The organism is Luteibacter sp., from assembly GCF_036500425.1.
Lineage (GTDB): Bacteria > Pseudomonadota > Gammaproteobacteria > Xanthomonadales > Rhodanobacteraceae > Luteibacter.
On record NZ_DASYCB010000051.1, the window covers coordinates 1 to 114,079 of the forward strand.

The window sequence follows — 114,079 nt, forward strand, 5'->3', positions numbered from 1 at the left end:
GCGCGCGATCGCGCGCACGCGCGCTCCTACACGGGCATCGACCATACGGTCGCGTGTGGAATGTCGCGATCTACCGCGAACTGCGGCGAACTCCACCGAACTGGACAAGCCAGATGGACAGGCGCACACTGCGCGGCGTTCCGGTGTTCCGGACCACAGGCAAGGTGAATAGTGGCCAGGATCCTCGTCCTGCACGGACCCAACCTCAATCTTCTCGGCGTGCGCGAGCCGTCGGTCTACGGGCGCGAAACCCTGGCCGATATCAACGCATCGCTGCTGGCGCGTGCCCAGGCGGCCGGGCATGACCTGACGTATTACCAGTCTAACGCCGAGTGGGAGCTGATCAATCGCATCCAGCAGGCACGCGATGAGGGCACGGCCTGGATCCTGTTCAACCCCGCCGCGTTCACGCATACCTCGGTAGCCCTGCGCGATGCGCTGGCCGCGGTAGCGATCCCGTTCATCGAGATCCACCTCTCCAATCCGCATGCGCGCGAGCCGTTCCGGCACCACTCGTATATGTCCGACCTGGCCAGCGGCGTGATCTGCGGCTTTGGTGGCGACAGCTACCGCCTGGGCCTTGAAGCCGCCCTGCTCCGCCTCGCTATTCCCGCGGCCTGAATCCCCTTTCGTGGCGCCCCTGGCGCCCGTCCTACCAACAAAAGGTTTGTCCCATGGACCTGCGCAAGATCAAGAAGCTCATCGACCTGCTCGAGGAATCGAACCTCGCCGAGCTGGAAATCAAGGAAGGCGAAGAAGTGGTCCGCCTGTCGCGCGTGCCGAAGGGCGCGGTTGCCGCGCCGGTCTACGCTGCGCCGGTCGCCGCCGTTCCGGTGGCTGCCGCCCCCGTCGCTGTTGCCGCTGCAGCTCCGGCCGCTGAGTCCGGCCTGCCGGCCGGCCATGTCGTGAAGGCGCCGATGGTCGGTACGTTCTATGCCGCCTCCACCCCGGGCGCCCCGGCGTTCGCGACGGTGGGCCAGCAGGTGAAGGCCGGCGAGACCATCGGCATCATCGAAGCCATGAAGATGTTCAACCAGATCGAAGCCGACGTGGCCGGTACCGTCGTCGCCGTGCTGGTCGAGAACGGCCAGCCGGTCGAATTCGACGAGCCGATGTTCGTCATCGCCTGAGGCCAGACCCATGCTTGAGAAGGTCGTCATCGCCAACCGCGGCGAAATCGCGCTGCGGGTGCTGCGCGCGTGCCACGCGCTCGGTATCAAGACGGTCGCGGTGCACTCCACCGTGGATCGCAACCTGAAACACGTCGGCCTGGCCGATGAATCGGTGTGCATCGGTCCGGGTCCCTCGGTCGACAGCTACCTCAATATCCCGCGCATCATCGCTGCCGCCGAGATCACCGATGCGGGCGCGATCCACCCGGGCTACGGCTTCCTCTCGGAGAACGCGAACTTCGCCGAGCAGGTCGAGCAGTCCGGCTTCATCTTCATCGGCCCGACCGCCGACGTGATCCGCCTCATGGGCGACAAGGTCGAAGCGATCCGCGCGATGAAGGCGGCCGGCGTGCCGTGCGTGCCCGGCTCCGGCGGCCCGCTCGGTGACGATGTCGACGAGAACATCCGCATCGCCCGTGAGATCGGCTATCCGGTCATCATCAAGGCGGCCGGCGGCGGCGGCGGTCGCGGCATGCGCGTCGTGCGCACCGAGGCCCACCTCGCCAACTCTATCGTCATGACCAAGCAGGAAGCGAAAGCCGCCTTCAGCAACGATCAGGTCTACATGGAGAAGTTCCTGGAGAATCCGCGTCACGTGGAAATCCAGGTGCTTGCCGATGGCCAGGGCAATGCAATCCACCTCGGTGAGCGCGACTGCTCCATGCAGCGCCGCCACCAGAAGGTGGTCGAGGAAGCGCCGGCACCGGGGATCACCCCGGAAATGCGCGCCGAGATCGGCAAGGTCTGCGTCGACGCATGCCTGCGTATCGGCTACCGCGGTGCGGGCACGTTCGAGTTCCTGTTCGAAAACGGCCGTTTCTACTTCATTGAGATGAACACCCGCATCCAGGTGGAGCATCCGGTGACCGAACTGGTGACCGGCATCGACCTCGTTCGCGAGCAGCTGCTGATCGCTGGTGGTGAGAAGCTCTCGATCCGCCAGGAAGATATCGTGCTCACCGGCCATGCGATCGAGTGCCGCGTGAACGCCGAAGATCCTGACACCTTCATGCCGAGCCCCGGCACGGTGAAGCGCTTCGAAGCGCCGGGCGGCCCAGGCGTGCGCGTGGATACCCACCTGTACGACGGCTACCGCATCCCGCCGAACTACGATTCGATGATCGGCAAGATCATCGTCCACGGTCCGGATCGCGCCACTGCCATCGCACGCATGCGCATGGCATTGAACGAGACTGTCATCGAAGGCGTGAAATGCAATATCCCGCTGCAGCAGCGGATCATGGCCGATGTCGGCTTCCAGCAAGGTGGGCAGAACATCCACTACCTGGAGAAGCGCATGGCTGAGCAGAAAGAAAAAGAAGCACCACACGCTGAGTAAAAAAATCCCGCCACCCGGCGGGATTTTTTTATCCCGGTTTTCCTAGCCCTTGCGGCGGCCGCTAATGCGCACCCAGTCTTCGAGCTGGCGCACTTCGAGGTCCTCGAACCATTCGGCGTAGCGCACGAGCAATTCCTCGTGTTGGCCAAACAGGATGCCGGATAGCGCGAACGGCGCACCCGGTTTCACGGCTGCCGCGAAGATCGGCGCGAGTTCACCCAGCGGGCCGGCAAGGATATTGGCGACCAGCACATCGGCCAATTCGGTCGGGGCTTCGCCGGGCAGGTACACCTCCAGCAGCTCCGCGACACCGTTACGCTCTGCGTTATCACGCGACGCCACGAGCGCCTGCGGATCGTTATCGATGCCCACGGCGCGCGCCGCACCACATTTCAGCGCAGCGATGGCAAGGATGCCGGAGCCACAGCCATAGTCCAACATGAGCTGACCAGCCATTTGCTGGCCATCCAGCCACTCCAGACACATGGCGGTCGTCGGGTGGGTGCCGGTCCCGAAGGCGAGGCCCGGGTCCAGCCGTACCACGACGATGCCACCGTCTTCCGGCGGCTCGATATTCCAGGGATACACCCACAGCCGCCGCCCGAACGGCATGGGCTTGAACTGATCCATCCACACGCGCTCCCAGTCCTGGTCCTCCACTTCGCGCCAGCGGATGGCTGCCGGCTCGATGAAGGGCAGGTCATCGGCGATAGCGGCCGTGAGGCCACGGCGATCGGCATCGATGTCGAAAAGCGCGTTCAGCACGATCTGGTTCCACAACGGAATCTCACCCACGCCAGGCTCGAAGATCGCCTCTTCGTCGGGCGTTTCCGCATCGGCGTCCTGCAGCGTGATCGACAGCGCGCCCAGGTCTTCGAGGGCAGTTTCCACGCGCGGCTGTTCGGCGGCGCGGATCGTCAGGGAAAGTTCAAGCCAGGGCATCGTCGGGCCAGCGGGACAGGGTGGGACCGACGATTCTACCCGGCGCGCACGCTATGATCGAACGATGTACACCCAGTGCCCCGAGTGCCTCACCGTCTACAAAGTGGAAGCAGAACTGCTGGTGCCCGCCTGCGGCTGCCTGCGCTGCAGCCACTGCGGCAGCATCTTCAACGCGCTGGGGACCCTGGCGGGCCAGCTCCCGCCTGAGCCCTTCACCCGCCTTGTCGAGCACGCGCTGGACCAGGATCCGCCCCAGGCGGATGTCGCCGTGTTTCGCCCGCGCGCGGACGAATCGTTGCCCGGGGCCTTTGACCCGCTGCCAGGCCTGCCTGTCGAAGGCGCGGCGGAACGGGTGGCCGAAGCCACGCCGGCCGGAGAGGACTTCACGCAACTCACCTTCACCCCGAAGTTCGTCCGCGCACCCAAGCGGCGCTCGTGGCGCGGCGCGGCGTGGGTGACGGTGTGCCTGCTGCTGGTCCTCGGCCTTGGTGCGCAGCTGGCGTGGGCCAAGCGCGATTCCCTGGTGGCCGACCCGACCTTCGGCCCGGCTTTGCAGACGGCCTGCACGATGATCGGTTGCCAGTTGCCGCTGGTGGCCGCGCCCGACCAGTTGCGGCTGCTGGCACGCGATGTTGAACAGCATCCGTCTGTGCCCGACGGCTTGCTGATCACGGCCAGCGTGCACAACGATGCGCGCTACGCACAGCCCTATCCCGTTGTCACGATCGTGCTTTCCGATGCGAACGGGCAACGCCTGGCCATGCGCCGCTTCCAGCCGGAAGACTATGTCGGCGACGCCGCGGTGCGCGCCCATGGCCTGACCGGGGGCGCCACGACGGCCATGGTCTTCGAGGTGCAAGACCCAGGCCAGCACGCGGTCGCGTTCGCATTCAGTTTCGAGTGACCATTCGAAAAAATTTCTTTTTGCAAGCCTGCACTTCGCCCCGGCAGGCGAGTACACTCAATCCCCTTCGCGACTTCCGGCCAGCCTTAGGCGGCGCCCGCGTCGCATCCGCGAACCTGAGAACAAGAACCGCACGGAGCCCCCTGGCTTCGGCGCGCAAGAGGGACATGCCTTGAACGCTGTGAGACTTACTGCCGCCGAGGCCGCCAACGAAACCTCCATGCAGAGTGCTCTCAGCGAATGCGTCAGCCGTACCGTGCGCCGTTACCTGGCGGACATCGGCGACACCGAGGGCGGTGAAGGCCTGCACGCACTGGTCATCCGTGAAGTCGAGGGTCCCCTGCTGCGCGAAGTGCTGGCCTTCCACGAAGGCAACCAGAGCCGTGCCGCCGCCGCACTCGGCATCAACCGCGCCACCCTGCGCAAGAAGCTGGCCGCCCACGGCATTTCCTGAGCAAACCGGCCGCCCGGCGTTTGGGCGGCTATAATGGCGCGCTTTCCCCTCCCGGAAAGTAGATATGCCCTCGCCCGACCTCGTCCCCGTCCGCCGTGCGCTCATCAGCGTCTCCGATAAGAGCGGCCTGACCGATCTTGCCCGCCGCCTCGCCGCGGCCAACGTCGAGATCCTTTCCACCGGCGGCTCCGCCAAGGCACTGCGTGACGCTGGCATCCCGGTTCGCGACGTCGGTGACCTCACCGGCTTCCCGGAAATCATGGATGGTCGCGTCAAGACCCTGCACCCCAAGGTACATGGCGGGCTGCTCGGACGTCGTGGCACCGACGATGCAGTGATGGCCGAGCACGGCATCGTCCCGATCGACCTGCTGGTGCTGAACCTCTATCCGTTCGAACGCACCGTAGCGAACCCTGAATGCACGCTTGCGGACGCGATCGAAAACATCGATATAGGCGGTCCGGCCATGCTGCGTGCGGCGGCCAAGAACTGGAACGACGTGGGCGTGCTTACCGACCCGGCCCAGTACGACGCGGCACTCAATGAGATCGAAGCGAACGGTGGCCTTTCGCGCGCTTCGCGCTTCGCTTTCTCCGTTGCGGCGTTCAATCGTGTCTCCAATTACGACGCGGCGATCAGCGACTACCTCTCCGGTGTGACGCTGGATGAAACGCATACGGCCGTTACCGGTCGCGCGGAATTTCCCGCGCAATCGAACGGCCGCTTCGTGAAGGTGATGGACCTGCGCTACGGCGAGAACCCTCACCAGGCTGGCGCGTTCTACCGCGACCTGTATCCCGCCGCAGGCACGCTCGCTACCTTCCGCCAACTGCAGGGCAAGGAACTCTCGTTCAACAATATCGCCGATGCCGATGCGGCGTGGGAGTGCGTGCGCCAATTTGATGCGCCGGCTTGCGTCATCGTGAAGCATGCGAATCCCTGCGGTGTGGCCGTCGCAGCCGATCCGCTTGCCGCTTATGAGCTGGCTTACGCCACCGACCCAACCTCAGCGTTCGGCGGCATCATCGCCTTCAATCGCCCGCTCGATGCGGAGACGGCGAAGGTAATCCTGAAGCGCCAGTTCGTCGAGGTACTGATCGCGCCGGTGGTTGAAGCCGGCGCGGTGGACGAAGCCACGAAGAAAGCCAACGTCCGTGTGCTCGAGATCCCGCTGGGCGCGGGCCGCAACACGCATGACATCAAGCGCGTGGGTTCAGGCCTTTTGGTGCAGACCGCCGACCATCGCCAGGTGACCCGCGATGAATTGAAGGTCGTGAGCAAGCGCCAGCCCACCCCGACTGAACTGGATGAACTGCTGTTCGCCTGGCGCGTCGCCAAAATGGTGAAATCCAACGCGATCGTCTACGCGAAAGACCAGCGCACGATTGGCGTGGGCGCCGGCCAGATGAGCCGCGTGGTCAGCGCGAAGATCGCCTCCCTCAAGGCCGAAGAAGCAGGCCTTGTCGTGACAGGTAGCGTCATGGCCTCCGATGCGTTCTTCCCGTTCCGCGACGGCATCGATGCTGCCGCGGCGGCCGGCATCGCCGCGGTGATCCAGCCGGGCGGGTCCATGCGCGATAGCGAAGTCATCGCTGCCGCCGATGAAGCCGGCATGGCGATGGTCTTCACCGGCATCCGCCACTTCCGCCATTAACGTGTAGGAGCGCGCTTGCGCGCGATCGGCGACGCGGCCAGCTCGATTTATTCCGCGTCGCCGATCGCGCGCAAGCGCGCTCCTACAGGGTTTGCGGTAAGTTGTTTGCGCATGGCGTAGCGTCGGGCGAGCACGGCGCAGGTCATGAGCTGGATCTGGTGGAACAGCATGATTGGCAGAACGATCAGCCCTAGCGGGTGGCCGGCGAACAACACTTTTGCCATCGGTACGCCGGAGGCAAGGCTCTTCTTCGAGCCGCAGAAAACGATGGTGATCTCATCCTCGGTATCGAAGCCCAGCGCCCGCGCGCCGTAGCGCGTCGACAGCAACGCCGCCGCCAGCAACACGATGTTCACCACGACCAGGCCGCCCAGCACCGGCAGCGGTAGCTGGTGCCACAAGCCTTGCAGCACCGCCGCGCTGAACGCGGTGTACACCACCAACAGGATCGAACCGCGATCGACGAAGGTGAGCATGGTCGCGTGCTTGCGCACCCAGCCGCCGATCCAGCGTTGGGCGATCTGGCCCGCGACGAACGGCACGAACAGCTGCACGACGATGGCGCTAATCGAATGCCATGACAGCGCGCCCTGCCCCGACCCCGCGATCAGCAGACCCACGAGCAAAGGCGTGATGAAGATGCCGAGCAAGCTGGAGGCCGACGCCGAGACGATGGCAGCTGGCACATTGCCGCGCGCGATCGAGGTGAACGCGATGGATGACTGCACCGTGGACGGCAAGGTGCACAGGAACAGGATGCCGAGGTACAGGTCGGGCGACACCAGCGGCGCCAGCACGGGCTTCAATAACAAACCGAGCAGCGGAAACAGGGCGAAGGTACTGGCGAGCACGGTGAGATGCAGGCGCCAGTTAGTCATCCCCGCGACCACCGCATCACGCGAGAGCTTCGCGCCGTGCAGGAAAAACAGTAGCGCGATCGCGATATCGGTCAGGACCTCGAAACCCTGGGCGACCACGCCACGACATGGCAGGAGGCTGGCCAGCAGCACGGTAGCTATCAGCGAAAGGGTGAACCCGTCGGGCAGGAAACGGCGCATGGCAGCGGGACGCAGGGTGGGGAGGGGATAGCTGCTATTGCACTGCCACCCTGTTGATAAGGCAAATCGTTTTATCTTATCCAGTGATACGATAAGCGCATGAATGTGTCGATGCGCCAGCTCCGTGCTTTTCTCGCCGTGGCGGGTCACCGGCATTTCCGCCGTGCCGCCGAGGCCCTGCACCTTACCCAACCCGCAGTAAGTCGGCTTATCGCGGAGCTCGAGGCGGAACTCGACGTGCGGCTGTTCGACCGAACCACCCGCGAGGTCGTGCCCACCGAGGCCGGGCGCTACCTGGAACAGGCCCTGGGCCGGGTCCTGGACGAGCTCGATACGGTCCTGGGCCATGCCCGGACCCAGGCGGACCCGCTGCGTGGCCGGGTGCGGATCGCCGCTGTCCCCACCCTTTCCGCCGGTCTGGTGCCCGCAGGCATCGCGCGTTGCACGGCAGGGCACCCTTCCCTTGAGATCATCCTGCGCGACCAGAACCAGGCGCAGGTGTTAGATGCTGTTCGCGGTGGCGAAGTGGACTTCGGCCTGACCGTGGAGCCGGCGACGCACGAAGAGTTCGATGCCGAGACCATCCTGCGCGATCCCTTCCGCCTGGTCTGCCCCGCAAGTCACCCGTTCGCCATGCGCGGCCATGTGCCGTGGGAGGCCTTGTCCGGCGAGCCGCTGGTGTTGCTCGACCACGCCTCGGGCAGCCGACGCCTGATCGATGCGATCCTCGCCCGGCGAGGCGTGGCCGCGCGGGTCGCCATCGAAGTGGGCCACCCGCACACGGCCTTCCGCATGGTCGAGGCCGGCTTGGGTGTCACGGTGACGCCCGCGCTTTCCCTGGATGCGTTACGGCCTGGTCTGGTGGCCCTGGAGCTCACCCCGGAAGAGCACCGCAACGTCACCTTGCTGCGGCGCCGTGCGCGCTCGCTGTCGCCGCCCGCCCAGACCGTCTGGGATACCTTTCGCGACGTCGCGCTCACGCTGGCTTGAACGCGCGAAGGCGATCCTCTGTCGCTTATGGCAGGAGATCGCGCATGACCTATCAGCTGTACTACTGGACCGGCATCCAGGGCCGCGGCGAGTTCGTCCGTCTGGCGCTGGAGGATGCGAAAGCGCCCTACGTCGACGTGGCGCGCGAAGAAGGCGACGCCGTGATGACGGGGTGGCTCGACGGCGACCACGATGGGGCGCTGCCTTACGCGCCACCCTTCCTCAAAGCGGGGCGCCTGGTCATTGCGCAGGTGGCCAACATCCTGCATTACCTCGCGCCTCGGCATAGCCTGGAGCCTGAGGGTGAAGCGAAGCAGATCTATGCCCATCAGTTGCAGCTGACGATCACCGATCTGGTCGCCGAGGCGCACGACGTGCACCACCCCGTTGGCGCCGGGCTGTACTACGAAGACCAGAAGGCCGAAGCGAAGCGACGGGCCGACGAGTTCCGCGAATCGCGAATCCCTAAGTTCTTGCAGTATTTCGAGAAGGTGCTGGAGCGAAATGGCGGCAAGTATGCCTTGCGCGAATTCAGTTACGTGGACCTGTCGCTGTTCCAGGTCATGTCGGGGCTCGAATACGCCTTTCCGAAATGCATGGCGAAGCAGAAGCTGCCGCTACTGCGCGACCTGGCGAAGCGCGTCGCCGCACGACCGAACCTCGCGGCCTACCTGTCCAGCGACCGCCGCCTCCCACACAGTGAAGACGGCATCTTCCGCCACTACGCCGAACTCGACGCCTAACCTTGTAGGAGCGCGCTTGCGCGCGATTGGGGGGTACCGCAACGATGGGTGTCTCCGCGAGCACCCATCGCGCGCAAGCGCGCTCCTACAGGTTTAGTCGGAGCCGGCGGGCTTGGGGGCGGCGCCCCATTCGTAGACCTTGTAGTAGACGGGGCTGATATTGCGGGTACCTGAATCGCGCACCAGCTTGCCGTTTTCGTTGGCCATCACGGTGTACGGGACGCCGTTCTTAGGGGTGACCCGGATCATGGTCAGACGGCCCGCGGTACGGTATTCCTCAACCGTATCCGTACCCTCGGTGTGGACCGTGACCTGCGGTGCGGCGTTGCCATTTCCATCCACCTGGCCGTTGTCCTGCATGGCAGGCAAGTTCGCGGCGGAAACCTTGCTGCCCTGGGCATCCGAGGTGGCCGGTGTCGACTGCGTTTCCGGCGGCGCCTGGTCATACGGTACCGGCCGCTCAATCGGAGCCTGGCCGGAACGGTCCGGCTCGCCCGCCTTGACGCCCGGATCATTCAGCCCCGGCGGCGGCAGCGCCTTCAACTTCGGGTCCTGGGCGGTCTGCGCCGCGGCCGGCAAGGCCAGGGCGAGCACCAGCGCGGCGGCAAGGGCGTGCATGCGGTTCATGGGGGTTCTCCGTACGGGGCTGGAAGCATAGCAAGCCGCGGGTCACACGCCACGTGAACAGGCGGTCCACGGCGGCCCGTGCGAGAATCCCCGGATGCCTACGCTCACGCTCATCGACGGGTCCTCGTACCTGTATCGCGCGTTCCACGCGCTGCCGCCCCTGACCAATGTGCACGGCGAACCGACCGGCGCCTTGTTCGGCATCGTCAACATGTTGCGCACCACCATGAAGGCAGGGTCCGACTACGTCGCCTTCGTCTGCGACGCGCCCGGCCGGACCTTCCGCGACGACCTGTACGCGGAGTACAAGGCCAACCGCCCGTCCATGCCCGACGACCTGCGCGCGCAGGTCGAGCCCATGATGAAGATCGTGGGCGCGCTGGGTTTCCCCATCCTCTGCGTACCGGGCGTGGAAGCCGATGACGTGATCGGCACGCTCGCGCGCCAGGCCAGCGCCGCAGGGATCCACACCGTGATCTCGACCGGCGACAAGGATTTCGCCCAGCTGGTCGGCCCCGACATCCTGTTGATCAACACGATGACCAACACCACGATGGACACCGACGGTGTCATCGCGAAGTTCGGCGTACGCCCGGAACAGATCGTCGATTACCTCACCCTGGTGGGTGACAGCATCGACAACGTACCCGGTGTCGACAAGTGCGGCCCGAAGACGGCCGCCAAGTGGCTTGCCGAGTACCCCGACCTCGACGCGCTTATCGCCAACGCCGACAAGATCGGCGGCAAGATCGGCGAGAACCTGCGCGCGGCCATTCCGCGCCTGCCGCTGTCGCGCGAGCTGGTGACGATCCGCATTGATGTGCCGCTCGACCAGCGCCCAACGGATCTCGCCATGCGCCCGCGCGATCTGGATGCCCTGCGCGAGCTTTACGCGCGCTACGACTTCAAGGCGGCGCTGAAGGACCTGGACAACGGCACCGACGCGACGGCCACCCCCCGCGCCTCCGCGCCTGCCACTGCGCCTTCGCCGCCGGCTCCCGTGATCGCCGAAGATGTCTTTAGCGGCCCCGGCGAGTACGAGCTTGTCCTGACCGAAGATCGCCTCGCCGCCTGGCTGGAAAAACTGGAGACGGCCCCACTTATCGCCTTCGATACCGAAACCACCAGCATCGATGCGATGCTCGCCGACGTGGTGGGTGTGTCGCTGGCCGTGGAAGTCGGCAAGGCCTGCTACATCCCTGTCGCGCATGATTACCCCGGCGCCCCGGCGCAGCTCTCCCGCGAGCACGTCCTGGGCGCGCTGAAGCCGATCCTCGAAGATGCATCGCGCCCGAAGGTTGGCCAGCACGGCAAGTACGACATCAACGTGCTGTCGCACTACGGTATCGAAGTAAAGGGTCTCGCGCACGACACCATGCTCGAGTCGTACATCTTCAACGCCACCGCCACGCGCCACGACATGGACTCACTCGCGCAGCGCTACCTCGGCTACACCACGGTGAAGTACGAGGAAATCTGCGGCAAGGGTGCGAAGCAGATCTCGTTCTCGCAGGTGGATATCGATACCGCGGGCAAGTATGCCGCCGAAGATGCGGACATCACGTTGCGCCTGCATCACGCCTTGTGGCCGCGTCTTGAGGCTGAGCCGTCGCTGCGCTCGGTGTACACCGACATCGAGATTCCCGTGGTGCCGGTGCTGGCGAAGATGGAACAAACGGGCGTGCTCATCGACGCCAACGAACTACGCATGCAGAGCCAGCAGCTGGGCAAGCGCATGCTGGAGCTCCAGCAGCAGGCCTTTACCGCTGCAGGCCATGAATTCAACATGGATTCGCCGAAACAGCTTCAGGTTGTGCTGTTCGAGGAGCTCGGCCTGCCTGCCAAGGTAAAGACGCCGACCGGCCAGCCGTCGACGAACGAGGAAGCCCTTGAGGCGCTGGCCGATTCACACGAGTTGCCACGCTTGATACTCGACTATCGCGGCCTCGCCAAACTGCGTTCCACGTACACCGACAAGCTCGCCGGCATCGTGAATCCGCGCACCGGCCGCGTGCATACCAGCTACCACCAGGGCGCCGTCGCCACGGGGCGCATCAGCTCGTCCGATCCTAACCTGCAAAACATCCCCGTGCGCACCGAGGAAGGCCGACGCATCCGCCAGGCTTTTGTGGCGCCGCCCGGCTGGCGCATCGTCGCCGCCGACTACTCGCAGATCGAACTGCGCATCATGGCTCACCTTTCGGGTGACGAAGGCCTGGTTCGTGCGTTCTCCGAAGGCGGCGACGTACACCGTGCGACCGCGGCCGAAGTGTTCGGCGTGGCGCCCGAAGAGGTCACGACGAACCAACGTCGCGCCGCGAAGGCTATCAACTTCGGCCTGATGTACGGCATGAGCGCCTTCGGCCTCGCCCGCCAGCTCGGCGTTGATCGGGGTGAAGCATCGGATTACATGGCGCGCTACTTCTCACGCTTCGCCGGCGTGCGCGCCTTCATGGATGCCACGCGCGAACAGGCGCACGAAAAGGGCTACGTCGAAACCTTGTTCGGCCGTCGCTTGTATCTGGAGAACCTGAAGTCACGAAACCAGGCCCTACGCGCCGGTGCTGAGCGTGCCGCGATCAACGCACCCATGCAGGGCACCGCCGCTGACATCATCAAGCGCGCCATGATCGCCGTCGCGGCATGGATCGAGGGCCGTGATGATGTGCGCCTGCTGATGCAGGTACACGATGAACTCGTGCTCGAAGTGCGCGATGACGCGGTCGAGGCCGTAAAGGTTGCGATTGAAACGAAGATGAGCGGCGCGGCTTCCCTTAACGTTCCGCTTCAGGTCTCGGTGGGCGTGGGCGCGAACTGGGATGAGGCGCATTGATCCGCATTTAGACGTCTAAATCGTAAGATTTTCGTTTACATGCTTCATTTGAAGTGCGCCAAACCATTGATTCGCATAGCCATGAACACGCCCTGACTTTTTTTCAGGATTCATTGCAACTTTCACCCCGGTTAGCCGTCTATATCTACGGACGCACGCAACGGCGTCCCATCGGTGGGCCCCACCTCCCTGGGGCCGCCTCCGTGGATGGTCGGTCTTCCCCTGGGCCGACCATCCCACCCCGGCCCCGGCAGCTCCCCTGGCTGCCGGGGTTTTTTTTCGCCCTAACCCGCATTCCGTTCTCCGCGGCTTGGCCGGCAAGCGTGAGGGATCCAGGATAGTCGTGCAAATAGCTAAGTTATTGACATGGATAGATATTAAGAACGTTCTCATGAGAATTTTGCCCAGATTTTCGAAGTCCCCTGTAGGAGCGCGCTTGCGCGCGATGGGCGCTCGCGACAGGGATGATCGCGCGCAAGCGCGCTCCTACAGGGGGTGTTGCGGCGTGTCTTGACACCGGTGTCAGTCCCGTTACACCCTGATGACGAATCCGGTGCGGGGGCACTTCGGATGGCGTGATTCACGCTTGGTCCAAAGCGGTGGGGAAATCGGGGATGCTTTTTCTCGCGGGCGATATCGGCGGTACGAACGGCCACGTTGCGCTTGTGCGTGTGGCTGACGACCTCGTGGGCGATATTGAGACGCTCGCCTATCGCGTGTTCCCTTGCGCGGCGTTCCCGTCGCTCGCCGATCTGCTGAAAACCTTCATCGACGCCGAGGTTCGTGCCCCGGTCTCGCACTGCGTGCTGGCGTGCGCTGGCCAGGTGATGGGCGACGAGGTCGCGCACGACAACCTGCCCTGGCCCGTGCAGGTCGACGCATTGCGCGCCGCGCTGGGGCTGGCCGACGTTACCGTCCTCAACGATTTCGAAGCGCTGGCTTACGCCATTGAAGGGCCGTTGGCCGCGAGTGGTCGGCACCTGTGCGGCCCGCCGACGCGTGGTCACGGGCCGTCACTGGTGGTCGGCCCGGGGACAGGACTAGGCGCCGCCGTGTATGTGCCTAACGCCGCCGGCGGGACCGTCCTGACGACGGAAGCGGGGCAGATGGACTTCGCACCCCACTCCCTCCGCGATCGTGACGTACTTGCCTACCTGGCACCCGGGGGCGGCTATGTGCCCGTCGAGCAGATCGTCTCGGGGCCAGGGCTTCTCACCGCGTACGAGGCCCTATGCGCGCTGGATGGCGAGGTGGCGACACTGAGCACACCCAAGGCTGTCACGGCGGCGGCGGCTTCGCAGAGCGACAAACATGCCGTGGAAGCCGTGGCGCTGTTCTGCGCAGCCCTGGGCAGCTTCACGGGCAACCTCGCGATGAGCTACATGCCGACCGGTGGCATCTTCCTGGCCGGCGGATTTCTCTCCTCCATCTTCGATCTGCTCAAGCACAGCGCCTTTGAAGAGCGGTTCCTGCATGGGCGCAGCGTCCGGGCCATGCTGGCGGAAGTGCCGGTGTGGGTCACCGAGCATGGCTGCCATGGCGTGCAGGGCGCGGCGCGCTGGTACATGCGCCACCGCGCGGCGATCCGCGCGTCCACGTCGGAGGGTGCTGCCGCATGATGCAGAGCGCGCCCCTAATCCGTGTTCACCGCGGTCTCATGGCAGCCTTCGCCATGGCCATTGGCACGCTGGCGACAGGCGTGTGCGCGGCGGACGCCGCGCCACCCGCATGGTCGCTGCTGCCCCTGCCAGCCGTCGCAAAGCCATCGAACGCCGGCGTCTTCGATATCGCCGGGGGCGCTACCGTGACGGTGCGCGGCATCGCCACGGCGTCCATGAAGGCCGTGGTCGACAACTTCACACAGCGCATTGCCAACGTACGCGGGCTCTCACTGCGCACGGCTGCGAGTACCGACTCGCCCGCGGCGATCACGTTCGCGATCCGCCCCGATGCAGCGGTTGTGGGTGACGAAGGCTACGCGATCACGATTGGCAAAGCCGGCATCGTTGTCACGGCTCGCACGGAACGCGGAGCGTTCAACGGTAGCGTGACGGTCTGGCAACTGCTGACGCCGCCCGGCTGGACACGAGGCGCCGTGGCGCATGTACCCTACGGCAGCATCGAGGACCACCCACGATTCGCGTGGCGCGCGCTGCTGCTCGACTCGAGCCGGCACTACCAGAGCGCCGCCGAGATCAAGCAACTGATCGACTGGATGTCGCTCGACAAGCTCAATGTCCTGGTCTGGCACATCACCGACGATCAGGGTTGGCGCCTGCCGATCCCGAAGTATCCCGAACTCGCCACCAAAGGCGCGTGCCGCGAAGCCGTGGGCAATGACAGCGAAGTCTCCGGTGCGCGTGACAAGCCCTATTGCAAGATCTACACAGCCGCCGAAGTCAGCGACATCGTGCGCTACGCGGCCGAGCGCAACGTGGAGATCGTCCCTGAGATCGACCTCCCCGGGCACTCGCAGGCCGCGATAGCCGCCTACCCGTGGCTAGGCGTGACGGGCAAGCGGCCACCCGTGTGGACCGACTGGGGCGTCAGCCCCTGGCTGCTCAATCCGAATGCGAAGAGCCTTCAGTTTGTCGATGATGTGATGGACGAGGTCATGCGCCTGTTTCCGTCGCACTACGTCTCCATCGGAGGCGATGAGGCCGACAAGCAGCAGTGGAATGCTTCACCCGAGGTCAACGCGCAGATGAAGGCGTTGAAACTTGCCAACATGGATGAGCTGCAAGGCTGGTTCATGCAGAAGGTCGCCACCTATCTCGTCGACCATGGGCGCACGCCGGTGGGCTGGGATGATGAAGTCGAAGCGGGCGTCGCACTACCTCGCGAGCAAGTGGTGATGTCATGGCATGGCGACCACGACGAACGCGTCGCGCTCGCGGCGCTGCGCCAGGGCCACGAAGTCGTCATGACACCGCAGGAATCACTGTACTTCGACCACCTGCAATCCGTGCACCCGGACGAATGGGCGGGGCCCCCTCCCGCCGTGACGCTGCGCCAGGCTTACGAAACCCAGGTGATACCGCCCGGGGCAAGCACCGCAGAAGCAACGCACGTCATCGGCGTACAGGCCGGCCTGTGGGCTGAGCAGTTGCTGACCTTCGCGAACCACCAGCACGCCACGTTTCCGCGTACCGCCGCGCTCGCGGAGCTTGGCTGGTCACCGCCGGCTGCGCACGACTGGAACGGGTTCCTGGGGCGCCTTCCTGCCGAGCTGCGCCGCTACCGCGCACTGGGCATGGGTGCCGCGGATACCGCGTTCGCGCCTGTGTTCGAGGTGTCACGTGCGGCGTCGGGGAAATTCCGCGTCGCGCTCACCAACCAGGTCGATAACGGCGAGATCCGCTATACCACCGATGGCGCTGCGCCCAACATACGGTCCACGCTGTATACGCAGCCACTCATGCTGCCCGAAGGCACGACCGTACAGGCCGCCACCTTTGCATCCGATGGTGATGTGCTCGCCACTGCCCGTTCGAAGACGCTGGATAATGCCACGCTGCTGACCCGCGATGGCGCCGCGCTGCAGACCTGCTCCGGTGAAGATCCATCGCGGCTTCAGGGCGCCCGGCCGGCGCATGGCACGAGCCCGGTGTACGCCGTAGAGATCGGCAACGCGTGCTGGATGTGGCCGGCCGCGAACCTGCAGGGCGCCACACATGTCCGCGTGACTGCGGAACGGCTGCCTTGGCGGTACGGCGATGAGGCACGCGGCGCCGTAGTGCGCCCGCGCCACGGTACGGTCGATGCCATCGAGATCCACGCGGACAGTTGTAGCGGCCCTGGGCTTGCCACGCTGCCGCTTGCGCCAACCGACGGGCAAGTGCGCCAGGAGGCCACCCTCCCCGCGCCCATGCCCGCGGGTGCCCATGCCTTGTGTGTTTTTGCAACGGGCGACCCACGCGAGGGGCAGTGGGCGCTGGGACAGATTTCGTTTTCAAAGTAGGGCGGCGCGCAGGGGCGCGTCGTGGGTTGGGGAAGACATGAAAGCACCACGACGGCGTGCGCCCAACGGCGCGGCCGGGCATTACGCGTTCCCGCACAGAAGTTCCTGAGTTCCGACAGGCAACAGTCACGAGGTCACGGTCATGTCCACAGCACTTCGCAAGCATCCCTTGTCGTTCGCCATCACGGTGACCCTGCTGGCCGTCGTATCGACGTCGGCAGGTGCCGCCACCTTCTTTGATGTGCAGCAGGATGGGCAACCCACCCAGGCCGCGACGACGCAAACCACACCGCCCCCGGCACCCGCGCCCGCCCCAACAAAAAAGGGCGACACCAAAGACAGTGACGGGGATACCGCGAAGCACGCCGTTGACCTATCCGGGATCACGGTGACCGGTGTGCGCGCCTCGCAGATGAAAGCGATCGACGTGAAGCGCGACGCTGACAAGATCCAGGACAGCATCACGGCCGAGAACATCGGCGCGCTCCCCGATACCACGATCACGGACTCGCTCCAGCGAATCACGGGTGTGCAGATCAATCGCGACGCTGGCGTGGGTACATCCGTCGACGTCCGCGGTCTCCCGCAGGTCGGCACGATGCTGAACGGCGAAGTCTTCATCACCGCCGACCAGATCGATTCCCAGCAACCTGACTTCAGCATGCTGCCGTCCACGCTGTTCCACGGTGCGGATGTCGTCAAATCGGCCACCGCCGACGAGACCGACGCAGGTATCAGCGGCGCGATCGACCTGCACACCTACCGGCCTTGGGACCTGCCTTCCGGCTTCACATACAGCTACTCCGCCAACGGTGAGCGCGGATCGACGACCAAGCACACAGGCCCCGAGGCCAACGGCCTGTTCTCCTACAACGACAACGGACGTTGGGGCTTCCTGCTGTCGGGTGACTATTCCGATACCCGGCGCATGAATTCCACTGAAGGCCTCGACCAGTATGGTGTCGTGCTCAATGGCGAAAACGCCGCGAGTGCCGGCGGCTACAACGGCTTCCTCACGCCGTGGAATGGGGCACCGATCCCGTCACAAATCGTGCAGAATGCCGACGGCAGCGTGGACGTGAACGGCGATGGCAAGTCCAATGGCGTGTTCATGGGCAGCCAGAACTTCGGCATCAACCAGATCATCACCGAGCGCAAGCGCAAGTCGGGCAACGCCTCGTTCCAGTTCGATATCGGCAACGGCTTCAGCCTGACCAGCGATTACTTCTACTCGCAGCAGCACGAGTTCGACCGGAACGTCGGCGTCCAGTTCAACTCGACCAACTGGCAGGGCGCGACGTACGTGCCGCTGCAATCGCAGGATACGGGCAAACCCGCGCTTGGCTCGTATGGCACGCCCGAACCCGGCTGGGAAGGCTCGAACATCTACACCACGCAGGTGTACCAGAAGTGGCCGGGCGACGTGGAATCGTACTCGCAGATGATCCGCAAGTTCTCCCAGGCCAAGAACCTGAACCTGCAGCTTGACTACGATGACGGCGGCCCGTTCACGGCGAGCTTGCGCGGCATCCACGACACGGCATCGCAGTCGCTCCAGGAAACCGACGTCAATATTTCCGATTCGGACGGCGCGCTGTGGCCGAACGTGCTGGCGGATGGCGTACCCGATGATGCGGTGCCACCCGGGACCATGGTCTATCCCGCGGAACTGGGTGGCAACCGTGTATTCAACCCCACGGGCATCCCGCAGAACACCATACCCATCACCGCGGATTTCCGCGGGCGGTACCTGAAGATCGGTACGCCCGCCGAGCTGGCCGCGGCATTCGCGGACCCGAACGCCTGGACCTTCAAGACGCTCGAGTCGTCGGGCAACTACGACCGCAAGGTGGCCCTCAACGCCTTGCGATTCGATGGCAAGTTCGACTTCAACGACGGCTTCAAGCTCAAGTTCGGCGTGCGCAACAGCATCCGCACCGCGGACAACCAAGGCTACACGTTTGAAACACCGGTCTACGCTGGCATGGGTGCCAGCGACCCAGGCGGCTGCCTGGTGCGCTATGTCGGTGCTGACGTGGTGTTGAACAGCGGAACGTGTACTGCAGGTAACGAGCAGGGCTACTTCCGCGCGGGGCCGTTGTCAGCCATCTCCATGCCGAAGACGGCGGCGCCGCTGGCGGACAACTTCAAGGCCTATAACAACCTGCTCGGTTCCGGCATCGATTTCTGGGCGATCGACCCGAACGCCATGAAGAACCCCGAGGCGTACTGGAAATCGCTGTACCCCGATACCGTGAGCGTAGGCGAACCGGGCACAACCTGGGGCGTACGGCTCAAGGAACTCTCGGGCTACCTCCAGGGTGATTTCAACGGCACCATCGGCGACATGACCTACAGCGGCAATGTGGGCGTCCGCCTGATCCGCAGCAAGCTCGATGTAACGCAGCACCTCAGCGGTGACCCGGGGGCTTACGGTGACGAACCGGAAGACGTGGGCGTCGATATCACCAAGCGGTCGTACCAGGACATCCTGCCCTCGGCGAACTTCGCCCTGGATGTGACCGATAGCGTGAAAGTGCGCCTGGCGTACTCGAAGAACATGATGCCGCTTGACCTGAGCACGTGGGCCGGCGGCTTGCAGTTGAACTACTCCTTGTCCGAAACACCGGATGGGCCGATATTCCGCGTGGCCAACGGCACCTCATCGGGCAACCCAAACCTGGATCCCTGGCGTTCGACCAACTTTGGCGCCTCGGCGGAGTGGTACATCAATCCCTCGAGCATGGTCAGCCTTGCTCTCTTCCGCATCAACGTGGATAGCTTCATCAAGAACGGCAGCGTGACTAACTGCACCCTGCCCGACGAAGACGGCGTGGTGCGCGACCATTGCATCGTTATCACGCAGCCGGTCCAGGGTACGGGCAACAACATCAAGGGCGCCGAATTCGACTACCGGCAAGGCTTTACCTTCCTCCCGGGCATACTCTCGAAGACCGGCATGGAAGTGAACGCCACGTACGCGCCCAGCAACTCCGGCGAGAAGGATCTGGCGGGCAAGAAGATCCCGTTCCAGGATAACTCGACGAAATCGGGCAACTTCATCCTCTGGTACCAGGATGACCGGTTCCAGGCACGCGTGGCATACAACTACCGTTCGCGCCGCGCGGTGATGGATAGTGTCGGCGGCATCACCGGCCTGGAGATGTATGAGGCACCGCAGAAGTACATCGATGCCTCGATCTCGTACAAATTCGCCAAGCAACTGGAAGTGTTCCTCAATGGCACGAACCTCACCAATGAGTACCAGAAGTACTATCTGGTCTTTCCGAACCAGCCAGGGCACTCGACGTTCTCCGAGCGCATGTTCATGTTCGGCATCCGTGGCCAGTGGTAGGCAACCCCATGAGCGAGCGTAACTTCCATCGTTCGATCGGCGTGTTCTCCGGCACCGCCATCAACATGACGCAAATGTGCGGCATCGGCCCGTTCATCACCATTCCGTTGATGGTGGCCGCGATGGGGGGCCCGCAGGCCATTGTCGGATGGATCGTCGGCGCCTTGCTGGCGATGGCCGATGGGCTGGTATGGGCGGAGCTCGGTGCGGCAATGCCGGGCTCCGGCGGTACTTACGTGTATCTGCGCGAAGCATTCCAGAAGCGCACCGGCAAGCTCATGCCGTTCCTCTTCATCTGGACGATGTTGCTGGCTATTCCCCTGCTGATGTCCACAGGCATTATCGGCATGGTGGAGTACCTGCAGTTCTTCTTCCCGAACATGGGTTGGTGGCCGGCGCATCTCGTGGGCATCGCGGCTACCGCGCTCGTCACATGGCTGCTGTATCGGCGCATCGAGTCGGTGCGTGTGATCACCGTAGCCCTCTGGGTGATCATGCTCGTCTCGATCATCGGCGTGGCGGCGGCGGGCTTCTCACACTTTGACGCTCACCTCGCCTTCGACTTCCCACCCGATGCGTTTGGCCCCCGCTTCTTCACCGGCCTGGGCGCTGGACTCATCATCGGCGTGTACGACTACCTGGGGTACAACACCACGGCCTATATTGGCGACGAGTTGCGCGACCCTGGGCACACCATGCCCCGCTCCATCATCATCTCGATCATGGCGATGATGGTGATCTACCTCCTGCTCAACATCAGCGTGCTCGGCGTGGCTCCCTGGCAGGAGATCGCGCGGTCCAGGTCCATCGCATCGCTGGTGGTAGAGCGCAGCTGGGGCCACGCCGCTGCCGCCGTGATGACTACGCTCATCATCATCACGGCGCTCGCCTCCGTGTTTACCGGCCTGTTGGGTGGCTCGCGCGTGCCGTTCGAGGCGGCACGGGACAAAGTCTTCCTGTCGACGTTCGGCCGCCTGCATGCGCGACATGGCTTCCCGCACGTCGCCCTGCTGACCATGGGCCTGGTGACAGCCATCGGTACGTTCTTCGACCTGACCGAGGTCATCAACATGCTGCTGACGGCGACCATCCTTGTGCAGTCCCTCGCCCAGGTCGTCGCGCTTATCGTGTTACGGCGGCGCGAGCCGCAGCTGCGTCGCCCCTACCGGCAATGGCTTTACCCAGTACCCTGCATCATCGCCGCGGTGGGTTGGGTTTACGTCTACTTCTCCGCATCGACCTTGTCACTGCTGCTTTCGGGTGCGTGGATTTTCGCTGGCCTCGTGGTGTTCGTGCTCTGGGCGCGAGTGAACGTGGCATGGCCCTTCGCGCCTATCGAAACCCAGCACACCGCCACCGGGGAGCTGTAACGTCATGCAGATCACAGCCCGTTCCGCCGTCGTAGCGGCCATCGTGATAAGCCTGGCATCCGGCCCCGCGGCCATGGCACGCGTCACCTATACCGATACGCGTGTGGCCGCGGAAGCCGGGACGGTGACCCCGGTTGCCCGCTGGCAGATCCAGGACAGTGCAAAGGCACAAGAAGCGGGCGCCACGATTTCCGCGATCCATTTCGCCGCCAAAGACTGGTATCCCGTTACCGGGCGCGCCACGGCCATGGCTGGCCTGCTAGAGAACGACGTCTTCAAGTTCGACGTATTCCATAGCGATAACCTGCGTGCCGCCCAGGTCCCGGATGCCAGTGGCAACCTGTTCGTGACGCCGTGGTGGTACCGCGCCGGATTCACGCTCGCCAAGGGCCCGGCATCGCGGCACACTTTACTGCGCACGCACGGCATCATCGCGAGCGCGGATGTCTGGGTGAACGGGCAGAAGGTCGCCGACCATGCCGATATCGCGGGCGCCTACCCCGTGAGAGATATTGATGTGACGCGCTGGGTACACGCCGGTGCGAACGCTCTTGCCTTGAACGTCTTTCCCGGCGACCCGCGAATGAGCCTTTCCATCGGCTGGGTCGACTGGAACCCGACGCCGCCGGATAACAACATGGGTCCGTGGCGCGGCGTCGATATCGTGCAGACGGGGCCAGTGGCGCTGAGCGCGCCACTGGTGCTCACGACGCTCTCGCCCGACCTCAAACAGGCGACGCTCGCTGTGAAGGTCACCGCTACGAACCTGGATACGGTCGCCCATGACGCGACGCTTTCGGGAACCGTCGCGGATAAGCCTTTGCAGCAGACCGTTCACCTCGCCCCCGGCGAGACGAAGGTGGTGTCGTTCGCCTCGGGGTCCGCGCCAGCCGCGACACTCGATGCACCGAGGGTCTGGTGGCCGATCGGCATGGGTGATCATCCGCTGTACACCATGGCGGTGAACGCGACCGTCGACGGCGCTCCATCTGATCACGCCACCACGAACTTCGGCGTGCGCCGCGTCGAATCGACATGGACGCGCCAGGGCTATCGCCAGTTCATCATCAACGGCAAGCCCCTGCTCATACGCGGTGGCGGCTGGGCTCCCGACATGTTCCTGCGCGACGATCCTGCGCGCATGGAAACCGAGTTTAGCTACGTCGTGAACCTTGGCATCAACACCATCCGCAGCGAGGGCAAACTGGAGAACGACCGGTTCTACGACCTCGCCGATCGGAATGGCATCCTCGTACTGGCCGGCTGGGAATGCTGTTCGAAATGGGAAGCGGCGGCGAAGACGGGTGGCCAACCGTGGAACGATGCCGACATGCGGGTGGCGCAAGCCTCGATGGCCAGTGAAGCGCGCCTGCTACGCAACCACCCCTCGGTGATTGGCTTCTACATTGGCAGCGACCATGCGCCACCCCCGGCGCTTTCCAAGATGTACACCGACACGCTACGTGCCGAGGACTGGTCGCTTCCCATCATTTCAGCGGCCGTCGACGAGAAGACCGCCGAAGCCGGCCCGTCCGGCATGAAGATGGCGGGCCCCTACGACTGGATCCCACCGTCGTACTGGTATGCCGACAAACTGGGCGGGGCCTTCGGCTTCGATTCGGAAGTCAGCGCTGGCGCGGTGATACCGCGGCTGGAGGACGTGCAGCGGATGCTGTCGGTGCAGGAGCAGGAAGCGCTTTGGAAATATCCGGAAGCCCGGCAGTACCACGCGTCGGCAGACTGGTCGACCTTCGCCGTGCTTACGCCGTTCGATACGGCGCTGGCGCAGCGGTATGGTGCGCCCACCGGACTCGCCGACTATGTGGCGAAGGCCCAGCTCGATAACTACGACAATGTGCGCGCGCAGTTCGAGGCGTTCAACGCCCACATGGGCGCTTCCAACCCGGCCACCGGCGTCATCTACTGGATGCTCAACAACGCATGGCCGTCGCTGCACTGGCATCTCTACGACTACTACCTGAACCCGGCCGGCGCGTACTACGGCGCCAAGAAGGCCAACGAGCCGGTGCACATCCAGTACTCATACGATGCGCATGCCATCGTGGTGGTGAACCACACGCTGGACGAACGGCATGGGCTGCAGGCCACGGTCCGGGTCCGGAACCTCGACGGTAGCGTGCGCTACCAGAAACAGGTGCCAGGGATCGACCTGGCAGGCAACCACACGCAGCCGGTACTCGACCTGCCCCCGATCGCGGATCTGTCCACGGTCTATTTCGTGGAGCTGGATCTCGCCGAAGCCGGCGGCAAGGCGGTCAGCCGCAATGTCTACTGGCTATCCACGCGACCGGACAAACTCGACTGGGCGAAGTCGAACTGGTACCTGACGCCGCTGACGCAGTATGGCGATTTCACCGCCCTGGCATCGCTATCCAAGGCGACCCGCGAGGTGCATGCCTCGACCGTGCGTGAGGGTGATGAGGCCGTTACCACGGTCACCCTTTCCGTGCCGTCGTCGTCTACAGCCGCCGCCGTGCAGGAGCATCTTTCGATGCGCCGTGGCGCTAAAGGCGAGCTTGCGCTACCCGTGAGGTGGACTGACAATGACGTCACGCTCTGGCCCGGCGAATCCATCGTGCTGACCGCACGCTACCCGGCGCAGGGCGCGACCGGCATGGTGGTCGAGGTGGCCGGTTGGAACACCCCCGTGGAGCAGTTCGCGGCGGGGGGCACCCAGGGAACAAAGCATTGAAGAGGCCTTCATGTCGCGCGTGACCATCAACGATGTGGCTCGTGCGTCCGATACGTCGAAGAAGACCGTCTCGCGCGTGCTCAACCAGGAGCCGGGCGTGCGCAAGGAAGTGCGCGAGCGCGTCATGGCGGCCGTCGCCGAACTGAACTACCGGCCGCTTACGTCGGCGCGTAGCCTGGCGACCAACCGCTCCTTCATGATCGGGCTGCTCTACGACAACCTGTCGCCGAGCTACATCATGGAAGTGCAGGCCGGCGTGCAGGAAGCCTGCGAGGCGCACCAGTACAGCATGATGGTGCAGCCACTGGACTCCACCGCAGCGGATTTCATGGAACGTGTCGAAGGCATCCTGTGGCGTCACCGCCCTGATGGCCTGATCCTCACGCCCCCCATCACCGACCACGCGGCCCTGCTCGCCCACCTGCGCGCCATCGAACTTCCTTTCACCTCCATCGCGCCGCGCAAGCCCAAGGGCATCGCCGGCGTCATCCTGCGCGAACGCGAGGCGGCGGCGGCGATGGTCGCGCACCTCGTCGAACTGGGGCACCGCCGCATCGCGCACATCATTGGTGACCCGAAGCATGGCGCGGGGGTGTGGCGCCTGGCGGGTTTCCGCGATGGCCTCAAGCGTGCCGGGCTGGATGAGCGCCCTGATTACATGGTGCAAGGCCGGTTCTCCTTCGAGTCGGGCGTGAACGCCGCTCGCCAGCTGCTGCGCCTGAAGCAGCGGCCCACGGCGATCTTCGCGGCAGACGATGACATGGCCGTCGGTGCCATCTGGGCCGCCGCCGAGGCTGGCGTGTCGGTGCCCGGCGACGTATCCATCTGTGGTTTCGACGACACGACGATCGCTACGCAGGTATGGCCTTTGCTCACTACAGTGCACCAACCGGTCCGCGACATGGGCAGGCGCGCCACCGAGGAGCTCTTGCTGGGGCTGCTAGGCAAAGGCGAACCCCGCATGGTCGAGGTTGAGTACCAAATGCGCCTGCGCGCCTCCACGGCGCCTGCGCGCTGATCAGTTGCACCCATCACGTCCCAAGGAAGCACACTGCATGTCCGCGACGCCCGATGCCCTCAAAACCCAGCGCCGATTCCACTTCATCTCCGGGCTGCCACGCGCGGGCACCACACTGCTTGCTGCGATCCTGAATCAGAATCCGCGCTTCCGAGCCGGCATGACCAGCCCCGTGGCCGACATCATGGGTGTGGTGGTCGCCGAGGCCAGCAGCAAGAACGATTTCGCCTTTGAGGTCTCGGACGAACAACGTGTGGCGATCCTGCGCGGCCTGGTGGAAAACTTCTACTCGGTCGATACCCGCGCCGAGGCGATCTTCGACATGAGCCGCCTGTGGTGCAGCCGCATGGGCTTGCTCAACACGCTGTTCCCTGGCGTGAAGGTCATCGCCTGCGTTCGCCAGCTGGCCTGGGTGCTCGATAGCATGGAACGCCTCGTGCTCAAGCAGCCGATCAGCGTCAGCAAGGTGTTCCGCTACGACACGAATACCACGGTGTACTCACGGGTCGAGGCGCTAACCGATCCGCGTGGCATGGTCGGCTTTGCGTATCAGGCGGCGAAGGAGGCGTTCTACGGCGAGCACGCCCATGACCACCTGCTGCTGCTCACCTACGAAAGCCTGGTGCGCGATCCCGAAGCGGCCATGCGTGCGGTCTATGGTTTCCTGGGTGAACCGTGGTTCGAGCACGACTTTGACCGCATCGCCTACAGCGCCGATGAGTTCGATGCGCGCGTCGGCATGCCCGGACTGCATTCGGTTCGCGCCAAAGTCGAGGCCGTCGAGCGCACACCGGTCCTGCCGCGCGAGGTCTTTGGGCGCTTTGCCAACGAGGCGTTCTGGATGGATCCGAAGAACAACGTCAACCAGGTAACGATCGTTTGACCATGCTGATCGAAGCGCACGGGGGCGAACTCAAGGAGCTATACCTACCCGGGGCGGAAGCGCTCGACGCCAGGCGCGCGTCCGGTGCACTGGCCAGCGTCGTGCTCGATCACCGCCACCTGTGCGATCTCGAGCTTCTTCTCGATGGCGCGTTCTCGCCACTCGATGGTTTCATGAGCGAAGCGGACTATCGCGCTGTCGTGGATGGCCTCCGCCTGGCCGATGGCACGCTCTGGCCGATGCCGATCACGTTGGATGTCTCCGAGGAGGTCGCGGCACCGCTCTCGGTCGGCCAGGACATCGTATTGCGCGACATCCAGGGCACGGCGCTTGCCATGCTCACACTTTCGGACATCTTCCGGCCCGACAAGACCCGCGAAGCCATGGGCGTGTACGGGACGCTGGATCGCCAGCATCCGGGCGTCGCCGACCTGCTCGGCCGGGGTGGTGTCTATCTTGGCGGCCGCCTTCGCGGGCTGCAGCGACCGGCCCACCATGACTTCACCGACCTGCGCGCCACGCCCCGCGAGATACGTGCGTGGCTTGCCGAGCAGGACTGGGATCGCATCGTCGCCTTCCAGACGCGCAACCCGCTGCATCGGGCGCACGTCGAGCTGACCCGGCGGGCCATGCAAGCCGTTGGCGGCAAACTGCTGCTGCATCCCGTCGTCGGACGCACGAAAGATGGCGACATCGATACGTACACCCGCGTCCGCTGCTACCGCGCGCTGTTAGCGCATTACCCAGAGGGTTCGGTGAAGCTGGCGGTCCTGCCCCTGGCCATGCGCATGGCCGGCCCGCGCGAAGCACTTTGGCACGCGATCATCCGGAAGAACTTCGGCGCGGGTTACTTCATCGTCGGCCGCGATCATGCCGGTCCGGGCAAGGATGCGTCGGGGCGCCCCTTCTACGCGCTGCTCGCGGCGCAGGCCCTGGTCGAGGCGCACGCCAACGAGTTAGGCATCACCGTGCTCCCCTTCGCCCCCATGGTCTTCTCACCGGGACGCCAGGCTTACGTCCCCACCGACGAGCTTCATGAAGGCGAGGCCGTGAGCGATGTATCCGGCACCGAACTTCGCAAGCACCTGAAGGAAGGAAGCCCGATCCCTGCGTGGTTCACCTACCCGGACATTGAAGCGATCCTCCGGCAACGCTTTCCGCGACCGGCGGACCGTGGTTGTGCCATCTTCTTCACAGGCCTTTCCGGCGCGGGCAAATCGACCATCGCCCAAGCCCTGATGGCCACCATCCTGGAAACCACGAGAAGAAAAGTCAGCTTGCTCGATGGCGACGAGGTACGAAAGACGCTTTCGGCCGGCCTGGGCTTCTCGCGCGAAGACCGTTCGGCCAACATCCTGAGAATCGCTTACGTCGCTTCGGAAGTGGTACGCCACGGCGGCATTGCCATCTGCGCGCCGATCGCACCGTATGCCGAGGACCGTGCCGCAGCTCGCGCGCTAGTCGAGGCCCACGGTGACTTCATCGAAGTGCACGTCAGCACCAGCCTGGAGGTGTGCGAAGCGCGGGACACCAAGGGTTTGTATGCGCAGGCCCGCGCGGGCGTGCTTAAGCACTTCACCGGCGTCAGCGATCCGTATGAGGTGCCGGAAAGGCCGGAGCTTCGACTGGACGGTGCGGAGCTGACGCCTGCGTTGCTCGCGGCACGTATTGTCGACGTGTTGCGGGCGCGGGAGTTGGTTGGGTAGTGACGCGGTGGGATCGAGGCGGTGTCGCACGGTTATCGCGCGCGAGCGCGCTCCTACGGGGCATCGCGTGCTTACGTTTCGCTCACATTCGTCAACGCATGCTCCTGCCACCGATCCATAGAGGGGTACACACATGCGCGCAGGTCTCATCGTTGTTGGCATCATTCTCATCGGCCTGGGTATCTGGGTGGTCATGGGCAACGGCAGCTACCAGAAGACCGATACGGTGGCCTCGCTGGGGCCCGCCAAGATCGAAGCGACCCACGACAAGGCCGTGCCGCAATGGGTGGGTATCGCCGGTATCGTGATCGGCGGCATCGTCGCCGTCGCCGGCATCGCCCGGAAGCGCTAAGCCGCTTGCGGCGGGCCTCCCGGCCGGGTCCGGGGGGCCCCGCTCCGGTACAATGGCGGGATGGACGTATCCCACCTTCTCGACGGCCTGAATGACGCGCAGCGCGAGGCCGTCAGCGCCCCACCGGGGCACTACCTGATCCTCGCCGGCGCCGGTTCCGGCAAGACCCGCGTACTCACCCACCGCATCGGCTGGCTAACCCAGGTCGAAGGCGTGCCGCCGTGGGCGATTCTCTCGGTCACCTTCACCAACAAGGCCGCGGGCGAAATGCGCTCGCGCCTCGATGGCATCGTCCCAGGCGGTACCCAGGGCCTCACGGTCGGCACCTTCCACGGTATCGCCCACCGCCTGCTACGCCGCCACTGGCGGGAGGCCGGGCTGGTCGAGGGCTTCCAGATCCTGGATTCGGATGACCAGCAGCGGCTGATCAAGCGCGTCATCGCCGGCATGGGCCTTGATGAGGCGCGCTACCCGCCACGCCAGGCGGCCTGGCAGATCAACAACTGGAAGGATGAAGGCAAGCGCCCGGATAGCATCGAGCACCGTGATCATCCGGTGACGCGCACGTTTGTCGAGGTCTACAAGGCCTATGAACAACAGTGCCAGCGTGCCGGCCTGGTCGATTTCGCCGAGCTGCTGCTGCGTGCGCACGAGCTGTGGCTAAAAGATCCGTACGTGCTGAAGCACTACCAGGATCGCTGGCGCTATCTGTTGATTGACGAATTCCAGGATACCAACACGCTGCAGTACGCCTGGATCCGCGTACTCGCAGGCAGCACCGGCCAGGTCTTCGTCGTCGGCGATGATGACCAGGCGATCTACGGCTGGCGTGGTGCGAAGGTCGAGAACGTGCAGCAGTTCCTGCGCGATTTCCCAGGCGCGAAGACGATCCGCCTGGAGCAGAACTACCGCTCCACGTCGACGATCCTGAATGCCGCGAACGCGGTCATCGCGCGCAATGGTGGCCGCCTTGGCAAGCAATTATGGACCGATGGTGACGAGGGCGACCGCATCGCGCTGTACGCCGCGTACAACGAACAGGATGAGGCGCGCTTCGTCATCGAGCGTATCCGTGAACATATCGCGGAGCATGGCAATGCGCGCGACTGCGCCATCCTCTATCGCTCGAATGCGCAATCGCGCAACTTCGAAGAACAGCTGATCCAGCGCGACCTGCCCTACCGAGTCTATGGCGGCCTGCGCTTCTTCGAGCGTGCGGAAATCAAGGACGCGCTCGCCTATCTTCGTCTGGCCTCGAACCGCCACGATGACGCCGCTTTCGAGCGCGCGGTCAATACGCCGCCACGTGGCATCGGCGATCGCACGCTGGACGAGCTGCGCCGCCGCGCGCGGCTGGAAGGCAGCTCGATGTGGGAAGCCGTGCTCAACGAGGTCGCCACGGGCAAACTCGCCGGCCGCGCGAAGAACGCCCTGCGCGCCTTCATCAGCCTGATCGACGAGATGCACCGCACGTTCCGCGGTGGCGATGTCGAAGGCAACGACGCCCCGTCGGCGCTGGATCTCGCCGAGCAGATCGAACACGCGATCGCGCACACCGGCCTGCGCGACTTCTACGAGGCCGACAAGCGCGGCAACGGCGAGGCCCGGGTGGAGAACCTTGATGAACTCGTCAACGTCGCCAGCCGCTTCGAGATGACTCCGGAAGATACCGACGCTGGACTCAACGAACTCTCTGCGTTCCTTTCGCACGCCGCGCTTGAAGCGGGCGAAGGCCAGGGCGAAGCCTGGGACGATTGCGTGCAGCTCATGACCCTGCATTCCGCCAAGGGCCTCGAATTCCCGGTAGTCTTCCTGGTCGGCATGGAAGAAGGGCTGTTCCCCAGCCAGCGCTCCACCGAAGAAGAGAATCGCCTGGAAGAGGAGCGCCGGCTGGCCTACGTCGGCATTACTCGTGCGCGGGTAAAGCTGTTTGTGTCGCATGCGGAATCGCGGCGTATGCACGGCACCGAAATGCTCGCCCGCCCCTCCCGTTTCCTGGGCGAAATTCCGCCCGAGCTGATCGACGAGCTGCGCCCCCGCGTACAGGTGTCGCGCCCGGCGTACGCCGACCGCTTCGCGGGCGGCGGCGCCAGCCTGCAGGAACAGACCGCCGTACGGCTGGGCCAGCGGGTCAGCCACCCCAAGTTCGGCGAAGGCACGATCGTCAGCGCAGAGGGCGCCGGCGCCCACATGCGGGTGCAGGTCAATTTCCAGGATGAAGGTGCCAAGTGGCTGGTTTACGCTTATGCGAACCTGACCGCGCTGTAGGGGGCCAAGCGGCGCGCGGCAGGCCTTAAAGGCAGGGCCGCGCCTGCCGCTAACAAGGGGTTGCCCGCCAGACCGCGCGGGCATGTCAGGGATCACATGATCGTCGGTACCGTCCACGGAGCAGGCCCATGACCACGCCATGGTTCCTCAGCCATCTCGGCCTCGATGCCTCGGCGGGAGAACGCGAGGTGAAGCGTGCGTACGCCCAGCAGTTGAAGGCCATTGACCAGGCCACGGACCCCGTGGCCTTCGATCGCCTGCGCCAGGCCTACGAAGTGGCCCGCGGCTTCGTTGCCGACAACGGCCAGCCGACAGCGCCCACGGCGCTCGACACCGGCAACACGCCGCCCGCACCTCGGAGCGAACCTCAGCAGGCCGTGGATGGGCATCAGCCGCCGGTGCAAGAAGCATCGCACCTGGATACTCCCACGACCCTGGGCAGGCGCGCGCTTGATCGTTTCTGCTATCGCGTACACGGCGGCGACGATGCCGATATTGCCCGCGAGCTGGCCGCCAGCCTTGCCGACCTGCGCCTGCAACACCCCGGAGCGAAGGCGGTATTCGAGGAAGGCCTGATCGAGCGACTGGCCGTGGGCGGCATGCGCCAGCGCGCCGCCGTCTTTCGTGTCGCCATGGACCAGCTCGGCTGGAATGACCTGAGTCACTTCCGCGGCCTCGGCGCCGGCGGCGGCGCGTGGATCGAGGCCGTGGAACGGCAGCGCCACACGTTGTCGCAATCCTGGGATGGCCCGCGCTTGATGGTCGCCCTTGAGGCGATCGTGCGCGGCTCGCCCATGCACGATCATCTTGATACCTGGCATGCTGCCAACGAGGCGTTGTCCCGCTACCCGCAGCTGATGGCGCTCTACCTCACGCCAGAGCAAGCCGCCGAGTGGGCACGCCAGTACACGCGCCGCCCCCGGGCTGAAGCATCCGCCGGGCCTGGCCACCGCATCGGCTGGCTACCCCTCGCCATCCTCACCGTGATGATCCTTGGCATGATCATCCGCGCCTTTGAGTGACTCTATGATCGTCGGTATCGACCTCGGCACGACCAACAGCCTCGTCGCCGTCTGGAAAGACGGTGGCCCACGCCTGGTTCCCAACGCACTGGGTAGCTTCCTCACGCCCTCGTGCGTCGGCTTTGATACGGACGGCCGTGTCCTTATCGGTGAGGTGGCCCGCGAGCGCCTGCAAACGCATCCCCATCTCACCGCCGCCCTGTTCAAGCGGTACATGGGCAGCGCCCGGATCGTACGCCTGGGCGACCGCGACTTCCGCCCCGAGGAACTCTCAGCCCTGGTGCTACGCGCGCTAAAGGAAGACGCCGAGGCATTCCTCGGTGAGCCGATCACCGAGGCTGTTATCACCGTGCCGGCTTACTTCTCCGATGCCCAGCGCAAGGCCACGCGTGCGGCTGGTGAGCTCGCGGGACTCAAGGTCGAGCGCCTCCTCAACGAACCCACGGCCGCCGCGCTGGCCTACGGCATGCACGAGGGCCAGCGCGAAACGCAGTTCCTCGTCTTCGACCTGGGTGGCGGCACGTTTGATGTCTCGATCCTCGAGATGTTCGATGGCGTCATGGAGGTGCGCGCGAGCGCCGGTGACAACATGCTCGGCGGTGAAGACTTCGCGACCCTGATCGCCGATCTCGCCTTCAGCACGGGCATCCCGGACGAAGCACGCGCCGATGCCGTCTTCATGCAGCGCCTCGGCGCACGTGCCGAAGCCGCCAAGCGTGAACTGAGCGCGCAGGGCAAGGCGTCGTTCGAGATCAGCTGGCAAGGCAGCCAGGCCAGCGTTGAACTGGATGCGGATGCCTTCGAGAAGCTCGCCGAGCCGCTTCTGAACCGCTTATGGCGGCCTATCGAACGCGCCTTGCGCGACGCGCGCATCCGCGCAGCCGATCTCGACAATGTCGTGCTGGCCGGCGGCGCGACGCGCATGAGCATGATCCGCGCGCTAGCCACGCGCATGTTTGGCCGCTTCCCGGCGGTGGGACTCAATCCGGATGAGGTGGTGGCGCTTGGCGCAGCGGTCCAGGCCGGCCTCAAGATGAAGGACAAGGCGCTCGACGAGACCGTGATGACCGACGTCTGCCCGTATACGCTGGGCACCGAAGTCGTGCGGGCGCTCGAGCAAGGCGGCATGGCCGAAGGCTATTACGCGCCGATCATCGAACGGAACACCGTCGTGCCGGTCAGCCGGGTGCAACGGTTCCATCCCGTGCACCCGCAGCAGCGCAAGATCGCGATCGGCGTGTATCAAGGCGAGTCGCGCATGGTTCGCGACAACATCCGGCTGGGAGAAGTCAGCGTCCCTATCGAGCCGGGCCCTGCGCACGAGGGCGGCGTCGATGTGCGCTTCACCTACGACGTCAACGGCCTGCTCGAGGTAGAAGTCAGCGTCGTCGCGACCGGCGAGATCCAGCGTCTGGTGATCGAGAGCGGACAGGCGCACATGTCAGATGAGGAAATCGCCCGCCGTCTTGCAGCGCTCGCCGCACTCAAGATCCACCCACGCGATACGCTGGAAAACCGCACCCTGCTCGCACGCGCCGAACGCATGTACGAGCAACTGCTGGGAACGGCGCGCGACCACGTCGGCCAGATGATTGCGCACTTCGAACAGGTGCTAGCCAGTCAGGACCCCAGGCTTATCGCCCGCGATGCGGTGCAGTTTCGTGACGCGTTGAAAGCTATCGAGTCCGATAGCTACTTTGCCCCTGACCGCATCGACTGACCCGTTAGGGCATGGCAGCGCTTCCCTGGCACCTCGAAACCCTGGGCCTCCCTCCCCATGCCGATACGGTGATGGTGCGGCGGGCTTATGCCGCGCAGCTGCGCCGGCTCGACCCTGGCGTGGATCCCGAGGCATTCCAACGCCTGCGTGAGGCTTATGAAGCGGCGCTGGCCTGGTGTGACGAGCAGCCCGTGACGGACGACGTCATCATCATGGCGCCAGTGAAAATCACGGCGGATGCAGGAGAGAGCGAGCCGCCCACTCCCATCCCGCCTGCGCAGGACGCAGCCGCGCAGGAAGCCATGCAACGGCTTCGCGAAGGCGCCAGGCGCGGTCACGCTGATGCCATGGCCACGCTGCTTGACGATACGCTGGTCTCCTTGCGGCTCGGCTATATCGATGCGCCCGGCCAGTTCGAAGACCTGCTTATCGATGCGCTGCGTGCTAGTTCGATCCCGCAACGGTCGGCCCTGTTCGACGCGGCTGCCACCGCATTTCATTGGCATGAAGTGGGGCGACTGCGCGCCGGGGATCCTCGCGCGGCATGGATTGCTTGCGTCCTGGCCCAGCGCGAGATCTGGCATGCGCTGGACGCTGGCTGGCGCGCGACGTGGCTTGAACTCATCACCCGCGCGCACGCCGGCATCGATGGCTACATAGCCCGGCGCTGGCCCGACGTCGGCCGGTTGACTGAACTACTGCCCGACTGGCTCATGCTGCACCTCACGCCGGCCCAGATCAGCGCGTGGAAAGCCGCGTTTGATGCCCTGCCGCCGTCCACGCAAGACGAATTCAGACAACGCGCGGCACCCGCATCAGCGATCGTGCCGATCGGCGCGCGACCGCCGGTGCGCCGGCGGTCGCTACGCCTCCCTCCCCTGGCCTGGACGATCCTGTGGTTCGTCGGGATGCTCGTCTACCTGATCCTCAATGGGATCCAGACCGCGAGTCGCGAGGGCAAGAGCGAGCCCTTGCCGAACTTCAACGAGGCTGCGTTGACCCCTCGCGAATGCGTGGAACTCTATGCGCGCTTCGATCGCCCGGATGCGTTCGCCGGCATGCCTGCCACGGATGTGGTGCAGGCAAAGCGGCGCGCCCAGCGTTGCGCACTGGACGGCCACTGGCACGCACCGAGCGGCACGGGCGAGTCGTCAAACGACCACTAAAGGAGCGATCAGGGCGACAGACGCGGCACGCCGTGCTGGTCACGCTCCTCGACCGCGCTGACCCGCGTATCGATGCGCCCGCCCCGGGCCTCGGGCAAGGCTTCGGTGAGTTCGCCACGCGCGAGGGCGAAGGCGTTCCGATAGCAACGCTGCGCAAGGTCGGCCTGCCCCTCGCCCAGGTAAACATCGCCCAGCGCTTCCCACGCGGCCGCGTTCGGCTCGATCGCGAGCGCACGCTCGAGATAAGGCTTCGCCTTGCCCCATAAATGGATGCGCACGCACATGCGGCCTACGGTGGTCAGCAGCGCGGCATCGTTCGGATGCGTATCGATCCATGCTTCAGCGCGGCGCAGGCGCTGCTCGAGATCTTCCGAGCCCATGGTTCCGTAGGTGGTGACCAGCGCGGGCGACCATTCGCGACGCAACGCGGATTCGATCTCGTCCATGGCGGCCATGGACTGCCCGAAACGCATCGCCTGGCGGGCGTACGCGTCAATCGCCACGGGCAAGCGGCGCTGACCCTTGGGCAACTGCGACCATAGGCTGGAAAGCGAAGCGCCATCCTGCGTAGCGAGGATCTCCGCGGCGACCACGCGCGCTTCAAGCAGATGGAACGCCGGTGCACCGAGTTCACCGCTCTTGCGCAGCGGCTCAAGCGCACGCGTGGCGCCACGCGGATCACCGCTGGCGAGCGAGGCTTCGGCAAACTCGACCCAACCCGAGGGCGTGAGTGCGCCGCTATTTGCTTCTGGCGCCAGCAAGGACACCGCCTCGGCGGCGCGTCCGGTACGGCGCATCAGGCGCGCGCGCAACACGCGTGCGGCGCGCGGCGTTTCCTGCGCGGCGAGGTCCAGTGTTTCGATCGCGCGCTGCGATTCGCCGTGGCGTTCGGCCGCTTCCGCGGCGGCGAGCAACGCAGGCCCGCGCACCGAGGGATAACGGGCGGCGCGATGGAGGTCGCGTTCGGCCTCGCCATGGCGTCCTTCGATCAACGCCACCAGGCCATCGGCGAGGCGACGGCGACTCAGGCGACGATGCCGGCGGTTCATCGCGCCAAACGGCCAGCGAATGAGCGCCACGAGGAACGCGATGGCGGCCCAGGCCACCAGCAGCAGGACGACGGCCGTGACCACGGTCATTTGCAGCGTCGTGCCACGCAAGTGGATCAGGACATAACCCGGATCGTCTGCGACCCAGTGCCACGCGAACGCCGCCAGCACCGCGACGAAAATGAGTCCGACGATCCAGCGCCAGAGCTTCATGGCGAGACCTTAGCGGTCGACGTCGCAGGGGCTGGTTCAGCAGGCGCCACGGATGCGGCCGACGTCGCATGCGCCGGCGCGCTGGCCTTGAGTGCATGCACGGAGCGCAAGCTGCGCAGTTCTTCCAGCGCCGCACCGAGCTTCGGCTCAACGCCCGTTGCCTGGCTGGCCAGCAAGGTCGCGATGCGTTGCCGCGCGGTCTGTACCGACGGCGCCTGGTTGTTGAAATGGGCGACGAGCGTGGCGTCCACCCGCTTGAGCGCCGCAGCACGGGCACGATCGTCGTAAGCGAGCACGGCGGCCTCGGCATGCGCGACATCCAGCGCGGCTAGCTCACGGGCCAGGCGATCATCCGCCAGGCCAAGCGGCGTACCTTCGTCATGGCTGATGCGCACGATGCTTCCGAGCGCGTTACCCGCACGCTGCCAGAACGTGCGCTCTTCATCGGCGCCAGCCTGGGTATCGATATCCTTCAAGGGCAGCGTGGCGATCTGTGCGCGGAGATCGGCGAGCGTCGCCAGGTCGCTGGCGCGCGCCTTCGGCTGCACGGCGACCAGCGCTTCGCGCTCGGCGCCCAGGTTCTGGCGTACCGCTGCAAAGGCGCTGTCGTTCACTGAGGCCAGGCTCTTGTCCGCGAGGTCGTACGCCGCGAGCGCGCCGCTGGCATCGCCGAACAGGGCGAAGCGTTCCTTGGCCATGCGCAGGAGCGATTCCGCCTCATCCAGCAGCATGGCGTCATGGCCACTAAGGCTACGCTCGGAGAGATTCGCCACGGCGTCTTCGAGGTTCTTGGTGCGCTCGGCCATGCCGAGCACTTCTTCGCGTGCCGAGCGGTTCACGCCATCCGCGTCGCTGAGGCGACGGCGCAGGTTGGCATTGTCATCGCGCAGACCGTTCACGGCCGCCTGCAACGTATCCACCTGGCCCTTCAGGCCGTTGGTTGCGCCGACGTCCTCACGCAGGTTCCACACCGTCCACGCGGTATAGCCCGCGACGCCGGCAGCTGCCAGCGAGAGCAACACGGCGATAGCCAGTGCCCCACCGCCTCGTCGCGGCGCGGGATCGGGGCTGCGCCGGGTCCCGGCGGCAGGCGCGGGAGCGGCCGGGCCCGGCGTGGCCGGGGCGGATTCGGTCGGAGGCGTCTCGGTCGTCATGCCAGGCATGCTAGCAGGCCATACGCCAACGCACGGAATACATCTTTCAACGGCGGGTGAAGGACACCTCGGCCGCCGCGGCCAGCAAGTCGGTCGGCAGCGCGGAACGGGCGACCACCACCCGTTCAAATCCCATGCCCTGGGCCACCGCGCGCAGCCGCTCGCTGCTCACCACGGCCACCGACTGCACTAGCCGGCGCCAGGCCGGGGCGATCAGCGCACGGTGCAGGTGGTCGAGCGCTTCCGCGCTGGAGAGCAACACCGCCGAGCGGCGGGTCAGCTTGAGCAGGGGATCGATGTGGCGGCGATCAATGCGTGGGGCGACACGGTGGTAGACATGGACCTCATCGAGGATGGCGTCGCGCGCGGCCAGCGCTTCGCGCAAGACGCCACGGCCGCCCGGTGCACCGATCAAAGCCACGCGGCGACCGGCCACCGTCGCCAGCTCGGGCAGCGCGAGCACACCCTCACTATCCTGCGAAGTTTCTGGGAAGAGGACATGGCCGACCCCTGCCGTCTTTAGCGCGCGGGCGGTGCCACGCCCCACGGCAACGACCGTGGCGCGCGTGGCCAGCGGCAGCACATCGGCGGCGAAGCGCACGGCGGCCGGGCTGGTGAAGATCAACACATCGCCTTCGAGCGCACGGCGCAGCGAGGCATCGACGGCGCTTGCGTCCTCAGTGGCACGCAGCGAGAGGCCCGGCACGCTGACCGGCACGCCGCCCAACTTGCGCACGCGCCGGGCGAGTGGGCCGGCTGTACCGGCGGGTCGGGTGATAACGACAGTGACATTACGTAACGGCTGCGAACGACTCACGAGGCTTCCTGCAGAGCGCATCGACGCGGGGGACGCTCGAGGATAGAAACACCGCCCGGCCATCGCCAATGCCGAAGGTTGGGGTCAAGCCGTACGGATGCGAACGGTTAGCCGCGTTCCGTAGACTCCCGCTTCTATGACTACGCCCGACCCCACTTTCGCCAGTCTCGAGCGCTTCATCCTCGACAGTATCCCCCTCGCACGCGCCATGGGTATCCACATACCCGGGTGCGATGGCGAACGCCTGGTGATGACCGCCCCGCTGCAACCCAACATCAACGACAAGGGCTGCGCGTTCGGCGGCAGCCTGGCCAGCCTGATGACCCTGGCCTGCTGGGCGCTGGTCGAGGCGAACCTGCGTAGCCGGGGCGACGATTGCGACCTGTTCGTCGCGGACTCCTCGATCCGCTACCTCGATCCGGTCTGGGACGACCTGCGCGCGGAAGCCAGCCTGGCGCCGGGCCGTACCTGGAAAACCTTCTTCACCACGCTGGATGCCCGCGGCCGGGCGCGCGGCGACCTGACCTGCGTCGTCCCGGGGACCGGTGACAAGCCTGCCGCCACCCTTACCGCGCGCTTCGTAGCCAAACGCCGGGCATAATGCGGACCGACGCCACGTTGGATACCGCTATGCGCCGATTCGTCCTGCCCGCCCTTCTCCTCGCCACGGCCGCGCTGCTGTCGGGGTGCGCCACCGATATTCGCAATGAGGCCCTGACGCGAACCCTCGGCCAGTACGGCTCGGCGATCCGCTGGGGCGATTACGGCGCAGCGCTCACGTTCGTGGACAAGACCTACGCGGCCGACCACCCCGTCAGCTCGCTGGAGCAGAGCCGCCTCGCCCAGCTGCGTATCACCGGCTACGACGATGGCGCCGGCCCACACCCGGATGGCGACGATGAAGTCGTGCAGACGGTGCAGATCAGCGTCGTGAACGTGAATACCCAGGCGGAACGCAGCTTTGTCGATACGCAGCGCTGGCGTTACGACAAGGAAAAGACCCGCTGGACCCTGATGACCGGCCTGCCCGACTTCTCGCCGCACTGAAGCCTATATAATCGCCGGTTACCCCCACGGGACGAGCAAGCACGCGATGAACGACGTACTCCACAAGTTGCCCGAATTTGCGAGCAACCACCTGGCCCTGGTGGGCCTGTTCGTGGCGATCCTGCTGGCGCTTATTGCCACGGAAATCGGCGGCCTCTTCCGCAAGTGGAAAGGATTGACCCCGGCAGGCCTTACCCAGCTGATCAACCGCGATACGCCACTGATGATCGATCTCTCGGCGACGGCGGATTTTGAGAAGGCCCACGTCCCGGGCGCGAAGAACGTGGCGATGAGCCAGTTCGATCCCGAGCACAAGGACCTCGCGAAGGCGAAGGAACTGCCGGTAGTGCTGATCGACAAGGATGGCCGCACGCTCTCGAAGCCTGCCGGCCGCCTGGTCAAGGCCGGCTTTACCCGCGTGTTCGTGCTTGATGGGGGTACGTCCGCGTGGCAGGCGGCCCAGTTGCCCACCGCCAAGGGCAAGAAATAAGGCTTCGCACACCGATCGCGCGCAAGCGCGCTCCTACAGGGTGTTGTCGTGCCGCCGGAGCCGCGTCGTTGTAGGAGCGCGCTTGCGCGCGATCCCGCGAGCCTCAGAGTCCGTGGATACCCGCGCGGCCGCGCAGAATAGCCGCCAGCACATCCGGCGCCACGTCGAACGAGTCGTAGAACAGCCGGTCTTCCGGCAGGTTTGCGTCGAGGAACAGGTCGCGCCCCGCGGCGATCATGGCCGGTGGGCCGCTCATGTACAGGTCGAACCCCGACAGGTCGGGGTGATCGGCGAGAAGAGCCTCGTGGACCAGGCCCTCGCGCAAGCCGGCCGCCCGGGCCGCCTCCGGATCCGATAGCACGGGCGTAAAGGTGATCGTCGGCACCGCGGCGACCCAACTGCGGGCAAGATCGGCGAGATACAGATCGTCTGCGGTGCGCACACCCCAGTACAACTGCATGGGCCGCCGCGTACCCAGCGCGATGAAATGCTCGACGACCGCCTTAACCGGCGCGAAGCCCGTCCCGCCGGCCATGAACAGCATCGGCCGCTCGGAATCCTCGCGCGGCACGAAGGTGCCGAGCGGCGCTTCGATCACCAGGCGATCGCCCGCCTTCAGCGAATCGTTCACCCACGAGGTGAAACCACCGCCTGGTACATGACGCACATGCAGCTCCACCAGGCCATCAGGGCGGGGGCCGCTGGCGATCGAGAACGGGCGGTGCTTACCGTCTTCCAGGACCACGTCGAGGTACTGGCCCGGCAGCCAGCGCATCGGCTCGGCATCCAGCGGGCGTAACCACACGCCGATCACATCCGATGCCAGCATGCGCCGCGTGACGACCTCGGCCGTCACGCGGCGGTGCGGGATGTCCTCCACGGAGGCGATCTCGCGCGCCTGGATGGCGATATCGCCAGAGGGCACGGCCTGGCACATCAGGATGCCGTGGTGGGCACGGGCTGAGGCCGATAACCCGACCGGCGGGTTGTAGGGGTAAGTGCAGGAGCCTTCTACCAGGGTGGCCTGGCAACTGCCGCACACCCCGCCACGGCACGAGTACGGCAAGGCAATGCCTGCACGCTGGGCGGCTTCGAGGATCGTTTCGTCATCGGCGGCGTCAAAGCGCTTGCCGGAGGCGATAAGGGTTACGGTAGGCACCCGCGCATTGTAGGACAATGATCGCTTTCCCATGGAATAACGCCGCGAATGTCTATCTGGAAGCACCCCATCGACCTGGACCGCATCAACGGCTGGAGCCGGAACACGATGATGGAAGCGCTGGATATCCGCTTCACGGCGTTTGGCGACGACTGGCTGCGCGGCACCATGCCGGTGGACCACCGCACCCAGCAGCCCTTCGGCCTGCTCCACGGCGGTGCCTCGGTGGTGCTGGCCGAGACCCTGGGCAGCTCCGCCGCCCTGCTGACGCTGGATGTGGAGAAGGAAATCGCCGTGGGCCTGGATATCAATGCCAACCATATCCGTGGGGTGCGTGGCGGCCTCGTCACCGGCACGGCCAAGGCGGTGCACCTCGGCCGCACGACCCAGGTCTGGGAAATCCGCATCGAAGAAGAGGCCGGCCGGCTGGTCTGCCTTTCGCGCCTGACCATGGCAGTGATTCCCTCGCCCGGTGGCGCCCCCGGGAACCTGCGTCCGTGAGCCACGCGGCGCCCTACGCAGCGCTCTCGCCCGATGTGGTGCTCGCCGCGGTGGATGCCGCCGGGTCGTGGAGCGATGGGCGCCTGCTCACGCTGAACAGTTACGAGAACCGGGTATTCCAGGTGGGCCTGGAGGATGGCGGCTTTGTCGTCGCGAAGTTCTACCGGCCCGGGCGCTGGAATGACGCGGCGATCGGTGAGGAGCATGCCTTCGCGCTGGAGCTCGCCGCGGCCGAGATCCCCATGGTGGCGCCGCTCGTGTTCAACGGCCGCACCATGCTGCGCCACGAAGGTTTCCGCTACGCCCTCTATCCACGCCGGGGTGGCCGCGCACCGTCACTCGAATCCGCCGACCAGCTGGAATGGCTGGGGCGGCTGCTCGGTCGCATGCATGCTCTCGGCGCGCGCGAGCCGTTCCACCACCGCGCAACCCTTGATCGCGCGACGATGATCGATGCGCCGGCCCGCGCCGCGCTGGGCTCGGATCTGCTACCCGCGCACCTTTTCGATGCGTACCGCGAGGCGGTGATGCGCGTGGACGATGCGGTATCGGCCCGCTTCGAAGCCGTGGGCCCGGTGCATCGCCTGCGCCTGCATGGCGATTGCCACCCGGGCAACGTGTTGTGGACCGATTCGGGCCCCCATTTCGTCGACCTCGATGACGCGCGCATGGGGCCTGCCGTACAGGATCTCTGGATGCTGGCTTCGGACGACGCCATGTTCGACGCGCTATTAGAAGGCTACGAACAGTTTCGCGACTTCGACCCGAGCGAGCGAGCGCTCATTCCCGCATTGCGCGCCATGCGCCAGGTGCACTACGCCGGCTGGATCGCCGAGCGCTGGCACGATCCAGCGTTCCCGGCCGCCTTCCCATTCGCTGCCGAACCGCGGTGGTGGGAGCAGCACATCATCGATCTGCACGAAGCCGCCGAGGCTCTCTGAACAGCCGTTCGGCCAGCGAGTGCCCCGGACAGCCATAATGCGCCGTCCGCCACCAGGGAGTTCGCATGCATTCGTTTTTCACCCGCATCATTGCTGTGTTCGAGATCGCCGGCGGCCTGTATGGCCTGGTGCGCCAGGTCGAGCATCTGCTCGGCTCGCGCATGTCCGGCCTGGATGCCGTGGTCACGGTTCTTGGCCTCCTGCTGTTTGCATTCATCCTCGTCGCCGGCGTGCTTCTGGCCAGCAACGACGGCCGCGGTACCCAGATGTCGATCTGGGCGCAGTTTCTCCAGGCGCCGCTCATCGCGACCTCGTTCTTCAGCTACGCCCTTTCATCAGGCGCTTTTGCGAATCTTTCCATGACGATCCAGCGCTCCCCGCACCTGGGCTTCGACTGGGCGATCGCGGAGCACGGCTGGCTCCTGGCACTCGGCGGACCCTCCGCACCGCATATCGGTATCAACCTCCTGGCGCTGGCCTCCTGGCTCATCCTGCGCTTCGGGCGCTAAGGGCCGGTATCATTCACCGATGAATACCCCCGCCATCCCCCAGATCCAGCTTAAAACCGACCGCACCCCCGGACATCCGTGGGTATGGTCCGCCCAGGTCATCAAGCCCGCCGAGCGCATCGCGCCGGGCAGCGTCGTCGACGTTATCGATGCCAAGGGGCGGTTTGTCGGCCGCGGCTTCTGGAATGGGCACGCCCGCGTCGCCCTGCGCCTGCTCACGACCTCGCCGGATGAGGCCATCGACGACGCCTGGATCGCAAGCCGCCTGGCCCGCGCCGTCGGCCTGCGGCGCGAGCTGCTGAAACTCGATGACGTGAGCGATGCGTGGCGCGTGGTCCATAGCGAAGGTGATGGCCTCTCTGGCCTCGTCGTCGATCGGTATGCGAACCACCTGGTGGTGGAGTACTTCGCCGCCGGCATGTGGCGCTTCCGCGACACCATTCACGCAGAACTGCTCAAGCATTTCCCCGGCGCCTCTCTGTATTGGTTTGCCGAACAGCACGTACAGCGCCAGGAATCGTTCGATGTGCGCTCGAACGACGCGCCCACGGCGGTGGATGTACACGAACATGGCCTGTCGTTCCACGCGGCACCCGGCCTGGGCCACAAGACCGGCTTCTTCGCCGATCAGCGCGATAACCGCGCGCGGTTTGCCCAGCTGGCACGCGGCCGCCGTGTGCTCGACCTGTGCTGCAATGCCGGCGGCTTCGCCGTGCATGCGATGAAGGCGGGCGCGCTTGAGGCCACCGGTGTCGACGCCGATGCCGCCATCCTCGACGTCGCGCGTGAGAACGCACGGATGAACGGTGTCGAGGCGACCTTCGAACAAGGTGATGTGTTTGAGTGGATGCGCGCCGCGATCGCTCGCGGTGAGACCTGGGACGCCGTGGTACTCGATCCGCCCAAGCTCACCCGTGATCGCAACCAGGTGGTCAACGCACTCAAGAAATACTTCGCCATGAACCGCACGGCGCTCGATGTACTTGCACCCGGCGGCATCCTGCTCACCTGCTCGTGCACGGGCCTCGTCGGCGAGGATGATTTCCTCGAGATGATCCGCCGCGTTGCGCTCAACGCTGGCCGCGATATCCAGGTGCTGCACATGGATGGCGCTGGCGCCGACCACCCGGTGGCTAGCAACGTTCCGGAAAACCGCTACCTCAAGGCGGTGTTCTGCCGGGTCGGCTGATGCCTGACAAGGCGTTCACCGTGCCTTGATCGCGGGCCGGCACACACTGCCGGCCATGTCCAGGAAACCTCCCGCCAATGCCCTCACGGTGGCCAGCGACGAGCGCGCCCACGCGAAGGCGGCGGGCCTCGTTTACGTATGTGACGCCGATGAGGGCTTCACCCGGCGCCGGCGCGGAAAATCGTTCCAATACCTTGGACTCGATGGAAAGCGCATCACCGACGAGGACGTGCTTGGGCGGATTCGCTCCCTGGCGATCCCGCCCGCGTATACCCAGGTGTGGATCTGTGCCAACCCACGTGGGCACCTGCAGGCCACGGGTCGCGATGCTCGTGCACGCAAGCAGTACCGCTATCACGTCCGCTGGCGCAGCACACGGGACCTCGGCAAGTTCACTCGCATCCTTGAGTTCGGTGCCGCCTTGCCGGGCCTGCGCCGGCGGTTACGCAAGGACCTGATGCTGCCCGGCCTGCCACGCGAGAAGGTGCTCGCGCTGGTCGTCAGCCTGCTCGAAGAAACCATGATCCGCATTGGCAACGACGCATACGCCCGCGAGAACAACTCGTTCGGACTCACCACGTTGCGCTCACGCCACGTGGCTATTCGTAAAGATCGCATCGAATTCCATTTCCGAGGCAAAAGTGGCCAGTGGCGCGACGTGCTGCTGGATGACCGGCGCCTGGTCAAGGCCGTGCGCCGCGTGCAGCACCTGCCGGGCCAGCGGCTGTTCCAGTATGTGGATGACGAAGGCAAACGCCAGCCGGTGGATTCGGGCATGGTCAACGACTACCTGCGTGAGGTGACCGGAGGCGAGTTTACTGCCAAGGATTTCCGCACCTGGGGCGGTACGGTGCAGGCGGTGGCCGTGCTCGCCGCGACCGCTGTCCCCGAGCGGGGCGGTGAGCGAGCGGTGAAGGCGACGCTCGCGCAAGCGGTCAAAGACGTCGCGGCCGTGCTCGGCAATACGCCGGCGGTCTGCCGCGCTTCGTATATCCACCCGGAGGTCTTCAGCGGCTGGCTCGACGGCGACCTGCAGCGACGCGTTCCGGAAACCGCCCAGCACTACCCGAGAAAGTTGGAAACATTGACCCTCGCTTTCCTCCGTCGACGCTTGCGTGCAGCGAAGCGCTCCCCATGAGGCATATGGACGGCTATAGTGCGCGTACGGGGTTCGCGTTCGGTCTTGCAGGGGTTGGTGTGGCGATGTGGCGGTGGAGTGTGATTCCCGTGCTGGCCCTGGGCATTGCCCTGGCTAGTGTCCGCGTGAGCGCGCAGGGCGCGCCCGCCGCACCCCCGCTTGCGCCTGTCGATGCGCAGACCCACCGTGGCGTGGTGGATGACACCTGGATCATCGCGCCGCGCCGGCTGGCCGATGCCACGCTGCAGGCGGTGAAGAACTATGCGGACGAAGGCGATATCGCTGCCGGCGTGTCCCTACGTTATGGCATGGACAATGCGGACTGGGTGGTCGCCGATGTTTTCATCTACCCGGCCGGCCAGGGCGATGAACAGAAGATGCTGGCGCAGGCGGTGCAGGACTTCCGAGAATCGGTCGCGTTCGCCGAACGCCAGGAGATCTACCGCAACGTCTGGTGGGGCGACGAAGCGCCCTATACCGCGAAGCTGTCGGGCGGGCGCAAGCAGGCGGGTCGTTTCCTGCCTATCGTGTTCGATGCCCAGTCCGACATGCTCACCTCACGCACCTACCTGTTCTACCGGAAGATGTACTTCGTGAAGGTCCGTCTGAGCACGACGGTCGACGGGGTCGATTCCCTCATCGAGAACGCGGACCGCTTCATCGCCAGCCTGCTCGATGGGATCGACATCATCAGCGCGGGCAACTGTGGGCGCGCGCCGGATGAGGTGGCCGGGCCCCACACCGCGAAGACCATGGCACTCGCGCTCAAACGAGAGGTGGCCACAGGCTGCACGACGTTGCCATACAACCCACCGCTGGAAGACGACAACCGCACGGTGTTGCACCTCCAGTTCGGGCCCGATGACTGGGGCGCGTCAGCACACCCCACGAACTGAAGCGGCCGGGACGCGTCCCACGCCCCGGCCGCTGCCGGGCAGGCACCGGTGGCGCACCCCTATCCGTGGGTGATCCGCCGGGCTGCGACGACCCGGGCATGATGCGGTGTTTGCCCATGCCGCGGCTATGGAAGGATTCTGAAAAAAGCGACGGATCAATGCGTGGGGGCAACGCCGAGCGTCAGTGTCACCTTGTGTCCGTTCACCATGCCCAGCACGACATGATCGCCCTCTTTCGCGCGGTCGAAACGATCACGCAAGCCCCAGTTACCCAGGGTCGCCGCGGGAACGCCATCGACGCTGGCGATCGCATCCCCGGCACGGATACCCGCCTTCCAGGCCGGGCCACCCGCGACTACGCCGGCGACCGTGAAGCGATCGGGCGTCTCGGGTTTGCGGCCCGCACGCATGCCCGGGTCTGTGTTCTGTACAGGCACCGGTGGCGATCGTGGCGCCAGGTACAGCATGCCGCGGCGGTAATCCACGCCGACACGGAAGCGGGAAAGGACATCCTGACCCACATTGCCCGCTTCGCTGACATTGGCTGTGGCGCCCGCATCGGGCGGCGTGAGCTGGGCAAGATGCCCGCGCACCGACACCGCGCCGATGTCGAACTCGCGAAGGGGTGAGATGCGTGAGACAAACGAACCGCCCACTCCCCCGCTTCCCGCCAACGCGTAGCCTTTGCGGTAACGCTCGATCAAGCCATTGCGCTCCATCCACTGCGGAAACACCAGCAAGTAACCGCTGTTTCCGGTATCGATGCCAAACACACCAGGCTTCCCATCCAGCGCGCCCTCCACCACAGGCATGTCGGACGTGAAACGCAATGGCACCGCCTGGCCGGCGCCGGCGGGTGGGGACGCGAGATCGAACGGGGCCAGCAAAAGCTGGCCGTGATCGTAGTTGAACGTGACGGCGAAGCGCTCGAACACTTCAAGGCCGAGGATACCGGCGATCGGCTCCCGCTCGCCGCGATCAGAAAAGCCGAAGCCAAATGGCATGACCAGGAAGGCCTGGTCACGAAGATCCGCCTCGCCCAGCGAGAGGGTCTTCACCCTGGCGTAAGCGATCGACATGGAACCCGGGCCGGAGCCCGTGCTCACGCCCTTGCCCTGTCCCGCCACGCCCAGCGCTTTCGCCGCCGCCTCCGTCAGGATCGCGTGGCCTCCGGTGTCGAGGATGAAAGGCAATGGTTTCGATCCGTTGATCGATGCCTCGACCAGTAACGCGCCGCCCTCCAATGTCATCGGCACATGGGTTGACGTCGCCCCGCCACGCATCGTCACGTCACCGGGAAGGGCCGGCGGTCGTGCCAGTGAGGTTGCCAACATGGACGGCGCCAGCATGTCGTAGCGGTCGATGCGCACGGTTTCACGGCTATCTTCCGTACCGCTGTCGGTCTTCGCGATGCTTTCGATCCGGTACGGCAGCACGCTGCCGTTACTTTCACGGTAGTCAGCGTAATCCCGCGTCACGGTCAGGAACGAGGTACGCCAACTGGCGCGGGCAAGATGGCCGGTGGTCTGGTCGAACCAAAGGGTGACCTCGCGGCCCCCGCGCGGCGTCGCCACGGTGCGTCGCAGATCCAGGCCACGCTCCCTGGTAATCGACGAAGGCCCCATCGCGGCACTATCGGGATCAAGCCAGCCAAAACGAAGCAGCCACGCTTCGGTGATCGCCACCGCCCTGGCTTCCGTCGAATCGAACGGATGCACGCCACCGGATATATCCCGATGCCAGCGGCCGCTGGCATCGGCGCCATCGGCATACGCGCGCACGGCGTGCGTCACGTCGATACGCCACATGCCCGTACGCGTATCAACGGCCTCGCGCCACGCGCTGTCCAGCCCTTCGCTACTCAGCGTGCCACGCGCCTCGAAGGCTGGCACCTGAGTACTTCCGGCAGCGCAAGCCATGCACGATAGGCCGCCAAGGGCCAGGAACAACAGGATCCGGTGCATGCAAGGTGCCTCCGCCTGGGTGTCGGTCCGATTCTAGTGGAGCGACTCGCCGTGCCTATCGGCCAAATAGCAGGGCCGCTGGCACTGCTCAGGGCTCGCCATCCCAATAGTCCAGGCCGTTGTCGAGGCGCTGCACGAGATCCAGGCGCGTTCCGTCAGGCTGCCTTACCAGCGCCGCGACCTTTCCGGAGTCAGGATAAACACAGAACTCAGGCGACTCCTTCGTACTGATCGAGAGGTACTTCAGCGGCAGGTCCGACGTATTGATGAGCTGATGCGGGTAGTCGGGCCCTGGCGGCACAAAGATGACATCGCCTGCCTTGATGGGCAGGCGCTCGTCCGCCACGCGCAAGGTGCCCTCGCCCTCGAGAACGACGAACATCTCTTCCTGCGCATAATGGTAGTGATACGGGCACGAGATCATGCCCGGCTCGACGATATCGATGGACGCACCCAGCTTGGTCGCCGCGGTGCCTGTACCAAGCCGTGCGCCTAGCGCGTCGTAGAGGGGATCGCGCACGAGGCGCTCCTTCGGCACCTCATCGAAGTTACGTATCAGCTTGCCAGCCAGCTCACGTGCACGATCGGAAAGAACGTTCATGTGGACAACCTACGGAACGGTAAGAACGCCCGATGCTAGCGGATCCTTCCGCGCACTCCCACAGGAAACGCACCTAGCCCGCCACGCTAACAACGCGCTCGCGACTCCAGGCGCGCCAGCCCATCACGGCAAGGATGACGAAGCCGGCGTAGAGCACGGCCGTGATCGGGAGCGCCTTGTAGACGTATTCGCCAACGTAGATCACGTCCACCGCGATCCACAGCCACCATGCTGCAGCATGCCTGCGTGCCTGCCACCATTGTGCGACAAGGCTGAAAGCGGTGAGCGCTGCGTCGAGCCAGGGCAGCGACGCGTCTGTCCATCGGTGCATCGCATAGCCAAGCGCAAGCGCGGAAGCCGTTCCCACGGCCAGGTGAAGCGTCGCGCTTCGGGAATCGAGCGACGCGACGCGTACATGGCCGGTCTCGTCCAGGTTACGCATCCACCGATGCCAGCCGTAGAGAATCAGCAGCGCGAAGATCACCTGTAGCAAGGTGTCCGAGTAGAGCTTGGCGTCGACGAAGATCCACGCATATGCAATCACCGAGACCAGGCCGACCGGCCAGCTCCACGGGCTGCGCCGGGCGGTCAGCCATACGCCCGCCGCGCTGACAATGGCAGCGGCGAGCTCGAAGTAGGACAGCTCAAAGGTCATACGTCATCGACAGCCGTGCAAGACGCGGCATGCCGGGGAACAGGTAGCTATCGCCGCCCGAGGTACCGGTATCGCGCCAGTAGAAGTGATTGAAGACATTATCGACACTCAGGCGCCAGGTCATGGCGTGGCCGGCTACCGACGTTGCAAAACGAAGGCCGGCATCGAACACATGATAGGCCGGCACACGCGTGGCGCCATCCGGGGTGGCGACGTTACTGCTGGCGTAGCGCCAACCGCCGAGTACGGCCAGGCCTGGCGCGAACGGGAGACTGTAATCCGCGTACACCGCTGAGCGGAACCGCGGGACGTTCACCACCTGGTGATCTTCGTACGACGGCGTGCCCGTATTCTCCGCGCGGGCGCGGATCACATTGGCGCTCGCAGTAAGGCGTAGATTATCGGTGACACGGCCGGCGAGGTTCAGCTCGACACCCGTGTGCACTTCTTCACCACGCTGCACGAAAGTGAACCCCTCGGCGCTGCCATCCGGCTGCGCAAATTGGTAGGGCTGACGAATCCGGTACACGGCGGCCTGCAGGTCCAGCGCATCGCTTACGGCGTACTTTGCGCCGGCCTCCACCTGGCGTGAATGCAAGGGCGGCAAGGTCGTGCTGCCGTTAGCGGTCCAGTAGGGCGCCTCGCGCCCGAGTGAAATGCCCTCGCCGTAGCTTACATACGTGGTCAAGGCCGACACGGGCTGCCACAACACCGCCGCCTGCGGCAGCGTCTTCGTCATGCGCGTATCGCGTTCGAGTGCCCCCGTATCGTCATACGCGCGCTCGTTAAGCTTTACCAGACGCGCGCCAGCGAGCACCTGCCACGTATCGGTCAAGTGCACCCGATCGATGGCGAACAACGTGCGCTGCCAGCTGGTCAGGCGACGCTCGGAGGCACCGGGCTGGTTCGGCGATGAAGGAAAGACCGGTACGACGTGATCATCGATGTTCGCGGTGCCCACGTAGTCGTAGACATACGCGCGTTGATCGACGGTACGACGGAATGCGGAAACACCCACATTGAGTTCGTGATCGATGGAACCTGTCGCGAACGTGCCGGTGAGCGATGCACGCACTTCATCGTTCTGCCGCGTGTCATCGGGGCTGCGATAGTCGTACACATCGTAGTCGCCGTTGGGTGCGAAGAAGTATCCCGGCGTGGCACCACTGGCGCAGGATTCCGCGTAGAAACAGCCATAGGCAAACGCTACGTTGTCATCGATCACGGTGTGGCTATGCCCTGCGGATACCTGGGCGTTCCACTGGTCACTGAAGCGATAGTTGAAGCGCAGCGACGTGTTGCTCGAGTGGATGCCCACCGGGCGTTGCCAAGGCTGGTAACCCAATAGCCGCGTGCGGCTCGGGTGATCAGGAATCTCCGTACCGCCGAGCAGCTGGTAGCCCGACACCGAACGCCCGCCACTGGTCTGGTAATCCGTATCCAGCAGGAGCGTCGCCGCGTCGGTAATCTTCCAGTCGGTCGCGATCGAAATGAAGCTGCGCCGCGAATCCGTGTGTTCCACAGCGCCGTGCGTGCCCTCGTGGGCCGCGTTCACGCGCATGCCGAAGCGCGGCGTAAACCACGTACCGAGATCCAGCGCTTCGTAGTTGGAGCCGTGCGAATCCGTACCGATGGTGATGGTGTGCACCTCGGTGGGACGCTTGCTCACAAAGTTCACGAGCCCACCCGGCTCGACGACACCCGCCTCCAGGCCACCCAGGCCCTTGAGCACTTCAACGCGCTCCTTCCCTTCCAACGCCAACAATTGTTCGGCCGACATGATCATGCCGTTGAAGCGAAAGCCGGTCGCAAGATCCAACGGGAACCCGCGGATCGAGACGTCCTGGTAATACCCTGCAGGGGCGTAGTTGTCGTTGATGGCGGCATCGCCTCGCACGAGCTCACTGAGCGAACGCGGCTGGCGGTCATCGATCTGTGCACGGGTAATCACGGTGATGGCCGCGGGCGTATCGTGCAGCGGCGCGCTGCCGAAGCTGCCAAACGTATCCAGCTGGGCATCCGCGGCACGGTAGCCATCGGCCGTGGTGGCGTGAACATCGATGGAGGGAAGCGTGCGCGCCTGCTGGGGCACATCGTCGGCGGCGTGGGCGGCGGCGGCGAGCGAAAGCAAGGCCAGGGCGAGCGGGGTACGTTTCGGGATCATGGTCGTCTTCGTGGGGTACGGACGAAGCGACGGCTGGCAACGGACCGCCTCCAAGGCGGGTTCCGTGGCGCTGCAAGCTCCCTACGCCGGTACTAACCGGGTCAGGTTCCAAGGGACTCTCTCAGCCTGGCAACGCCAGGCACCCCCGCTTCAAGGCGTCTATTGAACCACGAATCGACGGCCGGCGTGCCGGATATCGTCCAGCAGCCGGCGTCCGGGCGGTGTGGCAAACCACGCGGCATGACCGTGCAGGAAGGTATGCCAGGCGACATCAGCGTGGTCACGGCGCCGGGTAATGCCTTCGAAGTACTCCACCTCAGAGAGGGCGAAATCCACGTGGACCACGGGCAGGAGTCGCGCGAGGACATCCAGGTCATGGTCGTCCAGCGGCCTTACCGCGTGATATCCCGCGAGCAGCGCCAGTGCGAGATCCGCATGGCCAATCTCGCCCCGGGCGATATCCAGCCACGCGATGGCGTTGCGCTCGATCGCGGTCGCCACGTCGAACAAGGCAAAGGTCCTCGCGCTTAGGCCGAGATCGAGCACATCGGTGATGGCCGCGTCGTCGCCGGCATCGCTCCAGCACAGGTTGGAGACATGCCAGTCGCCGTGTGTCCACAAACGGGGCTGGCCTACGACACCCGCATGCGCAGCGGCATGCCAGGGCGCGAGTGTCGCATGCAGCTCGCCGCGCCAGTCACGCTCGCGCAAATATGCTGCAAGCGCCGGACGCTCACCGAGTTGCGCATCGACGACCGCGACCGGATCGCTTGCCGTCAGGATCTCTGAACGAGCGACCAGGATGTGCGTGTCGCGCTGGGCGGTGTCATAGCCCGCCGCCGCATGATGGACCTGCGCCAGCATCGCACCCGCGGCCCTGGCGTGCCGGAGGCCGCCGGCAGGTGACCAGGAAAAGGCATCGCGGTAAATATCATTGCCCTGCGCGCGGGCGTGTACTTCATAAACCCAATCGCCCATGGCTATCACGGTCTGGCCAGTCTCGTCGGCAAACGCCCTGGGAAGCGGTATGCCCGCGGCTCGCAGGTGATCGGCGAAACGATGCTCCTCGGCAAGCGTGGCGGCCGTACGGACGCTGGCGTGATGGCGTTTCACGAATACGGTGCCATGGGCGGCATCCACCAGCGCTGCCGCCGAAAGCGGGCGTGGCGAGCGCCAGCCGATGCGCTGCACCTTGCCCGCCGAAGGGATGCGACCCAACACGCCAGCCACCTCATCAGGGGTCAGGGCTGGCCAGTCGGGGAGGAGTTCGTCGCCGGCCAGGCCGTGCGCAAGGTGGGCGTCGTCGATCATCGCACCAGTGTAATAGCGGCGTGGCCGCTACCGGGTCAGTCGCCCACGAGCCCGTCAACGATACCGTCCTCCACCCAGCTGCGCAGCAGGGCGCCGGCCTGGCGGGCTGCCGTATCCGGTTCGTGCAGGCGAGTCAGCGCTTCGCACATTTCACCGAACGAAGCGCCGGTAAGGGCAAGGTCAAGGCAGGCGCACTCGGGCGCCAGCATGCTGGTGAAGCGGGGAGAACAGTCACGGCGCCATACACGCACGCCCGCATCCACATCGAAGATTTCCGCCGCCGGCGGCATGGTTTCTGCAGCTAGCGCGCGCCAGATAGCAGCGGCGTTGCTGCGGGTCCAGCGGAAGCGCAGCGTCGGCACGAAACGGATTTCCACGGTTTCCCAGGCGGCGGAGACCAGTCCATCCAGGCCAATGGGGCGCGCATCGGGGCCCGTATGGGCACGGCGCAGGTGCCAGTCCAGCCAGGCCAGTTCCGTGATTTCCGGATCCGCGGGGTAGTGGGAGTCCAGCCAGGAGATATAGCTCTCCCCATAGGTATCGAGGGTCCAGGACGCCGGCGGCGTTGCCGCGACGTAGGACTCGGCGAGCTCGTCGAAGGTGCCGTCGCCCAGCCATAGACGGGTCTTCGCATAGGTGTCGCGCAGGGCCGCCACGAGCTGGCTACGGTACTGGTTGGTGTACACGGCCATGCCCCGCCCATCCAGGCCTTCGACCGCGGGGCCTCCGCGGAGGGTTGAGGCAAAACGAGCCTGCAGGTCGCGAAGGTTCATGGGGGGACGTTACCACCGCATTTGTGCAGAAACTGCGTGGTTCGCCACGGGATGCCAACCCGAATGCTATTTCGGCAAATCTTCGCAGGGGGCCTGTATTCCATGGCAGGGCTGCCGCTATATCATCCATCTGGAAAGCGTCAGTCGTAACGGGATGGTCCCGGCGGCGGCGCGATCCGAACGTCGCGACGGCGGCATCGAGGGGCGGCATTGGGCAGTTCAAGCAGGAATCCGTTGATCTGGGGCCGCTATCTGGCGGTCGCGGGCGCGTATGCCGCTTGCTATGAGCTCACGCGCAACATTTCGTTTTCCCATTGGATGCTGCCCGCAGGCCTGCGCCTGGCCTGCCTGCTGCTGGTACCGCGCCGCTTCTGGCCGGCCCTGGCGGTCGGTGAGGCCCTGCCGATCGCCGAGATGGCGGCCCTGCATGCGACGAGCTTTGGTGTCCTGTGGGCCTGCATGGCGTCACTCCCGCCCATCCTGCTCTGCATGCCGGCCATGGCCTGGCTGCGTCAGCGTTATGCACTCCTGCGGGCCGATGGCCAGGTGAATATGGGCCTGATCCTGGCTGCCACCCTGGTGTGTGCCGGGATTACCACGGGCGCGAACGCCCTGGTCCTCTCCACCGTGAACCTGGCCGATGGCTCACCGGCCCCGGCGATCACCCTGCCGATCCTGCTGGCCTGGGTGCTGGGTTGCTACCTCGGCGCGCTGACGCTGACCCCGCTTATCCTGGCGATCCGCGAGCGGATCGCTGTGTTACCCGGAGGCGCCGTCAGTTGGTCAGCCGTTCGCGACAGCATCCTCCTGCGCGATGCCGTTTTCTTCGTCGTGCCATGTCTCGCCCTGCTCCTGCTCGTGGCGGATGGCATGGGTGACGACGATGGCCTGCTCACCTGCGTCCGCATCGGCATGGCTATCCCGGTCATCCTGATGACGCTGCGCCACGGCTGGCATGGCGCCGCCGTGGGCGGCATGCTGGCTAGCGTGGCCCAGGCCAGCACCTCGTTTCATCTGCAGGATCCGGCCATGATCCGCTCACAGGCCATCCTGGCGTTCGTCGCCTCCACGGCGCTGATCTTCGGCGTGCGGGTCGCCCAACGCATCGCCGCAGCACGCCAGGCCGCCCATCCCGGCATGCTGGCGGCGCCGGCACCCGCGCCGGCGCCTTCCCCGCGACACTGATCCGATGCGGCGCCACCGGGCATAGCCAGCCCCGGCGACACTGCTATCCGGCGGTCCTCATGGGCCGCGCGAAGAGCATTCCACCGGGTTCTTGCATTCCACCGGCACGGCCATGAGACGCATGGCACCGGTCGGTTGCGGCGCCACCACGATCTGCGTGTTGCCGTCGTTGTAGACCGTTTCACCTGCACTGCTGGCCGGTGCGGGCAACGGTTCATCCACTGTCGCGACATTGCCCGCATCCACGCCGACCGGCGTGCCAAGCAGGCTGGTCGACGTACGCATGATCGCGGCACGCACGGTACCGTTGGCATCGTTCACCTGGATGTACTTGATGCTGCCGCGCTGGAAGACGTACACGTGGTAATTGGGGCTGGTACTGACGTCGGTGGCGTTCGGCCACGATTGGCCGAGTCCCGAGACCGCGGTCTGCGCATGGGCGATACCCACGCCGAGTGACAGGAAGGAAAGCGAAACAGCGAGTGTGCGGAGCAAGAAAGACATGACGGAATCCCCATTCATGGTGGCCAGGCGGCCGCACCACGCGGCAGCTACCGGCGGATCGACGTTGGGGACGCCCACGAGCGTTGCCCCATGGTCGATAGTCCCGACTTTCCCCCAACGCCCCGAGAATAGCGGCCCGGTATGCCGATTCCGCGCACTGTTGGGGGGCGCCTCGGCTCAGGCGCCCCCCAACTCCACCCCGTCCTTTACGGACATACAGGCTCATGGCTCGCGAGATGCAGCCGGACAGCCCAACGGAGCATCAAGGTCGCCAGGCCAATATCGACCATGACCTCGCTAGGCCACACATCGCCGTAGAAAAAGCCGTCCACATTGGTCAGCATGCCGTAGATCCCGACCGTGTTGACGCACGCGCCAGCGGCGAGGAATGCACAGGCGACGCGCGCGACCCGGGACATCAGGCGCTCGGTGACCAGCCAACCCGAAGCGATCGTGACCGTGACGCATGCCACCAGGTCTACGCCAAGCAGGCCCATCGTCATTTGCCACCTCCAGGCAGGCGGCCAACCAACCGATCTGCCATACCGTCCCCATGGCGATCGAGCAGCCGTTGGGCGATGGAGGTCACCTTGAGTCCAAAGCAACCGACCAGGAACGAGACCCCAGCCTGGATCTCGACACCCGCATCGGGGAGGAAATGGCGCTCGAACGCAGGCGCCACGAATACCGCGATCAGCGTGCCGCACACCACCTGCACGACGGCACGCCCGCGCGAGTCGATCGTACTCATGGCAACCGGAAGCACGGCACCGCCAACCGCCGCGAGCAACAACCAGAAACGATTAAGCAACAGGGAATCCATGCGAACCTCCTTAGAGTGATGCCACCGGTGCAAGCACACCAGACCATGCACGCCCCGCACGCGCAAACGACACGCGTAAGGCCGCACCTTCCAGCGCGATCTGGACACTGCCCGGGTAGAGACCCCCACAGAACTTGCCCCCGTTAGCGGGAGGATTGAAACGGAACGTCGCCAATCCCGCTCCCTGTTTCAGCAACTCGGCCGGCAAGCGGCAGTTCCCAGGTTCACCGAAGCTCAGCGTCAGCATTTCTGCGCGATGCGTCACCGTTACGCGCGTCGCATCGTCATCTGCTTCCATGAGACCCTGCCATCTCCCCTCGGGCATGGCCGCCTGTGCAGCACCAAAACTTCCCAGTAGCACGAGCGCGGCAAACACGTTACGCATCGTGGTCGACATTCCATGTGACATGTTGCTCTCCTTCACGGGCGGGGATGCATCCCCGGGGAATCGACGGCATGGCCGTCGATGTATAGCCGCGGTGCCCAACCATCACTGGCGTCACAGCAGATTTCAAATCGTTGAACGCGACGCCGGGTTAACCATGCCATCCACGGCCGCCCTGGCGTTACCATGCGCATATCTCTTTCGCCGCGCGACGTGCCTTCAAAAGCGATCTGCAAACGGGTAAGCATGGGCGCCCAGCTAGCACGCCCCACAACCATGCCTGCAACCCATGGAAACGGCATGGGTGCCGCCTGCAGCGCATCGTCACGCCACTGCCATGCCCGGGACTGAGCCGCGATCACGGCTGCTTGCACGCGCGCCAGCAGGATCACCGCGGGAATCGCATGCCGCGCCATGTCAGTCCACCAGCCAGGCGGGCCTACGCATAAAGCCAACGTGATAGCAGATCCACTGCAGCACGACCTGGTGCTCGCCGATCTGCAGGATGGTAAAGCTCTTCTCCGTGGCCATCAGATGCCCGCGTGGCGAATCGCCGAGGCACCGGTTCAGCAATGCTCGCGCCTCCTCGATCTGCCCCTCGGATTCCATCTGGTTCGGGTTGCTGCTACCGACGACGATGCGCTTGACGAAGCGAACGTCGGAAAGATCGACCATGGCGTACTCCTTGAAAGATCGTGGCACGCGCGGTGCCACGATCGTTACCCGTCACTTGCGCGTTGACCGGTGCGCCCGTATGCCTTACGGCGGAGTCGGAGTCGGAGTCGGAGTCGGCGCAGTCTTCGCAACCACCGCCGTCTGCAGAATATCCATCACGCGCGACAGGCCTTCGGGCATCCCCGTATCGCGGGCCTGCACGTTGACGTGATACTTCGCCGAGTTATCCGACATACGGGTGTTTTCCTTATGCGAAGCAACCGAACCCTGTACGGAGACTTTCGCGCCGAAACCACCCCAGGACGCATTGAAACTCGCCGTTGCATCCAGCGAACTCTTGTCGGTCGTCGCCGCCTTCACTTCCATGTCGAACGTAATATCCACGTTCTGCACCGCGAGCGTCGGCACCTTCACGATGGAGAGCAGCGGTACATTCATTTCGACGGCTTCATCGACCCAGTTGCCATCCTTATCCTGCACGGGACGGCTGAACTTGAACGAAGAGGTACGCGTGGTCGTCGGCTTGCCATCGGCATCCTGTTCGAAGCCGACCTTGTTGATAAAGTCGGCAGTGGCCTGGGCAAGGCGAACCTGTGCCTCGCATGCGGCCATCAACGGTGCACCCACCAGATCGCCCATGGGCAGGCCGCGGAACTGTTCGGAAATAGTCATAATGTTACTCCTTTACGTATCGACATTGACTCGTAGCGCCTCATGCGCCACGGGGTTCGGCCGGGGTGGGGGAGGGTTAGTCGCCCGGCCTGAACGTCTGGAAGACCCCTTGGGTCATCGCTAAATGGTTGGTGAGGCGTGCAACGCCATCGGTAGGTTCCACACCTTCGACGCGGAGCTTTACGTGTACCGTGTTCTTCGCGCAGTCGGAACGCCTCGCCTCGGTATCCAGTGCAACCGAGCGCTTACGGGCCTTGGAAAGAAAGCCCCAGCGCCCTTGTTCGATATCGGGTATCCCGTCGCCGTCCTTATCCTTATCCTTATCTTCAAAGAAGGCGCCGAGCTCCGCATCGAAGCAGATCTCCACATCCTTGATCCTCAGCGAGGTCGTCGGCACCAGGGGAAGCAACGGTGCCCGATAGAGATCCTCGTCATCATCGCTTGATCCGGATTGCATCGAGGGCATGCGGATCACCACGCTCTTCGGACGGTTGTTTTCATCGAAGTAGTCACTGAGGTGGGCCACCTGGGCTTGCTCAATGCGTGCCTGCGCTTCAACCACGGCGCCGGCCATCGCTTCAATCAGTCCTTCCAGGGGTGTTGCCGTCATGGGGCGAGGCACACGCAGCGAAACATCGTGTTCATCGTCTTGGGCATTCCTTTCTCCTTCGTGGCGCGTGCCTCGCTGTGGCCTTACTATCCTTGTTCATGGTGCTTTCGCGATATAGGCGATGATCTGATATCGGTCTCGCCCGAGCGCCGATCCTTGCTCACCTTCAACACGCATCCAGCGAGATGAGGCCCGTCCGCAAGGCATAGCGCGTGAGGCTCGCGATACCGTCAACATCCAGCTTCGCGAGAATGTGTTCGCGGTGCGTGCCGACGGTCTTCATGCTGATGTGCAGGCGATCCGCGATCTGGCGCGTCGAGTGCCCCTCGGCGTAGAGCTGGGCGACTTCTTTTTCACGTGGCGTAAGAACGGATGTGGGATCGTCGTCCTGACAGAACGCTTCGACAAGCACGTGCGCCAGCTCAGGACTGACGTGGTATCGCGATGAAAGGACCTGATCGATGCCATCGACGAGGTTGGCGACCGTACAACGTTTGAGGACGTAGCCGTGTGCGCCCGCATCGAAGGCGGCGCGCACGCAGGGGCGATCCGCGCTTTCCGAAAGGCATAACATCCGCGTGTGCGGGCAGCGCGAAGCGATGCGCCGCGCCGCCTCGATACCGTTGAGGCCAGGCATGTTGTCGTTGAACACGAGGAGATCCGGCTTGCGGTCGACGCAAAGGCGCAGGCAATCTCGCCCATCCCCAGCCGTCCCCACCACCTCGAATCGCTCCTGGCGTTGTAACAGTGCCGCGAGGCCCTCTCGCATCAATTCCTGCTCATCCGCCAGCACGACTCGGATGGGTCGCGCCGCCCCCTGTGACAGAATGCGGTCCGCATGGTTTCCGCCTACATGGTTCCCTTGCATTTACTTACTCCTGGTTTAGGCACGCGCTTACCGTCGGCGAGAGAACATTCTCACGTCCTTCCGGGAACCTTACGGCCTTTCAAACCAGCGGATAATCAAGTAGTTGCCTTCGTTGGCAACGACCGTCGGCGGCCTGCAGCACGTGTTCGCGTCTTCTCCCTTTCTCATTGGCGACTGGACGGTGCATCCCGACCGCCGGCTGATCGCACGCCGTGGTGAGGTTCAATTGCTGGAGCCGCGACACATGGATGTGCTTTGTGCGCTGGCATCGCGCCGAGGCCAGGTGGTGAGCGTGGAGGAATTACTGGATGCCTGCTGGAACGGCGGATTCTTTGGTGACAACCCCGTGCACAAGGCCATCGCCATCGTGCGTCGGGCGCTTGCAGATGATGCGAAGGCGCCGCGCTACATCGCCACCGTGCGCAAGCGTGGCTACCTCTTGTTCGCTCGGGTCAGGTTGACGCGCCCTATCGAAGACCGCCTTGAGGCGGCTATCCGCCGCTGGGGAGCCTTGCCCGCGTTCCAGCGGCGCATACGCGCACTAGGGCCTGATGATGCCGAAGGTTGGCAGATACTCACGGCAACCCTCTTGCGCGTCGCATCGTCGCTGGTGACCGACGGTGCCCTGCCCCATGCGCTTGGCGCCGTTGACGAAGCGCGTGGATGGCTTGCAGGTCAGGTCGTCCCATCAGGGGACGCGTTGCTTCGTCAGTCGACGAAGAACGCGGCATCTTCGGCGTCGACGTAACCGGTCAGCGCGGTAAGCACGACGCGGCGGGTCTGCGCCAGACGCTGCTCGACCCACGCCTCGAGTTTCGGGTCATTGGGCAGGGCAAACTGCGCGATACGTGCCGGTGTCAGCTTGCGACCGTACGAGAAGCGCCATTTCTCTTCGTGCAGGCACGCAGCCGCGATCACCAGCATCGCCTCGCTCAGTGGCTTGCGCGGCAGGAGTACCAGGCAATCGTCGTTCACCGCGCAGGGCTCGAACTGCACGAACGCTTCGCCGATCGAGCCGGTCTGGGCCACGGTCACGAACGGTGGCTGCATGACCTGGCCGAACTCCAGCCAGCCGTAACAACCGTTGTAGGCTTCGGTCGGTGAGATGACCAGTGTCTCACCATCGGCGATGCCATCGCGGCTGTGCAGTTCCTTCATGCCATAGACGATATCGAACGCCTCGCCAATGGTGCCCGGGCGCGCGGCGTCGGACAGCGCCTTGGCGTTATCCTTCTTCGCCTGCGACATCAGGCTGCGATAGCCCGACATGCGAATTCCCCCCTGGCGGACCTGCTCACGCTGCACGGTCACTTCGCGGGCGTAGCGCGTGTAGAACGAGGCGAGCCGGCGAAGGTGAACGTCGACCGCCTCCTGCACTTCATCGCGACTCGGCGGTGCCGAGTCCACGTAGGCGCCAGCGGCCCATTCACGCTCACCCGACACGTGGCCAAGACCGGAAAAGCCAGGGATCGCACGCTTGTTGACGATGGCATCAACGGCTTGCGGAATGTCGTTCGGCTCCGTCGGCCGCTCCACGCGGATGCCCTTGCGCAGGGTGAGGCCATCGTGATGCAGGCGTACGAATACCGTGGCGATGTTCGGATCGTGCTTGACACCCTTCTCCAGCACGACGACCGAGGTCGTGGCCGATGCGTAGGGCTGAAACAGTTCGTCGGGCAACTGGCACACCGCCAGTAGGCGGTGATGCTTCAGGATCTTCTGCCGCCAGGCGCCCTTGCTCTTTTTTACGATCAGGCTGGTGGGCAGAACCACGGCAACCTTGCCGCGCTGCTTCAGTGCTTCCAGCGCGCGATCGACAAAGTCTTCCGATGGCGTGTCGGAGGCCTTATGCGGGAACGGCGGATTCATGAGGACAACGTCGACGTTGCCCTCGGGGAAATCGGGCGCGGTGAAGCAGTCTTCCTGGTGGATCTGGGTGGCACCATCGCCACGCAGGATCATGTTGGCGACGCATAGCGCGGCGGTGACCGGCTCGGTCTCGAAGCCGTACAACTGCTTGCGAGCCACCTTGACCATCTCGGCGCGGCTCAGGTCATGGGCACGCAGCAGGCGATCCATGGCAGCCACCAGGAAGCCTCCCGTGCCGCAAGCGGGATCCAGCACGTGGTCACGGGGGCCCACCTCGCACACATCGGCCATGAACTGGGCGATATGCCGCGGCGTGAAATACTGGCCGATGGTATTGCCGCCGGTGTAACGGAAAAAGGTTTCGTAAAGCTGGCCAAGGTAGTCGTGCTCGGCGGTGAGCACGCTGACGTTGAGCTTTTCGAGGATGCGGGCGATTTCGACGGCGCGCGTGGCGAGCTTGGTGTTCGCCTCTTCCACATGCAGGCTGCGGCCCAGCGCGGGCTTGCCAGCCTTTTCAAAGGCACGCAGGCATTCCGCGTTGATGTCGGCAAGGATATGGTCCTCGTCGCGGCGGATCCGGCCCTTGGAGCTCGCCAGCGCCAGCATGATCGCGGCGACGACGGCGGGGCGGAATTCATCCTTGATCTTGGCCTCGCGCAGCAGGCGGTTGATCTCTTCGGCACGGCGCGCAAGCACTTCCGGCGGCGGGATCGTCGGGCGCAGTTCCGGGCGGCCGTGCGGGGACGCCACACGCTCCAGGTCGGCACGATTCGGGATCCACGAGACGGGCTTGCCGCTATAGGTGACGATGGACCACTCGCCATCGGCATAGCGCGATACGCGCAGCTCGAAGCTATCGTCCGAGGTGCCAGCCAGACCAATCGCCAGGGGGGCGTAGCCCTTCTGCTTGAAGCGCTCAGCGTAATGCTGTGCCTCGCGCAGGGCCTTGCCGTGTTCGCTGCTGAGTTTCTTGGCCTCGACGACGGCCAGGACTTTCTCGGTGACCTTGTCGACCAGCAAGGCCTCGGGATAACCGCTGCCGCCACCGGTCTTGCTGGCCTGCTTCAGGGCCTTTTCGATCAGCGGGAAGGCGCCGTATTCGTTCTGCAGGAGCACGTCGCCGACCGGGGGCTTCTTCGGGGACCAACCCTGGGCGCTCAGCAGCTCATCGAGCAACTTTTCGCTGCGCCGTTCGGAGATTCCCTTGGTCTTGCTCATCACGACTCCGCTGCCGTCCGCTGAGCGGCAGAAAACAAATACGGTAGGGGGCGGACGTCTCAGGAGGCGAGACAGACCCTTGGGGGCGGCCCAAAGCGGCGTTTGCCGGTACGCTAGGCTAGCATGCTTCAGCTGGCAATGCGTTCAGAAGGCCCCGGCAGGGCCTTCTTTTCCATGCGAAAGTGCGCAACTCCGGCGAGTTGCGAAAGCAAGGGCTTTTCAATCCAGTGGTAGCTGAGAAGCGCCACCAGCATGCCGATGCACACCATCGCCGCGGTGAGCACGACCGGGTTAGCCAGGCCAACCCATCCCAGTCGGACGAACACGGCGGCTACGAACTCGAAGGCAATCAGATGCCAGAGGTAGATGGAGAACGAAGCATCCCCCAGGTACTGGAGGATGCGCGGCATGGTCCAGCGCTCACGCAACTCAAGGGCAACGAAGCCATACAGGAACAGGGCCGCCGGCACCGCCCAGCAAACGACGCGTAACGGGTACGAGCCCGGGTCGCGGGCGACCAGGGACGTACCCACGGCCATCCAGGTGATCGCGACAACCCATAGGGCGCCATGGAACCCGCGGACACCTCGCTCGACCAGCACGCCGACAGCCACGCCGAAGGAGAACTCCAGCAGGATAGGAGCCAGCAGGTAGTTCCACGGCGCCGCCCATGCATGCCAGGCGCTTGCAGCCATGGCGATAGCGAGAATCGCGAACCACGCTGCCAGGCCGAACACCGCCCGCCTGCCGAACAACAAGAGACTCAGCGCGACGACCGCGTAGAAGTAGACCTCGTAGGTTAACGTCCATGCTACGCCGACGATGTAGTTGGGAACGCTGTTAACCAGCGTAAGCAGTTCAGCGATCGGCTTCTCAAGCCCACGCGGTAACGGCGGCGCCCAGCGCATGACCAGGAAGGCAGCGGCGAATGCGATCCAGTACAGCGGGTAAATGCGGATGAAGCGCTTCATCGCAAAGACGTACACCGCCCTTCCCCGGCTCACCTGGCCCAAGCTGGCGATCGAGCGCCGGAGGACGTTGTAGATGATGAAACCCGAAATGACGAAGAAGATGTCGACGCCCGCCGGGCCGATCGCGGTAAAGAACGGCTTGGCCCAGTAGGTGCGCATGGGCCCCAGGTTCCAGAACATGTGGCACGACACCACCATGAGCGCGGCGATGGCACGCATGCCTTGGATATTGCGATAGCTCATGTCCCGGAGGCTCCTCGCCGACAGCGTCGTCGTAGGTGCCTGTCGGCGGGGCATGCGTTGCCAACACCCCCCAAAAAAAACGCCGCCTCGGCGGGGGCGGCGACCAGACCATGGCATCCGGGCGGTTGAGGGGCGACGTTGCCGGAGGCCAAGGTATCCTGGCAACGAGGAATGTAACCCGCGGCCTCCAGCGCACCGCATGTCGGCTGGGCCACATTCCAGTCCGTGCAGGCCCCTGTCGAATCCAGCCAACCCCCTTCCCATGGGCGAGGTCACGCCGTAACAATGCTCACCGTAAGCAGATCGTTGCCGGCGCTCCCCCCTCGCTGGCGTGGTATCGGATCAAGCTGCAAGGATGGTGGTTGCCATGGTGAGTTCGAAGACGCCCCATTACCGCTTCGGCGATTTTGAACTCAACCCGCGTGCGCGCGAACTGAAGCAGAACGGCCAGGTGATCGACCTCACCGCCAGCACTTTCGATTGCCTTGTCTACCTGGTCGAGCATCGCGAGCGCCCGGTCGGTAAGGACGAACTGATCGCGGCAGTGTGGGGCAGCGCCGATGTCAGCGACAACCTGCTGGCCCAGGCTATTGTCCGGATCCGCCGCGTCCTGGGCGAAAACGCCGACGAACGCCGGTACATCAAGACCCTTCCGCGTGTCGGCTACCGCTGGATGATGGAGACCTCCGTCGCATCATCGGAAAGCGCGGACGTCAGCGAACCGGATTCGATCCACCCTGCAAGCACCGAGCCCCTGCCAGCGCACGCGGCACCCTGGCGGAAGTATCGGCGGTGGTTCCTCCCGCTCATCCTCCTTCTCGCCGCCCTGAGCGTGGGTTGGTGGATGGCCACCAGACCGCCATCGGTGGCGCTTGCCCAGGGGACTGTTGCCGTCTTGCCCGCGCAAATCGACGCGACAGATGAGTGGTCGTGGCTGCATCTTGGGCTCATGGAGCTCATCTCGGGTGACCTCCGCGCTGCCAGGGTTCCCGTCGAGGGCAGCCAGACGACCCTGGCGATAGCCAGCGAACCCGGCCATGCCGATGCCCGGTTCTCGTCATATGCACTGGTGATCCGACCCGAGGCGATCGCTTCTGGAAACCTGTGGCACGTGCGACTGGAAGCCACTACCGCCAAGGGCACGGTCCTGCATGCCGAGGCATCGTCAGACAACGTGTTGAAAGCCGCGCATTCCGCAACCGCCTTCCTCATGGCGCAGATCGGTGCGGCGGGAACGAGTACGGGCAAGTCGGCTGATTCCAACGAGCAATACCTGATCCGCATGGAGGCGGCGTCAGCGGCGGGCTCCATGAATGTGCTGCGCGAGTTGATCGACAAGGCACCTGCCGACCTGCAGACGAGTCTCGAGTTTTCGTTTACGAAAGCGACCTTCTATTGCGACCAGGGTGAGTACGCGCCCTGTAAGCAGGGGCTCGCTAACCTGCTGGCACGTTTGCCGGAGGAAACCTACCCGACACTACGCGGCCGGGCGCTGGCCGCGCAGTGGTACGTCTACTTCCGCGAACACAACCTCGATGGTGGTGTGGCTGCGCTGACCGACGCGATCCGGCTTCTCCAGAAACAGGACAACACCGGCTACCTCGCGCACGCGTATGCCCAGCGCGGCGAGCTCCTCCGCTCCCAGAACAAGCTCGACGAAGCTGAATCCGATTTTGGACTGGCCAGGATCAACTACGCACTTGCCGGATCCACCGGAGGCGCGCTCGGTATTGATGGCTCATTAGCCGAGCTCGACATGCAGCGGGGACATTTCCTGCAGGCGCTGCCGACGATCAAACGCGCTTACGCCGAGTATTCACGTCTGGGGATGCGGCAATACCTCCCGGACCTCCTGCCCGAGTGGGTCATCTCGCAAAAGATGTTGCTACAGCACGCCGATGCACTGGCCACCACCGAACTCTACTGGCCGCTTGACCAGAAGCACTGGGAGTTCGTCGAAAAAGTGACCGGCCATATCCTGATGTTCCAGCGCGCTGAAGCACTGGCTGGCGTCGGCCGCACCACCGAAGCGAGCAAGCTCCAGGAGCAGTTGCTTGCGCAGATCAAAGCCGATCCCAACGGCGAACCGGGGCTGGAAGGTACTGTCTACGTTGCGTTGGCGAGACTTGCCGCCGCACGCGGCGAAACAACCAGCGCACGGTCGTGGATCGAACAGGCCTTCACGGGCGCATTGCTGGACGCGAACGACAACGACCACGATCATGCAAAAGCATGGCTGGTCAAGCTCGCGATCCTGCAACAGGCGAAGGATCCTTCCGCCGTCCGCAAGACCGCTGACGGCATGCAGGCATGGGCATCACGCCTGCCGTACCGGGACGACTGGCTCGATATCCAGCTGCTTCAGGCTCAAGCCATCGGTGCCCAGGCGGCGGGCCAACAGGAACAGGCCCTTGCCGACCTGAAAGCCGCCATGAACAAGGCCAACCATTTTGCCGTGCCCGAGATCATCGCTGAAGTGGGGCTCGCCTACACCCTGGCCCTTCTGGATAGCGGAAAAGTGAGCGAGGCCACCGCGGTAAGCGGCCAGCTCTCCACCTGGGAGGACCTCGATTGGCGGGCCGCCTGGGCGCAGGCCAGCGTCTATCGCGCGATGGGGCGCATGGATGCCTGGACGCAGTACCAGCGCAAGGCACGTGACCTCGCCGGAGACCGCGCGCTCCCGATGGATGGCGTCAACACCACCCGCTGACGACCGGCCTCAACTGACAGTTAAACGACCCGGCCGCCCATGTCCGGCGGGACGCTGTCCCTCCATCATGGCTTCCGCGAAGCGCTGTGCAGGCACTTCGTTCGTCACGTGCACCCGCACGTCACCCAGGTCACGCGAGTTCACTTGCTCATTTTCACCACGACATGAACGACGACGTTGCAGCCAGCGAAGCGCGGATGCCCCATGAACCCTCGCCGCGTGCGATCTGTGAGTATGCGCTCGCAAAGTTGTGCGCCGGCAACACGGGTATAGCCTTCGCCCTCATCACCACCAGGGATGCGCGCGTCGTCAGCTACCGTGCCCACGCAAGCATCGATGCCGGCCGGCTTGCCGCCATGACGTCGTCGATACTCGCTGTCTGTGAATCGCTCTCAAATGAATTCGATGGCGGCGGCTGTCATTCGGTAGCGCTGAGCATGCGCGAATACACCTGCGTGATCGCGCGCATTCCCGCGGCCCAACACTCCATTTCATTGGCCATTGGTGTGAGGGGCGATGTCCTCCTCGCCCATGCGCGACGCATGACGCTGGACCTTGCAGACCGCATCGCCGCATCACTTGACGCGCTTGCCATCGAGCGGGCCGCCGGCTCGCCTGCGCCTGCCACCTGATTAAGACCCACCGGGAAAATCCATGAACAGTTTTTCGCTCGATCCGCTCAAAAACCTCGACGGATACACCGCAAGCGCGCTGGTCGATTCCGATAGCGGCATGTTGATGGCCGGGCAGAGCCAGGGCGCTATCGACCTCGATCTCGCGGCTGCAGGCAACGCCGAAGTGCTCCGCGCAAAACGCCGCGTCGCCGAGGCACTTCATGTGGCGGGCGGCATCGAAGATATCCTCATCACGCTGGAGGATCAGTACCACCTGATTCGTCCACTGGAGACGAACAAGAACGTATTTCTTTACGTCATCCTGGATCGAAGCCGTTCGAACCTCGCCATGGCCAGGCACCACCTCAAGGCGTTCGAAAAAACGCTCGACTTCTCCTGAGGGGACCTTCCGGGTAACGCCGAGGACGTTTCATGCAAGTACATATAGATGTCGCCGGTGTACCCAGCGAACTCGAGATGCGAATTTCGCTGGCGTGCAGGCTTCTTGCCGCGTACCAGGTTCAGGTAGACATGCAAGCATGGAACGGACGCCTCTGCGACGTGGTTATCGTGGACATGCAAAGCGAACCCGGAAGGGTTGCCTATGAAGTCGCATCGCGCCGATCCCTGCCGATACTTCGCTTTGGCATCGAAGAGCCTGCGCAGGCGACACCCGGCATGTTCCAGTTGGACCGGCATGCACCCGTAGCAGCCGTCGTCCGGGCGCTACGGGAGATGCTGCTTCCATCCGCGGCGACCGAAGAGGAAGCCGTTAGTGGGTTCCTGGGCGTTTGCCTGCGCGAAACAGGTTGCACCTCGGACTTGCAGGTGAATCATGGCCAGGTTTCCGTGATGCTCCGTCCGGCCGCCGGGCGAATCCATGCGCGCTCGGTAAGCGACTTGCTCGCCGTGGAAGCCTGGCTGTTGAACCCTGGCTGGTTCTCAACGCTGGCATCCGAACCCAACTGGGAGGACGCGGGCTGGCATGTTTCACGCAGCCTCGATGGCTTTCTCTTGATCGCGTGCCGTCGCTTCCATGGCCGGCTCCCGATCCTGGAGCATCGGGCGTTCAAACTGGACCGCTGGCCCGACCTGGGCAGCATGCCGGAGGATATGGATTCCCTTCGCCTGGCGGCGCTACTCCATCGCTCTGCCTGGACCGTGCGCGACCTGGCCCAACATGCGGATATCGATATCGCCTGGGTGAATGCCTTTTGCTGGGCGACGCTGGCCTGTGGTGCCTTGTCGGTCGTAGAGCCCGTGGTCCTGGCTGCGTCGCCGCGCCAGACGCATGCGCAGGCACCGGGCATGCTCCAACGGATTGCCCGCCACTTTGGAATGAGGTTCGGCCATGGTCCCTTTCGCGTCTGACGACTCCCTGAAGCTGCTCTTCGCCGGCCCGGTAGGAGCCGGCAAGACCACAGCGATCCGTGCGATCGCGGATACACCACCGATCTCAACCGACGTGCCGTGGAGCGATGCCGATGGCGGCGGCAAGACCACGACCACCGTGGCCTTCGATTACTGCAGCATCCGCCTGGATGACGAAGAAACCCTGCACCTCTACGGCCTGCCCGGGCAAGATCAGTTCGACTTCATGAGCACGGTCATCGGGCCTGGCGCGATCGGCGTCATCCTGCTTCTGGATGGGTCATCGCCGGCGGTGGCAGACGAGGGCAGCCACCAGATCCGCCGCCTTGGAAAGCTCTTCCCGGGTCTCCTGGTGGTGATCGGTGTGACCCGGACCGAACACTCGCCGCACTTTTCGTTCGGCGAACTCCACCGGGCCGTCGTGGGGAGCGGTGGCGCCACCCCCCCCATCTTCACCATCGACCCAAGGAATCGAAGCGAGGTCATCCAGCTTGTCCGAGCGCTCTTGATGCTGGTGAGTTGAGCCGGCCCCGCCGCGTACGGCCCGACGTGCTGGCGCGCTCGAGCCGACCCGAGAGGCGCGCGCGGTATTGGCTAGGTGATTCACCGGTCCAGCGCCGGAACGCGCGGGTCAGGTTGGCGGCATCGGAATACCCGCGGCGCATCGCGATTTCATCGATCGTCATGCTGGTGTTCAACACATCACGCAGGACCTCGCTCTTTCGCGCATCGTCCGTGAGCTGGCGAAAATTCATGCCCAGGCTGTGCAACTTGCGCTTCAGCGTGCGGCTGGACATGTACAGGGCGCGAGCTACCGCCTCGATACCGGGGTAAGCGCCGTCCGCCAAGGGCATCAGGCCCTTGATCCGAACCACCAGGCTGTCGCCCTGGCCCGCCTTTGCCCGGTCCCTTTCACACTGCGCCGTGGCCAGCCGCAGGGCGGCTGAGTTGGCGGTGCGGATGGGCGCGTCCAGATAAGTGGTGGGGATACGTACCAGGCACATCCGGGTGCCATAGCGGACCGTGCCCAGGCGCTCCTGATAGGCAGCGTAGTAGGCCGGTTCATCTTCCTCAAACCAGGTCTCGATACCCGGCATGGCCTCCCCGGTCAATTGTGAGCCGAGGCGGGCCGTCATCGTGGCAAGCCGATCCCGGCTGCACTGCCGCACCGGCGCACCGGGGTAGAGATCCTGGATATGCAGCTCGAGGTAGTCCTCCCGGGCTTGAGCCACGCACCTGAAGCCTGACGTTCGCAGGTCCTGGTATTTGACCCACAGCGCCAGCGCCTCACCGAACGTACCGCTAGTCATAAGGCCGAAACCCAGCACGCCGTGCCAGGTCAACGTGCCGTTGAGACCGAGTTCAAAGCCAATCCCGGGATCCTCCGCCAACCGGGCGGCGTTGGCCAATAGCGCCCCGTCCTGTTGTGTCGTTAGCCGAAAATTGTCTTCCAGCTGCGCCGGCTCGATACCGGTGCCCGCCAGTAAGTCGTTTAAACGAAATCCTCGCCGCTCCATCAACTGGAGAAGCCCCACGGCGTACTCGGCCGAGACATCGGCCCTGAACCAGTCACTCATGTCGATCACCTTCCGCATAACCCGGCGACTGCTCCACAGGAATTGCGAAGCCTGCTCGCCGTCGGGCAGGCGGATGCTTCGCCTGGCAAAGCCTGAGTGCATGCGTTTTCCCTACGCGAGGTATTAGGGAATTATTTTTTCCATATCAACCATGGGCATACGGGGCATACGGATCCGGCATCAGGCCGCCCCAGCACGCCCCGTGATGGTCGATATTGGCCTTTCGGGCAGGATTTCTGGCCCATCCAGAACTCTCGGGACGGCGGCCGAGGAGGCAGACTGTTTTGACCAGGTCGTCGCAGGATGTTGTTGGTACTGCTCACCGACAGGCTGACGTCTGGTCGCCGCCCCTCCGCATGGGCGGCGTTTTTATTTCGTACAGCCCCGGCCCAGGCACCGCGCCGACACGGGGTGCGCAGCCATCCGGACGTTGGGTAACGGGGACAACATGGGCATTCTCTCGGGCTTCTCAAACCTGAAGATCGGCGTGCGCCTGGCGCTTGGGTTTGGCGTCCTGATCGCGCTATTGATCGGGCTGACCATCACCGGCGTGCACCGGGTGCGCCATATCAACCAGAGCCTGCACACCATTGGCGATATCAATAGCGTAAAGCTGCGCTACGCCATTAACTTTCGCGGTAGTGTGCACGACCGCGCGATCGCCTTGCGCGATGTCATCCTGGAACCCCGCCCCGAGCTCGTTCAGGTTCAGATCGAGCGAATCCATAAGTTCGCCGCGAGCTACCGCGAGTCTGCCGGTCCGCTGGATGCGATGTTGGTCCAGGCTGACGCGAGTGCCGATGAGAAGTCGGCGCTAGCCGGGATCAAGGAGGTCGAATCCCGGGCCACGCCCCTGACCGCACAGGTCATCGAGCTGCGCCTGGCCAACCGGAACGAAGAAGCCCATAAATTGTTGCTTGAGCGAGCAGCGCCGGTCTATGTGGAATGGCTGGGCAGCATCAATCGCCTGATCGACATGGAAGAAGCAAAGAACAAGATCGAGTCGGCCGATGCCCGCCAGGTGGCGCAGGGCTTCACCCTGTTGATGGTGATCTTGTCCACCCTGGCCATCGTGCTTGCCGGCCTGATCGGCTGGGTCATCACGCGCAGCATCGTGATTCCGATCCGCCAGGCATCCCAAGCCGCCAAAACCATGGCGACGGGCGACCTGACGGTATCGATCGACGCCCGGCATCGAGACGAAACGGGCGAGCTGCTGCGGGCTTTGACCGAACTACGCGACAACCTGGCGGGCGTACTCATCCGTGTCCGCCACGGCGCCGATAACGTGGACGCGGCCAGTGGCCAGATCGCCCAGGGCAACCATGACTTGTCGAATCGCACGGGAATCCAGGCCAGCGCGCTGGAAGAAACCGCTGCCTCGATGGAAGAGCTGAACGCCACGGTCAGTCAGAACGCCGATAACGCCCGCCAGGCCAACCAGCTCGCGATGGATGCTTCCCACGTGGCCGAGCAAGGCGGTGATGCCGTCAACCAGGTCGTCCGGACCATGAACGACATCAACGAAAGCTCGCAGAAGATCGCGGAGATCGTTGGTGTCATCGATGGGATCGCTTTCCAGACCAATATCCTCGCCTTGAACGCGGCGGTGGAGGCGGCTCGCGCCGGCGAACAGGGCCGAGGCTTCGCCGTGGTGGCCAGTGAGGTGCGTAATCTGGCCGGGCTTTCGGCGAATGCCGCCAGACAGGTCAAGGCGCTGATTTCGGCAAGTGTGGAGCGCGTCGAGCAAGGCACGATCCTGGCCGACAAGGCCGGCACCACCATGAGCGATGTGCTGGACGCCATCCGCCGCGTGGCCGGCATCATGGGTGAAATCAGTTCCGCCAGCCGCGAACAGTCGCAAGGCGTGGCCCAGGTGAGCGAGGCTGTTACGCATATGGACCAGACAACGCAGCAGAATGCAACGCTGGTGGAGCAAATGGCCGCCTCTGCCAGCAGCATGAAGAGCCAGGCGCAGGATCTCGTCCATGCAGTGAGCCTGTTCAAGCTGGGCGGCCACTAGCGTCGCCGCCCGCAGGATCACAACACAGGCTTACCCCAGCGATATTGCGCAATCAGCCAGACCTTCCGCTCGTCGACCTCGTGAGCGGAAGCCCGATAGTCGCCGTATTGGGCCTCAAGCGAAAAGCCCATACCAACATCGACCCGCACGCCGGCATCCAGTTCATTTCCCAGGACGGGACCTCCTTGCGCCGACATGAAGTGGCGATAGGTCACCTGCCAGTCTACGGCCCGTGCCCAGGACGTTGTCCCGAACAGGCCGACGTATCGCTCTTGCAGGCCCCGGCGCGGGATTCGGAAGGCAACCACCCAGCCATTGAACGCACGCGCAGCACCGTAAGCCACGTTGAAAGCTGTGGTGCCATCGCCACCGAGCCGTTCCTCACCGGCTTTGATGGCCACCTGTTTCGATCCATAGGTCATCTCGAGCAAGTGATAAGGCAGGTCAAAGCGTGCCGGGTTGTTTTCGTAGTTGTATTGGCGAGCCAGCTCCGTCGTCCAGCCCAGCGCCCCGCTCCCCAACGGCGTACTCCCCTTCCAGCGCACACCCATCGTCCGCACGGAGTTGCTCGCAAGCGTATCGTTGCGAACGAAGTAGCCATAGGTCGTCAACGTTCCAACGGCTAGCGCCTGGTCGAAGTGCAGGAGATGCGCATTGAGCACCCATCGCCGTTGATTGCGGTCGAAGAAGTCGTCGCCCACGGTGCGGTTGACCTGCCCGAGCCAGTCATAGCGCAGCTCACCACCCTGCCAGGGTCGCCAGGTAACGCTCACACCATCAAACGACTGCGGGTATTGGCGCCAGCCGTTATTGCTGAAGAAGCGGCCATCATCCAGGCGCACGTACTGACGCCCCACGCGAAGCTCGAAGCCATCCTGCGTGTAACCGAGCCACGCACTGGTCACACCCGATGCCTTCGGATCGGCCTCCACAGGGTAACGGCTATGACGTCCCGAGCCATCGTCGTACTGCCGACCGAACAAGGAAGTGACCTGGGTGCCCTCCGCGTACGCTTTCCACCGGTCTCCGAAAGCCCAAAGGTAACCGAACTGGAGGCGTACCGTGTTCGCATGCCCTGCCATCGGCCTCGCATCTGTCGCCAGGTTGCTGTAGCGGTAGCGCAATTCCAGGAAGGGTGCGCTTTCACTATCTACGTCACTTGCACACACGGACAGGGCCATAGCACCCGCTACGACGCCAGCCATCGCCCTCGAGGTTTTCCCGACCATGATCCGACCTCTTCTCCACGAAAAACGCAGGCTGCATCGCTGCAACCTGCGTCGGCTTGAATGCATTATCGAAGGCGTACAGCACCTTCATCTTGCCCTCTGGTGGCGAGCATTCTTCCAGCAATTGCGAATCCGGGCAGGTCCCTGGCATCACGACATTCGGTCATTTCGGGCCTTGTTTCCAGCGCCCGAAGCGGTGATCAGAGGGCGGCATGTGTGATGGATGTCATGTGGGCGATGGCGTGGCCCAGCCGGACCGACGGCTGGCCCGTAGTGACCATGTTGCGTTCAGGGCGAGCACGATAATCCGGCGACCCTACAAGATGGATTCCCCGCATGCGCCTGCCTGTATCTGTAAATACATTGCGAGTACTAATGACCCTTGTCGTGGTCCTCGGCGCCTGCGATGCCACCATGGCGACCGACATCACCTCCGCCGATACGCCAGCCTCTACCCAAACGCCCACCGCGCAATTCATCCACCCGGGTGTGATGCATACAGCCGACGACCTCGCGCGAATCAAGGCGCACCTTGCGCAACAGCCATGGGCCGATGGATACCTCGCTCTGAAGAACGATCACTACTCCTCGCTTACCTACCAGACCCGAGGCGGCCACTGTGCCAAAGTCGTGCGCGATACCCCCGCCCAATGCATCAATGAGTTCAACGACGACGCTAACGCGGCTTACCAGCAGGCGCTCATGTGGGCCCTTAGTGATGACCCGCGCTATGCGTCGAAGGCCATCGCCATTCTTCATGCCTGGTCGAGCACGCTGACGTCCATCGAAGGTCACGATGCACCGCTGGCCGCCGGGTTGAACGGGTTCAAGTTCGCCGCCGCGGCGGAGCTTCTTCGCTATACCGATGCGGGCTGGTCAGCACCGGACATCGCGGCCACCGAAACGATGTTCCGCCAGGTTTTCTATCCGGTGATCAAGGATTTCGCGCCCTACGCGAACGGCAACTGGGACTCCAGCTGCATGAAGGCCATGATGGCCATGGGCGTATTCACCAACGACTGGGGTCTGTTCAACCGTTCGCTCGATTACTACTACAACGGTCCGTCCGACGGTGCCCTGACAAACTACGTGATCAATACGTTCGGCGAAACCCAGGAGAGCGGGCGTGACCAGGCTCACACGCAGCTGGGCATTGGCAACCTCGCCGAGGTCGCCGAAGTGGCATGGGCGCAAGGGTTCGACCTCTATGCGGCGCACGACAATCGCCTGCTCGCAGGTTTCGAATACGTCGCTTCGTACAACCTGGGCAACGAGGTGCAGTTCGTGCCCACGGTTGATACCACGGGCAAGTATCGCCATAACGCCATTTCCGACCTGCAGCGTGGGGCCTTCCGTCCGATCTACGCAATGGCATACAACCACTACGCCCGGCGCAAGGATCTATCCGCTCCGTATACACAACAGGTAGCGGCTAAGTTGCAGCCGGAAGGGCGCACGCCATATGCCGACAACACAGGATTCGGCACACTGCTGTTTACCCAGGACGCCATCCATGTGCTGGATCCAAGGGGCACCGGCGCTGCGCCGACCGGGTTTGCGGTGTGTTCCAACGAAGGCGGAACCTGCCAGGTGACCGAAGGCACGGGCCTGGTGGCCTACGGGGCGCGCGGCGTCTGGCATTACAAGAACGTGGGCCTCGGCGGATCGGTCAGCTGTTCGAATGCCACGTTCAGCGATCCCCTGGTGGGCGTCGCGAAGACGTGTTCGGTTCAGCAATGACGAAATGTGCCGACATCACGCTTTCCATCCACGGGATGTAGCGTGAGACGCGAACGGCATACACGATCACGCCGTAGAGACCCTCCACGAACGGGCGACTCGGGTTCCATGCTTTCCAGAAGGGATGGTCAGGTGGATACCTGCTCCAGGACGCGAGGCCGATGAGTTGCTTTGATTTACCCTCCCCGCTGAGGAGGGGACCACCGCTGTCACCGCTCCCCGTGATGCCTTCCAGCGGCAGCGCGGAGGGTGGCGGGTCGAATCGATACCAGACATAGCGCTCGTCGGCACCCGCGATCACATTGAAGGCACGGCGCAAGACGGTGCGATGCTTGCTGGAAGGATCCTGGCCTTTGACACCATCGCCCGTGGCCCCCTTGCCCAGAAGTTCTGCCGTCATCCCGACTTCCTGATTCCCGTGATAGAGCGGCATGGGCGCTACGTCGGTGACGGGCGATACCAGTTCAATCAGCGCGATATCGTTGGATGACGCGAGAAATGCCGAGAGCTTGGATAAATCCCCGGATGCCAAAGCCTCTGTGATCAGCTGGTCGGGCAGTTTCTTGTAGCCGGGGTAGATCACGACACGTTTGACCTTGCGCGCCACACCGCCGATCACCACGTCGTCTTCCATGCCTTGCATTTGCATGGGTGCCGCGTGAGCCGCGGTGACAACCCACTGAGGCGCAATCAGGACGCCATGCCCTTCACCGGGCAGGTCTGCCAGCGCGGGAAATGCCGAAGGCTCAACTCGATACCTGGCGTCATCGACGTCAGCGCGGGTGACAACCGCGCCTGCAGTAAACGACATGGCCAACAAGCAAAAAGCAAAAGTCCATTTCATGGATTTATCCTCGTCGTGGCCCAGCATCCCATGCGGGCGCTGACTCGGACAAGCGCCCAAGTAGAGTGTCCAACGGTCCGGAACCCTATCACCTCACCTTCGGTGCCCAGCCCGGCCACCCAGTCGAACTTTGCCTCGCCGCATCGACAGACATTTGGGAACTCTAACCCGTTGATTAGTGTCAAGGTCCAAGCGTATCGAATGGATGCGTCTTCCCGGGGATGGCAATGAAGAAGCGAGCATGTCAGGCATTTGCTCTTATCGCTGGAACATTTATTGTTCCGTATGCCATGGGAGCACCATCAAACGCGCAGCACGAAAGTCAAGATGTGGCCGCGCTACACACACTATGGAATAACTACCAGCAGGCCATCGCAAAGAAGGACGCCGCGGCATTACTCGGGATGTATGTCAGTGAAGAGGCTCCCATCCTAGGTGGGTTCGCACCCAAGTCGTACGCTGTCGTAAGCGCAGCCAACAAGCAACCTGTACCCCGCTCTCTTCCCACCACAGCAAAGCAAGATGTAGCCGGCGAAATCCGAATGCCGCCGGATCAGACGGAAAACCTCGACATTCACTCTGACGGTGAAGTGGGATCAGTCTCATGGGACTACAAAGCCAAGGTAGGTCATGGCCGGATCATCTGGGCAACCATTCACACAAATGACGGTTGGAAAATTGCCTCCGTCGTCTATTCGATAAATGTCCCCGCCGCGGACAGCGCCGGATCCTGAAAAGCAAAAGGCCCCGCTTTCGCGAGGCCTTTTACCAATTTGGCTGGGAGACTAGGATTCGAACCTAGATAAACGGAGTCAGAGTCCGTTGTCCTACCGTTAGACGATCTCCCAAGAAACCTGTCGACGCGCTCTGACCTTGGAGCGTCGAGTAGAAGCGGATTAGCGCTTCGAGAACTGGGTGGCGCGGCGGGCCTTGTGGAGACCGACCTTCTTACGCTCGACTTCGCGGGCGTCGCGGGTCATGAAACCAGCCTTGCGCAGCGGCGACTTCAGCGCTTCGTCGTATTCGACGAGGGCGCGGGCGATGCCGAGGCGGATGGCGCCGGCCTGGCCGGTGATACCGCCACCAGCGACCGTGACCATAATGTCGAACTTCTCGGTGTTCTCGGTCAGCTCAAGCGGCTGACGGACGATCATGCGCGAGGTTTCGCGACCGAAGAAGATGTCGAGCGGCTTGCCGTTGACGACAATGCCGCCAGTGCCCTTGCGGAGGAACACGCGAGCTGCCGAGGTCTTGCGGCGACCGGTACCGTAATTCTGCTGGATAGCCATGGCGTTTCCTTAGATGTCCAGCTGCTGCGGCTGCTGGGCGGTGTGCGGGTGCTCGGCACCGCCGTACACCTTGAGCTTGCGGTACATGGCGCGACCCAGCGGGTTCTTCGGCAGCATGCCCTTGACGGCGATCTCGATCACGCGCTCCGGGTGCGAAGCCAGCAGATCCTTGAGACTCGTGGTCTTCAGGTTGCCGACGTAGCCGGTGAAGCGGTGGTACATCTTGTCGTCCAGCTTCGCACCGGTGACAGCCACCTTTTCGGCGTTGATCACGACGATGTAATCGCCGGTATCGACGTGCGGGGTGAACTCGGGCTTGTGCTTGCCGCGGAGACGGCGCGCGACCTCGGTCGACAGACGACCCAGGGTCTTGTTCGTGGCGTCAATCACGAACCAATCGCGCTTGACGCTCTCCGGCTTGGCGCTGAACGTTTTCATTTCGAAAATACCTGGTTTGCCGCCCAACAAGGGGACGGAACACGGAATCGGTGAAAGCAAAGACGCGAGAGAATATCGATTTATCCTGCATCGCGCAAGCCCACCGTTCGGTGAGCTTCGGGCCGACAATCATAGCATGATGACGCCGCCTTTACACAAGTGATGCCGCTGGCCGGGTCCGCTTGCCGCGACAAGCAGCCGCAGCACGATCACCCCGCCGGGGCACCCGCCCATTGTAACGTGTACGGGTCCCCACGTTCAAAGGAGCCCCCCGTGTCCGTTCGCAGCCTGACCCCGTTCGACCGCCTGCTCGCCGGGCTGGAGCGCGCCATGGAGGCGGTGGCGGGCTCGCCCGAGGCCCAGCGCCGCTCACCGGGCGACCGCGTGCCGGATGCACCGCTTAATGACGCCGAGCGCCGCCACGCGGCCGGCCTGATGCGGATCAATCACGTGGGCGAGGTGTGCGCGCAGGCGCTTTATATGGGCCAGGCCGCCCTGGCCCGTACCGATGAGACCCGCCAGCACCTGCTGCATGCGGCCCAGGAGGAAACCGACCACCTGGCCTGGTGCGCCGAGCGGCTGAAGCAGCTCGATAGCCGGCCCAGCCTGCTGAATCCGGTCTGGTACGCCGGCAGCTATGCCATCGGCGTGGCCGCCGCGGCCGTGGGGGACCCGATCAGCCTGGGATTCGTGGTGGAGACCGAGCGGCAGGTGGAGGCGCACCTCGCCGAGCATCTGGAGCGGCTGCCGGCCCAGGATGACCGGTCGCGGGCCATTCTGAGCCAGATGCAGAAGGATGAGGTCCGGCATGCCGATGCCGCGCAGGCGCGCGGGGGTATCGACCTGCCCTTCCCGATTCCGGGGCTGATGCATGCGGCTTCGGCGGTGATGAAGGCCGTGGCGTATCGGATCTGAGGTGATCGGGGGCTCGCGCGCAAGCGCGCTCCTTCAAGGGACCTGCGCAGCCTTTGTAGGAGCGCGCTTGCGCGCGAGCCCTGCCGCGACAAGGCCGCAAAGAAAAAGCCCCGCTTTCGCGGGGCTTTTTGTTACATCAGGTTGCGGCCGTGGAAGAGCTCTTCGATTTCCCGACGGAGCAGCGACTCGATGCGCTGGCGCTCCTTGAACGAGAGATCGTCGGCCTGGGCCTCGAACAGGTAGGTATCGAGGTCGAAGTCCTTGATGTGCATCTTCGTGTGGAAGATGTTTTCCTGGTACACGTTCACGTCGAACATCTCGTACTTCTGGCGGATGTGCTTCGCCAGGTAGTCCTGCACCGAGTTGATCTTGTGGTCGATGAAGTGCTTCTTGCCCTTCACATCGCGGGTGAAACCACGCACACGGTAATCGGCGATGACGATATCCGACTCGAAGCTGTCAATCAGGTAGTTCAGGGCTTTCAGCGGCGAAATAACGCCGCAGGTAGCGACATCGATATCTGCGCGGAACGTGGCGATACCGTTGTGCGGATGCGTTTCCGGGTAGGTATGGACGGTGATGTGGCTCTTGTCCATGTGCGCGACCACGGCACCGGAAATGGTGTCGCGACCCAGCTTCTCGACCACCGGCTCCTCGGAAATGAGGATCGTGACCGACGCACCCTGCGGGTCGTAGTCCTGGCGCGCGATGTTCAGGATGTTCGCGCCGATGATCTCGGCCACGTCCGTCAGGATCTGGGTCAGGCGGTCGGCGTCGTACTGCTCATCGATGTATTCGATGTAGTTCTGGCGCTGCTGTTCCGACACGGCATAGCAGATATCGTAAATATTGAAGCTCAGCGCCTTGGTGAGGTTGTTGAAACCCTGAAGGCGAAGGCGGGGAAGCGGTTTGACCACAGCGACTCTCCGAGGCCGGTAGATGACGGCCAGCAGCAGACACGGGTTAGCAGCAAGGGTCCCCGCAACAAAGGAATGGGTGAGCAACGAACAGACGATCAGTCTGCCCCTCGTTTATGAACGGCCAGAGACAAGGGGTGGCCGCCGAGGGGGTAAAATTATGGGGCAAACTGGCGAGGATTTGAACAACTGGGCACGGATCGTCATTTATGGTGGATTTTGCCCACCCTTTGTCTGCAATAATCCCGGCGGGGACATGGCGAGTCAGCGACGCCTGACGGAAAACCGTCGGCAGCCTGCTGATGGGGGGCGCCATGCCATAGAAGCTCAACGGAATCAGCTGTGGCTCAACTCAAATATCTGCTGCAACAGGCGTTCGAACGGTCGCAAGCTCCGCTGAGCTTCGCGCCCGACCCCGCCGCCATGGGCCGTTTCCTGGACGCATGCCACCGGCGGCGCTATCCGGGTAAAACCGCCATCATCCGTCCGGGCGACCCCGCCAACACCCTCTATTACGTGGTGGAGGGCTCGCTGGCCGTATGCACGGAGGATGAAGAAGGCCGTGAGCTGATCCTGGCCTACATCAACCGTGGCCAGTTCATCGGCGAAATGGGGCTGTTCGTGGAGCAGGCACAGCGTGAATCGCTGGTGCGCACCCGCACCGCGGTGGAAATGGCAGAAATCAGCTATGAGCGCCTGTTCCAGCTGCTTGAAGGCCCGCTGGCGGCCGAATGCCCGAAGCTACTCTTCGCGATCGGCTCCCAACTTACCCACCGGCTCCTGCGCACCTCGCGCCAGGTCAGCCGCATGGCCTTCATGGACGTGACCAACCGGGTCTCGCGCACCCTGCTGGACCTGTGCCAGGAACCGGACGCCATGACCCACCCGGATGGCACGCAGATCCGCATTTCCCGTCAGGAGGTGAGCCGGATCGTGGGCTGCTCCCGTGAAATGGTCGGCCGCGTGCTCAAGCAGCTCGAGGAAGAGCGGATGATCGACGTGTCCGGCAAGACCATCGTGGTCCGCGGAACACGCTGACCGCCGCGCCGAAGGGGCCGGCACCCAAGGTGCCAGCCCCTCTGTCCTGCCCGGCCTTCCAGGCGCATAGGATCCTCAGTACTTCAACCTGAGCTCGGGCGCATGATCCTGGTTCGCCTCGAAGAGATCCTGGAACTCCTCCTCAGTCAGCTCATCCGGGGCATAGACGGCCACCGGATCCCATGCGTGGTCGGTCGGCCGCGGCTGGCGCGGCCCGCCGCGCAATGAATAGACGAGGCCTTCGCGATCGAGCAGATCGGGCGCATCGGTCACGTGCTCCGTCCAGACATGGCCAGGCGCGGCAAGGAAGACAGCGAGAATCATGGCCTACTCCGTAACGTCGGCAGCAAAGGCTTCCGCAAGGAAGCGGGCGAGTTGCGCTTTGTGCTGGGTGGGCAGGCCCACTGCCGGCGAGGCCGACGCGGCACGCCCCACGTAGCGTAAACCCGCGCCGGCACCGATGGCTTGCTGGGTTTCCAGCAACAGCGGCGCGATATAGCTCCACGCCCCCATATTCTTCGATTCCTCCTGCACCCACATCCATTCCGCGGCCGGGAACCGCGCCATCACCTGGCGAACCTCGTCCTCAGGGAACGGATAGAGCTCTTCCAGACGGAGCAGGTACACGTCGTTCCGACCGAGCTTTTCACGCTCATCCAGCAAGTCGTAATACACCTTGCCCGAGCACAGGATCACCCGGTTGATATCACCATCCGGCAGGAGCGCGACCGTCGTCCGCCCAGGCATCTCTGCGTCGTCGCGAAGGACGGGCTGGAATGACGTGCCTGGGCCAAGTTCCTCGAATGTCGACTTTGCCCGGCGGTGGCGAAGCAGGCTTTTCGGCGTCATCAGGATCAGCGGCTTGCGGAAGTCGCGGCGAACCTGGCGGCGAAGGATATGGAAGTAGTTCGCTGGCGTGGTGCAGTTCGCGATCTGCCAGTTGTCTTCCGCCGAGCTCTGCAGGAAGCGCTCAAGGCGCGCCGAGGAGTGCTCGGGGCCCTGGCCGTCGAGCCCATGGGGCAACAGGCAGACCAGCCCCGACATGCGCAGCCACTTGCGCTCACCGGATGACAGGAACTGATCGAAAACCACCTGTGCACCGTTAGCGAAATCACCAAACTGCGCCTCCCACAGGACCAACGCGTGCGGCTCGGCCAGGGTGTAACCGTACTCAAAGGCCAGGACCGCCTCCTCCGAGAGCAATGAGTTCACCACCTCGAACGACGCGCGCCCGGTCGCGATGCCTGCCATGGGTACGTGACGCATACCCGTCTCCTGATCGATCAGCACCGCGTGGCGTTGCGAGAACGTGCCGCGCTCGGTGTCCTGGCCGGTCATGCGAATACGCATGCCTTCACCGACCAGCGAGCCGAGCGCCAGCGCCTCGGCGGTCGACCAGTCGATACCCGCGCCTTCCGCGAGCGCCTTCTTGCGTGTGTCGAGGAAGCGCTGCACGGTCGGATGCGCGCGGAAGCCTTCGGGGAGCGTCGTCAGCGCGTCGCCCAATGCGGAGAGCGCCACAGGATCCATGCCGGTTTCGCTGCCCTCGTCGTTGCGCAACGCACTCAACCCTTCCCAACGACCGTCGAGCCAATCGGCCTTGTGCGGACGGTACGACACGCTGGCGTCGAACTCCGTGTCGAGGTAGGCCACCCACGCCACCTTCATCGCCTCGAGCTCGTCCGGCGTCACCAGCCCTTCCGCCTGCAGGCGTTCCGCATAGACCTCGAGCGTGGAGGGGTGCTGGCGGATCGCCTTGTACATCAGTGGCTGGGTGAAGGCCGGCTCGTCGCCCTCGTTATGACCATAAAAGCGGAAGCAGAACATGTCGATCACGACAGGCTTGCCAAACACCTGGCGGTATTCGAGCGCAAGACGCGAGACGGCGATCACCGCTTCCGGGTCGTCGCCATTCACGTGGAAGATGGGCGCATCGACCATCTTCGCGAGATCGGATGGGTAGGGCGATGAGCGCGAATACGCAGGATCCGCGGTGAAGCCGATCTGGTTGTTGACGATGAAGTGCACCGAACCGCCGGTGCGATATCCCTTGAGGCCAGAGAGCGCAAGGCTTTCAGCGACCACGCCCTGCCCCGCAAACGCCGCATCGCCGTGGATGAGCAACGGCAACACGCTGGAGCGATCGATCACGTCGCCGCTGAAGTCCTGTTTCGCGCGCGCCTTGCCCAACACCACGGGATCCACGATCTCCAGATGCGATGGATTCGCTGTCAACGAGAGGTGTACCGCGCGGCCATCGAACTCCCGATCCGCCGATGCGCCAAGGTGGTACTTCACGTCCCCCGAGCCTTCCACCTCATCCGGGATGAACGAGCCGCCCTTGAACTCGTGGAAGATGGCGCGGTGCGGTTTGCGCAGGACCTGGCTGAGCACGTTGAGGCGGCCCCGGTGCGGCATGCCCAGCACCACGTCGGTGACACCATGCTGCGCGGCCCGCTGAATGATGGCCTCAAGGGCCGGGATCGTCGCTTCGGCACCATCAAGCCCGAAACGGGTCGTACCGACGAACTTCTTGTCCAGGTAGCGCTCGTAGCCTTTCACCTCGACCAGCATGCGCAGTACCTGCCGCTTTTCGTCCGCACCCAGGGTGCCGAGCGGTGCGCCACCCTCAATGCGCGCCTGCAGCCACTGACGTTGCGCGGGATCAGCGATATGCATGGTCTCGTAGCCGATGGTGCCGCAGTAGCGTTCGCGCAGCGCATCCTGCAGCGCACGCAGCGTCATGCGCTCCTGGCCGAACACACCACCTACGAATATCGTGCGATCCAGATCGGCATCGGTGAACCCATGGCCCTGGTGGTCAAGCTCCTGTCGATCCTGGCCGGTCGTTAACCCCAGCGGATCGAGCCGGGCATGGAAGTGACCCCGCGTTCGATACGCATTGACAAGCGCCCGTGCTCGCACGGTATCGCGCAGTGACAGCGGATCGGCGGCAGGGGCCGTGTGACTGACCATGGTCGCTGCGAGCGCCGCGGGCGGTGGCCGGGTCGCCAGATGGCCCAAGGCGTGCCGCCACTCCTCGGGGAGCGTGGAAGGATCGGTGTCGTACTGGTCGGCCAGCAGCTCGATGTACGGAGCGCTATTGGTATTCAGGAACGACGTATCGGCAAAGAAAGCAAGGAGCTCGGTGGGACGTGGGAGGGCATTCACGAGGCACATCCTGACGGAGGAGCAAGGGCTGAAGGGGTGGCCGCGGCGGACCACAGCCGGGCCAGACCCAGGGGAGACAGGCCTGTTCACTCACAGTGAGGTAGACAGGTCTGTATGTCAAGAGGCGACCTATCACCGACTGGCACTGCCTGATCGTAGCGCCGCTCAGCTAACCGTCATTGGCGGGAATGACCCGCTCAGGCCCCTTCGTAGACCATGTAGACGTCGGCCCGCTCGTAATGCGAGCCCGGGCGGATAGCGGTCTGGCGGACAAAGCCCGCCCGCTCGTACATGCCAAGCGCCCGGCCGAGGCGGCTGTTCGATTCGAGGAATAGCCGCAAACCACCGCGATCTCGCCATGTCGCGATCGCGGCATCAAGCAGCAGGCGCCCCGCACCCAGCCCACGGAAGTTTTCGTCCACGCCCATCTTGGAGAGCTCATACACGCCCGCCCCCTCGTGCAATAGCGCGCACGTGCCGATCACTTCGCCCGCGTAGAGGGCGAAGAAGATGGCGCCCCCGTTGCTGATGACGAGGCGTTCCGGGTCAGCGAACAGGGTGCGATCCACGTCTTCCACGCGGAAGTGCCGCTCCAGCCATTGCTGGTTGAGGCGGCGGAAATGGTCGGCATAGGCCGCATCCCAGGGCACGACCTGGACGCCCTCGCGCGCCAGCGCTGCACGCTGTTCCAGCACCGTGGCCACCAGAGGCTTCTCCGCCAGCGCCTGTTCACAGCCATCAATGGCATCGAGCAGATCGAGCATGCGCGGCCCCAGCGATTCCGCCATGCCCCGGCGCAGCGCCAGCCACACCGGACCTAGCGCGCCCAGCGCCCGCTCACCGGCGTCGGTCAGCGCCAACACGCTGCGGCGGCCATCGCCCGGATCGCGCTGGCGCACCACCATGCCAGCCTCCACGAGGCGATCGGCGAGCTGGCTGACCGCGGAGTGCGTCTGCCCGATCGCCGTGGCCACCTCGGTGACCGTGGTCGGGCCCACGTCGCGCAGGAAGCGCATCACGGGAAACCAGCGCGACTCGATACCCGCCCCACTGGCACGGTAAACCTCATCCACGGCTTGGTAGAAGTAATCGCTCAGGGCCTTGAGGCGGCTGCCGATGGCAAGCTCGCGCAGGGAAGACAGATACATCGGGCATCCATGGGGGACGGGGGCGCAGAAGGCGAGGCTAGCTGTGGCGGGATGTCGCGCGCAAGCGACATCGCAGCATCTTCATGTCCCACAGGCAGCCGCCTCGGCTAAGGTGACTCTTTGTACCGCAGGTGATGGATCGCGCATGGACTGGAGCCAGTTCCTTATGTTCGCCGGGGTCGGCCTGCTGGCCCAGTTGGTCGATGGCGCCCTGGGTATGGCCTACGGGCTCGTTTCGAGCTCGGTGCTGCTCGCGCTCGGCCTGCCACCGGCGGTCGCCAGCACAACGGTTCACACGGCCGAGATGGTCACGACCGGCGTCTCGGGCGGTGCCCACGCCTTCTTCGGCAATGTGGACTGGAAGGCCTTCCGCCGGCTGGCGATACCCGGCGTCGTGGGCGGCGTGATCGGCGCATGGTTCCTGGCCAGCGTACCGGGCGATGCGATCAAGCCGTATGTCTACGCTTACCTGTTGATCCTGGGCGTGGTGGTGCTGGTCCGCGCCACCGGCCGCATCGTGTCGCACCACCGGGTCCGCTACAAAGGCGTGGTGGGGTTTTTCGCCGGCCTGCTCGATGCCATCGGCGGGGGCGGCTGGGGGCCGATCGCTACTTCCACGCTGCTTGCACGCGGCGGCAATGTGCGCCAGACGATCGGCACGGTCAACGCGGCGGAATTCGTCGTGACCATTGCCATATCGACCACGCTCATCGCCCACATGGGCGTGCAGCACTGGACGATCGTGCTGGGGTTGCTAAGTGGCGGCGTCATCGCGGCGCCGGTCGCCGCGTGGCTGGTGCGGCACCTGCCACCCCGTTACGTGATGGGCGCGGTGGGGTGCCTGATCATCGGGATCAGCCTGTTCCAGTTGGCCAGGCAGTTCCTGCGCTGAGCGGGTCGCGCGCAAGCGCGCTCCTACAAAAGCCTGCGCAGATCTCGTGTAGGAGCGCGCTTGCGCGCGATCCGGGTCCCTCAATACCAGCCGAGCACCTCGAGCTTCTCACCCAACGGCTTGCGCATCTTCTTCAACGTGCGGTTACTCGGGTTGACGAGCTTCGCCGCCTCTGCCGCCTTCAGCATGGCCAGGTCAGACACCGAATCACCATAAGCAACGGCCCACGGCCGGGCCACACCGGCGCGTTCGACGGCTTTCACCTTCATCCCATCCACGTTGTGGCGAACGAAGTGCACGCCGAACACGCCACCGCGCACCTGCGACGCGAGCAACTCGACGCCCTGCAGGTTTACCTCATCAAGGATCGCCTGCACGAGCGTGCCATCGTTGCCGGTGACGATGATGACGCGATCACCGGCTTCGATATGCCGGCGCAGCGTTGCGACACCATCGCGGACGAAGACGCCGGGGCGGCGCGCATAGGCGCGCGCGAACGCCGTGAGCAAGCGTTTGTAGGTTGCCTCTGTACGCCCGAATGTCACTACCCGAAGGAACGCACGCCCCAGGATGCGCGTGCCGGCCGCACTGCGCAGCATGAACGGGAGGAACGGCAGCCACGGAAGGCCAAGCAAGAGGCGCCAGCGACCGAAGCCTGCAAGCCGCTCGCGGAAGAACAGTTCCAGCGTCTGGTGGCGCACGATCACGCCATCGAAATCGAACAGCACGACGCGCCGCGCATCGACGGCGGTGTCGGGCACCGCCGCATCATTCCCCTGTGTCATGTGTTGCTCAGTGCTTGTGCTTGGGCGGATGGGTGGGGCCGTGTGCCCCGAACAGCTTCTGCAGTTCGGCACCCGGATCGGCCGCGCGCATGAAGGCTTCGCCGACCAGGAACGTGTGGATACCCTTCTCCCGCAGCATGCGCACGTCTTCGGGCGTGTGGATACCCGATTCGGCGACGATCGCGGTATCCGGACCCACGCGATCCTTCAACTTGAGCGACGTGCCCAACGATGTCTCGAACGTGCGCAGGTTGCGGTTGTTCACACCAATCAGCGGTACGGGCATGCCCAGCGCGATCTCGAGCTCTTCCTCATTGTGCACTTCCACCAGCACATCGAGATCCAGTTCGGCCGCCAGCAGCGACAGTTCGGTGAGGCGGCTTTCGTCGTAGACGATGTCGCCGTCGCTTTCCTTGGAGCCAAACGCCGAGACGATCAGCAGGATGCAATCGGCACCGATGACGCGGGCTTCATATACCTGGTACTCATGGATGATGAAGTCCTTGCGCAGGATCGGCAGGTTGCACGCTTCGCGGGCCTGGCGCAGGTAATCCTCGTGGCCCTGGAAGAAGTCGGCATCGGTCAGCACGGAGAGGCAGGTCGCGCCGCCGGCTTCGTAGCTGCGGGCGATGGCGGCAGGATCGAAATCAGGACGGATCAGGCCCTTGGAGGGGCTGGCCTTCTTGACCTCGGCGATGACCGCGGGCTTGCCATCATGGAGGCGCGCGTCGATCGCTGCGACGAAGCCGCGGGTTTCCCCGAGATCGGCGATCTGCGCGGCAAGGTCGTCCATCGTGCGCTTGCGGCTGCGCTCGGCGATCTCTTCCAGCTTACGGTCGAGAATGCGGTGGAGGATGTCGGGCATCAGTGTCGCTTCCTAGGGTAAGGCCGGGGGTGGGGATACCCCGACGATATCAGGCGCCAAGCCGCTGCGTCGCGGCTACGAACGCATCGATTTTTGCACGAGCGGCGCCACGGGCGATCGTAGCCCGGGCCAGGTCGATGCCGGCCTGGATGCTGGGCGCCACATCGGCGGTATACAGGGCGGCGCCAGCATTCAGGCAAACGATGTCATGCGGCACGCCCGGGACGCCAGAAACGGCATCCAGCAGCATCGCCCGTGATTCGTCGGCATTCTCCACCCGCAGGTTGCGGCTGGAGGCCATGGAAAGGCCGAAATCTTCGGGTTCGATCTCGTATTCCGTGACCTTGCCGTCGCGCAATTCACCCACCAGGGTGGCCGCGCCGAGGGAGATTTCGTCCATGCCGTCACGCCCCCAGACGACCATCGCATGGTTCGCGCCCAAAGCCTGCAGGACGCGGATCTGGATACCGACGAGGTCCGGATGGAACACGCCCATGAGGATATTCGGGGCGCCTGCCGGATTTGTCAGCGGACCCAGGATGTTGAAAATGGTGCGGACACCCATCTCGCGACGCACCGGCGAGACCACTTTCATGGCCGGGTGGTGGTTGGGGGCGAACATGAAGCCGATATCGACCTCTTCCATGCACACGGCGACCTGGGCGGGCAGCAGCTCGATCCGCGCACCCAGTGCCTCGAGCACATCGGCGCTCCCGGATTTCGACGACACGCTGCGACCACCGTGCTTCGCGACGCGTGCGCCTGCGGCAGCGGCCACAAACATCGAGGCAGTGGAGATATTGAACGACGAGGCGCCGTCGCCGCCGGTGCCGACAATGTCGAGGAAGTGCGGGTGTGGATTGACCTCCACCTTTGCCGACAGGTCGCGCATGACCCGCGCCGCGCCGGTGATCTCACCCACCGTTTCCTTCTTCACCCGCAGGCCGGTAAGGATCGCCGCGGTCATGAGCGGGCTCACGTCACCACGCATGATCTGGTGCATGAGCTCGATCATCTCGTCATGGAAGATCTCGCGGTGTTCGATCGTGCGCTGCAGCGCCTCGGAGGGGGTAATCGGCATGGAGCGTTCCAGGCGATGGATCAGGCGGCAAGCGGCAGCGGCATGCCAAGGAAGTTACGCAGCAGATCGTGGCCGTGCTGGGTCAGGATCGATTCGGGATGGAACTGCACGCCTTCGATATCGAGGGTGCGGTGGCGCAGCCCCATGATCTCGTCGATGGAGCCGTCTTCGCGTTCGGTCCATGCCGTGACCTCCAGGCAATCCGGCACCGAATCCTTCTCGACCACCAGAGAATGGTAGCGGGTCGCTTCGAATGGGTTGGGCAGGCCGGCGAACACGCCCTTGCCCAGGTGCTTCACCGGGGAAGTCTTGCCATGCATGATCTCGCGCGCCCGGATCACCTTGCCGCCGAACACCTGGCCGATCGCCTGGTGGCCAAGGCAGACGCCGAAGATGGGCAGCTCGCCCGCCAGTTCCTTGAGGATGTCGATCGAGACACCCGAATCATCCGGCGTGCCCGGTCCCGGCGAAATCATGATCCGCGAAGGCTTAAGGGCGCGGATATCCGCCACCGTCAGCGCGTCGTTGCGCACCACCTTCACTTCCTGCCCCAGCTCGCCCAGGTACTGGACGAGGTTGAAGGTGAATGAGTCGTAGTTGTCGATCATCAGGAGCATGGGCGGCCTAAATCGTTGTTTTTGCGCGGCAACACCGCGCGAACGGGCATGTGGGTGCCGAACGGGTGCCCCGCGGGTTGCAGCGGCATGGGGATGCGCTACCCGGGGGCTGGCGGGTCATTGTATGCCAAGGGTAGGGTTAGTCTCACACACCCTTCGCGACACCGCCGACAGGATGCCCGCCATGCGCAATCTCGACTTCAGTTCCTGGCAGGCCCTGCTTTCTACCTTTATCGGCCTGGCGGTGATCACCCTGATCGGCGTCGGTATCCGGCTGCTCGCCATGCAGGTGGTGCAGCAACGAAGGGAGCGGGCGAACCGGCAGATCAACGAACGGCTGCGGACGCTGATCGCGGCTTACAAGACGCTAGGTGGCTCGTTCACCGGCAACCTGGCCGTGGATCCTACCCACCTTCGGCAACTGCGCGAACGTGGCGCGGCGAACCTTGCCGCGGCGACCGGCAACGATCGTGCACGACGCGTTCGTGACGCGGTGGAAGCCGCGCTTTCCGACATCGTGCTGCTTGGCACGGAGAAGCAGGTAGAGCTCGCCGCGCATGCCGCGAACGAACTGGTCGCCGGGCGCCCCGTGCATATGGATGAACTTGTGGTTTCCCTGCGCGATTTCATCCGCGAGGTGCTGGATCTTGATCCTATTCCGCGAAGTGTCACCATTCCCAGGCAAGGCCCGGCTCGCGTTACCGCGCAAGGTGGTAAAGGCGGCGGAAACAAAGGCGACGGGGGTGGCAATGCGGGCGGTGGCGGGAAAAGTGGTGGAGGCATGGGTGGTATGGGCGGCGGGATGGCCGCAGGCGCCGGTGCCGGCCTCGGCCTGGGCGGTCTCGCCGCCGATGACGACACCCAACACCCTTCCTGATACCCACCCAAGCCCTGTAGGAGCGCGCTTGCGCGCGACATTCGCCTTACCGCCGCAGGTCCTGTGGCTCTTTCGCGAAAGATGTCGCGCGCAAGCGCGCTCCTACAGAGGGGTGCTGCTTTTAACCGATCTTTGCGAGGAGCTCTTCGGTGCTCGTCGTTTCGCCGAGACGCGGGAAGATGTTCTTCACGCTGTTTTCGTGCGCATCGGCCTTCAGGTCGGCCATCGCATCGGTGACGAGGACCACGTTGTAACCCAGCTCGCTCGCGAAGCGTGCGGTGGATTCGCAGCCGATGCTGGTGGCGATACCAAGGATCACGACCTGCTCGACATTGAGACTGCGCAGCCAGCGATCCAGATCCGTGGTCTGGAAGGCGCCCCAACGCTTTTTGGTGACGACATGGTCGGTCCCTACCTGTTCGAGCCGCGGGTCGAACGCCTTGAACGCCGGATCGTGCGGGACCTGAGGCACGCCATTATCGGTGCGACCCGGCGCGCCGGCATCGACATTGACGAGGACCACGTGACGACCGCTCGCACGGAAGGCACGGGCGATGGCTGCCGATTTCTCTACGACAGGATCCGCCGCCGAAGCGAGCGGCAGGTTGATGATGCCGTGCTGCAGGTCGATGACGATGAGCGCCGCGTTAGCGTCGAGTTGAGTGAGTGCCATGGATTGCTCTTTCAGGAGGGGGTGGGGGTTGTCAATCACGCGCGCACGGCGAAACGACCAAGGCAACGCCACGTGCCGCGCGCATCAGAACGTATCCTGTGTACTCATTTCGGCGAGGTTACGAAGTACCCGCGCGGCGACGGCGAGGTCATCGCGATCATGCGGTGACAACCGCGAGATCGCTTCCGTCAGCCACGCTTGCTTGGCCGTCTTGGTACGGCGACGCGCCTCTACGCCTTCGGCAGTCAGCGCATAAAGGAACTGCCGGCCGTCTGTGGGATGCGGCTCGCGTTCTACGAGGCCGTCCTGCTCCATCGTCGCTAGCGTGACGCCCATGGTTTGCGGCTTCACCGCTTCCGCGCGGGCGATATCCGCGGTGGAGGCAGGGCCGCCCGACTCGAGCCGGGCCAGGACCGCTGCCTGCGACCAGGTCAGGCCAAGGTTGTTGGATTCAGCGCGGACGCGGCGCACCAGCAGGCCGCATGCGGTGAGCAGATCGCTGGCGGCGATATCGACGGGGGACGGGGAATGCTTTGGCATGTCTTCAACGTAGGCTCTCCCCGAATCGATTACAAGGCAGACTTCCAAGTTTTACTTCGAAAGTTCTTGCCTATTTTTTCGCCGCAATGATCTCGCTCAAGTAATCCGGCGTGCCCTCGACGCGCACGAGATGCGGATACTGAAGGCCACCGTGATAATCCACGGGGATCGTCCGGAAGCGCCCCTGGTACTTCAGTGTGAGTGCGATCGGCGTCTTGCTGGCCGTGGCCGCGGTGATCGCGTCCTTCAGGACATCTTTCGAATAGGCCGTGCCGTTCACCGCGACGATCGTCGCGCCCGTGCTGACGCCCGCCTTGAACGCGGGGCCATCCCAGCGCACGTCGTTTACCTTGCCGGTGCCGGTGATCGTCAGGCCGATCGACCAGGTAAAGTTGAGCAGGTGGCGCGAACTTTCAGGGCGTCCGTCGTAGGCCTTCTCGAACTCGCTTTCCTTGTCGTCGTAAACGAGCTTCCAGCCCGTACCTGCAAGGCCATCCTGCAACGGCGGGTTAAGGCTGTACGCGCGCGCTTTCAGGAAGCTGGCCCAGTCGTACCTGGCCACGCTGTCCAAAGCGGCGACCACATCGTCAAACGTGTAGGTCTTCGGCACGTAGCTGCCGTTCTCCACGCCAAAGAAAGCACGCGCGAAATCGTCAAGCGAATGCTTGTCGTGCGTCAGGCTACGCAGCTTGGCATCCACCGCAAGCCACATCATCTGGCCACCGCTGTAGTAATCCTCGCTCATCTGCCAGCTACGGAATGGCAGGGGCGAACGGCGGGCGACGATGGGATCGTTGGTGGTGTCTTCGAGCGAGCGCCACTGGAAACCCTCGCGGTTCCTTTCGTAATTGGCGGCAACCATGGCCAGGCCGTCGCGGAACTCCTGCGGCGTCCACATACCGGCACGCGCTGTCAGGACGAAGCCCCAATACTGCGTCTGGCCTTCGTACACCCAAAGCAGCGAGTTACCCATGGGCACGTTGAAGTTCGGCGTCCAAAGGTCGGCCGGGCGGCGGAACTTGCCGTTCCACGAGTGCGTGTACTCGTGGGCGAGGAGATCACGCTCCGAGCCGTTCTCTGCCCATGCGGTGAAATAGTCGGCACCCAGGCCGTCTTCACTGGACTGGTGGTGCTCCGTGCCGTTGCCGGCCAGCTGGTCCGATAGCGAGAAGAGGAAGTCGTAATGGTCGTAGTGATGCGAGCCGAACAACCGCGTCGCCTGCGTCACCAGGTTGCGATGCACCGCGACCTGTTCCGGCGTCATCTCCAGGTACTTCGGCTCGTCGGCCACGACGTCCAGGTATACCGGCGCCTTGTCGCCCGGGTTCAGCGCGACGCGCTTGAAGTACTGCCCCGCGTAAACCGGGGAATCGACCAGGTTCTCGAACGTCACCGGTTTGAAGGTAGTGGTGTCGCCCGACGTGGAGGCGGTCTCCAGAGCGGTACCGAGCTGCCAGCCATGCGGCAAGGTCACGCTGGGTTCGAAGGTGATGCCGCGGGTGTAATACCCTGCCGGGTAGAGCGCGACCTTGCTCCACTCCATGGACATCATGCGGTCGGTGATCTCGAAGCTTGCGTCGTCTGCACGCTCGGACAGGTACTGGAAGTCCGCGTCGATCGACGAAACACCTTCCGGTACATCGACGTGGAAGGCGTAGACGTTGTACTTATCGCGCACCCATGTGAGCGGCTTGCCGTTGGCGCTGAGCCTGAGGCCGGCGAGCATCGCAATCGGGCCGGTCGGCGAGTGGTCGCCCGGGATCCACTGCGGGTACAGCAGGGTAACGGCGCCCGCCTTCACCGGCATGGACTCATGGACGCGGAAGATGCCCTGCGCCGTGTCGCTGGCATTCACACTGAGCGCGACGGTCCCGGCATACGGCGTGTCCTGTGGCGGCGGTGTCTGTTCGGTAGTCGCCTGTTGCGCGGAAGCGGCGTCAGCCGCAAAGGCGATAGCTAGCGCCAAGGCAAGGCGCAAGAACTTACTGGGGACTGAGGGCATGACGGGCTCGCGGAGTGGGTCTGTTCGCGGCAAGTATGGCATCACGGCGATCGCCTGCTTCAAAACGTTCCCGCCGCGTGCCCGCACCAGCAGTTTCAGCATCGATCACATCATGGAAACAATGATGCCCAAGGGTTAGTTGACGAAGAACGGCCGGACATACGCCCGGCCGTTCTTCGTCTATGGCGTTACTTACTTCGTCGCCAGGCGGTGGCTGCCCTGGAAGCGGTTCGCTGGCACGGTGGCCGTCGCCGTCAGCGCGAGCGGTGTGCCGAAGGCGTCGGCCACGTTGGCGGCGGCGAAGCCGGTACCGGTGCCCTGCCAGTCGACAATGCGACCGTTGGTGCCGCGCCACAGGATGTCCGCGACGCCGTCGCCATCGTAGTCACCGATACCTGCCAGGGAAGCACCTGCGGGGATGGCCTGACTGTGCTGGCCGGTGACCGCGAAGCCCTGCATGGTCCACCACGTGAGCTGCACGCCGGCGCTGTCTGTCCAGATCAGGTCCGTGGTGCCGTTACCGTCGACATCACCCACACCCTGGAGCACGGCGCCGACCGGGTGGGCCGGCAAGGCGTGTTCGACGAAGCCACCGCGGCGATCGGCCAGCCAGAGCGCCGTACCGGTGGAGTTGCTCCGCGTCCAGACGATGTCGGTGTAGCCATCGCCATCGACATCGGCGAGAACGGGGTGGCCGCCAGCAATGCCCTGCCGCGGCCATGACTGGCCGGTCACGATAATGTCGTTCTGGGTGACCGGATCAAGATCCAGTGCCCACCACACGACCTGCGAGGTCGCGGTGTCGAACCACACCAGCTTCTGCACGCCACTGTCGTCGTGCACACCCACACCCAACAGAGTCCAGCTGGCGGGGATGTCGCGATTCACCACGAAGGTGAAGTAGCTACCGCCGCCCGTGGAGACCCAGACGTTGAGCTTGTGGTTCGCATCCATCAGCAACACTTCGCCCGACTTCAGCGATAGCGCATCCAGGCCGGGGACGACATCGCCATAGCCCACGACGGTGAGCGACGGATCGATCGCCTGCGCCTGGTCATACAGGCTCACCGCACCCTTCATCGAGACGGAATGGAGGTTACCGCCATCGATGTAAGCGAAGTCACTGTAGCCATCATTCGTGAAGAGGTTATTCAACGAAAGGAAGTCCGCCGAGGCGGCATAGTTGCGCTTGGCCGGTGCGCTCCACGCCTTCACCGCATCGGCAAGGTTGCTGGCGTTGATCGAGCCGAGGCCAGTGGCCATGCTGTAGCCCACATTGGCCTTCCACGCAGGTACCAGCGTGTGCGTAGTGGTGTCACCACCCTCCACGATGCCGACGATGTTATTGAGCTTGTTGCCGGTGTCGCAGTTGATCGACCCCGTGCCACACGGCTGGACGATATCGCCCTCCACCACGTTATTGAACACGCAAGTGGGCGCGATCGTGTTGCCATTATTGGCGTTGCATGCCGTGAGCACCGCGGTATTCGGTGAACCCACCGTTCCGTACTGGCGCGCGGCGATGCCATAGAACGCATTGAGCGGATTGCCGATGCGTTCGCCATTCACCTGGTTAAGCAAGGCCTGCACGCCGGCCATGGCGGGTGCGGCGAACGACGTACCGCCCGCGGAGTTCGCGAATACCGAGTCCGGATCACGGAAATCACACGCCGTGCCGCCGTTGTCGGCATCGGACATGCAGAACACCAGCGCGTGGCCGTAGATGCCATTCGCCGAAAACAGCGAGATATCCGGGAGCGTCCGCGAGGTATGGTTCGTGGACCCATGGATGCCGATCTGCGCTTCCGGTTGTGCGAATAGCGTGCTCGGGCCACCGCCGGCACCGCCTACCTGGAGGAAATCCTGCCCACGGCCCTGGCTGTCATTACAGGCGGTGATGCCATCCTGGTAGCCCAGCAGCGTATACAAATGGCTGCTCGCGCAGCTGTTGTTCCAGGTCATCTCCGGGATGTAGGTCACGGCGGACTGGTATTTCGGCAGGTTGGTCGAGGTCCAATACGTGGATTGCTTACCCAGGTCGTTGAAATCCGTGCCGCCGATGGCAACCGCGGACGTCGATGCTGCGAGACCATTCACTGCCGCACCGTTCTGCGACCAGAACAGCGCACCCTGGTCACACTGCGTCGAGCCACCATCGCCGGACGAGACGAACACGCTCACGCCCTGTGCCGCGGCGGACGACCAGATGATGTCGGCGAGGTGGGCATCGGAGGCATCCGCGCTTTCGCAGGAGCCATAGCTGAGGCTGAAGATCGGCGGCGGCAGGCCCGTAGTGGTATCCAGCAAGCGGATCGCGGCGATGAACGGGCCGAACGTCGCGCCGTTATCCGCGCAGGAGGCGAGCACGACATCCGCATCGGGCGCCGCGGCACCGGCCCACTCCGCATCGAGGGCGGCTTCGCCCTCGTCGCCATTCAAACCCGGATCGGCACACGGCGAACCCTCGGCACCCGACGGGTGCACGATCGAGAAGCTTCCTTTGGCATTGTTCGGCAGGAACGCGGCGCGGAAGTGCGCCACGTCTTCGGGCTGCACGTTGGTGCGCTCCAGTACCACGATACTCTGGCCCGCGCCACGCACCGGCGTGTCACGCTGCCAGAGTGGATTGACGTTGTACACGGTATTGAAATCGGCGGGCACCATGTCGTACGAGGTGGCCGTGTTGACCGTACCCGGTGGCACGGTGAAATTCGGATTATCCGCCGCCGCGGTCGTGAACTTGCCAAGCTTGCTGTCAAGGCGAGCCTTGGCGATCGGTGTGTGTTGCGCCACGGGGAAGAAGTTATGTAGTGAAACACCCTGGACGAGCGGCGCTACCGCAGCAGGCACGCGCGCGTCGGTCGTGTTGGCGAAGTGTTGAGCCCCGTCGACCTGGTAAGCGTGGATCTCCGTCGCGAACGCCTTCGATACCGCGGCCGCGGTGCCCGACAGGGTGACGGTCATGCGGTCCTGCGACACACTGCCCACGGTGAGGCCCTGCCCCTGCAGCCACTGGCGCAGCGCCTGGATGTCCTGTGTGGACGGCCCGAATCGCTCCCCCAGCTCCTTACCCGTCAACCAATGCTGGAAATCCGGCGATGCCGGGTTGTTCTGCCTGGCGAGCAAGGCGCGGAACGCTTTCTCGTGATCGTCATCGCGCTTGAGCGTCAGGGTGATGTTGCCGATGGCCTGGCTGGCAGGTACGGCGCCGGCATCCTTGGCCGCAAGTGCCTGGCGCGGCCGCGAGCCGACCAGCGTGGCGTTGCTTGCGCCACTGATGGCACGGGCCAATCGCGGTGTCGAAGGGCTGGCCAGGGATTTCACGGAGGTACTGAAATCACTGGCGGAGGTGGAGAACGACAGGGCGCAACCTGCCGTCAGGCTCGCAAGCGCGAGCCATGCTGAAAACTTGCAAGACATGCAATGAACTCCCTTGGGCGAAGTGAAGGATCTTCACCGAGCTCCCTGCTCCCCATCCCGGCACCCCATGGATCTTGCCTGGCGTCAGAGTGATCAGCTCCGCCACGGTACGCTTGCGTTCACGCGCCGGGTTTGACCGTGGTCACATTTGGCCGTCTAAATGCGTTCATCTTCCTGAAGCCGCGACTTCACGCGAATGCCGCCACATAAGTGTCATGCAGGACTTCCGTGAGGCTCAAGCCGTCGGCGCCATGCGCCCGGCGGAACACCGACGATGCGGTTGAAGACACGGGTGAAGTGGCTTTGCTCGGAGAAACCACAACACAAGGCCACATGACTCAACGCGACCGCGGGGTCGGCGAGCAGGCGCTTGGCCCGCTCGACGCGGCGGCGAAGAATCCATTGTCGCGGCGAGACACCCTGGGTGATTCGGAACGCGCGCGTGAAATGACCGGCCGACATACCAAACAGCGCGGCGACATCGTCCGAGGTGAACGAGGCATCCAGATGCTGCTCCATCCACGCGATCGCACGCTCGCACTGCCAGGGCGCGAGCCCACCGGGTACGCGCCATGCGGGCGTGCGGGCCTTGCCCGGTGCATGCGCAGCGCGCAGCGCCAGTGCCACTTCAGCAAATACCGTACCGTCGAAGTCGCGTTGATCGGCCAGGCGCGCCAGCAAGGTGCAGAGTGTCGCAACGGGCGCACAGGACGTCGCCGCCTGGCTAACCGGTTCTTCTCTCAGCAAGATCCCCCACTCGGCCACACTCGCGCCGTAGGCCACCAACAGGGGCGCTCTTCCGGCTGTACCGGGGTAATCAACGATATCAAGGGCGCGTTGCGCGCGCAGTGCGACGAGCGTCTGCCGCAACAGGGCATCCGAGCGACACGATACCGAAATGCCCACGGGATCGACGAGGAACCCAAGCGCAGGTTCGTTGATGGCTGCGTTAAACGACATGATGGGTGCCATCTGGACTGACTACTATCGTCGTGACCATGTGCCTGTCGCGCAAGGTCTCCAGCGTTGCTAATAAGGCAACGGATAGTTCCCCACCAGGGTGATTGATGCCGCCTTGGATCCGGCGCGGGCTCTTCCACGCGCAGTGGCGCATACTGCGGCGCTATCTCGTTCGCGGAGCTTATTCCATGCCTTCACTCGGCGCTATCGCCTTCCTGGTTCACGACTACGACGAGGCCATCGCTTTCTTTACCAAAGCGCTTCGCTTCGACTTGATCGAGGATACGCCGCAGGGACCTGATAAACGATGGGTCACGGTCGCGCCGCGCGGGTCGAAAGGCACCCGGCTGCTGCTGGCGAAGGCAGCGAACGACGATCAGCGCGCCCATGTCGGCAAGCAAGGTGGCGGCCGCGTGTTCCTCTTTCTCGAAACGGATGACTTCGCCACCGACCACACCCACATGCTCGCGCACGGCGTGAGGTTCAGGGTGGAACCCCGTCACGAAGCCTATGGAAGCGTCGTCGTGTTCGAAGATCTTTACGGTAATGGCTGGGATCTCATCCAGCCCAAGCGCTGAGGAAGCCGCCATGACCGAACGACTCCGCGTTGCCGTGCTGGACGATTACCAGCACGTCGCGAGGCAGAGCGCCGACTGGGCCTTGCTCGATGCGCTGGCCGATGTCGTCGTCTTTCATGATCACGTTGACGATGAAGTGTTGCTGGCCCGGCGATTGAACCCTTTCGATGTAGTTTGTGTGATGCGTGAACGCACGCCAGTGACTGCGACGCTGATGGCGGCGCTACCGCGGCTCCGCCTCATCGCATCGACGGGCCGGGCCAACGCGTCCATCGACCTCGCGGCAGCGGCGGATCACGGCATCACCGTAGTCCACACGAACTACGCGTCGACGCCGACCATCGAGTTCACCTGGGCGGCTATCCTTGGCCTGGCACGCAATCTCGCAAACGAGGCGGCCTCGGTGCGCGCGGGCGGGTGGCAACAGGGTATGGGCGTGGAACTGGCAGGCAAGACGCTGGCCCTGCTCGGGCTGGGACGCATTGGCTCGGCGGTGGCGCGCATCGGCCAGGCCTTCGGCATGCAGGTGATCGCGTGGAGCCAGAACCTGACGACAGAACACGCGGCAGGGTACGGCGTGGAGCGCGTGGAGAAGCAGGCCTTGTTCGCCCGCGCCGATATCCTCAGCATCCACACTCGGCTCAGCGAGCGCACACAGGGGCTGGTCAGTGCCGAGGCACTGGGCTGGATGAAACCCACTGCGCGTCTCGTCAATACATCGCGCGGCCCCATCGTCGATGAGGCCGCGCTGATCGAGGCCTTGGTCCAGGGCCGGATCGCCGGCGCCGCGGTCGACGTATATGACCCCGAGCCCCTACCCCTCGATCATCCGTTCCGCCGCCTGCCCAACGTACTTGCCACGCCCCATATCGGTTACGTCAGCGAGGAGATGTACCGCACGTTCTACGGCGATACGGTGCGCAACGTTGTCGACTGGATCGGCAAGGTCAGAACGTAGCGACCTTTTCGCCATCCTTCTTGCTTTCCTTTGGCTTGATCGTCATCAGTTCCAATGGCTTGCCGTCGGGCAGCCGGATCTTCCAGCCCTGCTGAAGGTCGGCCAGGTCGTTGACGCGCGGGCAGATGCTATTGGCCCGCGCCTCAAGGTCCTTCGAACGCTTGTCCATTTCCTGGTTGAGGCTCTTGTCCAGGGCGCTGGCGCGGGCCGTCAACGCCGCCACCTTGGTGCTGTCGCCCGAAAGCGCGGCTTCGACTGCGCTGGAGGTCACGGAGCCCACCAGTTCACCGACCGAATCGGAGACCGAACCCGCCACGGTTTCAGTCATGCGATCGCCCGACCAGTGGCCGCTTCCCACGCCTTCGTCGATCTCCTTGATGGCCTGCGCCTGTTTGCGCTTGAGCTTGGCCAGCATGGCTTCGCGCTGCGCTGGCTCGGCGAAGGTCATGGTCACCGTGGTCATGGCGTCGAAACCCATCTGAATGCCGGCACGGGAAATCGCTGCCACTTCGGGCAGGAGCTTGCGGACACCGTCCTCGTAACGGCGCAGCGCCTGGGCGTCGCTGGCGGAGACCGCCACCTCACGGCCATCCACCTCCAGCGCGCCATCGTGAAGGAAGACCTTCGCCGGGGTACCGTCGGTACGGTGAAAGCTGAGCCCCGCCGGCGTCACGTCGACGTCGTAAAGGGTGCCGTAGTCGTGCTTGCACGTATCCGTGCTGAAGTTGAAGCTGGCGGCCGCGGTGGCGCTACCAGCGCTGAGCGCGAGGGCGGCGGCCAATCCGGCCGTGGCAAACAGGTGACGCATGGTCCTTCTCCCCAAAGGTGTTCGCGGGCTCAGATGCCTGCGGCTCATGCATGGTTTAAGCCTATAGCCAGCCCATTGCATGGGCGGTTCGTCACCCCCTGACTTCCGGCAGGGTCAGGAAGCCAGGCCGCGCTCCCTGGCGTATTCGGACAGGCGGCTGTCATGGTCGATGCCCAGCTTGCGCATCGCATCGCGTTTTTGCCGGCTCACCGTCTTGACGCTGCGGTTCAGCCGGTCAGCGATCTGCGTGATCGACATGCCGCCCACGTAGAGCCGCACGACCTCGATCTCGCGCGCGGATAGCCGCACATCCGCCAACGGATCCTCTACGCACTTCTCGTCGAACTGCTTGCGAATGGTCTCGCTGATGAACGAGCGGCCGGCGACGGCGTAGCGCACGGCCACCGCCACTTCGCGCAGGGGCGCGCGCTTGTCGCAGAGGCACGAGGCACCGCGCGAGCGCATCTGCTGCAGGACGGCCGTATTGTTCACCATGGTCAGGATGACGATGGGCAAACGTGGGTAACGGCGACGTATCGTATCGAGAAGTAACAAGCCATCACCATGTCGCCCCCCTGGCATGGAGAAGTCGGTGACGATGACATCGCATGGCCGGGTCGCCAGGAAATCGAGGAGCTGGTCGCCATTCGCCGCCTCACCGATCACCTGGATATCACTGGCCTCAAGCGCCGCACGCGTGCCCATCAGGACCACGGGATGGTCATCGGCGATGATCGTTCGCAGGAGCATGGCTTCGGCTGCCCTCCGTGGCCTGGTGCGTAAGAGCGCGGAGAGTAACGCAAACGCGTCATAGGCAACGATATCGTGCCGCGAATGCGTGATTCGCCGTGCGCGCCCTACGAATTACCTCAAAACTTTCTGCGATTTTTCAGACTAGTCTGATTTTCATCGTACGCCGTACTCGTAATGCTGCTGATTCGCAGAGGCGGGATATAGCCCATGAATGAGCAATGCATTGATTACCACATCGCCCATGTCGGCGACGCGTGGGGGATTTTCCGGGACGGCACGCAGATCGGCGTGCGCGATAACCCGGCGGATGCGATCGCGTTTGCCAATTTTTTCGCTGATCGCGAAACCCTGATCGCACCGGTGCCGGTGCACGTGACAGCGGATACGCTCCTGCACCGGGTGATACGCGACTTGCGAATGGCGGCTTAGCGGCCTGTCGCGCCACCCAGGTTGGTCATGTCGAGATGGAGCAGGCGCAGGCGGGCAATATGGCGGCCAATGACCGCCCGATCGCTGGAGGTCGCCCCCAACCGCAGGAAGACATCGAGCAGGCGACGCTCCATGTGTTCGAGCGTGCGGATATAGGTGACGTCGGGGTCATTCGACAGCTTGACCGAGGCCTCCATCATGGTGCGGCGGACACCACTCAGCGGGCCGCCAGCGCGGGCGGCCCGGCCCCCGGTCGCCTCGACGGAGGCCTGGAGCTCGCCAGCGATCGAGGTCAGGGAATCGGCTGATTCATTGAGAATCGCCTTCAGGCCAGGCTCCCGGACGCCCCGGGCTGCCTGCTGATACAGGTCGCGATCCGCGATGACTCGACGGATCAGGCCATTCACTACACGGTTCGAGCTGCGTTCCATGGGTCGAAACGTTAGCCCCGTCGGACTTAGCCGGCCCTAAACGGCAGACAGGTCGGTTAGCCGCCGGTCATCCACCGGTTTCGAGCAGGAGCAGCGGTCGTCCTGCTGCATCGTGCAAGCCCGATTGAAGCTCACCGATCTGGCGCACCTGTGGGCAAAGTGCCTGGATGCGCGGCCTCAGCGCCGCCGTGACCTTGGCGGCCACCCGGGCCTGGGCGCCCGTGGAGACCGATGCCACGCGGTCGCGGAGTGCCGCGGCTCCCTGGAGGTCGCCGCTCATGGCGAGTTGCATAGCCTCGCCACCCACATCCTGGGTCAGCAGCGGGATGATGTCGGAGACGATTTCCTGTGCGTACTCCCGCATGGCGTCTTCCTGCCAATCGCGCGTGCTCTGGCTCGCGGCGATCCGGCGCTTGATGTCGGCGACGCGGGCATTGAGCGTGCGGTCGAGCTCGCCGCTGGCCGCCGCGCCCGGCGCGGCCGTGGCGGCCTCTTCGCGGACCGCGCGGGATGCGATATCGACGCCATCACTGGCGATCGCCTTCACCTTGGGCAGCAGGGCGCGGACACGGCCCTCTAACAACGCCACGCGGTCCTGCTCGTCAGGGCGCAGGGCGACGGCCCGCCCATCGGTCGTCAGGCTGCCATCGTGCATGCGCACGCTGCGCGGGGCGACATCGGCCCGATCAAACGAGAGGCCATCCGGCCGCACCGTGAGGTCGTACGTGCTCGCGAGGTTGCAGGTGGTGCCCAGGTCCTGGGCAGCCGCGCCGCCCGCGAAGCAGGCGGCGACGGCAAAGACGAACAAGCGTGCAGTCATGGGCGATCCGGGTTGAAAGCCCTTCGATAGCGCTGCGCGGGCGAATGCCCGCTGAACCGTCACAGCGTCAGCTTGGCGAACTGCTGGCGCACGCGAACCGTGCCGAGGGCCCAGGAGAGCCAGGCCAGCACTGGCACGGATACCGCCTTGAGCACCAGGCCGATCAGGAGGATGTTGCGGTGCTTGGTCCCGGCCATGAGCAGATCGGGTGGAAGCCCGCTTTGTCCGAGCACCACGCCCAGTTGTTGCCACTGGCCAAAGGCGATCCAGGCCGTCCATGCGGCCCAGGCCGCCAGCAGGATCGCAATGACACGCATGACCCCGCGGGCGCGTTCGCGCCAGCGCAGGGTCGCCAGGGCAATAACCATGGTGGCGAAGGCGGCCAGCGCATAGCCGACCGACCACGCCAGGGCGACGTACGGATTCATGTCCGCCACGTCAGCCGCAGACATGCCCGAGGCGGCCCGGCCGATGACTACCGACGCATAACCGTTGATGACGAAGCCAACGGCGGCCAACAACATGACCAGCCACACCACGATTCGCCATGGGGCGAAGGGACGGCCCCCATGGGGGGCCTTCTTTGCTTCGAACACGCTTAAGCGCCCTTGCCCTTCAGCTCGGCGAGGTCAGCCAGGACCTGGCCCGAGTTCTTTTCCGGGTCGACATCCTTATAGACCTTGGCGATCTTGCCGCTCGGGTCGATAAGGAAGGTCTCGCGGCGGGCGTACTTCACGCCCATCTTGTTGTTCAGTACGTCGTACTTCGTGGCAACGGTGCCATCGGCATCGGACAGGAGCGGGAAAGGCACGTGGTACTTCGCGGCGAACTCGCTGTGCGACTTGACGTCGTCCAGGCTCACGCCAAGCACATCGGCGCCGGCCTTGTGCAGCTTGGCGATGTCGTCACGGAAGGTGCAGACCTCGGTGGTGCAGCCGCCCGTAAAATCCTTCGGGTAGAAGTACAGCACCAGCCACTGGCCCTTGTGGGTATCCAGGGTGTGCCACTCGCCCTTCTGGTCCTGCAGCTTGAATTCGGGGGCCTTATCGCCCACCACGGGCGAGGCGGCCCAGGCGGCAACGGAAACGAGGCATAGAGCGGTGAGGGCAAGCAGACGGCGCATGGGGACAACCTCGGTGGGTGGGATCGCGTGAGTGTACTCGCCACGGCCCGAAGGTTGCCCGCGCGCACGAAAAAGGGCGCCCCAAAAAGGCGCCCTGATGCTCGTGTAGGAGCGCGCTTGCGCGCGACCCGCGGGTGCCGCAAGCACCCATCGCGCGCAAGCGCGCTCCTACAGGGGCCTTACTTACCGATCTTTTCGATCTCGAACTTGCTCAGGTCGACGCCCAGGTTGAAGCCACGGCCGGTACCGGTGACCGCCAGCGAGACTTCGCCCTTGGTCATTGCCGCGCTCTCGGCGCTCTTCACCACGCCGGCATTGGCGCCGCCGCTGGCGTATTCGCCAAAGATCTCGTGGATGCCCTTGACGTTGGTGAACTCGCCCTTGCCGCCTTCGATGCTGAATTTGCCGGCGGTGAGGCCGCCGCCACGGACGTGGATGATCACGTCGGCGCTCTGGCCGTTATCGCAACGGACGTGGCCCCGACCGTCGGCCTTCTTGTAGATCGCCGCCCAACCCGTGGTGCTGAAGGTCATGTGGCACCTGGTCGCCGCTTCGCCTGCCTGCGCCGGCTGGGCTGCGAATGCGCCCGCGGCAGCCAGGGCCAGGACAGCCATACCGGTGATGCGCTTGATCATGTGGGTTCTCCGTGTGTCAGGTGGCAGGAAACTGCGGTGGGGGGATTCTCCACTCACGAATGTGAAGAAACACGGAGCCCCTTCCCAGGTGTTCAGGAATGAAACAGTTTGGTGGAGCTCCCGTGAACCACTCGCCGCGGAGGTGCGACCGGCCTAACATCATCCCCAGTCTCATGAAACAGGGAGCGCCCCATGCCCAAGCACATCCTCGTCGGCTACGACGGCTCTGAAACGGCCCGCCGTGCCTACCTCTTCGCGCTGGAACTGGGCGCCTGTGCCGGGGCGCGGGTCTCGGTCGTGTCGGTCTACCAGATGGAGAATGGCGCCGATACCGCCGCCCTGATGATGGCCGACAACGCCCGTGAACGCCTGGCCGCGATCCGCGCCGAGCTCGATGCGCTCCAGCCGGCACCCGGGGTGGGGCTGGAGGTCAACCTCGTGCACGGCAGCCCGGGCGATGCGTTGCTTACCTACGTGGCCCAGCACGGAGCCGACCACATCGTCATCGGCCATACCGAGCGGGGTGCCCTGGCCCGCTGGCTGGTCGGATCCACCTCCACGGACGTCCTGGCCAAGGCCCGGGTCCCGGTCACGGTGGTCCGGTAAGCCGGCCGAAAGCCCCTGCTGATGCACTCCAATAGCCACGCTGCCGTGGCTTTGTCACAATTCGGTCAGACGCCCCTTAGAGGGCGACCTGGATAAGCGATCGAGGAACACCAGCAGTGAGCTACGTTGCCACCTTGCCATGGACGCTCGAATCATTGGACTTCTCGCAGATCGATATCGAGAAAGTCCGGGAAAACGAAGACCTTTTCTTTCTACTGTGCAGCTCATCGTTCGTCGAAAGCGGCTCGGACCTGTACACGCACAACCTTGTCGACCACTTTGCCGGCGATGATGTCCTTCAGGGGTGGCTGCGCGACCACTGGGAGCACGAAGAGCTTCAGCATGGCCGTGCGCTGGCGGCCTACGTGCGCCACGTATGGCCGGAGTTCGACTGGGATACCGGCTTCAAGAACTTCTTCGCGCACTACGGCTCGGTGTGCACCGCTGAAGAGCTTGAGCCCAACCGCGGGCTTGAGCTTGCCGCGCGCTGCGTGGTGGAAACCGGTACCGCCAGCCTCTACCGTGCGCTCAACGATGTGACCGACGAGCCCGTGCTGCGTGACCTCACCAACCGCATCAAGAGCGACGAGGTGCGGCATTTCAAGCACTTCTACCAGGCGTTCCGTATTTACCGCGAGCGCGACCGGATCAGCCGCTTCAGCACCTTGCGTACGCTGCTTAAGCGCTTGAGCGAGATCAAGAACGAAGACAGCGATATCGCGCTGCGCCACGTGTTCAATACGCGCTACCCCGATAAGGCACACGATGATGCGGAGTTCTGCCGCGTGATCACCAAGGCCGAGGGCATGCTCAAGCGGCATATCCCCGCCGAGATGACCGTGAAGATGTTGCTACGGCCGCTGGATCTTCCGGCGCGGGTGAACAACTTCCTCGAGAAGCCGTTAACTCGTATTACCGAGAAGCTGTTCCTGCATTAAGCGAAAGCATCGCGCGCAAGCGCGCTCCCACACAAGACCTGCGCAGGTCCCTTGTAGGAGCGCGCTTGCGCGCGATAGCTCTTATTTTTTCTTCTTGGGCAGATCCTGCCACTTCGCCGGATCGAAACCGCCGGTCTCGAAGGTCAGCGTGGTTTCCCCACGCGACACCGTGACCACATCGATGGTCAACCGCCGGGTTTTTGCCAGGTCCTTCAGGAACTGGGCATCATTGCGGAACAGCAGCGCCGGCTCGCCGGTCGGCGGGCGGAAGGCCTTGATCACCTTGGCCTTGCCGTCGAATGTTGCCTTCAGCGAGCAATCGCCCTTGCAGACGAAGCCCTTCCCGGCCACCGCATAGAGAAACACGCTCTGTCCCCAATCGGTGTGCCGGCGCAGGATCAGGCGAACCTGTTCTTCGCCCGTGGGCCGGGACGACTGGATGGTGGCCGTGCTTTGCGTACCGCCCTGCATGGGCGACACCTGGTACAGCCACAGCGCGGTGAGACGGTTCTTCTCCGTCGTCTCCTTGTACGCCTGCTCCATCGGGTCGAGGGTTTTCTTCACCTCCGCCGCGGCCGGTGAATCCGGGTACTTATCGATGATTTCATGGCCGATCTGCACCGCCGGACCGTCGTTGTGCAGCTTCAGCAGCTGCTGGTAGATCTCCAGCTTCTTCGCTGCTTCGGCGTTGCTGTCGTTCGCGGCGGCCTGCGGCTGGGCGGCCGGCTGCGCATCCTGTGGTTGCGAACAGGCGCTGGCCAACGAGGTAAGGGCGATGAGGGCAGCGATGCGGCGCATCATATTGCGATTCCCGGCGTGAAAGGCCGTAGCTTCGCGCGCGAATGGCGCTACTGGCAAGGCACGGCCTAAAACAAGCCCACAACAGGCGTAAAATCCGTGGACGCCCCAAGGACGCCCCATGTCGTCGAACCCTGCCGAGACCTCGCTGCTCCGCTACCCCGCGTTTATCCAGTTCTGGTTCGCGAAGAATGCGTCCAGCTTTGGCTTCCAGATGATGTCGGTCGCCGTAGGCTGGCAGATCTATTCCATCACCGGGCGCGCCTTTGACCTTGGCCTGATCGGCCTGGTCCAGTTCATCCCTTCGGTGTTGCTCGCGCTTCCCGCCGGCCATGTCGCGGACCAGTTCGATCGCCGGCGCATCGTTCGCGCCTGCCAGGTCGTCGAATGGCTGGGCATCGCCCTGCTCGCCGCCTTCAGTTTCAGCGGCCACATCAACGAAGCGGGCATCCTCGCCCTGGTCTTCGTCGTCGGCATCGCCAAGGCCTTTGAATTCCCCGCCATGCAGTCGATGTTGCCGGCACTCGTGCCGCTATCGATCCTGCCCCGGGCCACGGCGTCCAGCGCCGCGGCCGGCCAGGCCGCGATGATCGCCGGCCCGGCCCTCGGTGGCCTGCTTTACGTGGCTGGACCGGCCGTCGTGTATGGCGTCTCCGCCCTGCTCTACCTCGGCGCGCTCGTTTTCATGTCCCGGCTGCGCTATGACCATGCGCCACCCCGCCGTGAACCGGCCACCCTGAAGACGCTGTTCGCGGGCGTGCATTTCATCCGTAGGCGCCCGGCCGTACTCGGCGTCATCTCGCTCGATCTCTTCGCCGTGCTGCTCGGTGGCGCGACGGCGCTCCTGCCGATCTTCGCGAAGGACATCCTGCATACCGGCCCGTGGGGCCTCGGCCTGCTGCGTGCCGCGCCGGCGGTGGGCGCCCTGCTTTGCTCGATCTGGCTCTCCTCGCACAGCCTGAAGCGCCGGGTCGGGCCGATCATGTTTGCCTCCGTGGCGGGCTTCGGCGTGGCGACGCTGGTGTTCGCCGTCTCCACCTCGCTTTGGCTCTCGATGGGCGCCCTGTTCGCCCTGGGCGCCTTCGATATGGTCAGCATGGTGATCCGGGGGGCCCTGGTCCAGCTGGATACGCCGGACGACATGCGCGGACGCGTGAGCGCCGTGAATGCGATCTTCATCAACACCTCCAACCAGCTCGGCGAATTCGAGTCGGGCCTCCTCGCCGCCGCGCTGGGCGCGGTGAATGCCACCCTGATCGGTGGCCTCGGCACGCTGGCGGTCGTGGGCCTGTGGATGTGGTGGTTTCCCTCGCTGCGCCGCCGCCAGGGCCTCGTCGAGGACCCCGAGCCCGTGGAGGGCGCCAGCAGCACGATCTGACGCGGGCCCGGAAACGTGGTATGACTTGGACGTCTATACCGCCAAGGGGATGTCCGTCATGAAGCACGTGCTAGCCGCCGCCCTTCTCGCCGCCGTCGCGCCCGCCTGGGCCGCGCACGAAGGCCCCGCCAGCCTGGATGCCGCGCTTGCCCAGGGCAAGCGGGAGCACAAACCGGTGCTGGTCGATTTCCAGGCGGTCTGGTGTTACTCGTGCTATTTCATGGCCAGCCATGTGCTCAACGGCAAGGAATGGGACGATCTTTCGAAGAAGGTCATCTTCTACGAAGCCGACGCCGACAAGCCGGCCGACCAGGCCTGGATGAAGAAGTGGACCGTGCATTTCCTACCCACGTATGTCGCTGTCGGGCCCGATGGCGAGGAACTCGGCCGCATCCTGGCCGAGCGTCCACGCGAAACGTTTTACCCCGAGATCAACGGCATCCTTTCGGGCGATGCGAAGCTATCGAAGTTGAAAGCCGACGCCACGAAGGGGTCGATGGCCGCCGTCGCCGAAGTCCTTGAGACCTACAACCTGCGTTACGCGGGCACGGAGGGCATGGCCTGGTTCGACACGCTCCCACCGATGGTCCGTAACGTGTCCGACAAGGACAAGCGCGTCGCAGTCGCAAAGCAGCGTTTGCTTCTGCTCCAGGCCAAGGCGAAGAAGGATGACGCTGGCATTCGCGACGCCTCGACGAAGCTGCTCGCCACCGACATCGGCTGCGATCGAGCCTACGTCCTTGACGACCTGCTCGGCGCGACCGAATCCGAGCCGGCGGCTGCCCGCGCTGATGTATTACGCCCGCAGAAGGCCGCCTACGACCAGTTCCTCACCACCCGGGTATTCAGCGCGACGCCCACCTGTGCCGACCAGCGCAGCGCCGTACTCACCGGCGCCGATCTGGAGGCCGGCCTGCAGGATCCCACAGCAGAACAGGCGGTGCTGAAGCAAGGCATCGATTCGAGCCGCGCGAAACTTCACGGTGACCTGAAGAGCGATCGCAATGCGGCAGATAACCTGCGCGTCTATCTGGTCCGCGCCAAGGCCGGTGATGAACTCGATACGGTAGAGAAGCAGCTGATCGCTGCGTATCCGGACGACTACGTTTACAACTACCGGCACGGCCGTCGTTTGGTCGAGGCGGGCAAAGCGTCTGAGGGCCTGCCGTTCCTCGAGGCGGCTGCGAAGAAAGCGTACGGCGCGAATACGATCTCGGTTGCGACGTACCGTGTGAAGGCTTTGCTTGCGCTAAAGCGCGATGAGGAAGCGAAGAAGCTCGTCGCACAGACGGTGGCTTCGCAGGGTAAGGCGTTTCCAGAACAGGCGAAGAAGCTGGAGGAGACGCTCAAGTCCTGAGCGTATCGCTTCACTGCTTCGTAGATTAATCGCGCGCAAGCGCGCTCCTACAAGTCAGCCGCACGCCTGTAGGAGCGCGCTTGCGCGCGATGGGTAACACGATCTCCTGGCAAGTAGGTGGCGCCAACGCTACTCGCGCCGCGTCGATGGCATGTCGACGTTATGCACTGGTACGCTGCATGCCCTTCCACACGCCGGGCGTCGTCATGCTTGTTGTCCACCACCTGAACAACTCCCGCTCCCAGCGCGTGCTCTGGCTTCTGGAGGAGCTAGGGCTGCCCTACGAGATCGTGCGCTACGAGCGTGATCCCAAGACCATGCTGGCACCCAAAGCACTGCGGGACATCCACCCGCTCGGCAAGTCACCCGTGCTGGTCGATGGTGACCTGGTGCTGGCCGAGTCAGGGGCCATCGTGGAATACCTGGTGGGCCGCTACGGCAATGGCCACTTGAAACCCGCTCCCGGCACGGCCGATAGCCTGCGTTTCACCTACTTCCTGCACTACGCCGAGGGCTCGGCGATGCCGCCCCTGTTGCTGAAGCTGGTGTTCCAGCGCATGGAGTCCGCGCCGGTGCCCTTCTTTGCGAAGCCGGTGGCGCGAATGCTCGCGCGCGGCGCGCAAAAGGCCTTCATCGACCCCCAGCTGAAGACCCACCTGGACTATCTGGAAGGGGAAATCGGCAAGACCGGTTGGTTCGCCGGCACGGAGTTCAGTGCGGCCGATATCCAGATGAGCTTCCCCATCGAGGCCGCAGCCGGCCGCGCCGGGCTCGACGCCTCGCGGCCACACCTATGGGGCTGGCTACAGAAGATCCACGCGCGCCCGGCCTACCAGGCGGCACTGGCGCGCGGCGGTGAATACGCATTCGCGACCCCGCACTGACGCTGAATCGACCTTCAACTAGCGGGCTGCACGTTTACACGGCAATCACGGACGGGCCCGCAAAGTCGTTACCCATCGTAACGCCTGCAGAGGAAGCCACCCGATGAGCAGAAACCGCGAGTTTGCGCGCCAGGTCGAGAGCGCCGTCAACGGTGTATCGGGGCGCGTCCGCCATTACGGCGATGAGGCCGTGGATACCGGGCGGGATCTCCTGGACCGCACGCGTCGTATCACGAACAAGATTGGTAGCCGCCGGAACAACCAGAAGCTGCGTTATATGGCAGAAGACTTTGCTGACGAAGCTACCTATCAGTATCGCCGCCTGCGCAAGCAGGTGCGCCGGAACCCGGCCATCACTATTGGCATCGCCGCAGCGGCGATCGGTACGTTCCTGCTTATCCGTCACGCGTTGCGCGACGACGATTGAACCTGTCGCTAGGGGCAGGGGAAGGCCGGGAGCGATCCCGGCCTTTTTTTATTTATGTCGCCTCAGCGCTCACGGCACGGGCGGCTTGTCGACAGGGTGCTGCTCGACGATCTTATCCACACGCCAGTGCACGCGCGAAGCATCGGCTGGCGGATTCTTCACTTCGATCTCAGTCACCTTCACCAGGTACTCGTTACCCGGCTTCCAGTCGAAGTTTTCGATAGGCGCATAGTTGAGCTGCCACGGCTGGTTCGGCTCTTCGCGAAACTGCAGGCACTCGGTCTTCATGGCGCCGGCACTGCAGGGGACCTTTTCCGAGGCGATGTACACGGTACGTTCGCGCGAACCGTGGTGCTCACCGGGGGTGGCGCAAGCGGCGAGCGCGAGGACAGCGGCGGAAATAAGTACGGTGCGCATGACGCGTCGTCCAGAACAGGTGGACTACAGGAATACCAGCTTCGCGCAGGGTCCGCCACCCACGGGGCGTGACGATTCAAGGGCAAACCGATGGCAATTGAGCCACCCATGTCGATGTAGGAGCGCGCTGAGATTGCGCGTTTATCCCCTCTTCGGGGGCGATGGGGGTTGCCGCGAGCACCCATCGCGCGCAAGCGCGCTCCTACAAAAAAGGGGCGCCGGAGCGCCCCTTTTCTTTTATGCGTACAGCGGGTTTGGCTTGTCCATGTCCAGCTTGTATTCCTTGATGGCGCGGCTGACATCCTTCGCATTGACCTTGCCATCCTTCGCGAGGGCGGCCAGGGCGGCGTGGGCGATCCAGTAGCGGTCCACCTCGAAGTGCGAACGCAGGTTGGCGCGGGTATCGCTGCGCCCGTAGCCGTCGGTACCCAGCACCGTGTAGCGCATGCCATCCGGCATGAACGCACGGACCTGGTCGGCGAACTCACGGACATAGTCCGTGGCGGCGATGGCCGGGCCCTGGCGATCGGCGAGCAAGCCCGTGATGTACGGCACACGCTGCGGCGATTCCGGGTGCAGGCGGTTCCAGCGCTCGGCGTCGAAGCCTTCGCGGCGGACTTCCGAGAAGCTCGGCACCGACCAGATGTCGGCGCTGACGCCGAAATCCTTCTCGAGCAGTTCGGCGGCGGCGATCACTTCGCGCAGGATCGTGCCCGAACCGAACAGCTGCACGCGCGGCTCGTTCTTCTTCGCCTTGCCGGCGTCCTTGAACAGGTACATGCCCTTGATGATGCCTTCCTCGCTGCCCTTCGGCATGTCGGGGTGGGCGTAGTTCTCGTTCATCACGGTGATGTAGTAGTAGACGTCTTCCTGCTCCTGCATCATCCGGCGCGTGCCATCCTGCAGGATGACGGCCAGCTCATAGGAGAAGGTCGGGTCGTACGAGATCACGTTCGGGATCGCGCCCGAGAGCAGGTGCGAGTGGCCATCTTCGTGCTGCAGGCCTTCGCCGTTCAGCGTGGTGCGGCCCGAGGTGCCGCCGATGAGGAAGCCACGCGCGCGCATGTCGCCGGCGGCCCAGCAAAGGTCGCCGATGCGCTGGAAGCCGAACATCGAGTAGTAGATGAAGAACGGCAGCATCGCCACGTTGCTGATGCTGTAGCTGGTAGCCGCCGCGAGCCAGGCGCTCATGCCGCCGGCTTCGCTGATGCCTTCCTGCAGGACCTGGCCCTTCTGGTCCTCGCGGTAGTACAGCAGCTGGTCGGCATCCTGCGGACGGTACTTCTGGCCGAACGGCGCATAGATACCGATCTGGCGGAACATGCCTTCCATGCCGAAGGTACGGGCTTCGTCGGCGACGATCGGCACCAGGCGCGGGCCAAGCTCCTTGTCGCGCAGCATAAGGTTCATGCCACGGACCAGGGCCATGGTTGTGGAGATCTCGCGCTCACCGGTGCCCTTGGTGATCTGCTCGAAGGCTTCCAGGGCCGGCGCGGTGAACTGCTTGTCGGCCTTGCGGCGACGCTGCGGCAGCGCGCCACCCAGCGCACGGCGGCGCTCGAGCATGTACTGCACTTCCTCCGAGTCCTTGCCCGGGTGGTAGTACGGCACTTCTTCGAGCTTGTCGTCGGAGACCGGGATGTTGAAGCGATCGCGGAACGCGCGGATCGCGTCGGTGTCCATCTTCTTCTGGTTGTGCGCCGGGTTCTGCGATTCGCCCGCGGCGCCCATGCCGTAGCCCTTCACCGTCTTGGCGAGGATCACGGTCGGCATGCCCTTGGTGTTCACGGCGGCGTGGTATGCGGCGTAGACCTTGTGCGGATCGTGACCACCGCGGTTGAGGCGCCAGATGTCATCGTCGGACATGTTGGCGACCAGCGCGGCCGTCTCCGGGTACTTGCCGAAGAACTTTTCACGCGTGTAGGCGCCACCGAAAGCCTTGCAGGCCTGGTACTCGCCATCCACGGTTTCCATCATCAGCTGGCGCAGCTTGCCCGAGGTATCGCGGGCAAGGAGCGGATCCCAGTAGCTGCCCCAGACGACCTTGATAGCGTTCCAGCCGGCGCCACGGAACACGCCTTCCAGTTCCTGGATGATCTTGCCGTTGCCACGGACCGGGCCATCGAGGCGCTGCAGGTTGCAGTTGATGACGAAGATGAGGTTATCGAGGCCTTCGCGGCCGGCCAGCGCGATCGCGCCGAGCGATTCCGGCTCATCCGACTCGCCGTCGCCCATGAAGCACCAGATCTTGCGATCCGACTTCGGGACCAGGCCGCGGTGCTCGAGGTACTTCCAGAACTGGGCCTGGTAGATCGCCTGGATCGGGCCAAGGCCCATCGAGACGGTCGGGACCTGCCAGTAATCCGGCATCAGGTACGGGTGCGGGTACGAGGAAAGGCCCTTGCCCTTGCCTTCCACTTCCATCCGGAAGAGGTCCATCTGGTCTTGCGACAGGCGGCCTTCGAGGAAGGAGCGCGCGTACACGCCCGGGGCCGAATGGCCCTGGTGGAAGATCAGGTCGCCCGGGTGGTCTTCGCTCGGGGCGCGCCAGAAGTGGTTGAAGCCGACGTCATACAGCGTGGCCGACGAGGCGAAGCTGGAGATGTGGCCGCCGAGGTCGCCGGGCTTGCGGTTGGCGCGGACGACGGTGGCCAGCGCGTTCCAGCGGATCAGCGAGCGGATGCGCCATTCGATGGCGGCATCGCCGGGGCTGCGCGCCTCCATGTGCGGCGGGATGGTGTTGACGTATTCCGTGGTCGGGTCGAACGGCAGGTAGCCGCCGGCACGACGCGTGGAATCGACCATGCGCTCCAGGAGGTAGTGGGCGCGTTCCGTGCCATCGTGGTTGATGACCGCGTTAAGCGATTCGACCCATTCCCGGGTTTCGGTGGGGTCGAGGTCCTGGTTGAGCACGTCGTCGATCTGGTCCATGGAAGCTCCGGCTGCGCCCTTGGCGCGCACATGGGGGACTGAAAGAGCCGCTGGGGTGCGGGAAAACCTGTTGATGATATCGCATCGATAAGGCATACGCGGCCGTACGGCCCACCTGAATCGATTCAAATTCACATAACTGCTTTGCGGGCCGGGGGTTTCGGGGGTTCCCGCCCGTTGTAGGAGCGCGCTTGCGCGCGATCGGGGCTGCCGCCAGCTCCCATCGCGTGCAAGCACGCTCCTACAACGACATTTCCATATGTTTCAGCTGGTTACGACTGGCGACGGGTGACGCCCGCGCGGATTTGCGCTTCCACGCAGGCCACCGAAGTCATGTTCACCACCCGGCGGACCGTGGCCTGCGGGGTGAGGATGTGGGCCGGCTTCGCCACGCCCATGAGAATCGGGCCGATCACCACGCCATCGCAGAGCACCCGGACCATGTTGTAGGCCGTGTTGGCCGCATCCAGGTTCGGGAACACGAACACGTTGGCCTTACCTTCCAGGCGCGAGTTCGGGAAGATCCGCTCGCGCAGCTCGGGGGTGAGGGCCACGTCGGCCTGCATCTCGCCTTCGACTTCCAGCTTGGGCACGCGCTCGCGGATCAGGTTCAGTGCTTCACGCATCTTGCGCGAGTTACGCGTCTCACGGCTGCCGAAGTTGGAGTTCGAGAGCAGCGCGATCTTCGGCTGGATACCGAACAGCTTCAGGCGGATTGAGGCCTGCAGCGTGGCTTCGGCGATCTGCTCCGCGGTCGGGTCTTCCTGGACGTAGGTGTCGAGGAAGAAGAACGTGCCCTTCTCCGTCGCCACCGCCGCCATGGCCGAGGCTTCGCAGACACTATCGTCGAGGCCGATGATGTGGCGGATGTAGTCGAGCTTGCTCTGGTAGGTGCCGACCAGGCCGCAGATCATGGCATCGGCCTCGCCGCGCTCGACCATCAGCGCGGCGATCACCGTCGGGCGCGAGCGAACCACCGCCTTGGCCGAAGCGGGGGTGACACCGTTGCGCTCCATGATCGAGTGATACAGCTTCCAGTATTCCTCGAAGCGCGGATCCGAGTGGATGTTGCACATCTCGAAATCCACACCCGGCTTCAGGCGCAGGCCGGCGCGCGCAATGCGCTTCTCGATGACATCCGGGCGGCCAACCAGGATCGGCCGGGCCAGGCCTTCATCGACCACGGTCTGCACGGCGCGCAGCACGGTCTCTTCCTCGCCTTCTGCGT

106 protein-coding genes, 1 tRNA gene and 1 riboswitch (1 of these 108 cut by a window edge) are annotated in these 114,079 nt (G+C 64.3%); of the genes, 54 read left to right on the top strand and 53 right to left on the bottom strand.

The window, feature by feature from the left end; translation table 11 throughout:
- The first annotated feature begins 171 nt into the window (after positions 1-171).
- From aroQ to accC, 3 genes are read left to right on the top strand one after another with little or no spacing between them, the layout of a single operon-like run.
- A complete protein-coding gene (gene aroQ, locus VGN46_RS12420; protein ID WP_331644024.1) occupies positions 172-621 on the top strand; it encodes a type II 3-dehydroquinate dehydratase in 450 nt (149 codons plus the stop codon).
- A 53-nt stretch (positions 622-674) separates the two neighbouring features.
- Positions 675-1,130 (top strand): acetyl-CoA carboxylase biotin carboxyl carrier protein, encoded by a 456-nt coding sequence (accB, locus tag VGN46_RS12425; RefSeq protein WP_331644025.1) that lies wholly within the window; start codon positions 675-677, stop codon positions 1,128-1,130.
- A gap of 10 nt (positions 1,131-1,140) precedes the next feature.
- A complete protein-coding gene (accC, locus tag VGN46_RS12430) occupies positions 1,141-2,511 on the top strand; it encodes an acetyl-CoA carboxylase biotin carboxylase subunit (protein ID WP_331644026.1) in 1,371 nt (456 codons plus the stop codon).
- 42 nt (positions 2,512-2,553) lie between these two features.
- Here the strand turns inward: accC and prmA are convergent, their stop codons facing one another.
- A complete protein-coding gene (gene prmA / locus VGN46_RS12435) occupies positions 2,554-3,453 on the bottom strand; it encodes a 50S ribosomal protein L11 methyltransferase (protein WP_331644027.1) in 900 nt (299 codons plus the stop codon).
- A 64-nt stretch (positions 3,454-3,517) separates the two neighbouring features.
- Between prmA and VGN46_RS12440 the strand changes: the two genes are divergently transcribed.
- The 3 genes from VGN46_RS12440 to purH all read left to right on the top strand — a co-directional run bounded on the left by VGN46_RS12440 (position 3,518) and on the right by purH (position 6,465).
- On the top strand, positions 3,518-4,357 hold the full coding sequence (locus VGN46_RS12440; RefSeq protein WP_331644028.1) for a zinc-ribbon and DUF3426 domain-containing protein: 840 nt from the start codon (positions 3,518-3,520) through the stop codon (positions 4,355-4,357).
- A 220-nt stretch (positions 4,358-4,577) separates the two neighbouring features.
- Complete coding sequence (locus tag VGN46_RS12445; RefSeq protein WP_247331966.1) at positions 4,578-4,811, top strand: helix-turn-helix domain-containing protein; 234 nt, start codon at positions 4,578-4,580, stop codon at positions 4,809-4,811.
- Between the two features lie 64 nt (positions 4,812-4,875).
- Entirely contained in the window at positions 4,876-6,465 is a 1,590-nt protein-coding gene (gene purH / locus VGN46_RS12450; protein WP_331644029.1) for a bifunctional phosphoribosylaminoimidazolecarboxamide formyltransferase/IMP cyclohydrolase, read from the top strand.
- 47 nt (positions 6,466-6,512) lie between these two features.
- Here purH and VGN46_RS12455 read toward each other — a convergent pair whose 3' ends face one another.
- Positions 6,513-7,523 (bottom strand): bile acid:sodium symporter family protein, encoded by a 1,011-nt coding sequence (locus VGN46_RS12455; RefSeq protein WP_331644030.1) that lies wholly within the window; start codon positions 7,521-7,523, stop codon positions 6,513-6,515.
- Positions 7,524-7,622: 99 nt separating this feature from the next.
- On the opposite strand from VGN46_RS12455, the gene VGN46_RS12460 reads away from it, so the two are divergent.
- Both VGN46_RS12460 and VGN46_RS12465 read left to right on the top strand, forming a co-directional pair.
- Positions 7,623-8,513 (top strand): LysR family transcriptional regulator, encoded by an 891-nt coding sequence (locus tag VGN46_RS12460; protein ID WP_331644031.1) that lies wholly within the window; start codon positions 7,623-7,625, stop codon positions 8,511-8,513.
- Between the two features lie 44 nt (positions 8,514-8,557).
- Positions 8,558-9,256 carry a glutathione S-transferase gene (locus tag VGN46_RS12465; RefSeq protein WP_331644032.1) on the top strand — a complete coding sequence of 233 codons (699 nt, stop codon included), beginning with the start codon at positions 8,558-8,560 and terminating at the stop codon, positions 9,254-9,256.
- Positions 9,257-9,349: 93 nt separating this feature from the next.
- On the opposite strand, the gene VGN46_RS12470 is transcribed toward VGN46_RS12465, so the two are convergent.
- The gene (locus VGN46_RS12470) at positions 9,350-9,883 is read right to left on the bottom strand and encodes a DUF2782 domain-containing protein (RefSeq protein WP_331644033.1); all 534 of its coding nucleotides are present in this window, start codon (positions 9,881-9,883) and stop codon (positions 9,350-9,352) included.
- 94 nt (positions 9,884-9,977) lie between these two features.
- Between VGN46_RS12470 and polA the strand changes: the two genes are divergently transcribed.
- The 14 genes from polA to VGN46_RS12540 all read left to right on the top strand — a co-directional run bounded on the left by polA (position 9,978) and on the right by VGN46_RS12540 (position 34,250).
- The gene (polA, locus tag VGN46_RS12475; RefSeq protein ID WP_331644034.1) at positions 9,978-12,716 is read left to right on the top strand and encodes a DNA polymerase I; all 2,739 of its coding nucleotides are present in this window, start codon (positions 9,978-9,980) and stop codon (positions 12,714-12,716) included.
- Positions 12,717-13,330: 614 nt separating this feature from the next.
- A complete protein-coding gene (locus VGN46_RS12480) occupies positions 13,331-14,335 on the top strand; it encodes a glucokinase (RefSeq protein ID WP_331644035.1) in 1,005 nt (334 codons plus the stop codon).
- A 38-nt stretch (positions 14,336-14,373) separates the two neighbouring features.
- Positions 14,374-16,677 (top strand): family 20 glycosylhydrolase, encoded by a 2,304-nt coding sequence (locus tag VGN46_RS12485; protein ID WP_331644036.1) that lies wholly within the window; start codon positions 14,374-14,376, stop codon positions 16,675-16,677.
- 142 nt (positions 16,678-16,819) lie between these two features.
- Positions 16,820-20,032 carry a TonB-dependent receptor gene (locus tag VGN46_RS12490; RefSeq protein ID WP_331644037.1) on the top strand — a complete coding sequence of 1,071 codons (3,213 nt, stop codon included), beginning with the start codon at positions 16,820-16,822 and terminating at the stop codon, positions 20,030-20,032.
- An 8-nt stretch (positions 20,033-20,040) separates the two neighbouring features.
- Positions 20,041-21,402, top strand: coding sequence for an APC family permease (locus VGN46_RS12495; protein ID WP_331644038.1), 1,362 nt, complete (start codon positions 20,041-20,043; stop codon positions 21,400-21,402).
- Between the two features lie 4 nt (positions 21,403-21,406).
- A complete protein-coding gene (locus tag VGN46_RS12500) occupies positions 21,407-24,115 on the top strand; it encodes a glycoside hydrolase family 2 protein (protein ID WP_331644039.1) in 2,709 nt (902 codons plus the stop codon).
- A gap of 10 nt (positions 24,116-24,125) precedes the next feature.
- On the top strand, positions 24,126-25,133 hold the full coding sequence (locus VGN46_RS12505; protein ID WP_331644040.1) for a LacI family DNA-binding transcriptional regulator: 1,008 nt from the start codon (positions 24,126-24,128) through the stop codon (positions 25,131-25,133).
- Between the two features lie 37 nt (positions 25,134-25,170).
- The gene (locus VGN46_RS12510) at positions 25,171-26,016 is read left to right on the top strand and encodes a sulfotransferase (protein ID WP_331644041.1); all 846 of its coding nucleotides are present in this window, start codon (positions 25,171-25,173) and stop codon (positions 26,014-26,016) included.
- Between the two features lie 2 nt (positions 26,017-26,018).
- Entirely contained in the window at positions 26,019-27,722 is a 1,704-nt protein-coding gene (locus VGN46_RS12515) for a bifunctional sulfate adenylyltransferase/adenylylsulfate kinase (protein ID WP_331644042.1), read from the top strand.
- Between the two features lie 133 nt (positions 27,723-27,855).
- Positions 27,856-28,074 (top strand): hypothetical protein, encoded by a 219-nt coding sequence (locus VGN46_RS12520; RefSeq protein ID WP_331644043.1) that lies wholly within the window; start codon positions 27,856-27,858, stop codon positions 28,072-28,074.
- Between the two features lie 60 nt (positions 28,075-28,134).
- Positions 28,135-30,342, top strand: coding sequence for a DNA helicase II (uvrD, locus tag VGN46_RS12525; RefSeq protein ID WP_331644044.1), 2,208 nt, complete (start codon positions 28,135-28,137; stop codon positions 30,340-30,342).
- Positions 30,343-30,470: 128 nt separating this feature from the next.
- Entirely contained in the window at positions 30,471-31,364 is an 894-nt protein-coding gene (locus VGN46_RS12530; protein ID WP_331644045.1) for a hypothetical protein, read from the top strand.
- Positions 31,357-33,084 carry a molecular chaperone HscC gene (locus VGN46_RS12535; RefSeq protein ID WP_331644046.1) on the top strand — a complete coding sequence of 576 codons (1,728 nt, stop codon included), beginning with the start codon at positions 31,357-31,359 and terminating at the stop codon, positions 33,082-33,084. The genes VGN46_RS12530 and VGN46_RS12535 overlap by 8 nt, the downstream gene beginning before the upstream one ends.
- A gap of 11 nt (positions 33,085-33,095) precedes the next feature.
- Positions 33,096-34,250 (top strand): hypothetical protein, encoded by a 1,155-nt coding sequence (locus VGN46_RS12540; RefSeq protein ID WP_331644047.1) that lies wholly within the window; start codon positions 33,096-33,098, stop codon positions 34,248-34,250.
- A gap of 8 nt (positions 34,251-34,258) precedes the next feature.
- Here the strand turns inward: VGN46_RS12540 and VGN46_RS12545 are convergent, their stop codons facing one another.
- From VGN46_RS12545 to VGN46_RS12555, 3 genes are read right to left on the bottom strand one after another with little or no spacing between them, the layout of a single operon-like run.
- A complete protein-coding gene (locus VGN46_RS12545; RefSeq protein WP_331644048.1) occupies positions 34,259-35,512 on the bottom strand; it encodes a heme biosynthesis protein HemY in 1,254 nt (417 codons plus the stop codon).
- The gene (locus tag VGN46_RS12550) at positions 35,509-36,666 is read right to left on the bottom strand and encodes a uroporphyrinogen-III C-methyltransferase (RefSeq protein ID WP_331644049.1); all 1,158 of its coding nucleotides are present in this window, start codon (positions 36,664-36,666) and stop codon (positions 35,509-35,511) included. The genes VGN46_RS12545 and VGN46_RS12550 overlap by 4 nt, the downstream gene beginning before the upstream one ends.
- A gap of 46 nt (positions 36,667-36,712) precedes the next feature.
- The gene (locus VGN46_RS12555) at positions 36,713-37,483 is read right to left on the bottom strand and encodes a uroporphyrinogen-III synthase (RefSeq protein WP_331644050.1); all 771 of its coding nucleotides are present in this window, start codon (positions 37,481-37,483) and stop codon (positions 36,713-36,715) included.
- Positions 37,484-37,619: 136 nt separating this feature from the next.
- On the opposite strand from VGN46_RS12555, the gene VGN46_RS12560 reads away from it, so the two are divergent.
- Genes VGN46_RS12560 through VGN46_RS12570 form a run of 3 tightly spaced genes read left to right on the top strand, consistent with a single transcriptional unit; the run spans position 37,620 to position 39,020 of the window.
- On the top strand, positions 37,620-38,084 hold the full coding sequence (locus tag VGN46_RS12560) for a YiiD C-terminal domain-containing protein (RefSeq protein WP_331644051.1): 465 nt from the start codon (positions 37,620-37,622) through the stop codon (positions 38,082-38,084).
- A 29-nt stretch (positions 38,085-38,113) separates the two neighbouring features.
- Entirely contained in the window at positions 38,114-38,530 is a 417-nt protein-coding gene (locus VGN46_RS12565) for a hypothetical protein (RefSeq protein WP_331644052.1), read from the top strand.
- Positions 38,531-38,576: 46 nt separating this feature from the next.
- Positions 38,577-39,020, top strand: coding sequence for a rhodanese-like domain-containing protein (locus VGN46_RS12570; protein ID WP_331644053.1), 444 nt, complete (start codon positions 38,577-38,579; stop codon positions 39,018-39,020).
- Positions 39,021-39,123: 103 nt separating this feature from the next.
- On the opposite strand, the gene VGN46_RS12575 is transcribed toward VGN46_RS12570, so the two are convergent.
- Positions 39,124-40,179: a 2Fe-2S iron-sulfur cluster-binding protein gene (locus VGN46_RS12575; RefSeq protein WP_331644054.1), complete on the bottom strand. Its 1,056-nt coding sequence runs from the start codon at positions 40,177-40,179 to the stop codon at positions 39,124-39,126.
- Positions 40,180-40,227: 48 nt separating this feature from the next.
- Here VGN46_RS12575 and VGN46_RS12580 point away from each other — a divergent pair, with 48 nt between their 5' ends.
- The 6 genes from VGN46_RS12580 (at position 40,228) to VGN46_RS12605 (ending at position 45,353) form a co-directional block, all read left to right on the top strand.
- Entirely contained in the window at positions 40,228-40,680 is a 453-nt protein-coding gene (locus VGN46_RS12580; protein ID WP_331644055.1) for a hotdog fold thioesterase, read from the top strand.
- Positions 40,677-41,621 (top strand): serine/threonine protein kinase, encoded by a 945-nt coding sequence (locus VGN46_RS12585; protein ID WP_331644056.1) that lies wholly within the window; start codon positions 40,677-40,679, stop codon positions 41,619-41,621. Before VGN46_RS12580 ends, VGN46_RS12585 begins: the two co-directional genes overlap by 4 nt.
- A 65-nt stretch (positions 41,622-41,686) precedes the next feature.
- A complete protein-coding gene (locus tag VGN46_RS12590; protein ID WP_331644057.1) occupies positions 41,687-42,130 on the top strand; it encodes a hypothetical protein in 444 nt (147 codons plus the stop codon).
- Positions 42,131-42,149: 19 nt separating this feature from the next.
- Entirely contained in the window at positions 42,150-43,319 is a 1,170-nt protein-coding gene (locus tag VGN46_RS12595; RefSeq protein ID WP_331644058.1) for a class I SAM-dependent rRNA methyltransferase, read from the top strand.
- Positions 43,320-43,374: 55 nt separating this feature from the next.
- Complete coding sequence (locus VGN46_RS12600; RefSeq protein WP_331644059.1) at positions 43,375-44,457, top strand: DNA topoisomerase IB; 1,083 nt, start codon at positions 43,375-43,377, stop codon at positions 44,455-44,457.
- A complete protein-coding gene (locus tag VGN46_RS12605; RefSeq protein ID WP_331644060.1) occupies positions 44,454-45,353 on the top strand; it encodes a hypothetical protein in 900 nt (299 codons plus the stop codon). The genes VGN46_RS12600 and VGN46_RS12605 overlap by 4 nt, the downstream gene beginning before the upstream one ends.
- A gap of 155 nt (positions 45,354-45,508) precedes the next feature.
- Here VGN46_RS12605 and VGN46_RS12610 read toward each other — a convergent pair whose 3' ends face one another.
- The 6 genes from VGN46_RS12610 to VGN46_RS12635 all read right to left on the bottom strand — a co-directional run bounded on the left by VGN46_RS12610 (position 45,509) and on the right by VGN46_RS12635 (position 52,821).
- Positions 45,509-47,317 (bottom strand): aspartyl protease family protein, encoded by a 1,809-nt coding sequence (locus tag VGN46_RS12610; protein WP_331644061.1) that lies wholly within the window; start codon positions 47,315-47,317, stop codon positions 45,509-45,511.
- Between the two features lie 88 nt (positions 47,318-47,405).
- Positions 47,406-47,918, bottom strand: coding sequence for a cupin domain-containing protein (locus tag VGN46_RS12615; RefSeq protein ID WP_331644062.1), 513 nt, complete (start codon positions 47,916-47,918; stop codon positions 47,406-47,408).
- Positions 47,919-47,991: 73 nt separating this feature from the next.
- Entirely contained in the window at positions 47,992-48,573 is a 582-nt protein-coding gene (gene pnuC, locus VGN46_RS12620; protein WP_414675254.1) for a nicotinamide riboside transporter PnuC, read from the bottom strand.
- Positions 48,563-50,737: a TonB-dependent siderophore receptor gene (locus VGN46_RS12625; protein ID WP_331644063.1), complete on the bottom strand. Its 2,175-nt coding sequence runs from the start codon at positions 50,735-50,737 to the stop codon at positions 48,563-48,565. Before VGN46_RS12625 ends, pnuC begins: the two co-directional genes overlap by 11 nt.
- A 61-nt stretch (positions 50,738-50,798) precedes the next feature.
- Positions 50,799-50,894: riboswitch (TPP riboswitch) on the bottom strand.
- Between the two features lie 2 nt (positions 50,895-50,896).
- Positions 50,897-52,048 (bottom strand): phosphotransferase enzyme family protein, encoded by a 1,152-nt coding sequence (locus VGN46_RS12630; RefSeq protein WP_331644064.1) that lies wholly within the window; start codon positions 52,046-52,048, stop codon positions 50,897-50,899.
- Positions 52,049-52,083: 35 nt separating this feature from the next.
- A complete protein-coding gene (locus VGN46_RS12635; protein WP_331644065.1) occupies positions 52,084-52,821 on the bottom strand; it encodes a DNA-binding domain-containing protein in 738 nt (245 codons plus the stop codon).
- 234 nt (positions 52,822-53,055) lie between these two features.
- Here VGN46_RS12635 and VGN46_RS12640 point away from each other — a divergent pair, with 234 nt between their 5' ends.
- Complete coding sequence (locus VGN46_RS12640; protein WP_331644066.1) at positions 53,056-54,006, top strand: MASE1 domain-containing protein; 951 nt, start codon at positions 53,056-53,058, stop codon at positions 54,004-54,006.
- 57 nt (positions 54,007-54,063) lie between these two features.
- Here VGN46_RS12640 and VGN46_RS12645 read toward each other — a convergent pair whose 3' ends face one another.
- The 8 genes from VGN46_RS12645 to VGN46_RS12680 all read right to left on the bottom strand — a co-directional run bounded on the left by VGN46_RS12645 (position 54,064) and on the right by VGN46_RS12680 (position 58,543).
- Positions 54,064-54,510 (bottom strand): hypothetical protein, encoded by a 447-nt coding sequence (locus VGN46_RS12645; RefSeq protein WP_331644067.1) that lies wholly within the window; start codon positions 54,508-54,510, stop codon positions 54,064-54,066.
- A 206-nt stretch (positions 54,511-54,716) separates the two neighbouring features.
- Positions 54,717-55,013 (bottom strand): hypothetical protein, encoded by a 297-nt coding sequence (locus VGN46_RS12650; RefSeq protein WP_331644068.1) that lies wholly within the window; start codon positions 55,011-55,013, stop codon positions 54,717-54,719.
- Positions 55,010-55,333 carry a hypothetical protein gene (locus tag VGN46_RS12655; RefSeq protein ID WP_331644069.1) on the bottom strand — a complete coding sequence of 108 codons (324 nt, stop codon included), beginning with the start codon at positions 55,331-55,333 and terminating at the stop codon, positions 55,010-55,012. Before VGN46_RS12655 ends, VGN46_RS12650 begins: the two co-directional genes overlap by 4 nt.
- Before the next feature lie 10 nt (positions 55,334-55,343).
- Positions 55,344-55,742 (bottom strand): hypothetical protein, encoded by a 399-nt coding sequence (locus VGN46_RS12660; protein WP_331644070.1) that lies wholly within the window; start codon positions 55,740-55,742, stop codon positions 55,344-55,346.
- A gap of 393 nt (positions 55,743-56,135) precedes the next feature.
- A complete protein-coding gene (locus VGN46_RS12665; protein WP_331644071.1) occupies positions 56,136-56,393 on the bottom strand; it encodes a hypothetical protein in 258 nt (85 codons plus the stop codon).
- A gap of 84 nt (positions 56,394-56,477) precedes the next feature.
- Complete coding sequence (locus VGN46_RS12670) at positions 56,478-57,065, bottom strand: DUF2589 domain-containing protein (protein ID WP_331644072.1); 588 nt, start codon at positions 57,063-57,065, stop codon at positions 56,478-56,480.
- A 76-nt stretch (positions 57,066-57,141) separates the two neighbouring features.
- Positions 57,142-57,675, bottom strand: a complete 534-nt coding sequence (locus tag VGN46_RS12675) for a DUF2589 domain-containing protein (RefSeq protein ID WP_331644073.1) — start codon at positions 57,673-57,675, stop codon at positions 57,142-57,144.
- A gap of 166 nt (positions 57,676-57,841) precedes the next feature.
- Positions 57,842-58,543, bottom strand: a complete 702-nt coding sequence (locus VGN46_RS12680; RefSeq protein ID WP_331644074.1) for a response regulator transcription factor — start codon at positions 58,541-58,543, stop codon at positions 57,842-57,844.
- Positions 58,544-58,655: 112 nt separating this feature from the next.
- Between VGN46_RS12680 and VGN46_RS20360 the strand changes: the two genes are divergently transcribed.
- Entirely contained in the window at positions 58,656-59,291 is a 636-nt protein-coding gene (locus VGN46_RS20360) for a winged helix-turn-helix domain-containing protein (protein ID WP_414675255.1), read from the top strand.
- Here the strand turns inward: VGN46_RS20360 and VGN46_RS12690 are convergent.
- Entirely contained in the window at positions 59,252-61,630 is a 2,379-nt protein-coding gene (locus tag VGN46_RS12690) for an HsdM family class I SAM-dependent methyltransferase (protein WP_331644075.1), read from the bottom strand. The genes VGN46_RS20360 and VGN46_RS12690 overlap by 40 nt on opposite strands.
- A 128-nt stretch (positions 61,631-61,758) precedes the next feature.
- Entirely contained in the window at positions 61,759-62,844 is a 1,086-nt protein-coding gene (locus VGN46_RS12695; RefSeq protein ID WP_331644076.1) for an acyltransferase, read from the bottom strand.
- Positions 62,845-63,211: 367 nt separating this feature from the next.
- Here VGN46_RS12695 and VGN46_RS12700 point away from each other — a divergent pair, with 367 nt between their 5' ends.
- The 5 genes from VGN46_RS12700 (at position 63,212) to VGN46_RS12720 (ending at position 68,062) form a co-directional block, all read left to right on the top strand.
- The gene (locus VGN46_RS12700) at positions 63,212-65,554 is read left to right on the top strand and encodes a transcriptional regulator (RefSeq protein ID WP_331644077.1); all 2,343 of its coding nucleotides are present in this window, start codon (positions 63,212-63,214) and stop codon (positions 65,552-65,554) included.
- A 197-nt stretch (positions 65,555-65,751) separates the two neighbouring features.
- Positions 65,752-66,186, top strand: coding sequence for a roadblock/LC7 domain-containing protein (locus VGN46_RS12705; protein WP_331644078.1), 435 nt, complete (start codon positions 65,752-65,754; stop codon positions 66,184-66,186).
- A gap of 22 nt (positions 66,187-66,208) precedes the next feature.
- The gene (locus tag VGN46_RS12710) at positions 66,209-66,568 is read left to right on the top strand and encodes a roadblock/LC7 domain-containing protein (protein ID WP_331644079.1); all 360 of its coding nucleotides are present in this window, start codon (positions 66,209-66,211) and stop codon (positions 66,566-66,568) included.
- A 32-nt stretch (positions 66,569-66,600) separates the two neighbouring features.
- The gene (locus VGN46_RS12715; protein WP_331644080.1) at positions 66,601-67,539 is read left to right on the top strand and encodes a hypothetical protein; all 939 of its coding nucleotides are present in this window, start codon (positions 66,601-66,603) and stop codon (positions 67,537-67,539) included.
- On the top strand, positions 67,520-68,062 hold the full coding sequence (locus tag VGN46_RS12720) for a GTPase (protein WP_331644081.1): 543 nt from the start codon (positions 67,520-67,522) through the stop codon (positions 68,060-68,062). The genes VGN46_RS12715 and VGN46_RS12720 overlap by 20 nt, the downstream gene beginning before the upstream one ends.
- Here the strand turns inward: VGN46_RS12720 and VGN46_RS12725 are convergent.
- Positions 68,022-69,218: an AraC family transcriptional regulator gene (locus tag VGN46_RS12725; RefSeq protein WP_331644082.1), complete on the bottom strand. Its 1,197-nt coding sequence runs from the start codon at positions 69,216-69,218 to the stop codon at positions 68,022-68,024. The two genes, VGN46_RS12720 and VGN46_RS12725, sit on opposite strands and share 41 nt — an antisense overlap.
- Positions 69,219-69,564: 346 nt before the next feature.
- Here VGN46_RS12725 and VGN46_RS20365 point away from each other — a divergent pair, with 346 nt between their 5' ends.
- Positions 69,565-71,139 carry a methyl-accepting chemotaxis protein gene (locus VGN46_RS20365; protein ID WP_414675256.1) on the top strand — a complete coding sequence of 525 codons (1,575 nt, stop codon included), beginning with the start codon at positions 69,565-69,567 and terminating at the stop codon, positions 71,137-71,139.
- A gap of 17 nt (positions 71,140-71,156) precedes the next feature.
- Here the strand turns inward: VGN46_RS20365 and VGN46_RS12740 are convergent, their stop codons facing one another.
- Positions 71,157-72,344: an alginate export family protein gene (locus tag VGN46_RS12740; RefSeq protein ID WP_331644083.1), complete on the bottom strand. Its 1,188-nt coding sequence runs from the start codon at positions 72,342-72,344 to the stop codon at positions 71,157-71,159.
- Between the two features lie 399 nt (positions 72,345-72,743).
- Here VGN46_RS12740 and VGN46_RS12745 point away from each other — a divergent pair, with 399 nt between their 5' ends.
- On the top strand, positions 72,744-74,108 hold the full coding sequence (locus VGN46_RS12745; RefSeq protein WP_331644084.1) for an alginate lyase family protein: 1,365 nt from the start codon (positions 72,744-72,746) through the stop codon (positions 74,106-74,108).
- Here the strand turns inward: VGN46_RS12745 and VGN46_RS12750 are convergent.
- On the bottom strand, positions 74,059-74,952 hold the full coding sequence (locus VGN46_RS12750) for a S1 family peptidase (protein ID WP_331644085.1): 894 nt from the start codon (positions 74,950-74,952) through the stop codon (positions 74,059-74,061). The genes VGN46_RS12745 and VGN46_RS12750 overlap by 50 nt on opposite strands.
- A 221-nt stretch (positions 74,953-75,173) precedes the next feature.
- Here VGN46_RS12750 and VGN46_RS12755 point away from each other — a divergent pair, with 221 nt between their 5' ends.
- The gene (locus tag VGN46_RS12755; RefSeq protein ID WP_331644086.1) at positions 75,174-75,686 is read left to right on the top strand and encodes a hypothetical protein; all 513 of its coding nucleotides are present in this window, start codon (positions 75,174-75,176) and stop codon (positions 75,684-75,686) included.
- 40 nt (positions 75,687-75,726) lie between these two features.
- On the opposite strand, the gene VGN46_RS12760 is transcribed toward VGN46_RS12755, so the two are convergent.
- From VGN46_RS12760 to rplM, 3 genes are all read right to left on the bottom strand, one after another.
- Positions 75,727-75,800, bottom strand: a tRNA-Gln gene (locus VGN46_RS12760).
- A 48-nt stretch (positions 75,801-75,848) separates the two neighbouring features.
- A complete protein-coding gene (gene rpsI, locus VGN46_RS12765) occupies positions 75,849-76,241 on the bottom strand; it encodes a 30S ribosomal protein S9 (RefSeq protein WP_331644087.1) in 393 nt (130 codons plus the stop codon).
- 9 nt (positions 76,242-76,250) lie between these two features.
- Complete coding sequence (gene rplM, locus VGN46_RS12770; RefSeq protein ID WP_331644088.1) at positions 76,251-76,679, bottom strand: 50S ribosomal protein L13; 429 nt, start codon at positions 76,677-76,679, stop codon at positions 76,251-76,253.
- A 273-nt stretch (positions 76,680-76,952) separates the two neighbouring features.
- Here rplM and coq7 point away from each other — a divergent pair, with 273 nt between their 5' ends.
- Positions 76,953-77,594, top strand: coding sequence for a 2-polyprenyl-3-methyl-6-methoxy-1,4-benzoquinone monooxygenase (gene coq7 / locus VGN46_RS12775; RefSeq protein ID WP_331644089.1), 642 nt, complete (start codon positions 76,953-76,955; stop codon positions 77,592-77,594).
- 131 nt (positions 77,595-77,725) lie between these two features.
- Here coq7 and speD read toward each other — a convergent pair whose 3' ends face one another.
- The gene (gene speD / locus VGN46_RS12780; RefSeq protein WP_036109987.1) at positions 77,726-78,511 is read right to left on the bottom strand and encodes an adenosylmethionine decarboxylase; all 786 of its coding nucleotides are present in this window, start codon (positions 78,509-78,511) and stop codon (positions 77,726-77,728) included.
- A 342-nt stretch (positions 78,512-78,853) separates the two neighbouring features.
- Between speD and crp the strand changes: the two genes are divergently transcribed.
- A complete protein-coding gene (gene crp, locus VGN46_RS12785) occupies positions 78,854-79,549 on the top strand; it encodes a cAMP-activated global transcriptional regulator CRP (protein WP_331644090.1) in 696 nt (231 codons plus the stop codon).
- Between the two features lie 75 nt (positions 79,550-79,624).
- Here crp and VGN46_RS12790 read toward each other — a convergent pair whose 3' ends face one another.
- From VGN46_RS12790 to VGN46_RS12800, 3 genes are all read right to left on the bottom strand, one after another.
- Positions 79,625-79,873, bottom strand: coding sequence for a hypothetical protein (locus VGN46_RS12790; RefSeq protein ID WP_331644091.1), 249 nt, complete (start codon positions 79,871-79,873; stop codon positions 79,625-79,627).
- A gap of 3 nt (positions 79,874-79,876) precedes the next feature.
- Positions 79,877-82,720, bottom strand: a complete 2,844-nt coding sequence (locus tag VGN46_RS12795; protein ID WP_331644092.1) for a 2-oxoglutarate dehydrogenase E1 component — start codon at positions 82,718-82,720, stop codon at positions 79,877-79,879.
- Between the two features lie 197 nt (positions 82,721-82,917).
- Positions 82,918-83,868 (bottom strand): helix-turn-helix domain-containing GNAT family N-acetyltransferase, encoded by a 951-nt coding sequence (locus VGN46_RS12800; RefSeq protein WP_331644093.1) that lies wholly within the window; start codon positions 83,866-83,868, stop codon positions 82,918-82,920.
- Between the two features lie 145 nt (positions 83,869-84,013).
- On the opposite strand from VGN46_RS12800, the gene VGN46_RS12805 reads away from it, so the two are divergent.
- Positions 84,014-84,760: a sulfite exporter TauE/SafE family protein gene (locus VGN46_RS12805; protein WP_331644094.1), complete on the top strand. Its 747-nt coding sequence runs from the start codon at positions 84,014-84,016 to the stop codon at positions 84,758-84,760.
- Between the two features lie 80 nt (positions 84,761-84,840).
- Here VGN46_RS12805 and VGN46_RS12810 read toward each other — a convergent pair whose 3' ends face one another.
- The 4 genes from VGN46_RS12810 to VGN46_RS12825 are packed head-to-tail and all read right to left on the bottom strand — an operon-like array spanning position 84,841 to position 88,108.
- A complete protein-coding gene (locus VGN46_RS12810) occupies positions 84,841-85,545 on the bottom strand; it encodes an HAD family hydrolase (RefSeq protein WP_331644095.1) in 705 nt (234 codons plus the stop codon).
- Positions 85,546-85,552: 7 nt separating this feature from the next.
- Positions 85,553-86,410 (bottom strand): indole-3-glycerol phosphate synthase TrpC, encoded by an 858-nt coding sequence (trpC, locus tag VGN46_RS12815; RefSeq protein ID WP_331644096.1) that lies wholly within the window; start codon positions 86,408-86,410, stop codon positions 85,553-85,555.
- A 49-nt stretch (positions 86,411-86,459) separates the two neighbouring features.
- Positions 86,460-87,491, bottom strand: a complete 1,032-nt coding sequence (trpD, locus tag VGN46_RS12820; protein WP_331644097.1) for an anthranilate phosphoribosyltransferase — start codon at positions 87,489-87,491, stop codon at positions 86,460-86,462.
- 20 nt (positions 87,492-87,511) lie between these two features.
- The gene (locus VGN46_RS12825) at positions 87,512-88,108 is read right to left on the bottom strand and encodes an anthranilate synthase component II (RefSeq protein WP_139979323.1); all 597 of its coding nucleotides are present in this window, start codon (positions 88,106-88,108) and stop codon (positions 87,512-87,514) included.
- Positions 88,109-88,292: 184 nt separating this feature from the next.
- Here VGN46_RS12825 and VGN46_RS12830 point away from each other — a divergent pair, with 184 nt between their 5' ends.
- The gene (locus VGN46_RS12830; RefSeq protein WP_331644098.1) at positions 88,293-88,985 is read left to right on the top strand and encodes a hypothetical protein; all 693 of its coding nucleotides are present in this window, start codon (positions 88,293-88,295) and stop codon (positions 88,983-88,985) included.
- A 121-nt stretch (positions 88,986-89,106) separates the two neighbouring features.
- Here VGN46_RS12830 and VGN46_RS12835 read toward each other — a convergent pair whose 3' ends face one another.
- The 5 genes from VGN46_RS12835 to VGN46_RS12855 all read right to left on the bottom strand — a co-directional run bounded on the left by VGN46_RS12835 (position 89,107) and on the right by VGN46_RS12855 (position 96,580).
- Positions 89,107-89,658, bottom strand: a complete 552-nt coding sequence (locus tag VGN46_RS12835; protein WP_331644099.1) for an isochorismatase family protein — start codon at positions 89,656-89,658, stop codon at positions 89,107-89,109.
- Between the two features lie 84 nt (positions 89,659-89,742).
- Entirely contained in the window at positions 89,743-90,198 is a 456-nt protein-coding gene (locus tag VGN46_RS12840; protein ID WP_331644100.1) for a MarR family transcriptional regulator, read from the bottom strand.
- Positions 90,199-90,268: 70 nt separating this feature from the next.
- On the bottom strand, positions 90,269-92,200 hold the full coding sequence (locus tag VGN46_RS12845) for a peptidase M61 (protein WP_331644101.1): 1,932 nt from the start codon (positions 92,198-92,200) through the stop codon (positions 90,269-90,271).
- 192 nt (positions 92,201-92,392) lie between these two features.
- Positions 92,393-95,620 carry a protease pro-enzyme activation domain-containing protein gene (locus tag VGN46_RS12850; protein WP_331644102.1) on the bottom strand — a complete coding sequence of 1,076 codons (3,228 nt, stop codon included), beginning with the start codon at positions 95,618-95,620 and terminating at the stop codon, positions 92,393-92,395.
- 213 nt (positions 95,621-95,833) lie between these two features.
- Positions 95,834-96,580, bottom strand: coding sequence for an AraC family transcriptional regulator (locus tag VGN46_RS12855; RefSeq protein ID WP_331644103.1), 747 nt, complete (start codon positions 96,578-96,580; stop codon positions 95,834-95,836).
- 188 nt (positions 96,581-96,768) lie between these two features.
- Here VGN46_RS12855 and VGN46_RS12860 point away from each other — a divergent pair, with 188 nt between their 5' ends.
- Positions 96,769-97,158 carry a VOC family protein gene (locus VGN46_RS12860; RefSeq protein ID WP_331644104.1) on the top strand — a complete coding sequence of 130 codons (390 nt, stop codon included), beginning with the start codon at positions 96,769-96,771 and terminating at the stop codon, positions 97,156-97,158.
- A gap of 10 nt (positions 97,159-97,168) precedes the next feature.
- A complete protein-coding gene (locus VGN46_RS12865; protein ID WP_331644105.1) occupies positions 97,169-98,116 on the top strand; it encodes a D-2-hydroxyacid dehydrogenase family protein in 948 nt (315 codons plus the stop codon).
- On the opposite strand, the gene VGN46_RS12870 is transcribed toward VGN46_RS12865, so the two are convergent.
- Complete coding sequence (locus VGN46_RS12870) at positions 98,106-98,924, bottom strand: DUF2884 family protein (protein WP_331644106.1); 819 nt, start codon at positions 98,922-98,924, stop codon at positions 98,106-98,108. The two genes, VGN46_RS12865 and VGN46_RS12870, sit on opposite strands and share 11 nt — an antisense overlap.
- 114 nt (positions 98,925-99,038) lie before the next feature.
- Positions 99,039-99,674, bottom strand: coding sequence for a response regulator (locus VGN46_RS12875; protein ID WP_331644107.1), 636 nt, complete (start codon positions 99,672-99,674; stop codon positions 99,039-99,041).
- A gap of 210 nt (positions 99,675-99,884) precedes the next feature.
- Between VGN46_RS12875 and VGN46_RS12880 the strand changes: the two genes are divergently transcribed.
- Complete coding sequence (locus tag VGN46_RS12880; protein ID WP_331644108.1) at positions 99,885-100,106, top strand: hypothetical protein; 222 nt, start codon at positions 99,885-99,887, stop codon at positions 100,104-100,106.
- On the opposite strand, the gene VGN46_RS12885 is transcribed toward VGN46_RS12880, so the two are convergent.
- The 5 genes from VGN46_RS12885 to VGN46_RS12905 all read right to left on the bottom strand — a co-directional run bounded on the left by VGN46_RS12885 (position 100,103) and on the right by VGN46_RS12905 (position 103,115).
- Complete coding sequence (locus VGN46_RS12885) at positions 100,103-100,537, bottom strand: PA2169 family four-helix-bundle protein (RefSeq protein WP_331644109.1); 435 nt, start codon at positions 100,535-100,537, stop codon at positions 100,103-100,105. The genes VGN46_RS12880 and VGN46_RS12885 overlap by 4 nt on opposite strands.
- A 67-nt stretch (positions 100,538-100,604) precedes the next feature.
- A complete protein-coding gene (locus VGN46_RS12890) occupies positions 100,605-101,357 on the bottom strand; it encodes a DUF2884 family protein (RefSeq protein ID WP_331644110.1) in 753 nt (250 codons plus the stop codon).
- Between the two features lie 59 nt (positions 101,358-101,416).
- Positions 101,417-101,953, bottom strand: coding sequence for a hypothetical protein (locus VGN46_RS12895; protein WP_331644111.1), 537 nt, complete (start codon positions 101,951-101,953; stop codon positions 101,417-101,419).
- 2 nt (positions 101,954-101,955) lie between these two features.
- A complete protein-coding gene (locus VGN46_RS12900) occupies positions 101,956-102,480 on the bottom strand; it encodes a peroxiredoxin (protein ID WP_331644112.1) in 525 nt (174 codons plus the stop codon).
- A gap of 179 nt (positions 102,481-102,659) precedes the next feature.
- Positions 102,660-103,115: a hypothetical protein gene (locus VGN46_RS12905; RefSeq protein WP_331644113.1), complete on the bottom strand. Its 456-nt coding sequence runs from the start codon at positions 103,113-103,115 to the stop codon at positions 102,660-102,662.
- Positions 103,116-103,307: 192 nt separating this feature from the next.
- Here VGN46_RS12905 and VGN46_RS12910 point away from each other — a divergent pair, with 192 nt between their 5' ends.
- Both VGN46_RS12910 and VGN46_RS12915 read left to right on the top strand, forming a co-directional pair.
- Complete coding sequence (locus tag VGN46_RS12910; protein WP_331644114.1) at positions 103,308-103,721, top strand: universal stress protein; 414 nt, start codon at positions 103,308-103,310, stop codon at positions 103,719-103,721.
- Positions 103,722-103,837: 116 nt separating this feature from the next.
- Positions 103,838-104,659, top strand: a complete 822-nt coding sequence (locus VGN46_RS12915) for a ferritin-like domain-containing protein (protein ID WP_331644115.1) — start codon at positions 103,838-103,840, stop codon at positions 104,657-104,659.
- Positions 104,660-104,740: 81 nt separating this feature from the next.
- Here the strand turns inward: VGN46_RS12915 and VGN46_RS12920 are convergent, their stop codons facing one another.
- A complete protein-coding gene (locus tag VGN46_RS12920; protein ID WP_331644116.1) occupies positions 104,741-105,460 on the bottom strand; it encodes a hypothetical protein in 720 nt (239 codons plus the stop codon).
- A 118-nt stretch (positions 105,461-105,578) separates the two neighbouring features.
- On the opposite strand from VGN46_RS12920, the gene VGN46_RS12925 reads away from it, so the two are divergent.
- From VGN46_RS12925 to VGN46_RS12940, 4 genes are all read left to right on the top strand, one after another.
- Entirely contained in the window at positions 105,579-106,835 is a 1,257-nt protein-coding gene (locus VGN46_RS12925) for an MFS transporter (RefSeq protein ID WP_331644117.1), read from the top strand.
- Positions 106,836-106,893: 58 nt separating this feature from the next.
- Positions 106,894-108,192, top strand: a complete 1,299-nt coding sequence (locus VGN46_RS12930) for a thioredoxin family protein (RefSeq protein ID WP_331644118.1) — start codon at positions 106,894-106,896, stop codon at positions 108,190-108,192.
- Positions 108,193-108,398: 206 nt separating this feature from the next.
- Positions 108,399-109,076, top strand: coding sequence for a glutathione S-transferase (locus VGN46_RS12935; protein WP_331644150.1), 678 nt, complete (start codon positions 108,399-108,401; stop codon positions 109,074-109,076).
- A gap of 103 nt (positions 109,077-109,179) precedes the next feature.
- A complete protein-coding gene (locus VGN46_RS12940; protein ID WP_331644119.1) occupies positions 109,180-109,503 on the top strand; it encodes a hypothetical protein in 324 nt (107 codons plus the stop codon).
- Positions 109,504-109,572: 69 nt separating this feature from the next.
- On the opposite strand, the gene VGN46_RS12945 is transcribed toward VGN46_RS12940, so the two are convergent.
- The 3 genes from VGN46_RS12945 to VGN46_RS12955 form a co-directional block, all read right to left on the bottom strand.
- Positions 109,573-109,920, bottom strand: coding sequence for a DUF4377 domain-containing protein (locus VGN46_RS12945; protein WP_331644120.1), 348 nt, complete (start codon positions 109,918-109,920; stop codon positions 109,573-109,575).
- Positions 109,921-110,157: 237 nt separating this feature from the next.
- Entirely contained in the window at positions 110,158-112,851 is a 2,694-nt protein-coding gene (aceE, locus tag VGN46_RS12950) for a pyruvate dehydrogenase (acetyl-transferring), homodimeric type (RefSeq protein WP_331644121.1), read from the bottom strand.
- Between the two features lie 272 nt (positions 112,852-113,123).
- Positions 113,124-114,079, bottom strand: partial view of an NADP-dependent malic enzyme gene (locus VGN46_RS12955; RefSeq protein ID WP_331644122.1) — the end only. It continues 1,339 nt past the right edge of the window; only the last 956 of its 2,295 coding nucleotides appear in the window; its start codon lies beyond the right edge, outside the window — the gene reads right to left on this strand; the stop codon is at positions 113,124-113,126.

Excerpts from the sequence above, each read along its gene's own strand:
- accB (WP_331644025.1), top strand. The coding sequence starts at position 675 with ATGGACCTGCGCAAGATCAAGAAGCTCATCGACCTGCTCGAGGAATCG.
- accC (WP_331644026.1), top strand. The coding sequence starts at position 1,141 with ATGCTTGAGAAGGTCGTCATCGCCAACCGCGGCGAAATCGCGCTGCGG.
- prmA (WP_331644027.1), bottom strand. The coding sequence starts at position 3,453 with ATGCCCTGGCTTGAACTTTCCCTGACGATCCGCGCCGCCGAACAGCCG.
- VGN46_RS12440 (WP_331644028.1), top strand. The coding sequence starts at position 3,518 with ATGTACACCCAGTGCCCCGAGTGCCTCACCGTCTACAAAGTGGAAGCA.
- VGN46_RS12445 (WP_247331966.1), top strand. The coding sequence starts at position 4,578 with ATGCAGAGTGCTCTCAGCGAATGCGTCAGCCGTACCGTGCGCCGTTAC.
- purH (WP_331644029.1), top strand. The coding sequence starts at position 4,876 with ATGCCCTCGCCCGACCTCGTCCCCGTCCGCCGTGCGCTCATCAGCGTC.
- VGN46_RS12455 (WP_331644030.1), bottom strand. The coding sequence starts at position 7,523 with ATGCGCCGTTTCCTGCCCGACGGGTTCACCCTTTCGCTGATAGCTACC.
- VGN46_RS12460 (WP_331644031.1), top strand. The coding sequence starts at position 7,623 with ATGAATGTGTCGATGCGCCAGCTCCGTGCTTTTCTCGCCGTGGCGGGT.
- VGN46_RS12465 (WP_331644032.1), top strand. The coding sequence starts at position 8,558 with ATGACCTATCAGCTGTACTACTGGACCGGCATCCAGGGCCGCGGCGAG.
- VGN46_RS12470 (WP_331644033.1), bottom strand. The coding sequence starts at position 9,883 with ATGAACCGCATGCACGCCCTTGCCGCCGCGCTGGTGCTCGCCCTGGCC.
- polA (WP_331644034.1), top strand. The coding sequence starts at position 9,978 with ATGCCTACGCTCACGCTCATCGACGGGTCCTCGTACCTGTATCGCGCG.
- VGN46_RS12480 (WP_331644035.1), top strand. The coding sequence starts at position 13,331 with ATGCTTTTTCTCGCGGGCGATATCGGCGGTACGAACGGCCACGTTGCG.
- VGN46_RS12485 (WP_331644036.1), top strand. The coding sequence starts at position 14,374 with ATGGCAGCCTTCGCCATGGCCATTGGCACGCTGGCGACAGGCGTGTGC.
- VGN46_RS12490 (WP_331644037.1), top strand. The coding sequence starts at position 16,820 with ATGTCCACAGCACTTCGCAAGCATCCCTTGTCGTTCGCCATCACGGTG.
- VGN46_RS12495 (WP_331644038.1), top strand. The coding sequence starts at position 20,041 with ATGAGCGAGCGTAACTTCCATCGTTCGATCGGCGTGTTCTCCGGCACC.
- VGN46_RS12500 (WP_331644039.1), top strand. The coding sequence starts at position 21,407 with ATGCAGATCACAGCCCGTTCCGCCGTCGTAGCGGCCATCGTGATAAGC.
- VGN46_RS12505 (WP_331644040.1), top strand. The coding sequence starts at position 24,126 with ATGTCGCGCGTGACCATCAACGATGTGGCTCGTGCGTCCGATACGTCG.
- VGN46_RS12510 (WP_331644041.1), top strand. The coding sequence starts at position 25,171 with ATGTCCGCGACGCCCGATGCCCTCAAAACCCAGCGCCGATTCCACTTC.
- VGN46_RS12515 (WP_331644042.1), top strand. The coding sequence starts at position 26,019 with ATGCTGATCGAAGCGCACGGGGGCGAACTCAAGGAGCTATACCTACCC.
- VGN46_RS12520 (WP_331644043.1), top strand. The coding sequence starts at position 27,856 with ATGCGCGCAGGTCTCATCGTTGTTGGCATCATTCTCATCGGCCTGGGT.
- uvrD (WP_331644044.1), top strand. The coding sequence starts at position 28,135 with ATGGACGTATCCCACCTTCTCGACGGCCTGAATGACGCGCAGCGCGAG.
- VGN46_RS12530 (WP_331644045.1), top strand. The coding sequence starts at position 30,471 with ATGACCACGCCATGGTTCCTCAGCCATCTCGGCCTCGATGCCTCGGCG.
- VGN46_RS12540 (WP_331644047.1), top strand. The coding sequence starts at position 33,096 with ATGGCAGCGCTTCCCTGGCACCTCGAAACCCTGGGCCTCCCTCCCCAT.
- VGN46_RS12545 (WP_331644048.1), bottom strand. The coding sequence starts at position 35,512 with ATGAAGCTCTGGCGCTGGATCGTCGGACTCATTTTCGTCGCGGTGCTG.
- VGN46_RS12550 (WP_331644049.1), bottom strand. The coding sequence starts at position 36,666 with ATGACGACCGAGACGCCTCCGACCGAATCCGCCCCGGCCACGCCGGGC.
- VGN46_RS12560 (WP_331644051.1), top strand. The coding sequence starts at position 37,620 with ATGACTACGCCCGACCCCACTTTCGCCAGTCTCGAGCGCTTCATCCTC.
- VGN46_RS12565 (WP_331644052.1), top strand. The coding sequence starts at position 38,114 with ATGCGCCGATTCGTCCTGCCCGCCCTTCTCCTCGCCACGGCCGCGCTG.
- VGN46_RS12570 (WP_331644053.1), top strand. The coding sequence starts at position 38,577 with ATGAACGACGTACTCCACAAGTTGCCCGAATTTGCGAGCAACCACCTG.
- VGN46_RS12580 (WP_331644055.1), top strand. The coding sequence starts at position 40,228 with ATGTCTATCTGGAAGCACCCCATCGACCTGGACCGCATCAACGGCTGG.
- VGN46_RS12590 (WP_331644057.1), top strand. The coding sequence starts at position 41,687 with ATGCATTCGTTTTTCACCCGCATCATTGCTGTGTTCGAGATCGCCGGC.
- VGN46_RS12595 (WP_331644058.1), top strand. The coding sequence starts at position 42,150 with ATGAATACCCCCGCCATCCCCCAGATCCAGCTTAAAACCGACCGCACC.
- VGN46_RS12600 (WP_331644059.1), top strand. The coding sequence starts at position 43,375 with ATGTCCAGGAAACCTCCCGCCAATGCCCTCACGGTGGCCAGCGACGAG.
- VGN46_RS12605 (WP_331644060.1), top strand. The coding sequence starts at position 44,454 with ATGAGGCATATGGACGGCTATAGTGCGCGTACGGGGTTCGCGTTCGGT.
- VGN46_RS12610 (WP_331644061.1), bottom strand. The coding sequence starts at position 47,317 with ATGCACCGGATCCTGTTGTTCCTGGCCCTTGGCGGCCTATCGTGCATG.
- VGN46_RS12615 (WP_331644062.1), bottom strand. The coding sequence starts at position 47,918 with ATGAACGTTCTTTCCGATCGTGCACGTGAGCTGGCTGGCAAGCTGATA.
- pnuC (WP_414675254.1), bottom strand. The coding sequence starts at position 48,573 with ATGACCTTTGAGCTGTCCTACTTCGAGCTCGCCGCTGCCATTGTCAGC.
- VGN46_RS12625 (WP_331644063.1), bottom strand. The coding sequence starts at position 50,737 with ATGATCCCGAAACGTACCCCGCTCGCCCTGGCCTTGCTTTCGCTCGCC.
- VGN46_RS12630 (WP_331644064.1), bottom strand. The coding sequence starts at position 52,048 with ATGATCGACGACGCCCACCTTGCGCACGGCCTGGCCGGCGACGAACTC.
- VGN46_RS12635 (WP_331644065.1), bottom strand. The coding sequence starts at position 52,821 with ATGAACCTTCGCGACCTGCAGGCTCGTTTTGCCTCAACCCTCCGCGGA.
- VGN46_RS12645 (WP_331644067.1), bottom strand. The coding sequence starts at position 54,510 with ATGTCTTTCTTGCTCCGCACACTCGCTGTTTCGCTTTCCTTCCTGTCA.
- VGN46_RS12650 (WP_331644068.1), bottom strand. The coding sequence starts at position 55,013 with ATGACGATGGGCCTGCTTGGCGTAGACCTGGTGGCATGCGTCACGGTC.
- VGN46_RS12655 (WP_331644069.1), bottom strand. The coding sequence starts at position 55,333 with ATGGATTCCCTGTTGCTTAATCGTTTCTGGTTGTTGCTCGCGGCGGTT.
- VGN46_RS12660 (WP_331644070.1), bottom strand. The coding sequence starts at position 55,742 with ATGTCACATGGAATGTCGACCACGATGCGTAACGTGTTTGCCGCGCTC.
- VGN46_RS12665 (WP_331644071.1), bottom strand. The coding sequence starts at position 56,393 with ATGGTCGATCTTTCCGACGTTCGCTTCGTCAAGCGCATCGTCGTCGGT.
- VGN46_RS12670 (WP_331644072.1), bottom strand. The coding sequence starts at position 57,065 with ATGACTATTTCCGAACAGTTCCGCGGCCTGCCCATGGGCGATCTGGTG.
- VGN46_RS12675 (WP_331644073.1), bottom strand. The coding sequence starts at position 57,675 with ATGACGGCAACACCCCTGGAAGGACTGATTGAAGCGATGGCCGGCGCC.
- VGN46_RS12680 (WP_331644074.1), bottom strand. The coding sequence starts at position 58,543 with ATGCAAGGGAACCATGTAGGCGGAAACCATGCGGACCGCATTCTGTCA.
- VGN46_RS12690 (WP_331644075.1), bottom strand. The coding sequence starts at position 61,630 with ATGAGCAAGACCAAGGGAATCTCCGAACGGCGCAGCGAAAAGTTGCTC.
- VGN46_RS12695 (WP_331644076.1), bottom strand. The coding sequence starts at position 62,844 with ATGAGCTATCGCAATATCCAAGGCATGCGTGCCATCGCCGCGCTCATG.
- VGN46_RS12700 (WP_331644077.1), top strand. The coding sequence starts at position 63,212 with ATGGTGAGTTCGAAGACGCCCCATTACCGCTTCGGCGATTTTGAACTC.
- VGN46_RS12705 (WP_331644078.1), top strand. The coding sequence starts at position 65,752 with ATGCCCCATGAACCCTCGCCGCGTGCGATCTGTGAGTATGCGCTCGCA.
- VGN46_RS12710 (WP_331644079.1), top strand. The coding sequence starts at position 66,209 with ATGAACAGTTTTTCGCTCGATCCGCTCAAAAACCTCGACGGATACACC.
- VGN46_RS12715 (WP_331644080.1), top strand. The coding sequence starts at position 66,601 with ATGCAAGTACATATAGATGTCGCCGGTGTACCCAGCGAACTCGAGATG.
- VGN46_RS12720 (WP_331644081.1), top strand. The coding sequence starts at position 67,520 with ATGGTCCCTTTCGCGTCTGACGACTCCCTGAAGCTGCTCTTCGCCGGC.
- VGN46_RS12725 (WP_331644082.1), bottom strand. The coding sequence starts at position 69,218 with ATGCACTCAGGCTTTGCCAGGCGAAGCATCCGCCTGCCCGACGGCGAG.
- VGN46_RS20365 (WP_414675256.1), top strand. The coding sequence starts at position 69,565 with ATGGGCATTCTCTCGGGCTTCTCAAACCTGAAGATCGGCGTGCGCCTG.
- VGN46_RS12740 (WP_331644083.1), bottom strand. The coding sequence starts at position 72,344 with ATGGCTGGCGTCGTAGCGGGTGCTATGGCCCTGTCCGTGTGTGCAAGT.
- VGN46_RS12745 (WP_331644084.1), top strand. The coding sequence starts at position 72,744 with ATGACCCTTGTCGTGGTCCTCGGCGCCTGCGATGCCACCATGGCGACC.
- VGN46_RS12750 (WP_331644085.1), bottom strand. The coding sequence starts at position 74,952 with ATGAAATGGACTTTTGCTTTTTGCTTGTTGGCCATGTCGTTTACTGCA.
- VGN46_RS12755 (WP_331644086.1), top strand. The coding sequence starts at position 75,174 with ATGGCAATGAAGAAGCGAGCATGTCAGGCATTTGCTCTTATCGCTGGA.
- rpsI (WP_331644087.1), bottom strand. The coding sequence starts at position 76,241 with ATGGCTATCCAGCAGAATTACGGTACCGGTCGCCGCAAGACCTCGGCA.
- rplM (WP_331644088.1), bottom strand. The coding sequence starts at position 76,679 with ATGAAAACGTTCAGCGCCAAGCCGGAGAGCGTCAAGCGCGATTGGTTC.
- VGN46_RS12790 (WP_331644091.1), bottom strand. The coding sequence starts at position 79,873 with ATGATTCTCGCTGTCTTCCTTGCCGCGCCTGGCCATGTCTGGACGGAG.
- VGN46_RS12800 (WP_331644093.1), bottom strand. The coding sequence starts at position 83,868 with ATGTATCTGTCTTCCCTGCGCGAGCTTGCCATCGGCAGCCGCCTCAAG.
- VGN46_RS12805 (WP_331644094.1), top strand. The coding sequence starts at position 84,014 with ATGGACTGGAGCCAGTTCCTTATGTTCGCCGGGGTCGGCCTGCTGGCC.
- VGN46_RS12810 (WP_331644095.1), bottom strand. The coding sequence starts at position 85,545 with ATGACACAGGGGAATGATGCGGCGGTGCCCGACACCGCCGTCGATGCG.
- trpC (WP_331644096.1), bottom strand. The coding sequence starts at position 86,410 with ATGCCCGACATCCTCCACCGCATTCTCGACCGTAAGCTGGAAGAGATC.
- trpD (WP_331644097.1), bottom strand. The coding sequence starts at position 87,491 with ATGCCGATTACCCCCTCCGAGGCGCTGCAGCGCACGATCGAACACCGC.
- VGN46_RS12825 (WP_139979323.1), bottom strand. The coding sequence starts at position 88,108 with ATGCTCCTGATGATCGACAACTACGACTCATTCACCTTCAACCTCGTC.
- VGN46_RS12830 (WP_331644098.1), top strand. The coding sequence starts at position 88,293 with ATGCGCAATCTCGACTTCAGTTCCTGGCAGGCCCTGCTTTCTACCTTT.
- VGN46_RS12835 (WP_331644099.1), bottom strand. The coding sequence starts at position 89,658 with ATGGCACTCACTCAACTCGACGCTAACGCGGCGCTCATCGTCATCGAC.
- VGN46_RS12840 (WP_331644100.1), bottom strand. The coding sequence starts at position 90,198 with ATGCCAAAGCATTCCCCGTCCCCCGTCGATATCGCCGCCAGCGATCTG.
- VGN46_RS12845 (WP_331644101.1), bottom strand. The coding sequence starts at position 92,200 with ATGCCCTCAGTCCCCAGTAAGTTCTTGCGCCTTGCCTTGGCGCTAGCT.
- VGN46_RS12850 (WP_331644102.1), bottom strand. The coding sequence starts at position 95,620 with ATGTCTTGCAAGTTTTCAGCATGGCTCGCGCTTGCGAGCCTGACGGCA.
- VGN46_RS12855 (WP_331644103.1), bottom strand. The coding sequence starts at position 96,580 with ATGTCGTTTAACGCAGCCATCAACGAACCTGCGCTTGGGTTCCTCGTC.
- VGN46_RS12860 (WP_331644104.1), top strand. The coding sequence starts at position 96,769 with ATGCCTTCACTCGGCGCTATCGCCTTCCTGGTTCACGACTACGACGAG.
- VGN46_RS12865 (WP_331644105.1), top strand. The coding sequence starts at position 97,169 with ATGACCGAACGACTCCGCGTTGCCGTGCTGGACGATTACCAGCACGTC.
- VGN46_RS12870 (WP_331644106.1), bottom strand. The coding sequence starts at position 98,924 with ATGCGTCACCTGTTTGCCACGGCCGGATTGGCCGCCGCCCTCGCGCTC.
- VGN46_RS12875 (WP_331644107.1), bottom strand. The coding sequence starts at position 99,674 with ATGCTCCTGCGAACGATCATCGCCGATGACCATCCCGTGGTCCTGATG.
- VGN46_RS12880 (WP_331644108.1), top strand. The coding sequence starts at position 99,885 with ATGAATGAGCAATGCATTGATTACCACATCGCCCATGTCGGCGACGCG.
- VGN46_RS12885 (WP_331644109.1), bottom strand. The coding sequence starts at position 100,537 with ATGGAACGCAGCTCGAACCGTGTAGTGAATGGCCTGATCCGTCGAGTC.
- VGN46_RS12890 (WP_331644110.1), bottom strand. The coding sequence starts at position 101,357 with ATGACTGCACGCTTGTTCGTCTTTGCCGTCGCCGCCTGCTTCGCGGGC.
- VGN46_RS12900 (WP_331644112.1), bottom strand. The coding sequence starts at position 102,480 with ATGCGCCGTCTGCTTGCCCTCACCGCTCTATGCCTCGTTTCCGTTGCC.
- VGN46_RS12905 (WP_331644113.1), bottom strand. The coding sequence starts at position 103,115 with ATGATCAAGCGCATCACCGGTATGGCTGTCCTGGCCCTGGCTGCCGCG.
- VGN46_RS12910 (WP_331644114.1), top strand. The coding sequence starts at position 103,308 with ATGCCCAAGCACATCCTCGTCGGCTACGACGGCTCTGAAACGGCCCGC.
- VGN46_RS12920 (WP_331644116.1), bottom strand. The coding sequence starts at position 105,460 with ATGATGCGCCGCATCGCTGCCCTCATCGCCCTTACCTCGTTGGCCAGC.
- VGN46_RS12925 (WP_331644117.1), top strand. The coding sequence starts at position 105,579 with ATGTCGTCGAACCCTGCCGAGACCTCGCTGCTCCGCTACCCCGCGTTT.
- VGN46_RS12930 (WP_331644118.1), top strand. The coding sequence starts at position 106,894 with ATGAAGCACGTGCTAGCCGCCGCCCTTCTCGCCGCCGTCGCGCCCGCC.
- VGN46_RS12935 (WP_331644150.1), top strand. The coding sequence starts at position 108,399 with ATGCTTGTTGTCCACCACCTGAACAACTCCCGCTCCCAGCGCGTGCTC.
- VGN46_RS12940 (WP_331644119.1), top strand. The coding sequence starts at position 109,180 with ATGAGCAGAAACCGCGAGTTTGCGCGCCAGGTCGAGAGCGCCGTCAAC.
- VGN46_RS12945 (WP_331644120.1), bottom strand. The coding sequence starts at position 109,920 with ATGCGCACCGTACTTATTTCCGCCGCTGTCCTCGCGCTCGCCGCTTGC.
- aceE (WP_331644121.1), bottom strand. The coding sequence starts at position 112,851 with ATGGACCAGATCGACGACGTGCTCAACCAGGACCTCGACCCCACCGAA.